This window comes from Pelorhabdus sp. sgz311002, assembly GCF_056134285.1.
On record NZ_JBWBCL010000007.1, the window covers coordinates 57,672 to 173,014 of the forward strand.

Below are 115,343 nucleotides of genomic sequence, written 5' to 3' on the forward strand. Positions count from 1 at the left end.
GTCGAATTATTTCTTCCATATTGTGAAATAAGTAAGGCGGAATTTCGTTTCGTCATTGTTAACAGTGAATGAAAAGTGTTTTGCTTGTTGAGAAAGGATCATTTGCTTACATGGATCTCGTTTACTATAGCGCTAAGGCGTATATTCCCTTTACCTTATTCGTGATTGGGGCTCTGATTGCTCTGGCAACCTATACCTGGCAATTTCGCAGTCTTCCTGGCGTGAAGTCTCAGGTTGGCGGGCAATTATGTCGTAGTGCTTGGTTGCTGTTTATGGTTTTCACAGGTTTATCCGATCCGTCCGATAAGTTACTGTGGGTATCGCTCGGAGAATGTATGAGTTATTTTTCCAGCTGTTTTTGGTTTGCTTTTGTTTTAGAAATTAGTCAGCAGGAGAATCGATTCTGGCGTTTCGCAAAGCGTGGTTATTTTCTTCTCGGTCTGTTGATGACAGTGGCTATTTTTTCGAATCCATGGCACGAGCAGTATTGGCAGACCATAGCAGTAACTGACGATATTGTTATGGCTACAGCTGGTCCGATTTTTTCGATTGCTGCTCCACTTTCTTATACTTTCTGCCTCGTTACATTATCGCTTGGGTTTCGTTGGATTTTACGAACAACAGGATTACGGCGGCGGCAAGCCTGGTGGTTTTCCTGTTCGGGATTTTTTTCTTTAATAGGTATTATTTTAGATAATATACCAGAGTGCCAACCTTTGGCGCCCATGCCGTTAGGCTTTTTATTATCAAGCTCTTTTGTTACCTGGGGCTTTTATCGTTGGCAGACTTATGCAATTTTACCTGTAGCTCAGCAAGTTGCTGTGAGGAATATGATAGATGGTTTGATTGTTGTTGACGAGTATGGTTATATTGCTGATCGCAACACGGCGGCACAAGATATTTTACAAGGCCTTGCGGCGAATATTGGCGATTCCTTTAATGATATGATATCTAGTTGGCCTGCCTTAGCGGAAGCAATTAATAACAGTGAGCAGCCGGTTCATGAGGTACAGCGGGAACGACTGGGACAGGTTTTTTATTATGAATTTCATAAAGTCCGCTTACAATCAAATGGTCATTATTTAGGCATGATTTTTCTGTTTAAAGATATTACAAAGCAAAAAATGGATCAGTATAAAATGTTGGAACAGGAACGAGCTTTGTCTATTTTGCAGGAACGAGAACGTCTTCGCCGCGAGTTGCATGACGGTCCAGGCCAAATTTGGAGCTATTTAAAGTTGGAGCAGGAAAGTGCCATTGATCTGATCGTAGCAGGAAAAACGGTAAAAGCTAAAAGCGTTTTGGAAAAACTCGTCAAGACAGTTGATATGCTCCATAACGATGTTCGTGAAGCCATCAATGGTTTAAAAACGGCTACAGCGAAACAGGGATTTTTTCCAGCATTGAAAGAGTTTTTAAGTTGGTATGAAGAAACGTATAGCATCGAAACAAGACTCTTGATTCCTGAAGATCTGATCGTTTCTTTTACACCTAAAGAGGAATTACAATTGCTGCGGATTATACAAGAAGCAATGACGAATGCCCGCAAGCATGCCCGGACTGCTTCGATTGAAGTATCTTTTATGGTCCAAAACGGGCGGATTACGATTACTGTGGCTGATGATGGCTGTGGCTTTTCTTTGGAGGAGCGGCCTCAGGCTCAAGGCGGTCAACATCAAGGTCTAGTGATCATGCAGGAAAGAGCTGGCGATTTAGGCGGACGATTAGAGATTGAATCAGAGCAAGGTCTTGGTACCAAGGTTAGGATTTATTTGCCGCAAAATCAAAGGAGTGCATAGATGGTGAAATGGCTTTTAGTGGATGCTAGCAGTTTGTATGTTGAGGAACTGTTACGACAACTGCATGATTTTTTTAAGGAGGACTACTGATGACAGTACGGTCCATTAGTGCAAGACTCATATTAACTATTTTGCCTGTTATCTTAGTTTCATTTATAGTACTTACTGGCATAAGCTATTATTATTCTTCGATTTATCTTGAAAAAAATATTAATGAAAGTATGAACTCATTAAGTAAATATATTTCTTTGCAAGTGCAGAATCCGGTTCATAATATTATTCTTCAACTTGAAGATGCAGCGGCTGGCGATAAGCTAAAATCTGGCGAGCGACCTAACGTTGTTGCTGGAATGCAGGAATATCAAAAGCGGATGAAGACAGTGAATAATTTGTTTTTCGTGTATGCTGACGGAAGAGTAGTTCGTTCTGACAATACAACATCCAATGCCTTAGATCGAGATTATTTTAAGGCTGTTACGGCAACGAAACAGCCTTTCGTTTCAGCGCCTGTTGTTGCTAAAAACAATGGCAAGCTATCCGTTATGATTGCTGTACCGGTTTTTGGCGCGAATCAACAGTACATAGGTCTTGTAGCGGCTGTTTATACGCTTGATGCGATTACTGATATGATTGAACAGATAAAGTTTAAGGAAACTGGCTATGTTACCTTGGCAGATGGAGCGGGTATGTTAATGGCTCAGCCCAAGGCACACGAGCTAGTAGGAAAATTAAATCTTTCTACAGCAAAGCAGGCGGCAGAGTTGAATTTAGCAAGTGACTTAGATGAACGCTTAATAAAACTATTTAAAGCCGCAACAGAGCAAGGGCAAACAGTCAGAGGCGTCTATAATTTTGTGAATCAGGATGTTCGCGTGGGTTTCTTTATGCCAGTCGATATGGGAAACGGGCAAAAATGGGTTGTTATGATTTCTGCTGATGAGAGCGAGTTGAAGGCAGATGTCAGGAAAATGACAATCCTGCTAGCAGTTGGCGCCTTTATTTGTATTGTGCTTACAGGGCTTAGTGTAATTTGGCTGAGTCGGCGCTTTACGAAACCAATTGTAGTGATGCAGCTTTCCCTTGAGCAGTTGGCGGCAGGCGATTTGCGGGAAACTGCTCTTACCGTACACAGTCATGATGAGATTGGAAAAATGGCCCAAGCCTTTATTCGAATGCGGCAGCAACTGAATCGGATCGTAGGACAAGTTAGAACAAATGCTGACATGGTAGCTGCCTCTAGCGAAGAGTTAAGCGCTACTGTTACGGAACAACTAAAAGCCTCAGAGGTGATTGCCAGAACTGCAAATACAATGGCCTCTGGCGCAGCTCAAAATACAAGAAGTATTGGCGAAGTATCGGCAGTATTTGAACAAATCTCTGCAAGTACTGAGGAAATGAATGCGAGTGCCGAACAAGTCAATGGACAAACTTGCCAGGCCGTACAAGATGCGCGTCAAGGGATGGAACTCATTCAAAAAGTGGTAGAGCAAAACAATACTGTAGAAGTATCAATGGGCGAAATTACGGATATTTCGCAGGAGCTGGTTCAAAGTTCTGCTAGTATAGAAAATATTGTTACGGTGATTCGTAATATTGCTGGACAAACAAATCTTTTAGCATTAAATGCGGCAATTGAAGCCGCTCGAGCCGGCGAAGCTGGACGTGGTTTTGCTGTTGTTGCCGAAGAAGTTCGTAAGCTTGCTGAACAAAGTGCGGAAGCGACAAGCCATATTCAGGACATTATTGTCAAGATGACGGCAGCGATTGAACGAGCTGTAGCGACTGTAAATAAAACGAATAATGAAGTTGCGGAAGGAAAACATGCTGTTGCTGATACCGAAAATGGGTTACAGCGGATTATTACGCAATTAGAACAGGTACAGCAAGGAATTGGGCAGATAACACGGGCTGTTCAGGAAACGGCAGATGGCATGCAATCTGCTGTCTTAAATGTACAGGATTTAAATGGTGTTGCCGATGAAACGAAAGCGAATACAGAAACGGTTGCTTCTGCTGCACAGGAGCAAAATGCGAGTTTGCATGAAGTGAATGAAAACGTAAGGGCCCTAACGAAAATGGCCTCAGAACTCGACGATATTACGAAACAATTTAAGATTTAGATCATAGAACTACAATTAGATTTATTTGCCGCAAAATCAAAGGAGTGCATAGATGGTGAAATGGCTCTTAGTGGATGATAGCAGTTTGTATGTAGAAGGGCTAGCCGATTTTTTGCGCTGCCATGGCTTGAATGTAGTAGGAACAGCTGGCAATGGTTTGGAGGCGCTCGTAAAAGTAGAGATTTATCAGCCTGATGTAATTCTGATGGATGTGCAGATGGAGGGCTGTGACGGCATAGAAACAACGCGAATTATTAAACATGATTTTCCTCATATTGAAATTGTTATGCTTTCCGTATCGGAAGATGAGGAGCATTTATTTGAAGCGATTCGTGCTGGGGCCTCCGGCTATTTGCTGAAACATATGAAAGGCGAGGCACTTTGGGCTCAAATTCAAAGTCTCATGCGCGGCGAAGCTCCACTTGCGCCTACTCTAGTCCGGCGAATTTTACGAGAATTTTCACAGCTTAAACCAAGCATGGAACAAAAGGAGATAGCCGAAACAGAGCAAGTAGCCTTAAATTCGCTAAGTGAGCGGCAGGAAGCTATTTTGAAACTCATGATTGATGGGCTGACTTATCGGGAAATCAGCGAGACGATTGATCTGCGAGAAACGACGATAAAATATCATGTGAATGAAATTTTACGGAAGCTAAGGTGTAATAATCGCACTCAGTTGATTGCTTATGCATCGAAATTTTATAAAGATGGGCGATAAGGACAAGGGTGTGGTCTAAATAGCAACGGCAACGAGAGAAGCTGAGAAAGAGTAGGATGAGTTAGCTATGAATAAGATTTTTACAGTACAAAGCATTTTTCTAGCGGAAATTAATAAGTATGTTGGAACAGGGGAAGCAGACCGCGATTACCCCTTAGACTGGGAACGAATTCACATGGCAAGCTGTGGGCGTCTTGGCCAGCTGCTCGCTGTGAAACGTGGCGTCGATCCAGAGCTGACAGCCATTGCCACATCGCTTCACGACTATGGCCGTGTGATTACAGGCAAGCAGGCGGGCCATGCTGAGGCAGCATATGGACCGCTGATAGAATTTTTGACGAACCTGAAGCTATTTACTTCCGCCGAAATAGAAAGCTTAGCGTTAGCGGCTAAGCATCATAGTAGTAAAGAGGTAGTTGGAACACCGCTAGAAGAAATTGTAAAAGACGCCGATGTGCTTGATTGCTATCAGTACGGACAAACTTTAGTCAGGCAGGAACAGCGCGATCGACTGGCACAAGTGCAAAAAGAGTTAGGTCTAATCTAATATTTATTTAATATGAGGGAAAAAAACTGACAGCTGCGTTAAACGCAACTGTCAGTTTTTTGTACTTATGGGTCATTCTATACCGCTTCTTTCTCTGCTGATATGACTGGGTTTTGTACAAGCGACCGCTCTGGTCTGACAAAGATCCAAGCTACCATACCGGCTACGGCGAAGGCGGCAGTAACGGTAATTGCGGATTGCCACCCATAATTTGTGGCAATCCAGGCAGTAAGAATGGGGGCGATAACGCCGCCGATATTTCCCCAGAAATTCATCCAACCAGAGACCGAGCCAGCAAAAGCTCCGCCGAGATCAATGCAAGTAGACCAGCCAGCTGTAAAGGTTAGGCCGAGTGAGCCGAGCGATAGGGTGAGCCAAAAGACATTGAGGGTAGGTGTTGTGGCGGTAGCGCCAAGATACAGGCCAAGACAGCAAAGGCCGAGACCTACAATGCCCGATAAAGTGCGTATCCGGTGCTTGGAAGCTCCTTTGGCAATGAGTTTGTCACTCCAATAGCCGGTGACCAAGGTTACAAGACACAAAGCGGCCCAAGGAAAGGAAGCGGCAATGCCCATCTTTTGCAGAGAGAAGTTTTGCGCCTCCATGAGGTAGAGGGGGAGCCAAGCTAAAAAGACATACATAATATAGTCCGTAATGAAGAATTGCAGGCCAATGGCCCAAAACTGCGAAGACGATAAGAAGTGTTTCCATGGAGCCATGACTTTTTTTGTTTGCCCAAGAGGAACTTTGTTTTGGTCGATCCAAGCGGCTTCTGCCGCATTTACGAAGGGACTTTGCTTCGGCTCATCTTTCGCGAAATAATACCAGGCGGCAGCTAGAACCAAGCCCATGGCGCCGAAGATAACAAAGACAGAACGCCAGCCAAAAGCGAGCATGAGTGCGACAGTCAAGGCTGGACCGACAACCGGGCCAAAAAAGACGCCACTTAATAAGAATGAAGTACCGCGTGATTTTTCATCGTTATGGAACCAGCGATAAATAAAGCGACCGAAAGAAGGTGCTAAAGGACCTTCACCAACGCCGAATAAGGCGCGAACGCCGATAAACAGGGACAAGCTATTGCACGCTGCCGTCAGAGCCGTAAATACAGACCACAAAGCAGCTGCGCCACTGACAACAAGACGATGCCCTAAGACTTCCGATAAAATTCCGCCGGGAATCTGCATGAGGGAATAGCCTACAAAGAAAGCGGTTTGTAAAAGACCCATATCAAGCTTAGTAAAAGCAAATTCTTTCATGATTTCTGGTGTGGCCACCGATAGATTGACGCGGTCCATATAGGAGATGAAGCTGATAAGAAATACGAGTGCGCCTAAAAACCAACGGAAATTCGAAGCTTTTTGATTCATAAAATCCTCCTTGAAATTTTTAAATGAAGACTGTTTTCGGGAAAATAAAAAAACTCTTTCCCCAGGCAAGGGGCAAGAGTTTCATCTCGCGGTACCACCCTTATTGTCCTTTCCAACAGAAAGAACATCTCTCATCAGGTCAAACAACCCTAAGCAAATAACGGTTGCACTCTTGCGAGCTGAGTCCGGCGCAGCTTACTAGGCTCTAGAAACCGTTAAGCTTTGCAGTTCAGGAGTGATTGATTCTCACTGGTTTGTTTCTGGCTCGCACCAACCGCCAGATCTCTGGAAACGTCGCAGCAAGGTAGTCTCCTTCATCACTTTTTAAAGTAATTTTTTTATTGTGAGTGTAAAGTTGTAATGGATCAAGTATAGCTTAGGAAGCTGCGATCGTCAAGATTTTTTTTGACAGATTTTTTTATAATTTTTTAAAAACAATTTTAGGGACGCCCCGAGAGGCGTTTTGCATCTCTTGTCGTTATTTTGAGAAATTTCCGGATTTTTGCAGGAAAGTCACTGTTTCATAGAGAAAAAATCCAGAAAATCAGCCTTGCTTAAGGATGAGGGGGCAATAGAATGCAGTACTACAAAAATACAGTTTTATTTGTAGATGATGAAATTAGTGTGCTGAATTCGCTTAAACGTGGTGTAGCCGATGAACCCTTTTGGCCGCTCTTTGCGACTTCGGCGGAAGCGGCGTTGGAATTGCTGGCAAAGCATGAGGTCAGTGTATTAGTCACTGATATTCGTATGCCAGGAACAGATGGTATCGCCTTCTTACAAAAAATAAAAGGGATGTATCCTAATACGTTACGGATTGTTTTATCAGGTTATGCTCTTTTATCGCTTGATCAAGTTCTTGCTGCCATGAATCATGGCGAAATTTACCGCTTTATTACAAAGCCTTGGCGTATGGAAGAGGATTTACTGCCTGTATTGCGTCAAGGGATCGAATATTATAACTTAATCAAAGAGAAGCAGAATATAGAACGTTCTTTGCAGCATAAAAATGAAGCTTATAAAAAGATGTTGCGCCTTATGGAGGAAAAGTCTGCTACTGCCGCTGACAAGATTGGTCATGTGGGAAACGTGTTTACGAAGATGTTTTCCGGTTTGGAACGAGAACTGCATAAATCGGATCGGAGTTGGGGAAAAGCCGCTACAAGTCTTAAAATTGTCGAAGCTTTTACAGCGTCTTATTTTAAGACCATGCCTGCCGCTTTCAGCGAATTTACTTTATCAGCAGTTGCCGAGGCTTTGCAGCAACATGTGAAAGAGCGCCATAGCGGACTTCGCTATCAAGAAAAGTTACCCCAGGAACTTGTGACGGTTATGGGCAATGGTCTCTTATTGCAGATGATTCTTGCTTGTGTCATTGACCTTGTTTGCTGGTCCGGCGATGATCGAAAAGTGGATTATATTTTATCTTTTGAAAAGTATCAAGACAGGGGCCTTGTCCGCATGAGCAATGTTTTTCAGCTTGGCTATGTTGACGGGGCTACTGTACTGATTGACTCTGATGAACTGCTTACTTATGAAAATCTTGATTATTATGTAAGTCTTTTATCCCTTATGGGAGCGCCTTATGGCATTACGGCGACTTATACCTATGTGAATCAGAATACGTCCATGATTTCGGTAGTAGCCGAGTTATTAATTGCATAGTTTTTATCAGATATAAAAAAACAGACTGGACTTTGTTTTAGGCAAAGTTCAGTCTGTTCTATTTAGCGAATTAGAGGAGCAAATAAATAATGGCGCTCATTACTACCGAGCTTGATAAACAGATGGGAACGGCACGGAATAGTAGGTTCGAAAATAAGCTAGTACGGGCTTCGTCGCTGGTGCAAGCGCCAAGTACAAGGCTGCCGCCAGAGGAAAAGGGCGAGATCGCTGTTGCCTGAGCGCCGATAACAACGCAGGTAAATAAAATCATAGGATTGATGCCTGTGGCGGCAACAAGCGAAGGGATAATCGGGAACAGGGCGGGACAAACAACGCCTAGCGTACTGCTGAAGAAGGACATAATGCCAGCTACAATCGCAAGCGCTATAGGAACAAGGTAATAAGGCATGCTGGAGCCGATCCAACTGGCAAGCAATTTAATCGTTCCGGCTTTAATCGCTACGGAAATGAGCATTCCCACGCCGCAAATCATAATCAGTGTGCTCCAGGGAACATTGGCTATAACCTTTTTTTCATCAGCTAAATTTAATAAGAGGGCAACAACTGACAACACGATGGCAATGAGTCCGATGTCCATTTTGGAGTTAATAAAGGTGATCATTTTATTAGCCGGTAAAATCATATGGAGAATTGGCGCGGCCAAAACGATGACCATCATGAGAATAATTAGATAGAGTGTCGTCTTTTGTTTGCTGTCAAAGGGCTGCGGTTTTTCAATGGTGAAATTTTCTTTGGAGACTTTGCCATTTCTGGAGAAGAGCAGTAACCCGGAAATAACTAGAAGCGGAATTACCATGGTTGTTACAAAAATGGTTGTGGTGTAGGCAAAGGCAGAGTCGGCGGGAAAGCCAGCAGCTTCGATGAGGCTTTTAAACACAATACCGCTTTGACTTGTCATAAAGTTGGCGCCGCCTAGGGCGCCATAATTGGCTGCAACGGCGCCTACCATCTTATTCAAGCCTGTCTTTTCACAGAGCAACAGGGTGATTGGCGCCATGAAGGCCATAACCGTAAAAAAGCCAGCGCCTAGGCCGGCAATCAAAGTTGCGGCAAAGAAGATAGCAAAGGGCAGTAAGTGAGGATAGCGTCGGCAGCCATATAAAAGGTGGTTGGCCAGCTTTTCTAGTGTGCCGTTTACAAGGGCAAAGTTATAGAAGAGAGAAACAGCGAAAATAACAAAAAAGATACTAATCGGCCACATGCTTACGACTTCACTGGATTTTAAGTTCAACATAAAACAACCAATCAAATAAGCAAAGGCAATTGCAAAAAAACCGGTGTTTATTTTAGTTCGATAGCCTAAAATAATAGAAACCGCAATAGCGAGTACCACAAAAAAACTAATCATTTAAAGAAAATCCTCCTATTTCATTATAAAATACTAACAAAATACCACATGACGCTTATGACAATATGTTGTGAATATTCTTGGCATTTTGTATTTTAAATTATATAATGGGTAACTGCTATAATCAAATACTTGTTATTCTATGTCCCCTATAAATTTTTTCTATATAGGTTTATAGAGGAAGCGCGAAGTGTGATGTGTAAAAAATATCAATGAGAGTAAAAAGCGGTACACAAGGGGAGAATTGGCGTGAATTGTATTTTTCTTGATCAAATTACGGATGAAATGAAAGCGTTGCTCTGTCAAGAGGCGCCGCAGGATTTAGAACTGATTTTTCTTAGTGAATTAGAGGAAGCGGAACAGGAGAAAAAACTAGCTGAGGCTGATGCGTTTCTTACGGCAACGTATAAAGTGGATGAAGCGTTCATGAGTAAAGCGCCTAAACTGAAAATCGTTCAGAAAGTCGGTGTTGGCACCGATAATATTGACTCGGTGGCAGCGGCAAAACGCGGTATTGTAGTAGGCAATGTGCCTGGCGGCAATGCCAATGGGGTTGCTGAGCTGACAATCGGCCTGATTCTTGATTTATATCGTAAGACGATCCTGCTTGATCGACGTACGCGAGCCGGACAATGGTCCATGTGGACCTATCGGTCTTGTTCCTATGAAATAAAAGGAAAAACCCATGGTATCGTTGGTTTTGGTCATATTGGCAAACGGGTGGCGGAACTCTCCCGGGCTTTTGGCACGACCTTGCTTTATTATAATCGTACGCGCTTAGAACCCTCTATTGAAGCAAAGTATCAAGTAAAGTACGCCTCGTTGGAAGAGGTATTGCAGCAATCCGATATTGTGAGTGTCCATTTGCCATTAACAAGTGGGACGCGAGATTTTATTGCTGCCAAAGAACTAGCGCAGATGAAGCCAAGCTCTGTTCTCATTCATGTAGGCCGTGGTAATGTGGTCAATGAGCAAGCTTTATATGAAGCTTTGCGACAAGGGAAAATTGCGGGAGCCGCGATTGATGTTTGGGCCAGTGAACCAGTAGCAGCTGATAATCCCCTCTTGCAACTTGATAATGTCGTGGCGACGCCCCATGTTGGCGGTGGGACTGTTGATGCAGCTATTGAGATTTATCGCGTTTCTTTCGAGAAAATTGGCTGTCTGTTACGGTCTCAGCCAAGTATTTCACAATAAAATTACAGAATTTATGATTTTTCAAAGAAATAGAATTTCTTTTTCGCGTAAGATAGGCTAAAATCATAGTAGTAAGACTTTACATTTTTTCAAGAGAAATGAGGAGGAAAACTCATGAAACAACCATTATTTATCGGCTCTGCTGTGGCGATCGTCACTCCCTTTACGGATGACGGCGTCGACTATGAGAGTCTGGGGAAGCTGATTGAATTTCAGATCCAAAACGGCACCGACGCTCTCGTGATTTGCGGGACAACGGGTGAAGCTTCCACAATGCCTGATGAAGAACATATTGCCGTCATCCAATTTGCTGTAGAAAAGGTGGCGAAACGGATTCCTGTCATTGCCGGCACAGGCAGCAATGATACGCGTCATGCGATTGATCTTTCGAAAGAAGCGGAAGCTGTCGGCGCCGATGCCCTGCTCTCCGTAACTCCTTACTATAATAAAGCAACACAAAAAGGCCTTATCGATCATTTTAAAGCGATTGCTGAAAATGTAAATATTCCGATTATTCTTTATAATGTTCCTAGTCGGACGAACTTGAATATTAATCCGGAAACCGTTTATGAATTGTCTAAAGTAGACAACATTGTTGCAATCAAGGAATGTAATTTAGGTCAAGTCGGCGATATTATCAACTTATGTGGTGATAATATGACGGTTTATTCCGGTGAAGATGGCAATATTTTGCCACTCTTATCGCTAGGCGGTACAGGGGTTATTTCCACTATGGCCAATATCATTCCGCAGGATACTCATGATATGGTGATGAAATTTCATGCGGGCGATATTGCTGGCGCAAGAAAACTGCAGCTTAAAACTTTGAATCTCATCAAATCCCTTTTTAGTGAAGTAAATCCGATTCCTGTTAAAACAGCTGTGGGGCTGCTTGGCTATCGCGTGGGCCGTTGTCGTATGCCTTTGAGCGAACTAAGCGATAAGAATTTGGAATTCCTCAAGAAAGAAATGGCTGCTTACGGTTTGATTAAAGGCTAAGCTAAACACGGAGCTAAGCTGTTTTTAAATTTATGGAAACACCTCGCATCGGCAGGCGTGTGAACTGCCGATGCGAGGTGTTTTAGTTTTTATTCGAAAGAATGATTCAAATTTACTGGTGTGAAATGAAATTGTTCAGTGATCATGCTGATAAATAGCCGTGCCGCCCGGGAAATATAGGCGTCTTTTTGTACGGCGACACACATGGTCCAGTAGGGAGAATATTTTTCCTCAATGTGATAGTAATCAGGATGAAAGGTACTAGGAAAAATATCGAGGTATTGGCGGGGAACTAAGGTTATGCCAAGGCCTTCGCAAGCGAGTCTTCTCGCCGTTTCGTAGCTTTTAGTCGTTAAGGCGATGGTCGGCGTAATCGCTGCTTTCTGCAAGATTAAATCAGTGACTTGCCGGATTTTTTGTTCTTGGTGCAGCATAATGAAGGGCTCTTGGGCAAATAAGGTGAGATCGATCTGGGGAAATTCCAAGTCATTCTTGGGTATTGCATATTGTCGCAGCGGATGATTTGGTTTGGTTACCAGCACGAGTGGATCTTTAAATAAAGGGTGAATTTTAGTATTGATATTATTGGCATGTTCATTAAAAGGAAAAGTATGCATGATCGCAAAGTCGATTTCACCTGACGCGAGAGATTTATCAAGCTCGGTAGAATTTTTTTCAATGATAAATATTTCGATATTTGGACATTTTTGTTTAAAAGCGGGCAACACCAGCGGTAGCATATAAGTAGCCAAATACACGGTAATGCCAATGGTCATTCGGCCCTTTTTCAAATTGTTGATATCACTCACTTCAATTTCAAAATCATTATAGATTTTTAAAATATCAGTGGCCATTTGATAGTATCTTTCGCCAGCAAATGTCAGTAAAAGTCCTTTGCTTGTGCGCTTAAAGAGTTTGATTCCAAGGTTTGTTTCGATTTTTTGCATACAGACACTCAGGGATGGCTGGGTTAAAAACAGTTTTTTGGCCGCTTTCGACAGACTTTTTTCATCAGCTACTGTTTTTACGTAAAGAAGTTCACGTTCCGTCATTGTAGTGCAGCGCCTTCTTTCACTATGTATAAATTAAAACTATAGGGCTTATTAGAAATTATGTATTTGTTTATATATATAGAATTATTATATAATTGAGAACGAAAAACAACAAGAATATTCGAAAAAAATAAAAGAATTTCAGTCAAATCTAAAAAGGGAGGAAGACAATGGGAAATAGTGTAAAACCCTTTTCCGAGGAGTTACTTCAGGGCGTAATTGATACGCATATTCATACGAATCCTGACGTACGTCTTAGAAGACTTAATGATATTGAATTGGCTCGTGAAGCTTTGCGGGTAGGGGCAAAAGCGATCGTGATTAAGTCACATCTTGTGCCGACGATGGATCGAGCCAGTATTGCTGAGTATGTGGTGCCAGGAATTCGTGTTTTTGGCGGGCTCACGTTAAATTCGTATGTGGGCGGTATCAATCCGGCAGCCGTTGAGGTTGCTATCAAGATGGGCGCTAAAATTATTTGGCTGCCTACAGCCGATTCATCTCATGAAAAACGGCTGCAAGGGAAAAGCGGCGGCGTTACTTCCGTAGTAGATCGTAAGGTAACCCCAGAACTGCTTGCTGTATTGAAGCTGATTGCCGAACATAATATTGTGTTAGGCACAGGCCATTTAGCGCCAGAAGAAACGCTTATCGTTGTGGAAACAGCGAAACAACTAGGCGTTCAAAAAATCATTGTGAATCACCCGGAATGGTGGTCTATTAATATGTCGCTAGCGCAGCAGAAAGAATTAGCGCAGTATGGCGTGTTTTTTGAACGGTGTTATGCCACAAGACCGCCTGGTGAAGGGTATCGGAAAAACTTTGCGATCAATCTGGAAGCTGTTGCTGCAATCGGTTATGAATCGACGATTCTGGCTACCGATGGCGGACAGACGGAAAATCCGCTGTGGAGTGAAGCGTTGGCTGAGCATATTGACTTTTTTGTACAGTCCGGCGTCTCTCAGGTGGACATTGATCAAATGACTAAAATCAATCCGGCAAAACTGCTTGATCTGCTTTAATCGCTATGTCAGCATGCGAGTATCTCGTTTAGGTACTCGCTTTATTTTTGCTTCTTTGCAAGAACATATGTTCTGTATTATAATGATAAGAAGTAAGGGAGCTGATCAAAGTGGATGTTTTTGAAAAGCTGAAGATTTTAACGGATGCGGCGAAATATGATGTGGCTTGTACGTCAAGTGGTGTGGATAAACAGGCAGGCAAGGGCGGCATTGGCAGCGCCGCTGCCTGTGGAATCTGCCATACTTTTGCCGCTGACGGTCGCTGTGTTTCGTTGTTAAAAGTGCTTATGACCAATATTTGTATTTATGATTGTAAATATTGTATTAACCGTCGTTCCAATGAGACAGATCGCGCCGCCTTTTCGCCGCGGGAATTAGCAGATCTCACAATTAGTTTTTATCGCCGTAACTATATTGAGGGACTTTTTCTAAGTTCTGGCGTGTTTAAAAATCCTGATTATACTTGTGAACAGCTCATTGCTACGCTTAAAATTTTACGCCAGGAGTATCGCTTTGCTGGCTATATTCATGCAAAGGCTATTCCTGGCGCTGACAGCCGCCTGATCGAACAACTAGGGCTCTTGGCAGATCGTATGAGCGTTAATATTGAACTGCCGTCGCAAAAGAGCTTGGCGCTGCTCGCGCCTGATAAATCGAAGCATTCTATTTTAAAACCTATGGGGTTTATAACGGGAAAGCGGCAAGAAAACTCCCGCGATCTCGTAAAATATCGTCATGCGCCGAAATTCGCCCCAGCGGGGCAGAGTACCCAAATGATTATCGGCGCTACAGCTGATACGGATTTTCAGATTTTGCACTTAACGGAAAGTCTCTATAAAACCTATAAATTGAAGCGGGTCTTTTTTTCGGCGTACATACCTGTAGCTCAAGATAGTCTGCTGCCTGCCCTTGATGCGCCGCCGCTCTTAAGAGAGCATCGGCTCTATCAGGCTGACTGGCTGCTGCGTTTTTATGGTTTTCAGGCCACAGAACTACTTGATCAAACGCGGCAAAGTTTTGATCCGACGATGGACCCCAAATGCAGTTGGGCGCTTCATCATCCCGAGTTTTTCCCGGTAGAAATCAATCGGGCCGCTTATGAAGAATTACTGCGCGTACCGGGGATTGGCGTCTTGAGCGCTAAACGAATCATTCGGGCCAGACGCAGTGGTTCACTGACATTTGAAGGCGTAAAGAAGCTGGGCGTCGTCTTAAAACGGGCGCAGTATTTTATTACTTGCCGCGGCAAGACTTTTGCGGGTATGATCAAATCAGAGCAGGCGATGCTACAGTCGCTCCTATCAGTAAAGGAACTGCGGTTGTTGCAAGACAAGCCCGGTAACGAACAGTCCACGCAGCTATCGTTATTTCCTGAGGCGGTGGAACAAAGCGTACTTACAGCTTCATCGATCAAGCTGCCTAGCGGTTTGACCGATAAAGTGAGGCAGTTGGAGGCGACAGCATTATGGTAGCAGAAGCGCCTGTTTATCAATATGACGGTACTTTTGAAGGGCTCTTATGTTGTGTTTTTGCCAGTTATGACCGTAAAGAGATTCCTATCGATATTTTGCCGCCTGATCAAGCGGTGACGCTGCTATTTCCAATTGAAGCAATCGCGACAGATGAGGAAAAGGCGCAGCGCGTGTATCGCTCGATTCCGCAAAAAATCGGGAAAGAAGCGCTAGAGCTGATTCAAAAAGCCTTTCTGACGTGTCTGCCCCAAAAGGAATTAGCCATTCTCCATTTTTTACGCCTTGGCTATCGCGTCGGTCCTACTATTATGAATCAGCTGACCGAAGATTGTGTTGACAAGCTGGTAAAAGCAGTACGGTTTTTAGAACGAGAAAGCCATTTATTTAAAGGGTTTATTCGGTTTTCTATATTTGCGGAAGCCCTTGTCGCTGAAATTGAACCAAAAAACTTTGTATTGCCGTTGCTTGTAACGCATTTTCGCAGTCGCTATCCAGAAGAACGGTTTTTCATTTATGATCGAACGCATCAGATGGGGCTTATCTATGAAGCGTATCGGGCTCAGATTTTGCCTATTGCTGATTTTACTATGCCAGAGGCAGATGCTGAAGAAGTGAAATTTCGCCAATTGTGGCAGCTTTTCTATGAAACAATTGAAATCAAAGAACGGCACAATCCGCTTTGTCGGCGCAGCCAAATGCCGCAGCGTTACTGGAAATACCTCACGGAGTTTCAAAGCGATGTTTTGCCTGCCACAAAATTATTGCAGCTTGGTACAACCGATTCCTCATTATCGAACGATAATGAAACTAGAGGTTAGACATGGATGAGAATAAGAGTTGCTTCAGACGATTGCAAGAAATACTCATGGTCTCGCTTTATTTAGGTCTTACTTCATTTGGCGGGCCCATTGCGCATCTTGGCTATTTTCACGCCGAATATGTAAAAAAACGTAAGTGGATTAGTGAAGAACTTTATAGTGATTTGGTTGCTTTGTGTCAATTTCTCCCTGGACCGGCAAGCAGTCAAGTCGGTATAGCAATTGGAATTCACCGTGGCGGCATACTTGGAGGCATGATTGCGTGGTTTGGCTTTACAGTTCCCTCCGCATTTGTTCTCGTACTTGCCTATTATGGGTTGCACGATATGGACACAGCCCAATTAGCCTGGGTACATGGACTAAAGATTATTGCCGTAGCTGTTGTTGCCCAAGCGGTATGGAGCATGGGTGCTAAACTAGCGCCTGATAAAACCAGAGCCACAATAGCTATGATTGCGGCAGCAATCACGTTGCTTTGGCCGAATGCGTTGATTCAAGTAGGGATTATCGTAGCTGCAGGCTTCGTTGGTACTTTGCTTAAAAAGCCTGGAGTTGTGACCAATGACCAGACTCTGTCTTTTCCCCTCTCAAAAAAAAGCGGAATTATAGCGCTAGTTATATTGGCAGCTATGCTTGTTGGCTTGCCCATATTACGACAAGTCACCGGAAATGAGTGGCTTGGTATTTTTGATAGTTTTTTTAGGATTGGCTCGCTCGTTTTCGGTGGCGGCCATGTTGTCTTGCCGCTACTCGAAAAGGAAGTGGTTCCCGTGGGATGGGTGGAACGAGGCCAATTTTTAACTGGTTATGGCTTGACACAAGCTGTACCAGGGCCGCTGTTTACATTCGCCGCCTACCTTGGGGCGGTTATGGGTGGCTGGCTAGGCGCTGTTTTTACAACAGTTGCCATATTCTTGCCATCTTTCCTTTTCGTTATTGGTGTTGTACCTTTTTGGGATACTTTACGAACCAAGCCAAGTCTCCAAGCGGCGTTGTGGTCAATCAATGCGGCAGTCGTAGGTATACTGTTTGCCGCGCTGTATGATCCGGTTTGGACATCGGCAATAAACAACGCAGTCGATTTTACTGTAGCGATACTTTGTTTCGGACTCCTTCAGTTCTGGCGAGTACCTCCCTGGTGCGTCGTAATCATTGGTTGTTTATTGACGATGTGGCTATGATGAACCCCCTCTGGATCAGAGGGGGTTTTTTTGCCCTGTTGCTGTAAACGAAGTTTACCAGTATACTTTATAAATGGACTTATTTTTCAAAACACGATCTATGAAGGAGAGAAAGAGCTATGATTGAACAAAACGGCGGAATTTTTGCCGCTTTTGCGCTTTATATTCTCGTGATGCTGGCTATCGGCATTTATCATTGGCGCAAGGAACAAAGTATGTCAGATTATATTTTGGGAGGCAGGCAGCTTGGCGCTTGGGTGACTTCGATGAGTGCTGAGGCTTCTGATATGAGTGGCTGGATGCTCATGGGGCTTCCCGGCTATGCCTATGTCGCCGGGGTTCAGGCCGGTTGGATTGCGTTGGGATTGATGTTAGGTACCTGGATCAATTGGCAGTTTGTGGCTAAACGACTGCGGCAGTATACGCAGATTGCCAATGACTCTTTAACCTTACCGGACTACTTTGAAAATCGTTTTCATGATAAATCGCAGATTTTACGGATTGCTTCGGCTTTATTTATTTTAATTTTCTTTTTGATTTATACTTCCTCTGGTTTTGTTGCTGGCGGCAAGTTGTTTCAAACAGTCTTTGGCCTTCCTTATATTACGGCGATGGTACTTGGCGCTCTTGTTGTTGTTTTTTACACCTTTCTTGGCGGTTTTATGGCTGTATGCTGGACTGATTTTGTCCAAGGGGTGATGATGTTTTTTGCCATTATTGCTGTACCTGTCACTGCTGCTTGTTTTCTCGGCGGGCCAGCGGCTACAACGCAAGCTTTAAATACGCTTAATCCCGAAATGTTTAATCCTTTTACGAAACCTGATGGGCAGATGCTTTCAGCAATCGAAATTATTTCGTTACTTGCCTGGGGCCTTGGTTATTTTGGCCAGCCTCATATCTTAGTGCGGTTTATGGCGATTCGTTCATCGGGAGAAATTCAGCGGGCTACGAATATTGCCATGACCTGGGTCATTTTTTCCTTGATTGCCGCGGTGCTTGTCGGCATGGTCGGGCGGGTTTATTTGCAGCAGCCGTTAGAAGGCTCCGCCGTGGAAACGGTATTTATGGTAATGACTCATGAATTATTTTCCTCGTTCTTTGCCGGGTTGATTCTCTCCGCTGTTCTCGCTGCCGTAATGAGTACGGCTTCGTCGCAACTGCTTGTTACGGCTTCGGCGGTATCACAAGACTTCTACAAAGCGTTGCTCAGGAAAAATGCTTCAGAAAAAGAGCTTGTCTGGGTTAGCCGCCTTACTGTAGTCGGTGTATCGCTGCTGGCGATTGTGCTTGGCCTTGATCCTGACAATTTTGTGTTAAATATGGTTGCTTATGCCTGGGCTGGTTTTGGGGCCGCTTTTGGTCCAGTCTTAATCATATCGCTATTTTGGCGGCGTATGACGCGCAATGGCGCATTGGCTGGTATGATTGTCGGCGGTGTAACTGTTTTAATTTGGAAACAGTTTGCTTGGTTTGGTCTCTATGAAATTGTTCCTGGTTTTCTCTTGTCTTGTCTGACGATTTATGTGGTTAGTTTGTTCGATGAGGAACCTTCGGAAGCGATTTTAGTCGATTTTGCTGAAGTTGAGAAAAATGAGATTTAATTGCTAGACCTAGTACAATTCGTATAATTAGGAAAACTTTCTCGCCCTATCGAAGAAAGCAGTGAGATTTCTCTTCTGCTTTTTCTGGTAGGGCGTTTTTTATTGCCTAAATCCAACCCAGATTGCAAGGCAAAATGCGACTTTCTAAAAATAAAGATTTTTTGAAAAAATAGAGGTAATTTGTCGTAAAATGACGAAATAACCAAATGGGAAAATAGGGATAAGGAGCTAAATAAAAGAAGGGAAGGTGGAGTGCTGGTAATTTGCCAGCCGGAAAATGAAAATAGGGGCGAAAATAGCAACAGGGTTTTTAGTAGTTGTTCTCTTAATGGCTGTTTCTGGTGGAATCAGTTGGTATTTATTGCAGCAAATCCGGCATTCGAGTGATGATATTCAAGATGTGACACTGCCGTTGATGGCAAAAACAAATTATGCAGCAATGCTTGGCGCGAGGCAGGTTGCCGCATTACGAGGCTATGTTATTACGAGTGATGAAAAGTTTTTGCAAGAATATAAAGATTTGAATAAGGAAGCCGATGCGATTCAAGCAGAACTTGTGGCTAAGTCGATTACACCGCAAGGGAAAAAATATGCCCAGGAGGTTATGGCTTTAGCTGATCAATATGAAAAGATTATTATGGAAAAGCTAGTGCCGCTCCAAAAGGCAGGCAGAAAAGACGAAGTAATCACACTCATGAGCACGGAACTCGCGCCAACTGCTAGTAAGATGAGCGAAAAGTATCAGGAATATATTAAATTTCGCGAGAAACAAATCAATGATACCCTTGATGCCAGTCAGGATCAAATGGAACAAGCCAAAATAATTATCCTGATCTTTTTACTTATTGCGTTTATTAGTAGTATCGTTATCGCTGTAGTCATTACGCGTAAGGTAGCGGGTCCGATTAAAGTAGCGGTACAAGATCTTAATACAATTTCGTCTGGAGACTACAGTGTTACGATTCCCGAGGCCTTTTTACGCGGTAAAGATGAAGTGGCTGATATGGCCAGGGCGATGGATCAGATGGTGCAATCCATGCGAACTATGCTGCGCAAGATTTCAGCTTCAGCTGATCATGTGGCTTCTTCATCAGAAGAATTAACCGCAAGCGCTGAACAATCGGCTACGGCGGCCAATCAGGTAGCGCATTCCATGGTAGATGTTGCTAGTGGCGCGTCAGAGCAGCGGCGTTATGTCGGTGAGGCCACTGAGCATATTAGCCAGCTATCTGAAGGCATTGATCATATAGCTGTGAAAATTACGTCAGTAGCGGAACAATCGGCCCAGAGCGCCGATCGGGCGCAAGCAGGCGGTAAGGCTGTTGATAAAGCCGTTTCGCAAATGGTGCAAATTGAAACAACCGTCAATACTTCGGCCCAAGTAGTTGCTAAGCTAGGCGAACGTTCGAAAGAGATCGGACAGATTGTCGATGCGATCTCGGGGATTGCCGGTCAAACAAATCTCTTGGCGCTCAATGCCGCTATTGAGGCGGCGAGAGCCGGGGAACAAGGGCGCGGCTTTGCTGTAGTAGCTGAAGAAGTGCGGAAATTAGCGGAACAGTCCCAAGAAGCGGCGAAGAAGATTGCCGATTTAATCCAGGAAATCCAGGGTGATACAGACAAAGCGGTTATCGCCATGGAACATGGTACGCGGGAAGTCAAAACTGGGGCCGCTGTTGTCGGTGAAGCCGGGAGCGCCTTTCGAGAAATTGCTGATCTTGTTACGCATGTATCAGGTCAGATCCAGGATATTTCCGCCGCTGTCGAACAGATGGCGGCGAGCAGTCAAAATGTTGTGGGAGCAGTGCAGAGGATTGATAGCTTTAGCGATACTACGGCTAGCGAGGCCCAGGGCGTGTCAGCCGCTTCAGAGGAACAGCTCGCTTCCATGGAAGATGTGGCGTCAGCCAGCCGTTCTTTAGCTCATTTGGCTCAGGACTTGCAAAGCGCCGTAAGTCGATTCCGTCTTTAAACGAAGCAATTCTAAGTAATTTTACTGAAGTAGAGGAGAATCCAATTTAATTGCTCGATCTAGTACAATTCGTATAATTTGGGAAACTTTTTCGTCCTATTGGAGGCGGCAGTTGCGGAATTTTTCTTCTGTTGTTTCTGGTAGGACGATTTTTTTATTGCCTAAATTAAAAAATGAAATGCACTTTCATAAAAATAGAGAAAATTTTGAGATAAATAGAGGTGTTTTGTCGTAAAAAATCGAAATGGTCAGTGGGAAAATCGGGATAAAGCGCTAAATAAAAGAAGGGTAGGTGGAGTGCTGGTCATTTGCCAGCCAGAAAATGAAAATAGGGGCGAAAATAGCAACAGGATTTTTAGTGGTTGTTTTCTTGATGGCTATTTCTGGTGGAATCAGTTGGTACTTACTGCAGCAAATCCGGCATTCAAGTGATGAACTTCAAGATGAGACGCTGCCGCGCTTGCTCCAAACGAATCACGCAGCACTGCTTGGCGCTAGACAAATCACGGCATTACGGGGTTATGTTATTACCAATGATGGTAAATATATTCAAGAGTTTAAAGGGTTGAACAACGATGCGGATACTATTGTGAAAGAGCTTGAAGCGAATGCGAAGACACCGCAAGGCAAAAAGTATTCTCAGGAGATCATGACTTTGTCTGATCAATATGAAAAGATTGTTATGGAAAAGCTAGTGCCGTTGCAACAAGCTGGGAAAAAAGAAGAAGTAATCGCGCTCATGAATACGGAGCTAGCACCGGCAGCTAGCAAGTTGAGCGACAAGTACCAAGAATATATTAAATTTCGCGAACAACAAATTAATAAGACTTTTGATATTAGCCAAGACCAAATGGAACGAGCCAAAATGATTATCCTGATCTTTTTACTTATTGCCTTTATCAGCAGCGTCGTTATCGCCGTAGTCATTACGCGTAAGGTAGCAGGACCGATTAAACTGGCGGTACAGGATCTCAATACGATTTCATCTGGCGACTACAGTATTACGGTTCCTGAGGCTTTTTTACGCGGCAAAGATGAAGTGGCTGATATGGCGCGGGCTATGGATCAGATGGTGCAATCCATGCGAACGATGCTGCGGAAGATATCAGCATCGGCCGACCATGTAGCTTCTTCTTCGGAAGAATTAACAGCAAGCGCTGAGCAATCAGCTACGGCGGCGAATCAGGTAGCACATTCTATGATCGATGTAGCGAGCGGCGCTGCTGAGCAGCGGCGTTATGTTGGTGAGGCCACCGAACATATTAGTCAGTTGTCGGAAGGGATTGATCATATTGCTGTGAAAATTACTTCAGTAGCTGAACAATCGGCCCAGAGCGCCGACCGAGCGCAAATGGGCGGCAAAGCTGTCGATAAAGCAGTTTCGCAAATGGTGCAAATTGAGACAACCGTCAATACTTCCGCCCAAGTGGTAGCTAAATTAGGCGAACGCTCCAAAGAAATTGGCCAGATTGTCGATGCGATCTCGGGGATTGCTGGTCAAACGAATCTTTTGGCGCTCAATGCCGCCATTGAGGCGGCTAGAGCCGGGGAGCAGGGCCGCGGTTTTGCTGTCGTAGCCGAAGAAGTGCGGAAACTGGCGGAACAGTCCCAAGAAGCGGCGAAGAAGATTGCCGATTTAATTCAAGAAATCCAGGGGGACACGGACAAAGCGGTTATCGCGATGGAGCATGGTACGCGAGAAGTCAAAACTGGGGCTGCTGTTGTAGATGAAGCAGGGAGTGCTTTTCGGGAAATTGCTGATCTTGTTACTCATGTATCAGGCCAGATTCAGGACATTTCCGCTGCGGTGGAACAGATGGCGGCAAGCAGTCAAAATGTTGTGGGAGCAGTACAGCGAATTGACAGTTTTAGTGATACTACTGCCAGTGAAGCTCAGGGCGTTTCCGCTGCGTCGGAGGAACAGCTTGCTTCGATGGAAGATGTTGCGTCAGCCAGCCGTTCCTTAGCCCATTTGGCCCAAGAATTGCAAAGTGCCGTAAGTCGGTTTCGCCTATAAACGAAGCATTTCATCGAACCGCAGCAAGGAGCTATCGCGAAAACTGATAAATCCTTGCTGCTTTCTTTAGATATTTTGCGGTTTGCGTTCTCTGGCAGGAACTTTTATTGCCGATGTGAAATATTTACAACTAGTAATAAGGTCTATTCACAGGGGTTATTAGGTTTTTTATGAACAGATTCTCTTTTCACAATTGAATTTTATGAGGAGGGTTTTATGTATGAAAAAAATCATTAATGTGCCTGAAAATGTTGTAGAGGAAATGCTGGAGGGAATGGTTGCAGCCCATCCGCAGTATGTTAAGAGAGTGCCAGGGTTTGATGTTATTGTTCGTGCGGCAGCCCCTCAGCCGAAAGTTGCTTTAGTCAGCGGCGGCGGGAGCGGTCATGAACCGGCTCACGGCGGCTTTGTTGGGAAAGGGATGCTTGATGGCGCTGTGGCGGGTGCTGTATTTACATCACCGACGCCAGATCAAATTTATGAAGCTGTGAAGGCAGTTAATGGCGGCAAAGGCGTACTGCTTGTCATAAAAAATTATACTGGTGATGTGCTGAATTTTGAAATGGCGGCAGAATTGGCGCAAGCTGACGGCATTGAGCTCGAACAAGTTGTCGTCAATGATGATGTAGCCGTAGAAAATAGTACGTGGACAACGGGGCGACGCGGTATTGCTGGAACACTGCTTGTTCATAAAATTGCCGGAGCGAAAGCGGAAGCGGGCGGCAGTTTAACAGAAGTAAAGGCTGTTGCCGAAAAAGTCATCGCCAATGTACGGTCGATGGGGATGGCTCTAGCGCCTTGTACGGTACCTGCTGCGGGAAAACCGAGCTTTGTGTTAGGCGAACAGGAAATCGAAATTGGTATGGGGATTCACGGCGAACCAGGCACGCATCGCGAAGAAATTCGCTCAGCTGATGAAATTACAACGCAGCTCCTTGATAAGATTTTTGCGGACCTGCCGCTGGCCGCAGGCGATGAGGTTGCTGTTCTCGTAAATGGTCTCGGTGGTACGCCGCTTATGGAATTATATGTAGCAAACCGAAAAGTGGCTGCTACGTTGGCTGATAAGCAGATTAAAGTAGCAAAAACTTATGTAGGCAACTACATGACTTCTTTGGAGATGGCAGGGTTTTCCATCACTTTATTAAAATTGGATGCAGAATTAAAATCACTGCTCCTAGCGCCGGCTGATACGCCTGCCTGGGTGCAATTCTAAGAGGAGGCGATTGGTGTGAGCCAAATCGTTGCAGCAATTGTCGCAGTAGGCGAAGTAATTATTGCGAATAAAGAATATCTGACAGATCTTGATTCTGCTATTGGTGACGGCGATCATGGCCTCAATATGGCCCGTGGTTTTTCTGCCGTAATCGATAAATTCCAACAGGCTGCAGCGCCGGTCGATATTGGCAGCACTCTAAAGCAACTAGGGATGACGCTGATTTCTACCGTAGGCGGCGCATCTGGTCCGCTCTACGGTACAGCCTGCCTGCGCGCTGCAGCAGCAAGCCAGGGGAAGGCGGCGCTTGACAGTAAAGACGTGGCAAGTATGCTGCAAGCGGCCATTCAGGGAATTAAAGATCGTGGTAAAGCGCAACGCGGCGAAAAGACCATGATTGATGCCTTAGAACCAGCCTATGAAGCTTTTACTGCGGCAATGGAAGCGAACGAAGCGCTGAGCGTTGCTTTGGATAAAGCGGTGGTGGCCGCGAAAGCAGGCGTAGAATATACGAAAACCATCATTGCTACGAAGGGGCGGGCCAGTTATTTAGGGGAAAGAAGTCTCGGTCATCAAGATCCGGGAGCAACTTCCGCCACTTTAATCCTAGAAGCGTTGGCTAAGTTTGCCAAGGGGCAGGAGGGGTAATTATGGTTGGTATTGTGCTCGTTTCCCATCATCATAAGATTGCGGAAGGCCTGTTGGAATTAGCGTCGCAAATGGGCGGACAAGACGTTAAAATTATGGCGGCAGGCGGTTTGGAAGATGGGGCGATTGGTACGGATGCTGTGCGGATTTCTCAGGCTGTCACAGCGGCTTATAGCGGCGATGGCGTCGTTATTTTGGCTGATTTAGGCAGTGCTGTGTTAAGCAGTGAAACGGCCCTAGAGTTCTTGGAAGAAGCGATTCGGGAAAAAGTCAGAATTGCTGATGCGCCTTTTGTGGAAGGGGCTATTGCGGCTACGGTTCAAGCATCGATCGGAGCGACGCTTGACGAGGTGGTTGCTGTGGCCGAACAAGCGCGGGAATTGCATAAATGCTAGTAGATTAAACGGAACGTGTTTTTCTAATGGTAAGATCTCAAAACTGGTCTATTAGACAGTTTTGAGATCTTTTTCTGTCATAAATTAGTAACATTTATTTGCTATAATAAAAAACAAGGGTTACAGCAAGGGGGTTTTATATTGAAGCAAAGAAGAAAGAGCGCTAGGCTGTTTTTATTGATCGGGGCTGCTTTACTGTGGCAAAGTGCAGGGTGTTTCGGAGCGCCTTTATCCGCTGCCGATGCCGTTCGACTTGCACTAGATAAGCATCTTGATATTAAGATAGCCCAGGAAAAAACAACACAAGCAAAGTATACGTTGCAAAGTACGGAAGATGTGAAAGGCTTGTCAGTTGACGCATCGAATACGTTTTACTTAAAGCAAGTTCATTTTCATTCTCTGCCAAGCTCTACGTCTTTAACGGTATCGTTGCCGCTTTACAGCGGCGGTAAAAATGAAGGCAATATTGAAGTCGCGAAAACCGATGTGAAGATCGCCGATTTGGATTTGGCCAAGACGCGTCAAGATGTTGTATTAAAAACACTGTCAGCTTATTATGATGTACTAGATGCACAAAAGGTGCAGCAGGTCGATCAGGAAACGGTTGACAATTACCGGCTGCATTTACAAAATGCTCAGGCGCAGTATTACGCAGGCAGTATCGCTAAAGCCGATGTACTTCGCTCGGAAGTGGAACTGGCTGATGCGCAGCAAAGCTTAGTGAAAGCGAAAAATAATACGCAAGTTGCTATGAATAATTTGAAGAATCTAATTCGTTGGAAGAGTGAGGAAGGTCTTGTACTAACCGATGATTTTCAATATATTCCCTGGAATAAGACGCTGGAGCAATGTTTGGACGCGGCTAAAGCTAATCGGCCGGACTTACAAAAATATCGTCTTACTGTGGACGAAGCCAGGCAAAATATTGATATTGCGAAAGCCGATAAGAAGCCGTCTGTTGCGTTGAATGTGGCTTCTAGCTGGGGCAGCAGTATGATTCCTGACAGCAATAATAGCAATTTATATGTCGGTGTGAGCACGTCTTGGAATCTGTTTGATGGGCAGATTACAACAGCAAAAATTAAAAAGAGCGAAAGCTCTCTTATAGCAGCGCAGCTGCAATTAGAGCAGCAAGAAGACTCTGTAGAACTGGCTGTCAAAGAATATTATCTGGGAATTAGTGAAGCGGAGAAACGTTTAAAGACAACACAGGTGGCGATTCATAAGGCTGATGAAGATGCTTTTATTGCTGAGGAAAAGTATAAGGCGGGCGAAGGTTTATTGCTTGATATTATTGATGCCCAGCTGGCTCTGTCAACAGCGAAGAATAATTATATTACGGCGCAATACGATTATGTGACCTATGTGGCCAAATTGAAAAATGCCATGGGAATTGATTAAGGGGGACCGAATCATGTGGGGGAAAATAAGGCGTAAACAAGGTCTCATTGGACTTATCTTGCTCGCTATAGCAGCAAGCGGCGGCCTTTTTTATTATCACAATGCGAAACAGAAAGAAAATGTGCCAGTAGAAACGGTCGCTGTCGTACAAGGGTCAATCGTATCGACGGTAGCGGCAACTGGCACGGTAAAACCGGCTAATTCGGTAGATATTACGTCGCAAATTGCGGCACAAGTAAAAGAAATTAAGGTCAAGGAAAATGATTATGTTAAAGCCGGGCAAGTTCTAGCTATTTTAGAAGAGCGAGCTTTGGAAACTACGGTAGAGCAGGCGCGTTATCAAGTGAATAATACATCAGCCAAGTATAAACGGGCTGAATACTTACATTCGATCGGTGCCAAATCACAAGCTGATTTAGAAGATGCATTGCTCAATTATCAAACAGCTATGTCTAGTTATGCGGAAGGAAAATCAAATTTAGATAAGACAGTGATTTTATCACCTATGAATGGCGTTGTTTTAGGGGAGCCTGTGTCGGTCGGTACGGTTGTTACCGCTGGCGTTAATAATCCCACAGTCATTATGATGATTGGCGATGTGTCAAGTAAAAAAGTAAAGGTAAAAGTTGATGAGACTGATATTGGCAAGGTGAAAGCGGGGCAGTTGGCAACTTTTACGGTAGATGCCTATACGGATAAGACTTTTTCCGGCAAAGTAGAGCAGATTAGCCAAATTTCTACTAGTACGACTACTGTCTCTTCTTCTAGCGCTTCGTCTTCTTCGTCATCATCGTCGTCTGCTACCAGCGGGGTTATTTACTATTATGTGACGCTTACTGTAGATGATCCGGAAAATCTGTTAAAAACGGAAATGACAGCTCGCGTCAATATTAAAGTAGCGGAAAAGCAAGATGCTTTGCTTATACCTCTATCGGCTTTAAAGACAAGCGCCAACGGTCAATATGTTACTATTTTAAGACCTGACGGAAAGCGGGAAAATGTTTTTGTTACGGTTGGGCTTATGGATAGTGACAAAGTGGAAGTGCTAAGCGGCGTAGCGGCAGGCGATCAACTCGTCGTTTCCTATACGAAATCGCCGACGACTTCGGCGGCGAAAAAAGATAATGGTCCGCCGCCGCCCATGTAGTGGAGGGAGGTGCCGTTATGGGGATTTTGCTGCAGGATATTAAAAAGTACTATAAGATTGGTACGGAAGAAGTGGCTGCTCTTGGTGGCATTTCTTTGACGATCGAAACAGGTGAATTTGTAGCAATCATGGGACCATCGGGTTCTGGTAAGTCAACGCTTATGAATATTCTAGGTTGTCTTGATCGACCTAGCAGCGGTTCTTACATTCTGGAGGGCCAGGAAGTTGCCCAACTTGATGATGATGCTTTGGCCGGAATGAGAAATCGGCAAATTGGTTTTGTTTTTCAAAATTTTAATCTGTTATCGCGCGTGACTGCCTTAGAAAATGTTGCGTTGCCGCTGGTGTATGCTAGAGTGCCGCAAACGGAGCGGCGAAATCGGGCGACAGCCTTACTGGAAGCCGTAGGCCTGGCAACACGGACGCAGCATCTGCCTAACGAATTGTCAGGGGGACAACGGCAGCGAGTAGCCATTGCGCGCGCCTTGGTAAATGAGCCGAGTATTATTATGGCCGATGAACCGACAGGCAATCTTGACAGTCGTTCCAGTATCGAAATAATGAATCTATTTGGTAATTTGCATAAGCAGGGGAAGACAGTGATTCTTGTTACGCATGAACCGGACATTGCTGAGTATGCCAAACGAGTTATTACCGTAAAGGACGGCTTTATCCTAAAGGATGAGGTAAAGGAGTCTCGCTATGTTTAAAGAAAGCGTTATCATTGCCTTACGGGCCTTGCTCGCCAATAAGCTTCGCTCTGTTTTGACGATGCTCGGTATTATTATCGGTGTAAGCGCGGTAATTGCGATGGTTTCCATTGGCCTTGGTGTTAGAGAAAAGGTGCAGGATTCAATTGCTAGCCTTGGCAGTAATCTTTTGATTGTAAGTCCTGGCGCCGCCTCATCACAGGGCGGCGGGCGTGGTGCGGCTGGCAGCAGTACTACATTACTCTTCGAGGATTCCGAGTATTTAAAGAAGACGGTCAAAGGTATTTTATATATTGCTCCATCCGTAAGCCGACAGTATCAGCTTGTGGCGGGAAATCAGAACTGGACGACAAGCGTGCAGGGAATTACGCCGGATTATATGGCAATTCGCAGTTTAACAGTAGGCAGCGGCAGTTTTATTTCCCAAAATGATCTTGCTTCGCGCAGTCGTGTGGCTGTGCTTGGCGCAACGGTGGCTCAGAACTTATTCGGTGATCTCAATCCTGTTGGTAAAAATGTGCGCATTAATAATACGCCGTTTCTGGTTATTGGCGTTTTAGATAGTAAAGGGCAGTCCTCGATGGGGCAGGATCAAGATGATATTGTGATGGTGCCGCTGACAACAGCGCAAGAACGTCTTTTGGGGATTACTTATCTTCATTCAATCAGCATTCAAGTTGCTACCATGGAGGAAATGGATCAAGTGCAAGAAGCTGTAACTACTTTATTGCACCAACGGCATAAAATTACGGGTGATAAGCAAGATGACTTTACAGTGAGAAATTTGACAAGCCTGATGCAGACGGCAGCTGAAACAACAGGAATGATTACGTTGCTACTTGGCAGCATTGCCGCCATTTCTCTATTAGTGGGCGGTATCGGCATTATGAATATTATGATGGTATCGGTAACGGAACGGACACGAGAGATTGGGATTCGGAAAGCGATTGGGGCGACCTATCGCGATATTATGCTGCAATTTCTCATTGAATCAATCGTTATTGGCGTTGTTGGCGGTTTGATCGGGATTATGTTAGGTATTTTAGCTGCTTTGGCTATTTCCGCTTCCGGTGCGCTCCATACAGTCATTTCGCCAGTATCGATTCTTGTTTCTTTTGGCTTTTCTGTAGCAGTCGGACTCTTTTTCGGTATTTATCCGGCGCGAAAAGCAGCGCTGTTAGATCCGATTGAAGCCCTGCGTTATGAGTAGGTAGTAGCCGTTGTATTATCCTTACGCATCAAGGTGCAGGAAGGTCTCTGAACTGAAGCCTTAAGGCGTATTTGATATGTCGACTGAGCGGCGAAACGGAACCTAGAACTGATGAAAGTATTGCTGTTTGGTAGTGATATAAAAATTTTTTATAAAAGAATAAAAATGTGTGCCTAGCGCGGAAATTTTTGTTATACTATGTCTTGATCTAGTATTTTTTACAGAATAAAAGAATAAGAAACTTTATGACTATTATTTTTATGAGGGTGGGGGTAACGGGAGTGAAAGAACGGGAAGAGGAAACAATAGGAAGTGGCGATGGCGCCTTATTTCGCAAATTAAAGTCGCGTCATATCCAGTTAATTGCTTTAGGCGGTATTATTGGCAGTGGCTATTTTTTAGGGACAGGCTATGTGATTAGTCAAGCAGGTCCAGCATCGTTCTTATCTTACTTACTGGGCGGCTTGATTGTGCTTTGTGTAATGCTGTGCCTTGGTGAATTGTCTGTGGCAATGCCAATTTCAGGCTCTTTTGTTTCTTACGCCCGTGAACTGATTTCGCCTACTTGGGCTTGTGGCGTGGGGTGGTCTTACTGGTTGACTTGGGTAACCTATGTGCCATCGGAAATGATTGCCGGCGGTATGATTATGAATTTTTATTTTCCTGAGGTCAGCGCCATGTGGTGGGCGATTCTCTTCGGTCTCTTGATTACTTTTATTAATTTGGCGCAAGTCGATTCGTTCGGCGAAATCGAATTTTGGCTTGCTTTGATTAAAATTGCTGCTTTAGTTATGTTTGTAATTCTGGCAGCGCTAATCTTTTTAGGAGTTATTGGTGATCAAGGTTATTTAGGAAGCACAATTTTATTGAGTGATGGCGGCTTTACGCCTAATGGCGCTTTATCGGTACTACTTACAATGGTTATCGTACTTGTGAACTTTCAGGGATCGGAAATTATTGGTTTGGCAGCAAGTGAAAGCAAACATCCTGAAAAAAGTATTCCTACAGCGATTCGTAATGTTTCCTGGCGAATTATTTCACTCTACCTTGTACCAATGCTACTGCTTGTAACGATTTTTCCTTGGCAAAAGGCCGGTTTGGAAGAAAGCGTTTTTGCGGCGGCGCTCAATTCCTATGGATTGCACTGGGCCGGAGGAATCTTTTCTTTTGTTGTTCTTACTGCGGCCATATCTTGTTCGAATTCCGGTTTGTACGGTTGTATTCGGGCCATCTATGCTTTATCACGCGAGGGCATGGCCCCGGCTTTTCTCAGTAAAACAAATAAAAATGGTGTGCCAAAAAATGCTGCACTCTTATCGATCGGCGCTTGCTGGTTAGTTGTTATTGCCTACACGCTTGATACGACGAAAAGTTTTTATACCTATATGTTGGCGTTATCTGGCTTTACTGGTGCGATTGCCTGGATTTCTATCTGCTGGTGCCAACTCAATTTCCGGCGGCGGCTGGAAAGTTCCGGGGAAGACAGTCGAACTCTTCTTTACCGGACCCCTTTCTTTCCTTACGTAACGTACTTTGGTATTTGGGCGCAAGTTGCTTGTTTGATCGTTGTCGCTTACGATGAAACGTTGCGTATATCGCTTTATGTGGGGATTCCGTTACTTGTCATTCCCATGTTTTGCTATAAAATGCGAGAATATGCCCAGAAAGTTCTTGCTAAAACTTAATGTTTTGTTCGGCGAAGAAGCTGCGAATGTTATGGCAGCTTCTTTTTTTGGGACTTTTTATGGGTATGGCTGGAGGGAAACGGAAACTCTTTGTCGAAATGGATCGTGGTACTTAAGGCCTATGAGAAATTAGGAGGTATTTTTGCATGGAAATCAATTTGCTTGATTTACAGAAGCTGTTACAAAATTATGGTGTACTAATTAGCTTTTCAGGCCGCTTTACACAGGCGATTATTGAAGAACTCGGTGAGGCGGTGAAAAACTATTTGGATACAGAAGCAACCTCGCAAAATGCCACTTACAATGTGTTCTCTGTCTTTATCGAGCAGACCCAAAATATTAGAAATTATGGATCAAGGCATGAAGGAAATCCTTTAGGTGATCGGATCGATAATTCAGGGATTGTAGCGATTGGCAGAAATGAAGCGGGCTATTTTGTATCTTCTGGTAATTTAGTAGCAGCTTCTGATGTGGCGTCGTTGACAAAGCGGCTAGATGAGTTAGCTGGTTTAGATAAGGCGGGTCTAAAACGATTGTATAAAGAACAACTGAGGCGGGACATAGGAGATCAAACCGCAGGGGCGGGGCTGGGGCTAATTGATATGGCACGCAAAGCCAGCAAGCCGCTTCACTATTCGATTGTGCCCCACGATGACCAACTTTCCTTTTTTACGTTAAAGGTACAGGTCTAGGAGGATTAAAATGGAAGAGTTATATGTGGAACAAACCAAATCAACACCGAAGATTTATTTTGATCAGGAGAAATCTTTGTTGCGCATTGAGGGACAGTCTTACCCGGAGAATGCTTTCAAATTTTACGAACCAATATTTAAGTGGCTAGAGAATTATTTAAGCACGAGCCAAGAGCGAATGGTGCTGGAAATTTATTTTCATATGCCTTATATCAATACAAGCAGTGCAAAATGCATCATGATGCTCCTTGATAAGATGGAGGCTGCCCATGAAGCTGGTGGTAAAGTTTTAGTAAAGTGGTATTATGACCAGGATAATGATACAGCTTTAGAATGTGCTGAAGAATTTAAGGAAGATTTAGAGTTGCCTTTTGAAATTTGCGCTCTTATGGAAAGCAATGAATAGACAGAATTTATTCTATGATCGAGGCACGATGAAAATCGTTTTTCTGGCTTGTGCTATTCTCGTCCTTGCTGTAACGTTGACAGGGAGTATTAGTTATTTTGTTACACGTAGCGCCGTTGTAGATAAGCTAAAGAATCGCGATCTTATTTATATTGCCGAATCGATTGCCAGTAAGGTCGATGACCGCTTGGAGCGGGCTAAAGAAACAGCGAGACTGTTAGCCCAAGACCCTGCGGTTATGGCTTGGCTTGTTGACGCGGAACGCAACGAACAACTTGGCGAGTATAGTAAGCAAAAGCTTGATGATATAGCCAGCCGCTATGATTACGCTAACTCGTTTATTGTGAGTCGCCAAACCGGACAATATTGGGCGGAGCGACACAGAATGCTTCAAATTATGAAACCTCACGATCCTGATTCGCGCTGGTTTTATGATGCGTTGCAATCGCAGCAGCCTGTTTCTTTGAATATTGACTATAATATTGGTCGCCAGGAAACTTTTGTGTTTGTAAATGCTCTGATCGGTGAAGCAACTTCGCCGCTCGGCGTAGCTGGCGTTGGTCTTAGTATCCAGTATATTGCCGCTGAATTTCAAAAATATAAAGAAGGCAGCGCCGGAAGACTCTGGTTGATTGATCGCCAGGGAAAGATTCTGCTTTCCGATCAAGCTGAGCAAAACGGTTATTATTTAAATGACTTTATACCGCCTGAGATATTAGCGCAACTTTTACAGCATGAGGATAGAGTACGAGCTCTCGATTATCAAGATAGTTATGGCCAAATTACGGATCTTGTTTGTGAAGCAATTCAGTCAGGCCAATGGCTCATTGTGTATCAAGTACCACGTGAAGAAAGTATCGGCTTTTTAAATACGATCAAATGGAATGGAGCCATCGCGAGCTGTGTGGCGCTGTTGGTCATGATTCTTTTATTTTATATTGTGGCTCATAAAATAGCCGATCCACTGAAGCGGGCTATCGCATTAACAGAGCTTATGGAGCAGGAAATTGCCGACCGTACGGAAGAAATATCGGAGCAAAATACCAAGATCCTTGACAGCATTGATTATGCGAAACGACTGCAAGAGTCTATTTTGGCACGGCCCGATGAATTACAGACAGTGCTGAAAGATTATTTTATTTTGTGGCAACCACGTGATCTCGTCGGCGGTGACTTTTACTGGGTTCGCCAGATTGATGCGAAGCGCAGTCTCGTTGCTATTGCTGATTGTACCGGCCATGGCGTACCGGGGGCCTTTATGACAATGGCCGTTAATTCTGTTCTGACTCAACTAGCGCAGCAGCAGGACAATATCAACCCGGCGCTGATTTTGCAACAGGTAAATCAACGCATGCGAGAAATTTTACATCGTAATAAACAAAATAAAATGACAGATGACGGTCTTGATATGGCTTTATGCTATATTGAAGCAGGCAAAAAGCTGCTGTTTTCGGGAGCTCATTTGCCACTCTATATTTATCGTCGGGGAGAAGTGCAAACTTTGCAGGGAGATCGACAAAGTTTAGGCTATGAACGAGCTCGGGAAGATTTTCCGTTTACAGTACATAGTTGGGATATTTTGCCTGGCGACCGCTTTTATTTGACGACAGACGGTTACCTTGACCAAAATGGCGGGAAACAAGACTTTTCTTTTGGCAAGAGACGTTTTGTTCAACTCCTTACATCACTAGCTGAGAAATCGATAGATGAACAAAAAGCTGCTATTGTTCAGGCTCTCGCTGAATATTCACAGGGGCAGCCGCAGCGTGATGATATTACGGTAATAGGCTTTTCTTTCGATTCGATAGATTATGTAGATTAGGCGGTGAAATTATGGCAGAGAGGGATTGCGATAAGCAACTGTTCGGAGCAGAAGAGCAGGTATTACAAGGAGCTATGGCTGATTTAGCAGCAGAGCAATATCGGGGGAATTCACTGCTAGAAAGATATCGACTGCTTACAGGTCAGTATGATCGTCTACTGAAATTGACTCGAAAGGTTTTTCGAATTAGTGATATGCAAGGAAAGGCCTTGCAGCGTAGCCAGCGGGAAATGCAGAATTTATTGGATAATGCCAACCAAGGCTTTTTGACTTTTGGCGCGGATCTACGAATTCAACCTCAGTATAGTGCGGAATGTGAGCGGCTCTTCGGTCGGAAGATTGCGGGACTGCGTATTATCGAGTTGCTATCAGAGCGAACTCCTTTTGGCGACGAAATGTTGGAACAAATTTTCCAGAGCTTTTTTATAACGCAAGATAGCGCAAAAATGCAAGAAAGTCTGGCCTATTTCCCCTTTTTGTTAGAACGGGAGCAGCAGACCATTCGCGTGGAGTGTAAGTATCTTGCTAGTAGCGATGAGGAAGAAGCGGCAACCGTTATGCTGATTCTAACGGATGTTACGGAAGAAGTTGCAGCGCAGCAAAAAATTTCTTTTTTGAGCTATCATGATAAATTGACCAATCTTTATAATCGAGCTTATATAGAAGAAGCGTTGCCTGAGTTAGAAAAAAGTGAAGCCCTGCCTGTCAGTATTATAGTGATTGATATGAATGGGCTGAAATTGGCCAATGATGTGTTTGGTCATCAAGAGGGCGATAATCTGCTTTTGGCTATGGCTGACCTATTGCGCAGTCTTTGTCGTCCTCGTGATATTATTGCTCGCTGGGGCGGCGATGAGTTTTTGCTGCTTTTGCCACAAACTGGCGAAATGGCTTGTGCTCATCTTTGTCAAAGTATTCGCGAAGGCTGTCTGGCAATCAATCACTGTGTCGTTCCCTTAAGCGCTGCTGTCGGAGCGGCAACGAAAGAAACGCCGCTTGGTCAAATCATTGAGCTTTTTAACGTAGCGGAAAGTCGAATGTATAGTGATAAGGTACAACGAGGCCAAACTGTACGCAAAAAAATGGTCGCTACGCTCGAAGCGCGGCTTTACGAACGGTGTTTTGAAAATCAAGGACATAATGAACGTGTTGGCGAGCAAGTCGTTGCTTTTGCCAGATTTTTAAATTTCAGTTTGCGCAGTGAGGCGGTAAAGCAGCTTAAACTTTTGGCGAGACTCCATGATATTGGGAAAGTGGCTATCCCTTCGGAAATTCTAGGAAAGCCTAGCGCTTTAAGTAAAAGTGAGTGGGCGATTGTGAAAGTTCATAGTGATGTTGGCTATCGTATGGCCCAGTCCATCGGTGAAACGGCGGTAGCTGATTTGATTCTGTCGCTACATGAGCGGTGGGATGGCGCCGGCTATCCTTATGGACTGAAAGGAGAAGAGATTCCCTTACTTGATCGGATTTTTTCACTGGTAGATGTGTTTGATATTATGACTCACGACCGGCCGTACCAAATGGCTTTGAGTAAACAAGAGGCGATTTTGCAGATTGCCGCTGCGGGCGGACAGCAGTTTGATCCACTTCTGACAGAAAAGTTTTTAGCTTTTCTTGCTGTGAAAGGAGATCAGCGATAAAACTCTCATAGCAATTTTTGACGAAAACCTTCATCAATGGGCTAAACGGGTCGAGAAGGCCTGTCATGATAAAATAACAGACTTTAACAATATTGACGGAATAATGAAAATCATCTAAAATATAACTAAAGAGCAACTATGAATTAAGAAATAATTTTTCTCGATAAATGAATTGCAAGTTTAATCCACTAGCTCATTTACGATCGATAGATAAGTGCAGGTTTTATCTGCTCGGTCTATCGATCTTTTTGTTTGAAGCGAAAAGCCTGGCCAGGTTTTTGCGATAGAAGGAATGTTATTTTGGGAGGAGTGTAGCTATGAATAAGGTAACAGATCTAGATCAAGTGATTGACAAAGTTCAAGATGGAATGACTCTTTTATTTGGCGGTTTCTGTGGTGTAGGAGCTCCCTTAACTTGCATCCAAAAAATTGCTGACAAAGGTGTAAAAAATCTTACCATTATGTCGGTAGTGGCAACCTATCCTGGCGGTAAATTTGATTTAGCGCCGCTCTTTAGCAATGGACAGGTGAAAAAATTTATTTGTGCTCATGCTGGTACTTCGCCAGAAGCAGTCAGCGCTTTGAAAAATGGCAATCTTGATATTGAATATTATCCTATGGGCAGCTGGATTGAAAAAGTTCGGGCTGGCGGCGCTGGTCTTGGTGGCGTATTGACTCGTACTGGCCTTGGTTCTTTAGTAGAAGAAGGCAAAGAAAAGATTGTCGTTGATGGCAAAGAGTATATTTTAGAAAAACCCTTACGGGCTGATATGGCTTTTATCAAAGGCTATAAAGCGGACTTATGGGGAAATGTGCAGTATCGTTATGCTGCGATTAATACGAATCCAACTGTCGCGATGGCAGCTGATTATACAGTAGCGGAAGTCAATGAAATTGTTCCTGTCGGAAAGCTTGATCCACAATGTGTCGGCACTCCTGCTGTCTTTGTTCACGCCGTAGTACAAGGCAAAACATTAGAGGAACAAGCGACTACTTTCCGTGACTTATGGTCGCGGACAGGTCAGCTTCGTTAAGCGAAATAACATAGAATCGGAACCCTATTTTTGAGGAGGCTAAAATCATGGACGGGAAAGAAATGATTGCGCGCAGAGCGGCAAAAGAATTATCAAACGGTGAAGTGGTTAATCTCGGTTTTGGTATTCCGACAGCAGTGGCAAACTATATCCCTGAAGGCGTGGAAGTGCTGCTCGAATCGGAAAATGGCGCGTTGGTTTTTGGCGGTGCGCCGAAATTAGGCGAAGAAGATTCTGATGTAGGCAACGCCGGCGGCTTGCCTATCACAATGATACCAGGTTCTTCTTGTTTTGATCTTGCTACATCTTTTTGTATTATTCGTGGCGGCCATGTAGGAACGACGATCTTAGGCGCGTTAGAAGTGGACCAGGAAGGAAGTATTGCCAACTGGGCAACGCCGGTGGCGCCTGGCAAATGGAGCCCGGGTATGGGGGGGGCCATGGATCTTGTAACAGGAGCCAAAAAAGTTATTGTTACGATGATTCATACTGTAAAAGGATCGCCGAAGATTTTGAAAAAATGCACTTTGCCTTTGACGGGGAAAGGCTGCGTATCTAAGATTATTACGGAAAAATGCGTGTTTGAAGTAACGGACGCAGGCCTGTTGCTTGTAGAACTAGCCGAGGGTGTTACGGTTGATGAAATAAAAGCTTGTACAGAAGCTGAGTTTTCTGTAGCGGCGGAAATGAAGCCTTACCAACTATAATTTTATTGAGTTGCAGCTGCCTTACGATTCGTATTCGTAAGGCAGTTTTATTTTTTTGTTGAAATTCTTTTGGACCTCTTTCAAAAATAGATATTAAAGAATGACAAGAGTAGGAGGCGAAGCAAGATGCGTATTTTTATTAATCCAGGCCATGCTCCAGATGGTAACCCTGATCCAGGGGCCGTCAATGCTGTTACAGGGCTGCGCGAATGTGACGTAGCTTTAGCGGTAGGCGAAGGTGCTGCTACTTATCTCAGAGCAGCTGACTGTGAGGTGACAGTATTACAACTTGATGATCTAAGCGCCATCGTCATGGCAGCGAATGACTGGCAGTCTGATTTTTTTATCAGTATTCATTGCAATAGCGCCGAAAGTACGGCGGCGACAGGGACGGAAGTGTGGTACTGCAGCGGTTCGTTGGGCGGAGAGCAGCTTGGCGATTGTATAAAAAGAGAAATTCTAGCTGCGTTACCCTTAGTTGATCGTGGGATGAAGGAAGCGACTCCTGGCGAAAATGGCTTATATGTACTGACAAATACAGCAATGCCCGCCTGCCTTGTTGAACTTGCCTTTATTTCCAACCCACAAGATGAGGTATTATTACGGGAAGCTCAGCAGCAGGATGCTTTTGCCAGAGCCATTGCCAGGGGTGTGACGGATTGTGATATATATCACGGTCAAAGATAGCTAAATTTGCTATACTGACTACAAAAAGTTTCCTTGGGGATACGAAGTAGCGGAGGCGGTTAGATTATGAATCGCAAGATTTCCTTGGCGCCGCATTTGCCAGGCGGGCGAATTACGGCAGAACAAATGAAGCACGTAGTTGGCATAGCTGAAAAATACGGTGCTTCACTGCGCTTAACAGCCAGTACGATTGTATTAAGCGGGATCGATCCTCAGGATCGCGAAGCTGCTGTGGAGGAATTAAAGATGCCCTTAGAATCTTTTATGGCTAAAGCGGTTCGGGCGATTGCCATGTGTACAGGAAAACCTTCTTGCCCGCGAGGGCAGCAAGAAACAATGACGTTAGGCTTGGCATTGGATGAACGATTTTTTGGACAGCCTACGCCAGCTAAGATTCGCATTGGTCTTAGTGGCTGTTCTAATTGCTGTTCCGAGCCTCTAGTAAAAGATATTGGCTTGTTTGGGGCGCCCAAAGGCTTTATGCTGGCGATTGGCGGTCAAGCGGGAAACCGAGTTCAGGCAGGCAAAGTGATTGCTTTAAATTTGCCGGGCGAAGAGGTTCCTGAAGTCATTCAAGCCATTTTGGATTATTATCGCCGCTATGGTCGTGACAAAGAGCGACTTGGCGCTATGATTGAGCGAATTGGCTTAGAAGAAGTTGCTTTTGCTGTAATTCCTAAAGCTTTTCAAATGCCCGTATAAGCAAAATAGAGGGTAGCAGGAGATCGTAGGTTCTCGTCGAATAAAATAAAAATCCAAAAGGCTTTATTTGCTTAACTGGCAGATAAAGCCTTTTGGATATCCGCAGGTGTAACGTAGCAGAAGGGAGCGAGAACTGTGCCAATAAAAATACCTAATAATTTGCCGGCTGTCCCCATTTTAGAAAAAGAAAATATTTTTGCTATGGATGAAGATCGAGCCTATAGTCAGGATATTCGTCCGTTAAAGATTTTGCTGCTCAATCTTATGCCAACGAAGATCGTTACAGAAACTCAATTTTTGCGCTTACTAGGCAATACGCCGCTGCAAGTTGAATTTGACTTTTTATATACAGCGACTTACGAACCACGCAATACACCCCATGAGCATCTTGTCAAATTCTATGAGACCTTTGAGTCGATCCAGCATCGTAAGTATGATGGCATGATTATTACCGGAGCTCCTGTGGAACAAATTCCCTTTGAATCAGTAGAATACTGGGAGGAACTTTGCAAAATTATGGAGTGGAGCAAACGCAATGTCTATACAACGCTCCATGTTTGCTGGGGAGCTCAGGCTGCCCTATACTACCATTATGGGATTCCTAAATACTTGTTAGACCAGAAGCTTTTCGGCGTTTTTCCGCATAAGGTCAATCAAAAAGAAAAAATGTTGTTTCGCGGTTTTGATGATATTTTTTATGTACCTCATTCCCGACATACGGAAGTGCGCAAAGAAGATATTCTAAAGGTTCCGCAGCTCTCGATTCTGTCTGAATCAGACGAAGCGGGTGTTTATGCTGTAATTGACAAAACCTATCGCCGTTTATTTATTACGGGCCATTCGGAGTATGATCCGTTGACCTTAAAGGCCGAATATGATCGTGATATTACACAAGGCCTTTCCATTCAGGTGCCTGCCAATTATTATCCTGGCGATGATCCGACGCAGGAACCGATTGTGCGTTGGCGCAGTGCGGCAAACTTGCTTTTTGCGAACTGGCTGAATTATTATGTATATCAAGCCACTCCCTATGATCTAAATCGGCTGCCGCACCTTGAATCATTCAGCGGTTTGGATGGTGAAGGAATTTAAGTAGGGTTACTTTGGCATTTCTGTCACGCTGCAAGTTAGTGAGGCAGTTTTTTTTATAACAAAGTAGTTGAAATTTCAACTACTTTGTTATAAAATAAAGCCTAAAAGGAGGGCTACTATGGTCAAACTAGACAGTCCTGTTTTACGGGAAGTAGGCGCGTTAGCACGGTGCATTCAGTCAATTAGCGATATTCGTTTTCGTGATTTGAATTTACAACGAGGTCAATTCGTGTTTTTAACACGTATCTGCGAAAATCCGGGCATTCACTTTGCGGAATTATCGCAGATCTTAAAAGTCGATAAAGCAACGACGACAAAAGCCGTACAAAAATTAATGAAAGAAGGCTATGTTGAAAGACGGCGCGATGATCAGGATAAGCGGATTTGGCATTTGTATCCGAGCGAAGCTGCGCTAAAAAACTATCCTTTGATTATGGCCGAGGAAAATCAGCATATTGCTAGCTGCTTTAACGGTTTTACTAAGGCTGAAGAAGAACTGGTTTGTCTTCTTTTGGCGAGAATGCGCCAAAACATTGAAGTCGATTGGCTGCAGTTGAAATGTGGTAAAGAATAGTTCTTAGTAAAGGGAGCGATTTTTATGAATAAATTTGTTATAGTACCTTATGAAGCAATTTATAAAGAAAGAATCATTGCGTTAATTTTGGCGATTCAGCAAAAGGAGTATCAGATCCCCATTAGTCGGGCTGATCAGCCTGATTTAGAAAATGTTCCGGAGGTATATCAACAAAACAAAGGCGGTTTTTGGATCGCCTTGCACGAAGAACAGGTGATTGGCACGATTGCTTTGATCGATATTGGGCAGGGACAAGGCGCTTTGCGGAAGATGTTTGTACAAAAGGAAGCCAGAGGCAAGGCCGTCGGCGTTGCGCAGGCGCTACTTGATCATCTGCATGCTTGGGCCAAGCAGCAAGGATTGCGTGAGATCTACCTTGGCACAACAGAGAAGTTTTTAGCAGCTCATCGGTTTTATGAGAAAAATCAATTTCAGCAAATCGATAAAGTGGATTTACCGCCTAATTTTCCGATTATGGCAGTAGACACACGGTTTTATCAATTGGCGCTGTAAAGCAGCGAAGGAGTTGGCTTTGTGGCAGAAAAATTATTTTATGTGCTCAGTGACTTTTTTTTGCCCTTACTGGTCGGGTATTATCTAAGAAAAAGCCATAAAATGAGTGAAACGGCCTGTAATTGGCTGGTGCGGTTTAATATAATTGTCTTTGGGACACTTTTATCGGTGCTAAGTTTTTGGACTTTACCGCTGAATTGGCAGTTAATGTGGCTGCCGCTGTTCGGAATTTTGCTGAGCTTGATTCCTGGAGCTGCGGCCTATCCCTTTAAACGAACTGCCACAGGCCATTTTCGCGGCAGCTACTTAGGTTGCGCCATGTTATCTAATATTGGCCTACTTGGCGGTTTATGCGCTTTCTTTCTCTATGGCGAACAAGGTTTTGCCTATATTCAAATTATGGCTTTATTTCAAAACCTCGTGTTCTTTTTAGTGTGCTTTCCTATGGCCGACTATTTTAGACGCCGTGATGATGGTGAAGCGAAGAAGGGCGACATCGCTTGGCGTTCCTTATTTTTGAACTGGAACCAACTTCCTGTTGCGGGTCTTATAGTAGGAATGGTTTTATATGGTGTGAGTGTGCCGCGTCCGCCTTTGCTGGGCGATTTTTTTGCAGCAACGATTCATATTTCTACCTGGGCGGCGTTGCTTCCAGCCGGTTATTCCATTCGTTTTTCTCAAATGCAGCAATATTATAAAACAGCAACAGGCCTTATCCCGATCAAATTTATTCTTACGCCGTTAGCTGCTTATGCACTCGCGCAGGGGATTTTTAGTGATTCTGTTATACTGGGATCTATTTTAATTGGCGCCAGTGTTCCCACTGGGATTAATGCGATTATTTTAGCTCGCTTATACGATTTGAATTTACCATTGGCAGGGGCTGCTTTTTTTGTGACAACATTGATTTTTTTATTTCTAGTCTACCCCTTATTGTTTTGGGGGCTTCATAGCTAAGTTGGTAGTGGCAGGAAATTTTTTTCTGGGCTAAGCCTTGCTTTACAGGGGGGCGAGTGCTACACTTCTTGACATGAAGCTTCGTGCAGTTCGCTTTTTGGGAGGGAAACGTATGTTAAATCATTTTTTTATGCGCTGCAATCAGTTGCTAGGGAAAAATATGATGTTTATTATTTTTTTCGGACTAATTGCCGGTACATTTATACCAATAGCTGATTCAGCTTCTTTACGTGCTGTAGTGATTGGTCTTTTTGCCTATATGACTTTTGTGACTGCGTTAGGGACGAGTTTGAAGGAATTTCTTGGTATTATTCGTAAGCCCTTTGTCCCCTTGTGGGTGCTATTTCTTGTTCATGTTATGGCGCCAGTTACAGCCTGGATTGTCGGTACGGTTTTTTATCCTGATGAGCCGCTGATTCGCCTAGGCTATTTAGTGGGAGCGGCGATTCCGATTGGCGTTACTTCGATTATTTGGACAGCCTTGGCAAAGGGGAATGTGGCGACTTCGCTTGTTGCTGTAACGTTAGATACCTTTATTGTTCCCTTTGTATTACCGCTGTTCTTTAATCTGATCGTTGGTCAGACTGTTTCCATTGATTATTTACAGATGATTGGCCAGTTGGCCTTAATGGTTACGATTCCTAGTCTTATTGCCATGGTCATTCATGACTGGACCAAGGGGGCTGTCGTGAACTTTTCTCAAAGTTTTGGTGGTGTGACGGCGAAAATCGGCATGTTTATTGTAACTTTTATTAATGCGTCCATGGTAATGCCACAGATTCACTGGGATGCTTCGATTGTGAAAACTATGGGAGTTACGTTGCTTGTAGTAGCCACTGGCTATTTCGTAGGCTTTTTAGGTTCTTTTTTACTGAAAGACCGCTCGCGTCAATATACGCTTACCATGATCTATAGTGTGGGGATGCGCAATAATGCTTGCGGGCTTGTTGTGGCTTTAACGTACTTTCCGCCGCCAGTGGCGATTCCCATGACGCTTTCGATCCTATTTCAGCAGCCCTTGGCTTCGTTGATTTCTTCGTTCAGTAAACGTTTGGGGGCAGAAAAAACGGTAAAACCAGTTCAGGCTAATTCCTAAGCCAGTATATTATATTTAACAAAAAAGCTTTTTCACTTTTGGCGAGTTAGAGCCACAAGCGAAAAAGCTTTTTTCATTTATTATTGCCCTTTAAAAGTTTTAATTAATAAGACTTGTTCCGGTAATCACCCAAACAAGGGCGAAACTGATTACAATGGTCATATTCGCTACAGCGCCGACAAATTTCTGATCATAATGAAATTCAATAGCAAAAGGGATCACTGCTGTAGCAATTGGCAGGATGAGGCCTACTAACACGGTGTATTTGAATAGTTCGCCAAACGGTGCAATAAAAAAGATGGCTAGTCCCACAGCTAATCCAATTACATAGCGAAAAGCAAGAACTTTGCCAGCTTGTTTTATATGACTGAGACTAAAGGAGAAACTGAGGTAGACGCCCAACAGTAAGAGAGACAGCGGACCGTTCGCTTTGGCGATTAGACCGGTGAAAGCAACAACAGGCTCCGGCAGCGTAATTCCTAGCAGCGCAATAAAAAAGCCAGCAAGATAGGACATAAGCGGCACGGACTTAGATAGGCGCGTAAAAATTGTTTTTACGTCAAGGGAACTGTCGGCAACTGAATAGTGATTAGCTAATAAGTAACAGAGCCCGAAGGTAACTAGAGCGTTGCCAATATCAAACATGCCAAAGTAGGTAATTCCTTCCTGACCCCAAATTACTTCAATAAGTGGATAGGCAAAAAGGCCGATATTGAAGCCCGGAAGGACCATCGACATGATGCCCCGGGTCGAACGAGCCTCGCGTTGAAAAAATAAAATACCTAACAGCGCCATAAGACAGCCGTAAATGAGGCTGAAAGCCGAGAGAGAGAGCAGTGAATAGTCAATCGTCACTTTACTAAACGTCGTAATAATTAAAGCTGGCAAAGTCACATTAAAGACGACACGAGCCAAGGCTTCGCCGTCGCTTTGGCGGATCAGTTTAACTGTTTTTAAAAAATAACCAAATAAGATGACGAGCAGGGAAATAAATAGTTGACTGGTTACTGAATCTGACATGAGAATCCCTTCATTTCTTCAATAAAATAAGCGGGTGCGTCCCGCTTCTCATCGTTGAGGTTCTTAGATTGGCTACATTCTAGCATGTTTATCCGGTCTTTTCAATGGATTTAGGCTCGATTTATTAAAGTAAGTTTACTGTGAATTTTCTTGAATGTCTTACCAGAGCTTGTTATAATCAATTACAAAGAATAAAAAAATATATTATTGTTAAGATGAGTCTTATATATCGAATGGGAGGATGGGGGTTTTATAGCAATCACTATGGAGCGACAAAAGGGAGAAACGATTTTATCATTACATAAAGCAATAGACATTCTAAGTTTGCTGCAGCAGCAGGGAATGCCCATGGGAGTCACCGAAATTGGTCGCACTTTAGGTATGAATAAGAGTACAGTGCATCGAATTTTGGCAACCTTGGAGCAACGAGGTATGGTACAGCAAGACGCTGAGAATGGGCGATATTGGTTAGGCTTAAAACTCTATTCTTTAGGTATGGCCGTGAGTGAAAATATGCCGCTTAAGGCCGTGGCTTCGCCCTATATCCGGGCTTTGTCGCAGCAGTTTAATGAAGTGGTGCACTTAGGCGTTCTTGATCGAGCTGCCAGTGTAGACCCCAGGTTTCTTATTGTTGATAAGATTCAAATTCAGCAGTTTTTAAATATTACTCCTTCGATTGGTTTTGGCGCACCTTGCCATTGTTCTGGTCTGGGGAAATGCCTACTTGCCTTTACTCCCAGTGAGTATGTAGCGACTTTTACTGGCGCCGCCTTATCACGTTATACGGAAAAGACGATTATTGATTGGCCCAGCTTGTTAGCGGAACTTGCTTTCATTCGCCGTCAGGGCTATGCCATAGATGATGAAGAACTGGAAGTGGGGTTAAGCTGTATTGCAGCGCCGATTCTTGCTAAAAATGGGTTGCTTATTGGGGGCGTCAGTCTTTCAGGACCGACTTACCGAATCCAAGCATCGCAAGCAGAAATGATTGCAGCGGTGCAGGAGACGGCTCAGAAAATTTCGCAGCAAATTGACTAATTTTTTTTCAGAAAAAACCGGAACGTTGTATCGTAATGCGGAACGAATTATTTATACGCAATCTGGACTTGAATAAGGAGGATATATATGAAACGTATTTTAGCGATTAATCCTGGAGCGACTTCGACTAAGGTAGCCGTTTTTGATGATGAAACGCCTATTTTTAAAGAGACAATGGAACATCATGGCCCGGAAATGGAAGCGTTTTCACGTGTGGTTGATCAATACCTTTATCGCATGGAGCTGATTCGTAAAACTCTAGAAGCAAACGGAATTTCTCTAAGCAGTATCGAGGCCGTTGTTGGACGTGGGGGATTGTTAAAACCGCTGGAAGGCGGGACTTACCAAGTGAATGAAGCGATGGTTGAAGATTTGCGTCAGGCGGCGCGAGGCGAACATGCTTCAAATCTGGGTGGTGTTTTGGCTTATGGTTTTGCTCAGGAATTAAAGATTCCCGCTTTCATCGTCGATCCGGTTACAGTCGATGAATTAGAGCCTGTAGCGCGTATTTCAGGAATTCCTGATTTGGAGCGTGTCAGCATGGCTCACGCTCTAAATATGAAGGCGGTAGCGCGTAAAGTCGCTTTGTCCCTTGCTAAGCCTTATGAAGAGTTAAATTTAGTTATTGCCCATTTGGGAACGGGGATTTCTTTGTCAGTTCATCATAACGGACGAATGATCGATTTTATCGATGGCAAAGAAGAAGGCGCTTTTGCACCGGACCGTTGCGGCGGTTTACCGGCAAGTCAGCTTGTGAAGCTTTGCTATAGCGGCAAGTATACCTATGAAGCGCTCAGAGATCGTTTATTTGGCAAGGGCGGTTTTTATGCCTATCTTGGCACGAAGGATCTGCGTGTTGCTGAAGAACGGGCGAAAGCAGGCGATAAAACAGCACAACTTATTTTAGAAGCCTTTACTTATCAAGTTGCCAAGGATATTGCGGCGTTGGCGTCGGTGGTGAAGGGCAATGTAGATCGCATTATTTTGACTGGCGGAATTGCTTATTCCGAAGCGGTTGTTGGCGCTATTAGCGAACGCGTTGTATTTATTGCTCCCGTAGCAGTTATGCCAGGAGAGGAAGAATTGGAATCTCTTGCCTCCGGCGCTCTGCGTGTACTGAATGGGGAGGAAAAAGTTAAAATTTATGCCTAGTTTGTAAGGACATTTTTTATTGATAAAAAGCTAAGAATGACAGGAGGAATTTATGTGAAAAAGTTGCTAACAGGCAATGAAGCGGTGGCGCAAGGCGCTTATGAAGCGGGCGTCGTTTACGCAGCCGCTTATCCCGGTACGCCTAGTACAGAGATTTTGGAAAATATTGCTCAGTTTAAAGGGGACATCATTGCGGAATGGGCGCCAAATGAAAAAGTCGCCTTCGAAAATGCGATCGGCGCGTCTTTAGGCGGCGGGAGAACCTTGGCGGCCATGAAGATGGTCGGGGTGAATGTAGCAGCTGATCCGCTCTTTAGTTTTGCCTATTCGGGTGTCAATGGCGGCATGGTACTTGTCAGTGGCGATGATCCTGGCTGTCATTCCTCGCAAAATGAACAAGATAATCGGTATTATGCTAAGTTTGCTAAGGTGGCTATGGTGGAGCCGAGCGATAGCCAGGAAGCAAAAGATATGGTTAAAACAGCTTTAGAGATTAGTGAAACCTTTGATACTCCTGTGCTATTCCGTATGACGACGCGCGTTTGCCATAGTAAAAGCATCGTGACGTTAGGAAAGCGGAGTGAAGTCGTTAAAAAAGCCTATGTTAAAAATCCCGCAAAATATGATTTGGTCCCGGCTGTAGCGAAAAAGCTGCGTGTAAATTTGGAAGAACGGCTGCAGACTTTACAGCGCTACGCGGAAGAGACGCCGTTAAACTATATCGAATGGCACAGTAAAAAAATCGGGATTATTTCCTCGGGGATTGCTTTTCAATATGCCAAGGAAGTTTTTGGCGAAGATGCTTCATATTTAAAACTTGGTTTTACTTATCCGCTACCGCTCGAAAAAATCCGTACCTTTGCCGCTGCCGTTGATACGCTCTACGTCGTGGAAGAGCTTGAGCCTTATTTGGAAGAGCAGATCAAAGCAGCTGGCATTGCTTGCATTGGTAAAGCGAAAATTCCTTATACCGGTGAATTAAATCCTGATATTGTCGCACAGGCGCTCCTTGGTAAACGTCGCGAGATGATTTCTTATGACGCTTCCGTTGTAGTAACGCGTCCGCCGGTTCTTTGCGCGGGCTGTCCTCATCGCGGGTTCTTTTATGAACTGGGAAAACGTAAGAATGTAGCGATTATGGGCGATATTGGCTGCTACGCTTTGGGCGGCGGCGATCCCTTAAATGCCAAAGATGCTGCCAACTGTATGGGCTCTGCTCCCAGTGTGGGGCATGGTCTGCAAAAGACTTTCCATTATTTTGAGGAAGATACGCGAGTAATTTCTACAATCGGCGACTCTACCTTTTTCCATACTGGTCTTATGAGCTTGATTGATATTGTTTATAATCGCAGCAATACAATTACTTGTATTCTTGATAATCGAATTACTGGTATGACGGGCCATCAGGATCATCCTGGCACTGGTTATACACTGCAAGGGATGCCAACGAAAGCGCTTGATATTGCTTCTGTGGTAAAAGCCATTGGCGTGGATCATGTCAAAACCATTAATCCTTTGCGCCTTGATGAAGTCAGTGAAGCGCTCGATTGGGCCTTGGCCCTTGACGAACCTTCGGTCATTATTACACGTTGGCCTTGCGTGTTAAAGAAAGCATCGCCGCAAGATCACGAAGAATTCGGCGACTATTTGGCAAAATGCAAAATCGATCAAGCGAAATGTATCGGTTGTAAAAAATGTATTAAAACAGGCTGTCCAGCCCTTCGTTTTGATAAGGCGGCGAAAAAGAGTTCGATCCATGCGATGCAGTGTGTAGGCTGTGAGGTTTGTGCGCAGGTTTGTCCGGTACAGGCGATTGCCAAGGAGGGGAAATAAGATGGCGACGAAAAATATTTTATTAGTAGGCGTTGGCGGCCAGGGAACCATTTTAGTGAGCAAGATTTTATCTACAGGTCTTATGGCTGCCGGCTATGACGTAAAAATGTCAGAAGTACATGGCATGGCCCAACGCGGCGGCAGTGTGAGTACCCAGGTTCGCTATGGTGAAAAAGTTTATTCACCCATTATTGGTAAAGGCGAAGCCGATATTCTCGTATCTTTTGAGCAGATGGAAGCGCTGCGCTGGTTAGATTATTTAAAGCCTGATGGCAAAATCGTTGTCAATGATTATCAGATTCCCTCAGCGCCGATTTTGAATGGAAAGTGCGATTATCCTACAGGCATTTTAGAAACTTTACAGGAGAAAGCGGCAACGACGATCGTAGCTGCAGAAAAGATAGCCCTTGCGCTGGGCAATGGTCGCTGTATGAACGTTGTTTTATTCGGTGCTTTAGTCAAGGCGATGGACCTTACCACAATCCATTGGGACGAAGCAATGAAAGAACAGATTAAGCCCCAGCTTTTTTCAATCAATCAGGCCGCATTTCAAGCTGGGTTAGAGACAGTCTGATAGTTGCCAAGCCTTAAGGGGCATGGTATCATAAGAAAGAGTCAGCAAAAGAAAACGTCGGCAAACTTATCGAAAGGTAAGGACGCAAAGCTTTGGATCTAAGGACAGATCTGTCTATGAGCGCCAGGTTGCAATCAATTTGATGAGCAGCCTGGTTTTTTGTTGCTTAATTTAGGCAAATAAGGAAGGGTTTTACATGTTACAATATTTGGCCCAGCTCTTGGGCCGTTGTGAATGTTGCGGCCGTAAGGCTACGCGGCGCCTTGAAATGTATAACGATGGGCAGAATAAGTCCAAAGGGCATTATTATTGTGAAAGCTGCCTGAGTGAAGGCCTAAATCAAGCTGTTTCAGGCGAGTTTTTATCTACAGGGAAAAAATTCACCTTATTTCATTCTGCGAATGAATTGGAACGAGCTGGTATTTCCTGTACCAACTTTTTACAGAAATAGAACAGGAATAAAAAACCGTCGCGGTAAGCTTACGACTACACGAATGCTTACTGCGGCGGTTTTTTATTCTAAATAGAGGATTTGATCGGATTTTAGCGAAAAAGAATAAAAATAAAGATTTTCAGCCTGCAAGTAATGAGTGAGGTGCCAGGATGCGCTATTGTATTTTTTGCGGTGTAGAAATACCGAAAAGTGCTTTGTTTTGTCAGATCTGCGGCAAACGACAACCAGATCAAACGGAAGAAATGGCTGAGGCGGAAGCGGAAGCTGTAGAAACTGAGTTGGTAGATCCAGCGCCGCCGACTGGGCTGGCTGCTTTTTTGGCTTCGCCCAAAAAATTGGTGATTGCTGGAGTTGGCGCTTTTGTCGGGCTAATTATCATAGTAACTTTTGTTATTGTTGTTGTAACGAAAAAATAAGCGGTCTTTCAAATCTGTATAGATTGGATATTTCGGAGGAGATTAGCTATGTATTGTCCTCAATGCGGTGTGACCATAAGTGTGGAAGGAAATTTTTGCGGCAAGTGTGGCAAGGATGTGGCCTATCTAACACAATCAGATAAACAGCCAAAAGCTGCCGTCCCTGCTTCGCCCACAGAAGAACTCGCCTCACCAGTACCAGAGACTACAGCGACGGATGGTTTGGTTATTACAGAAGCCGAAGTAGCAGCGGCTGCAAAGGCGGCTGAAGAGTTGTCAGGCGAAGGCGGTGACTCAGCGAAAAAAGCGGACGAAGCTTCAGAGCAAGTACCAGAGCCAAAACCGTCGCAAGTGGGTGCATTGTCTGGCGGTAGCGCCGATCATAAAAAGCCTGCTGTCGTTTATTTTTGTAACTCTTGCGGTACGGCTGTTTTTGCTGAAGATAGCTATTGCTACGAATGCGGCAAAAAGACACAAAAAGAATATTATTGTCAACAAGCTGCCGGTTTTACGAAGAAGAAGAAAGTTCTATTTGGCCTTATCGCCCTTACCGCTTTTTTTGGTACGGCATGGCTGATGTATCATTTTGCTAAGTCTTGGTTTCATTAACTTATTGCTTTGTTCATAATAATAGATGATATTGCCGTGATTGGTGATTCGCGCTATTTACGTTTGAGGCATGATTTAGTTTTGCTATCATAGTATATTTTAGTATATTTAAAATTTTCTTTATCAGTATTCATGTTATTTTGTTATAGACATTGATAAAAAAATCTGCTATATTAAATCAAATGGTAAGCCGTGTCTTCTCTGAAGGGATAAAAATTCTTTTAGCGTGATGGCTTATCATTTTTTTATTATAATTGCATGCAAAAAGGGGGAGAAAGTATGGCAAATTTTGATTTCGTCAGTCTGATTAAGCAAGATCGGGTAGAGAGAAAGCACGAGCATTTTTCTGGCACGCTGCTTGATTATCTGAAAATCGTAAAAGAAAATCCGAAAGGAGTCATGCTAGCTCATCAACGCATGCATGAACTACTAACAGCGCCAGGTGTTGATATTGTAAGAACAGAAGAAGATCCGCGCTTGAAACGGATTCACGGCAATGATACGCTGCGGCGTTATCGTTTTTTTGAGGATCAGTTTTTTGGCATCGATAAAAGTATTATGAAAATCATGCGTTATTTTCACTCTGCAGCCATGAAAGGTGAGGAATCACGGCAAGTTTTATATTTAGTGGGGCCTGTAGGTGCAGGGAAATCTTCTTTGATGGAAGCGTTAAAACGGGCCTTGGAGATGAGTCCGCCGATTTACACTCTGGAAGGCTGCCCAATGCGGGAGGAGCCGCTGCATCTAATTCCTAAACATTTACGACCTCAATTTGAAGAAATTCTTGGTGTTAAAATAGAGGGGGATTTGTGCCCAGTATGCCGTTATCGTTTGAAAAATGATTTTCATGGTGAATATGAACGATTTCCTGTAACTGTGGCTGAGTTTTCCATCCGTTCCCGCAAGGGCGTTGGTGTAGTACCGCCAGTTGATCCTAACAATCAGGATACCTCGGTGTTATCTGGCTCTGTCGATATATCAAAAATGGATTTATATCCGGAAGACGACCCGAGAGTGCTAGCTTTAAATGGTGCTTTTAATGTGGGCAATCGCGGGATTGTGGAGTTTATTGAAGTGTTTAAAAATGATGTAGAGTATTTGCATACGATGATTACGGCGACACAGGAAAAATCAATTCCATCGCCAGGCAAAGGCTCGATGATTTATTTTGACGGAATTATTTTAGCTCACTCCAATGAAGCGGAATGGAATAAATTTAAGTCAGATCATACGAATGAAGCGATTTTGGACCGGATTGTCAAAGTGGAAGTGCCCTATTGTCTTGAACTAGACGAAGAAGTAAAAATTTACCGAAAAATGCTTAATAATAGTGCTTTTTCCGCTCATATTGCGCCACATACCATTGAGATGGCTTCGATGTTTGCCATTTTGAGCCGACTCTCTCCTTCAGCCAAGATTGATCCCTTAAATAAGCTTAAGATTTATAATGGCGAAGAAATTGTAGAGAAGGGCTCTACCAAAAAGGTCGATATTTTTGAACTCAAAGATGAGGCGCAACGGGAAGGCATGACTGGCATTTCTACTCGCTTTATCATGAAAGCGATTGATACGACTTTATCGGAATCTGAATCGAACTGTATCAATCCGATTGCGATTATTGATACTTTGATTAAAGCAGTTAAAGAAATGGCTATTGGCGATGAAGAACGAAAACGCTATCTTGGTTTCCTCCAAGACACAATTAAAAAAGAATACAATAAGCTCTTAGAAAAAGAAGTGACGCGGGCTTTCATTCATGGCTATAAAGAACAGGCTGAGAGCCTTTTCAATAATTACCTCGATCATGCCGAGGCGTTCGCTAATTCATCAAAGATCAAAGATCCCCACACTGGCGAAGAGCTAGAACCCGACTTGAAATTTCTGCAGTCTATTGAAGAACAGATCGGCATTAGCGGTTCTGCTGCCGCCGGTTTTCGCCAAGACGTAACCTCGTATATGTTTTCGTTGCTGCGAAGCGGCGGCAAGATTGAATATAAAAGTTATGAGCCTTTAAAAGAAGCGATTGAAAAGAAATTGACGGCTTCGGTAAAAGAGTTATCGCGCGTTATTACAAAAGCCAAAGTACGTGATAAAGAACAAGACGGTAAGTATGATGCGATGGTCGAGGAAATGAAGCGAAGCGGTTATTGCGATCATTGTTGCAATGTGATTTTAAAATATGCCGCAAATAATCTCTGGAAAGATTGATTTTTTGAATTTGCATGACAGGGGAGGGGAAGGGCGCCATGGCTGTCTTTAAGGATGGTAGCAAGGCTAGTTCCGATCGTTCCCAATGGGATCGCAAGCGACATCGCGAACTGGTCGAAGAAGCGATCAAAAAGGATCTTGGCGGCATTGTGGCCGAAGAGAGTATTATTGGTCAAAGCGGCAATAAAAAAATAAAAATTCCCATTAAGGGAATTAAAGAATATCAATTTATTTACGGGAAAAATACGCCAGGAACTGGTTCAGGTACAGGCGGTGAAGCGAGAGGTCAGTCGATTGGTAAGACAAAAGAGGGTCAGGGAGAAAAGATCCCTGGCCCAGCTGGCAGCGACGCAGGGGAAGATATTTTTGAAACAGAAATTACTCTTGATGAGTTAGCAAATTATCTTTTTGAAGATTTGCAGCTGCCTGATTTAGAACGGAAAAAGTTTTCGCAACTGGAAACGCGTCATAAGCATAAACGTTCCGGTTTTCAGAAAAAAGGAATTCCGCCGCGGTTGGCTAAAAAAAGAACGCTTATTGAAAAAATTAAGCGCCAACAGACAAGCTTACGGGAAGCCGACGTTGCAGCAGGGGAAGAAGAACGGCTGCGAATTCCTTTTCGGGAAGAAGATCTTAAATATCACCGTATTAAAGAGGATGTTGATTATCACTCTAATGCAGTCGTATTGTGCATTATGGATACTTCCGGATCGATGGATCAGACACGTAAATATCTTGCTAGAAGCTTTTATTTTCTCTTATATCAATTCGTCCGCTACAAATATGAACAGGTCGAAGTTGTCTTTATTTCTCATTCCACCGAAGCTAAGGAAGTCACAGAAGCAGAATTTTTTCACAAGGGGGAGTCAGGCGGTACCTTTATTAGCAGTGGTTATAGCAAGGCCTTGGAGATTATTGAGCAACGCTATAATCCATCGATCTGGAATATTTATGCCTTTCATTGTTCCGATGGCGACAATTGGTCAGAAGACAATGCGAAAGCGATTACTTTGGCCAGCAAGCTTTGTGATATTTGCAACCTCTTTGGGTATGGCAATGTGGGCGCGCCACAGTGGGGCAGTACGATTCAGGACGACTTTGCCAAGAAAGTAAAAGCGCCGAATTTTGTAATGGCCTCCATATTGACTAAGGATGATATTTGGCCGTCTTTCAAAAAAATCCTAGAGAAAGAGCAAGCAGGGGGGGAGGATTATGAATGATTATACCTTAACAGAGCTTGCAACCTGGAATGAGAGCATTGAAAGGCTTGTTCAGGAAATCGGTCTTAACACTTATGAGCAGCATTTTGAATTGTGCAGCTATGAGGATATGCTTTGCTACGAAGCCTATGTGGGGATGCCGTCCCATTATCCCCATTGGAGCTTTGGCAAAGCCTATGAGCGGCAGAAAACTTTTTATCAATATAATCTGACGGGCCTGCCTTATGAAATGGTCATTAATTCCGATCCTTGCATTGCCTACCTCATGCGCGATAATACGTTGCTATTGCAAATTCTTACGATGGCTCATGTGTACGGCCATAATGATTTTTTCAAAAATAACCGTCTTTTTACACAAAATACACGAGCCGAATATACGATTGAAATGTTTAAAGCTCATGCGGATCGCATTCGCAGCTACATTCAAGATCCCACGATTGGTCCGACAAAAGTGGAGCGCATTTTGGATGCTGCTCATGCTCTAAAATTTCAAATTCCCCGCACTATTTTACCAAAACGATCCCCGGAACAACAAGCTGAAACCGCCGAAAAAACTGTACTGGATTCGTTTCATCATGATTTGCTAGGCTTTTTAGGCGAAAAAGGCAAACTGAGTGAATGGGAAAAAGATTTAGTTCACATTGTAAGGGAAGAGGCGTTGTATTTCGTTCCGCAGATTGAAACAAAAATTATGAATGAAGGGTGGGCCAGCTATTGGCATTATCAGATTTTGCAAGAACTGGATTTGCCGCAAAGTCTCCACCTGGAATTTTTACAGCGTCACAATTTAGTGATTCGGCCCCATCAGGGGCGCATTAACCCGTATTTTGTTGGGTTTAAGATCTTTGAATATCTTGATAAGCGGGACGGACGCGAGTCACTTATGGCGATTCGCCAGGACGAGCGTGATCAGTCTTTTCTACGGCGCTATCTGAATGAAGAATTATGCCGTGATCTCCACCTCTTCACTTATGAGGCAAAAGGTGAAAATTTTGTCGTAAGTGAGGTCGCTGATGAACTAGGCTGGCGCAACGTGAGAGATCAGCTGGTTCATTCAGTGGGAATGAGCGGAATTCCCTTCATTTACCCTATCGATATCGAAAAAGGCACTTTGATTTTAGAACATGATTTTGATGGTCGCGAGCTTGAGCTAGCTTATGCGCGGCAAACTTTAAAACATATTGTGGAACTTTGGGGCAATTCGGTTGCATTGCATACTGTTTTATCAGGTAAAAAGTGGGAGATTGTTTGTAGCGATGATCAAAAAATTGCCGAAAGGGAAATTTTTTGATTCTGCTAATTCCTAATTTAGTGCTTTTTTGTCGAATTTTAATAGTTAACTATTGCCACTTTTTCCTAAGCGCGGTATACTCCAATTAAGGACTGTTATATTAGTTTTAGAGGAGTGATGTCATGTCCGTAAGAGTATTAATTGTAGATGATTCACCTTTTTCACGAACGATTATTGCTGATACTTTAACAGATGCTGGCTATGAAGTCGTTGGCGAAGCAGATTCATTGGATGAACTGTTAAAAATTTACTCAGAAGAGAAACCCGATATCGTAACAATGGACATTGCCATGCCGGAACATGACGGTTTTGATTGCAGTCGGGCGTTGCTTCGCGAAGATCCGAAAGCGAAAATTGTTTTACTGAGTTCAATGAAAGATGAAGAAACGGAAACCGAAGCGAAACGAATTGGCGTTTCCGGTTATGTACAAAAGCCGATCGAGGCAGAAGCAATAACCAAAGTAATAACGAATATTTTATCGCCTGATTCACTCTTTCTGCAATTAAAGGAACGCGCTTTAGAAACCTTCCAAGAGGCTTTGGCGCAAAATATTACGCGCATGACAAAAAGTCCGGTTCAGTTTGCCAAAGAGGAAGGAAAAGAAAATCAATATTCTTCCCAGGGAATTACGACAGTCATTGGGATTATCGGACAATATTCTGGTTCGATGATTATGGATATATCAGAGGCAACGGCAGGGGCCATTGCTGAAAAAATTCTTAAACGGCCACCGAAGGGAAAAGAGGAAGTATTGGCTATGGTTGCCGAGCTTGCTAATATTATTGCGGGTATTGGCTGCTCCATGCTGAACAAGAAAGAAAAGGCCCTTGGCCTTCGCGTTTCGCCGCCTAGTATGTTCCACGGCAATAATACGGAGATTATCAGTCCTACCGTAGATATGGAAATCGTAATTGCCGAAACCGATTATGGCAAAGTGATTCTCGGTATTGGCTTTAAGAAAGGGTCGGTATTATGGATGTAAATTTAATTAATCCAATTTTAGCAGCATTTGCTGAGATTTTACCGCAAATCGGCCTGCAAAAAGTCGAGAAGAAGGGGATCTCTTTAGTCGGCTCCACTTTCAGTTATGAAGGCGTTCTTTTGAATATTGCCGTCATTGGTTCGATTAAAGGCGTGATTTTGATCGGAATGGATCTTGAATCTGCTAAAAAGTTTGCTTCGAAAATGATGATGGGCATGCCAGTTCCTGAATTTGATAAACTAGCGCAAAGTGCTGTATCGGAAATGGGCAATATGGTTTGTGCGAATGCTTGTACGCAATATACCAAGATTGGCATCGAAGGCTTGGATATTTCTCCCCCGACGATGATGATCGGTCAAAGTGGTCAGGTTACCTTATCGGTACCAAAAGTCATTGTAATTGATTTTGTTGTGGATGATGAGATTAAAATTAGTATGCATTTAGGTTTGGAAAAATAATATAGTGTGATTACAATGAGATACAGGCGCTTAGTGAGAAAAGCTAAGCGCTTTTTTTGCGGTTTTTTGCAGAATGATTTGCCGCTAGACAGTAGTCTATTATGCTTTGATAATTTACAGCGACAGGAAAAAGATGAAAATAGTAGAATTATAAGAACACAGAACAGGACGATAATTTTTTACATGGACGTAACGGACAAAAGAAGGTGTCCCGATTGAATTTGTTATTAGTTGAAGATGATGAAAAATTGTTAGAAACTTTGGCACATCTTTTGCGAGAAGTTGGCTATTCTGTTGATTTGGCTCGCAATGGGAAGAGCGGAGCGGAAAAGGCCTTAATTGGCGATTATGATGTAATGGTTCTTGATCGTATGTTGCCCGAAATGGATGGACTGGCTTTATTAAAGGAAATTCGGCAATGGGGTAAAGATATGCCAGTCTTATTTCTAACAGCGAAGGATTCGCCGCAAGATCGGGTAGAAGGTCTTGACGCTGGCGCTGATGATTATTTAGTGAAGCCCTTTTTTACGGAAGAGCTGCTCGCCAGACTTCGCGTGTTAACTAGGCGGAAAGGAAAGGGCGCTGTTGGCGAAGTGATTGAAGTGGCGGGGTTGATTCTAGATCCTTTGCGCAATGAAGTGAAAAAAGACGATCAGTTTTTTCAACTAACAGTCAAGGAAGTAGCGTTACTAGAACTTTTGATGGTTAACTACAAGAAAGTTGTAACCCGTGAATGTATTATTGATAAAATTTGGGGCTATAATTCAGACATTGATGTAGCTAGTATTGATGTATATATTCACTTTTTGCGCAAAAAACTCCATTTGAAAAATATTAAGACAATACGCGGCGTCGGCTATTGCCTGCAGGAGGCGGGGGATGTTTCATAGACTTCGTCTTAAGTTGACCTGCATTAATGCTTTTATTATTTTTAGTTTGTTTTTGTTACTTATGGCTGGTGCCTATATGTTTGTTCAATGGGATATGGAGCGACGAACCAATGAAGTTGCCAATCAGATGATCCATGATATTCAATCAGGTTTTCTGACGGATGACTTTTCCCAGCGACGACCGCCCGAACATTTTGATGGTGCCCCGCCGCCGTTAGCGCCATTAGGTCCGCCGCCGCCGGGACCGCCCCAGGGGAAAAATTTTTTCTTTGCCGTAGAAGCGGCTGGGGGGGAGTTTTTATTTCAATCTTCTGGCGCCTTAGAGCAAGACAAGATGCTGCTATTAATTAGGAAAGTAAAGCAAGAAGCTTTCGTAACTGGGCAGTGTTCTTTGGATCAGACCATGTATTCCTATTGGCAGGACTCCATTCCACTCTATGGCGCTTCGCCAGAGGCAAAGCTTTTTTTATTCTATGATTTATCGCATGATCGACATGTGCTGCAGATGATATTAATTACCTTTTTGTCTGTGGGAGCGCTTTGTACACTCTTGTCGTTTGGGGCTAGCTTTTTTCTGGCGAATCGGGCCATGGTGCCCATTGTGAAAGCTTGGCAGCAACAGCGGGATTTTTTATCAGATGCATCTCATGAACTCCGGACACCTTTGACGGTGATACAAACGAATTTAGCTATTTTGGCGAGAAATCAGGATTGTACGATTGCTAGCCAAAGCAAATGGTTTGGCTATATTCGAACAGAGTGTGACGCAATGGCTGAGCTCGTGAATGGTCTACTCTTTTTGGCCAGAGCAGATGCCAATCAAAATATATTAGACTGTCGTTCCTTTGATTTACAAGCGACAGTACGGCGTGCTGTGCTGCCCTTTGAGACGCTTGCAGCGGAAAAAGAAATTGTTCTTTCGCTGCAGGCAGAGGAAGCGGTTTCTTTCTATGGCGACGCCGGGCGATTGCGACAGGTTATTACCATTTTACTTGATAATGCTTTGCGCCATACGGCGTCGGGTGGGACGATTCACGTTACCTTGCAAAAACAGTCGGACCAATTGAGGTTGACAGTCAAAGATAATGGGACGGGCATTGGTGAGGAACATCTTACTAAAATTTTTGACCGTTTTTATCAGGCCGATCCATCACGTAATGCTGGCGGCGCCGGATTAGGTTTGGCTATTGCGAAATTGATTGTAACAAGTCATGGCGGTAAGATTTGGGTTGATAGTGAATTAGGGCAGGGAACTTTATTTATCATCGAACTTCCTTCTTAATTTGATTTTAAGATTCTGTTTCGATAAAGATAGGTGAGGCAGGTTGTTTTACAACATAAGGAGGTTTTTTGATGAATATTTCTTCTGTCAACGATACAGCGAGTTTGTATTATCGCCATCATCACAAAACAACAGCGAATTCTAGTGATAGTGCGGCAAGCAATACAACGAGTAGTACGACAAGTGTCGCAAATACTGCAAGCCAGGATAGTTCTGGGCTTGATAGTACAGCTGCGCAGGCTTTTTTTGCTAGTCTGATGAGTCAAAGTATTTTGCCAATCACTGCGAGTGATTCGGCTAGTACGGAAACGACTGTAAGCGATTCGACTTCTGCGGCTACTACTTCTTCAAGTAGTACGAGTACGACTACTTTGTCCTTAAAAGATTTTCTTGATAAAGTGAAAAATGGAACCGTGACAGATTCGGACCTTAGTACCATGCAAAGTGAACTTGCTGCTATTGAAGGAGAGTCTGGCAATGGTCTGATGCCGCCAATGCCGCCGGAGCCACCAGCTTCTAATAGTGAATCGACTTTGCAAACGACGACTAGCGATTCTTCAAGTAGTACTAGCACGACTACTTTATCCTTAAAAGATTTTCTTGATAAAGTAAAAAATGGAATCGTGACAGATTCGGACCTTAGTACCATGCAAAGTGAACTTGCTACTATGATGAATGTAACTGGTCAGAATATGGTTAATATGGTTCCCCCGCCCCCGCCGCCAGAAGATCAAGAGTCTGCCGTTACTGGAGTAGCTGCTACTGATTCGAGTATAAGTTCTTCTGATGACTCAACTCTGAGTTCTTCTACTAACTCTACTTCGGCGACGCTTGCGGCTTGGCGCAGTCAAATTTCCGACTCTTACCTGCAAAATAGTTATTACTTTAATCCTTCGAAGGGGTTTGACGCCAAGTCCTAAAGAAAACTGCCTGCCTCAATTGTTGTAGTTATTACGAATTTGCAAACGGAAAAAATTGTCGAATGGAATAATTCGCTGTATAATAAGAATGAGGGAAGAAACTGTTTCAATCCCCATAAAGGCAAAAGGGAGGGTTCTGCGATGGCAGGAAAAAAACTAATTGTCGCTTATGATGGATCACCTGACAGTAAGAAGGCCTTAACAATGGCTGTTGATTATGCCAAGGAAATAACAAGTGAAATTCACATTTTGTCGGTCTACGATGTGCATTATGCCTTGGCCGACGGCGCTTACTACAGCGAATTTGCTAAAGAAAGCGAACAGGCTTTTGAAGAGAAAATGACTTTAGGTAAAAAGTTTTGTGAAGAACAAGGAATTGCTGTAACAACAGAAGTCCTGCAAGGCGATCCCGCTGATGAAATCATTAAATATGCTCGTCGACAAAAGGCCGATTTGATCATTACAGGTACGCGAGGTCTTGGCGGTTTTGCCCAACTGCTGCTAGGAAGTGTAGCGCATCGCTTAGTTACCTATTCGCCAATACCTGTGCTTGTGGTAAAATAAATCAATAAATTAGTGTTGACAATTTTGCTTTGAAAAGCTAGAATATCATTAACAGTTGTAATGTGTGTAACATTGTAATAGGCAATGAACGGAAATAGTAAAGGGAAGAATAGTTTGCAGAGAGCCAGGGGGTGGTGAAACCTGGTAACTTACTTGTCTTGAACTCGTCCGTGAGCTGCTGCCCGAATTAGTAGGGTTAGCCGGGGTTCCCCCGTTATAGGGATAGACGGTGTTAGCCGTTGAAGAAGCGGGTTCAGTTTGTTTGAGCCAATTAGAGTGGTACCACGAGTAGCCTCCGTCTCTAGAATGAGACGGAGGCTTTTTGACGTCTTTACGGAGTTTTAGGAAAAGAGTGCACTTAACAACAAGGAAAAGAGGGATGTAATTATGCAGGAAATGAGTGGGAAAGCAGACAAAAATCAAAAATGGATTATGTTGTTTTTACTGTGGCTTATGTTTTTTGTGGCCTATTTGGATCGTGTCAATATTGCCGTAGCCGGGCCGACTATGATGAAAGAACTAGGAATGAGTCCGCTGGTTTTTGGCAGTGTCTTATCGGCTTTTACTTTTGGCTATGCTCTTACACAGATTCCCGGTGGCTTTTTAGCTGATAAATTTGGCGCTAAACGTATGCTTGTGATTGCGCTTGTCTGGTGGTCAATTTTTACGGGCATAACGGGACTTGTTTCTTCGGTGACTTCCTTAATCGCTGTTCGGGTGCTCTTTGGTATTGGTGAAGGCTTAGGCATTGGCGCTCAGTTTAAGTTAGTAGGCGATTTTTTTTCTTCTAAGGAGCGATCTTCAGCCAACGCTTTGTTTTTGACGGCCTTGGCGATGGGCCCTGCTTTCGTAGCGCCTTTGGCCAGCTATCTGATTGGGATTCTCGGTTGGCGGGAACTCTTTCTCTGTTTTACCATACCCGGACTCATTATGGCCTACTTATTTCACCGTTTTACACCGAAAAATCCGGCTGAAGCAGCACCAGCAGCGGAGATGTCGGAAAATATGGCGTCAGAGCCTAGTAAAGAAAGCAGCGCTTCTTGGAAAGACGTACTGGCTTTTCCTACTACCTGGTTGATATTTTTTACTTATATGTCTTTCAATATTGCTTTTTGGGGCTTTATGTTGTGGCTGCCAAGTTATTTGAGTATGAGTCGTCAAATTGCTCTTAAATCTATGGGGATTTATGCATCGCTTCCTTATATGGCTGGCTTCTTTGGTTTGCTTTTTCTCGGTTGGCTAGGCAGCAAGCCGCTTTATCGCTATCGGGCTGCTTTGATTTCTGTGAGCTACTTGATTGCCGGAATTGCGCTTTATGTGGCCTTTATTCAAGAAACTGCCATGGATTGTCTTATGGCTCTGTCTTGTGCCGGTTTTTTTCTTTATGGTGGTTTTGGTCCTTTCTGGGCTGTCGTACTTGATCATATCCCTGAACAATTTCGGGCAACTTTAAGCGGTTTCGTAAATTTTGGCGGTCAGATCGGCGGCTTTTTAGCGCCAATTATTGTCGGCGCTATTGTGTCGACCACAGGATCGTTTTTGGGTGGCTTTTTGTTTATGACTGGCGGATTAGTCACGGCGTCGGTGCTGCTTTTGGTATTGCAGATATTAGGCAACCGCAAAATAAAGCGAGAAGCAAAGGTGAATGTAGTGCTAGAACACTAATGAGGCAGAACTAGATTATATTCAATCAGGCGGCGATTTAGCTGACATGGTTTCCTACCTATCTGTACAGGCCAAAGATTTCGGCGCTTTGGGCTGGGTTGTAGTAAGCGATATTTCACCGAAAGAAATGCTGGGGTTAAGTGGCGGAATTTTTAATTTTGCGGGTAATATGGCGAGTATTGTTACACCGATTGTGATTGGTTATATTTTAAATGTAACTCATTCCTTTAATGGCGCCCTGATCTTGTTGGCGCGATAGGGATTTTAGGCGCTCTTTCTTATTTGTTCATTGTCGGTGATATTAAACGGGTAGAATTTGATCATCTGAAATAAAGCGTATTTATAACAGCAAAAAAACGTCGTACTAAGTAGCTTAGTGCGGCGTTTTTGCTTTATAGCGGTACTGTGCGATTCGTGAAAACAAGGGAACAGGAGATTTTTTGATCCTGACGAAGTAAGAAAGTACATTGTAAGAGAATATATTTGTTTGAGGGAGAGGGATTTTCGTTATGGAACAGACCTGTATAGAATTAGCGAAAGCTTTATCGGAAAAAACAATTGCGCGGCGGCGTGATTTTCATAAACACCCCGAAACCGCTTGGACGGAGTTTCGTACAGCGGCTTTGATTGCTGATGTTTTGACGGATTTAGGTTATGAAGTACAAGTTGGCGCCGAAGTGGTGAACGAAGCAGCAATGATGGGAGTTCCGTCTTCCGAAGAATTGGAGCGCTGCCGACAGCGCGCTTTAGCGGAAGGCGCTAAAGAACAATGGATTGCTAAAATGACTGGCGGTAAAACAGGCGTTGTTGGCACTTTGTCTTTTGCAAAGCCTGGTCCGACGGTGGCGCTGCGTTTTGATATGGATGCCAATGATTTATCGGAAGTAGCAGAGCTAGACCATAGGCCCTATGCCGAAGGGTTCGCTTCAATCCATCAGGGAGCTATGCATGGTTGCGGTCATGATGGACATAGCGCTATCGGTCTTGCTGTAGCGGAAATTTTAAAATCGCTTGCCAGTCAGCTCGCTGGACAGATTAAGCTTATTTTCCAGCCGGGTGAAGAGGGCGTTAGAGGCGCTAAGTCAATGGTGGCAGCAGGCGTTGTTGATTCTGTCGATTCTATTTTAGGGATGCATTTGGGTGTTTCTTTAACAAAATTAGGACAACTCAGTTATAAGACGGACGGTTTTTTTGCTACAACGAAAATAGATGCTTTGTTTCACGGCAAAGCGGCTCATGCCGGCGGGGCGCCGGAACAGGGGGCTAATGCGCTTGTGGCGGCAGCGACAGCGTTATTGAATCTTCAGGCGCTATCACGGCATAGTCAGGGTGATTCCCGCGTAAATGTGGGTGTGCTTAGCGGCGGCAGCGGGCGTAATGTAATTCCTGATCAGGCTTTTTTGGCCTTGGAAGTACGTGGCGAGACGAGTGAAGTCAATCAATTTATGAAGGAACGTGTCTTGCATATACTCGAAGGAGCGGCCATGATGCAAGGGGTTACGGTTGAACACAAAGAAATGGGCAGTGCCGCTGGCTGCCGTAATGATGAAGCCTTGGCTAAGCAGGTAGAAACAGCAGCTGTAGCAACTGGTCTATTTGACGAAGTGACAGCAGCGAATGCTGGCGGCGGCAGTGAAGATTTTACCTATTTCATGGAAGGTGTGCAGGCTCACGGCGGTCAAGCAGTTTATACTATGGTCGGAACCGAATTGGCGGCGCCGCATCATAATGGGAGATTTGATTTTAATGAAGCGGCTTTATGGCGAGCTGCCGCTTTTTTGAGCACGGCGGTTTGTCAATTACTACAATCAGAGAAACAGTAAAAGCAGCTGGATCTCATTGCTATTTTTCTTCCCTTATGGCATAATAACCAGGAAATGGGGGAGAATTTATGTTTGCGATGCTTTCCAGTATGCCGCGGCAAATTTGGGCAATTGCTCTAGGTCACGGCGTTACTGATTTATCACCAGGGGCGCTTTATGTAGCGTTGCCGTTTTTTAAAGCGCAGCTTGGGCTGACTTATGCTGAAACAAGCATGATTGTGCTGATTCAAAATATAACTGCTTCTTTATCGCAGCCTATTTTTGGCTATTTTTCGGACCGTACGTCCCGTCCGTGGATTATGCCGATAGGCTGTATTCTTTCTGGACTGGCACTGTTAGCTTCTTTGCTGGTAGAGAATTACTTTGCTGTGCTTGTTTGTACCGCTTTAAGCGGTTTAGGAAATGCGGCGTTTCACCCGGAAGCGGCGAAAATGGTGAATCGATTAAGCGGCCGTTCTTTAGGCAAAGGGGCGAGCTTGTTTAGTGTTTGGGGGAATTTCGGTGTTGCCCTTGGAACGCTCTTAATGGCTTTTTTATTAGGACAACAAAACACGGCTTACTTCTATATTTATGCAATTCCTGTCTTGCTGTGTGGCGCACTATTAATGCAGGTAACGCGAACCTTGCCACCGCTTGCTACGACGAAGAAACGGGCGGCCCTTACTGTAAAAACGGCGATTCAGTGGCCCGTTTTTGCTTTATTGGGGATGGTTGCCGCTAGGGCGACGGTGTCCTCGGGGATTAGCGCCTTTGTTCCCTTGTATTATGTTTCTTATTTACAAGGAAGCACATTTTATGCCAGTTCGCTGTTGACAGTCTATATGATTTTTGGCGCGCTCGGAACGGTTTTTGGCGGATTTATGAGTGATCGTTATGGTAGTAAGCGGGTAATGCTTTGTTCCATTTTACCAGTCGCGCCGCTTATGTATCTTTTTTCCTATTCGAGTGGTTGGTGGCCTTTTGTGACTCTAGGGTTAGTCAGTATTTTATTGACGGCTACCTTCACTAGCAGTTTAGTGCTTATTCAGAAAATGATGCCAGGCAATATTGCTTTGGCGTCAGGCTTGAATCTTGGTTTTAGTGTAGGACTTGGTACGCTTGGCGTTCTTTTTTTAGGACGTGTCGCTGATACGTGGGGAATGCCACTCATTTTTATGATTTTGTCCCTGTTGCCGCTTATTGCTTTTGTTTTGACTGTGTTTATTAAAGAACCCGATCGTTCTACCGAAAAAAATAGTCGCCTTGTATAATACAAGGCGCTATTTTTTATGATAAAATCTCTTGATAGGTTTTTTTGTCAGTCGTTGGGGTAATCGCTAAATCAGGTTCCACAGCTAACCAGGCCAAAATACCGATTACAGCTGATCCCGCTGTGGCGAGTAAGGTAAATTGCCAGCCATAGTTTGTAGCAATCCAGGCTGTAGCAATCGGCGCCACGACGCCGCCTACATTGCCGCAAAAATTCATCCAGCCAGCCACAGAGCCCGAATATACGCCGCCTAAATCCATGCAAGCAGGCCAGGAAGTGGAGAAGGTGAGACCTAAAGAGCCGAGAGAGAAGCTGAGATACAAGACGTTGATCCAGGGCGTTGCCGCTTGAGAAGCGAAATACATAAAAATGGCACAGCCGCCTAAGCCAGTCATCGCGAACCAGGAGCGACATTTGTTTTTGGCTACGCCTTTGGCGACAAGATGATCACTGCAGAAGGCAGAGCCCATGTTAACAAGGAATAGAGCAACCCAAGGCAGGGAAGCGCCGATGCCCATTTGAGCCAGGGAGAAATGTTGCGCTTCCATTAGATAGAGAGGCAGCCAAGACAGGTAGACATACATAATGTAGGCTGTAATAAAGTATTGAATACCAATCGCCCAAAACTGGCGAGATTTTAAAAAGTGCTTCCAGGGAGCGACGCGGTTACTATTTCCTAAAGAGCGATTACCGCCGATAATATAATTCTTTTCTGCTTCATTCGCAAAACGGCTTTCGGCTGGATGATTGTAAGCTGTCAGATACCAGAGAGCGGAAAGGGCAACGCCTAAAACTCCTAAGATATAGAAAACAGAACGCCAGCCAAGCGTCATGATGAGCAGTACCGTAAAAGCCGAACCAAGCATTGGTCCGACGAAAGCGCCGCCGCTCATGAAAGCAGAAGCCTTTGCTTTTTCACTGTCGTGAAACCAGCGAGAAATAAAAACACTTAAAGCCGGGAATAAGGGACCTTCGCCAATGCCAACTAAGGTGCGGACTAAGGCAAAGGCAAAAAAGTTTTGACACAAACCGGTAAAGACTGTAAACACGGACATGCACAGCGTAGCTATAGCTACAATCAGACGGTGACGGAAAAATTCAGCCAGCATGCCGCCAGGAATTTGCATTAAGGCGTAGCCTGCAAAGAAGAGAGTTTGAAGCAGTCCCACATCTACCTTCGTGAAACCGAATTCCTGCATAAGCGATGGGGTTGCTGCTGATAAAATTACACGATCGATATAGGCAGTGAAGCTAATGATAAACATAATGAGTGCCAGAATCCAGCGAAAACGGGAAGTTCTCATAATTACACCATCCTTTTTTGTTGAGAAATACAAAAAGCCCCTATTGACAAGTCGTTAACTTGCCAATAGGGGCGAATGTTTCGCGGTACCACCCTACCTTGGGCTCAAGTCCTATAACGCGAGAGAGCGCAACCGCCTACTAAAGTTCAGCAGTTGAATTCCTGGGGGAGAATTGTCAAGAAGCTTTGTACCGATTTACACCAACCATCGGCTCTCTGTGACCAAAGATCTTTTGACTTTTTCCCAGTCATTATTTTTAGCAAAATTCTATTCGTAGTAGAAAGAACCATACAGGCTTGCAAGCGATGCTGTAATAGTGTAACTTATTGTTGCATAGGTAGAGCCTGTTTGTCAAGAGAAAAATATAACTAACCAACGATAACATGTATGATTTTATGCTGTGACAATGTATAATATGTATAATATGATCAAAAAAAGATCCTTTTTTTATGCCGGAAAGCGAGGTCATGATGAATAAAATACGTATGGCTATTATTGGACCATCTGATTCGGCCGCCATGGCCTATGAGGTCGCTTTAGAGCGGACTGACTGCTTGATTCCGCTACCCTTTGTTTATGAGGATGCCATAGAAGTGGAACAAATTCTAAAAGACCATGCTGATGATTTTGATGTATGTCTGTTTTCCGGCATTGTGCCTTATGAACGGGCTTTAGCTTTAAAGCTGACTAAGCCGATGTTTTACGTTCCTCATAATGGTTCTAGCTTATATCGAGCCTTATTGCAGATTACGTATATGGAGAAACTGGCTATTGATAGTATCAGCTTTGATACTTTTAGCGAGCAGGAAGTCACGGAAACCTTTCGAGATATTGATTTTCCATTGCCGAATATGTATATTCATAAATACCAAGGGATTGTACTAGCTAGTGAGCTTACTGAATATCATTATGAATTGTGGCGGCAGCACAAGACGAAAATAGCCGTGACCTGTATGCTAGCAACTTACAAAAAGCTAAGAAAACTTGGTGTTCCCGCTTTTCGAATTTGGCCGACGCGAAGCAATATCCGGACAACACTTGATGTGGCGATCCATTCCTTTGAAGCTGAACGATTTAAGGGAGCGCAAGTAGCGATTCAACATATTTCCCTTGACGATTATGATGATATTGTGCGGGCTAGCTCCAGTTATGCAGCGAAAAAAATTGAACTCAGCCTCTATGAAATTTTGGTAAGCTATGCGCAAGCCTTGCAAGGATCGATTGTGACTCGCGGCGCTGGTCAGTATACATTATACTCAACACGAGGCATTATGGAAGAGATGACAGAAGGCTTTACCATTATTCCTATTTTGGAAGCGATTACCCGGAGTGTCGGGGCGAAAGTGAGCGGGGGAATTGGTTTTGGCGATACGGCTTATGCAGCCGAGGAGAATGCTTTTCGTGCTCTCGGTGCGGCGAAACAGCGCGGCAAAGGGTTGTGGATGGCTGTGACGGATGAAGGCGAAGCAATTGGCCCGTTAAGTTCGGCCATTCATTTAAAATATTCGGTCAGGGCCGATGAAGTTGCTTATCGCAAGCTTGCTGATACTTTGAAAATTAGTGTTACTACAGTTAACAAATTGTTGGCGGCGCTGGATAAACTAGATCGTGACAGGATTATGGCGGATGACTTGGCAGTTTATTTGGCAATTACGCCAAGAAGCGCTAGGCGTCTTCTCGCTATGCTGGTTGAACACGGTTTAGCCGAAACGGTTGGTGAAGAGCTCTTAGCAAAGGGGCGTCCACGTAAACTTTATAAAGTAAGAGTCAGTCAATTGCTGCAATCTGTGATGACTGTCTCTTGACAAATTGGCAAACTTTTTTTAAACTACAAATAGAATTATGTTTTGAGCAACGAAGCTCTCGCTAACAGCGGGAGTTTTTTATTTTTTATTTACGGAAATGTCTTTTAAATGTCCCAAAACATATGCTATGATAAAAGAAAGGAAAAAGGGGTAAACGCCCTTTAAGGGCAAAGGAGCGAGTGATACAATGGATAGGACACAAATGATGCAGGCGTTAGCAAAAGATCTGATTGATTGGCGGCGGCGTTTTCACCGCAGTCCGGAAATAAGTAATCATGAAGAACAGACAGCTGCTTTTATTGCTGCTGAGCTTAACAAGATGGGAGTTACCTATCAAACCTATCAAGAACATTTTGGTTTATGCGCCACCATAATAGGGGCGCTTCCCGGCCCAGTTATTGCTTTTCGGGCTGACATGGATGCCTTGCCAATTCAAGAAGAAAATGAGGTAGATTATCGGTCATTACGGCCGCAAGTCATGCATGCCTGCGGCCATGATGGTCATATGGCGATTTTATTGGGGCTTGTGAAGCAGTTTGCGGCAGCGAAAGATACTTTGGCAGGAACAGTAAAATTTATATTTCAACCGGCAGAGGAGGCCTCCCCAGTGGGGGGAGCGGAGCTCTTTATGGCAAGCGGTATTCTTGATGATGTGTCAGCTATTTTTGGACTGCATATGTGGCCCGATCTCCCCTGTGGACAGATTGGTTTGCGTCAAGGGGCGCTGATGGCTGCTTCTGATAGACTGACCATTGAACTTGAAGGTCAGGGAGCTCACGCTGGACAACCGCATCACGGTGTTGATGCCATTATGATAGCTGCTGATGTGATGCAGGGAATCAGTCAAATCGTGAGTCGACAGCTCAATCCTTTAGAAACAGCTACGATTTCTATTGGCAAAATATCAGGTGGGGAGCGTTATAACGTAATTGCCCGCAAAGTAACTCTAGAAGGAACGGTTCGTACACTTGACGAATCGGTTCGTTTAGAGATTCCCGAACGTTTAGAACGACTGCTAGCGGGATTCACAGCAGCTCAGGGAGCGTCTTACCATTTGGATTATCAACGAGGCTATCCGATTTTAATGAATTGGCCGGAGCCGACTCGATTGGCTACTGAAGCGGCTGAGACCATAATTGGTCAGGAAAATGTGCAATCCAATGTGAAGCCCGTTTTGGCAGCAGAAGATTTTGGACGCTATTTGACGAAATATCCCGGCGCCTTTTTTTGGTTAGGCTGTGGTAAAAGCGGTGAAAAAAACTATAGTCTCCATAGTCCTCGTTTTGATATGGACGAGGCGGCTTTGGCAATCGGTGCAGAAATTTTATATGAAACAGGCTTACGAGCTTTGGCTTTTTATCATAAATAATGCTAAGTCTTATGATCCGTGTTTAATGGGAGAACGTCGGGAGGTGAAGCGGTATTGAGCGACTCTCGTTTAGCAGGCAAGCGGAGCTAGTAGAAAAAGATATTGGAGGAGAGTGACTATATGGGTTCTTTGTCAACAAATCAGCAAACGATGGAAACACCAAAAGGTTTCTTAGGGAAGCTGGAGATCATTGGTAACAAACTGCCGAATCCGGCAATCCTTTTTCTGCTTTTAATTGCTGTTTTGGCAATTATTTCAGCTGTTTTATCAGCTTATCATGTAACAGCGCTGCATCCTATGACCCACAAGACGATCGCAGTAAAGAGCCTGATCAGTCAAGAAGGTCTGCAATGGATCATGACCGATATGATCAAAAACTATATTAACTTTCCACCGCTTGGCATGATTATGGTCTTAACTTTAGGAATTGGTCTTGTTGAAAAAACGGGTCTTATGGAAACCATTTTAAAGACGGCCATTCATGCGATTCCGAAACGTTATATTACTTTTACGATTATTATTATGAGTTTTATGAGTCATTTGGCGTCCGATGCAGCGATTGTCGTTGTACCGCCCATTGCTGCGATGGTTTTTTATTCGATGGGGAGACATCCCTTTGTCGGCTTTGCCGCTTCGCTTGCCGCAATTTATTCCGGTTTTACAGCGAATATTTTGATTGTGACGACAGATGTGTTGCTATCAGGTATCAGTACGCAGGCGGCTAAAATTGTCGATCCTAGCATGGTGGTAACACCCATTGATAACTGGTATTTCATGTGTTTTGCTGTATTTTACTTATCCATTTTAACGACAGTTGTTACGGAGAAATTTGTAGAACCGCGTATGGGCGTTTATCATGGTCATCAGACGGTTTCGTTAGATAAGCCGACAGTTGAGCAAAGTAAAGCGCTACGACTGACTGGTTTGGCGACACTGTTGTTTGTTGCTGTTTTGCTGTTGCTTGTTGTACCAGAAGGGGCTTTATTGCGGAATCCCGAAACGGGCGGTATTCCAGGATCGCCTTTTATTAAAGGGATTGTACCGCTACTGTTTCTGTTTTTCTTAACAGTTGGTCTTACTTATGGGATTAAAGTGAGAACAATTCAAACAGGCGATGATGTAATTCGTATGATGACTGAATGTATGAAGGGGCTTGCAGGCTTTCTTGTCATGGTTTTTGCGATCGCTCAGTTTATTGCCGCCTTTACCTGGACAAATATTGCAACCCTTATTGCTACATCAGGCGCTGAGTTCTTGAAAGATATTGGTATGACCGGGCTTCCGGCTCTCTTATGTTTTATGCTTTTCGGTCAGTTTATGGGACTGTTTATTGCCAGCGGCTCGGCTATTTGGGCGCTCTTATCGCCTGTCTTTATACCGATGTTTATGCTGCTTGGCTATCATCCGGCCTTTATCCAAGTGGCCTTCCGGGCCGGTGACGGCGCTTTTAATACGATTCAGGTCGTCAATCCCTTTCTGCCGCTATTTTTAGAAACACTGAAAAAATATAAAGAAGAAAGCGGGATTGGCACCTATTTATCGTTGATGCTGCCTTATGCTTTGTCTTTCTTTGTTATGTGGTATGTTCTCTTTATCTTCTGGTACCTCATGGGATTACCAGTCGGGCCGGGGATTCCGCAGCGCTTGTGGTAAAAGAAAGGATGTTTACCTATGGATAAACAAGACTTGGAAGAGTGGCTTGACCGTAGAGCAACAGAATTTACGGCAGCTAGTGATCTCGTATGGAGCTATGCTGAAACACGATTCGAAGAAGTCCAATCAGCTAAACTGTTAGCTGATTGGCTAGAACAAGCAGGTTTTACTGTTGAGCGAGGAACAGCTGGCTTGGATACTGCTTTTCAGGCGTCGTTTGGTCAAGGCAAGCCAGTTATTGCACTCTTGGGAGAATATGATGCTCTCTCGGGTCTTAGTCAGCAAGGCGATGTCGCTGAAAAAAAGCCGATTACGCCAGGCAACAGTGGCCACGGTTGTGGTCATAACTTGCTTGGTGTCGGCGCTTTAGCAGCTGCCATGGCTGTAAAAGAATATCTTGCTGCTAACCATGTTTCTGGCACGGTTCGATTTTATGGTTGTCCCGGTGAAGAAGGCGGTTCAGGCAAGGCCTTTATGGCGCGAGAAGGCGTATTTGACGATGTGGATGCTGCTTTGACTTGGCATCCTCATGGTCACAATGCGGTGTATTCGGTACGCACTTTGGCCAATTATCAGGTTTACTTTCGGTTTCATGGTAAAAGCGCCCATGCTGGCGCGGCGCCGCATCTGGGACGCAGTGCTTTGGATGCGGTAGAATTGATGAATGTAGGCGTGAATTATCTTCGAGAACATGTTATTCCCGAAGCAAGACTTCATTATGCCGTAACCAATACGGGCGGTAGTGCGCCGAATGTGGTACAGGCTGAAGCGGAGGTTCTTTATTTAATACGGGCGCCGAAGTTAAAACAGGTTCAAGAAATCTATGATCGCGTTTGTAATGTTGCCAAAGGCGCGGCGCTTATGACTGGGACCGATTGTGAGATTGTTTTTAATAAAGGCTGTTCTGATTGTCTGCCTAATGATACGCTAGAAAAACTTTTGTATGAGAATTATCTTACTGTTGGTGCGCCGCAGTGGTCAGAAGCGGAACTGACTTTGGCCCGAAAGATTCAGGCGACTTTAGCTGATTCTGATAAAGAGAACGACTGGAATGTAGCCAAGGCGCTTATGGGCAATCAGGATAAAGCGCTGCTAGCGGAGTTGAAGCAAGTGCCTTTAGCCCATAAGATCTTGCCCTATCAGCATGATTCGATGCTGCTTACCGGATCAACCGATGTGGGCGATGTGAGCTGGATTACGCCAACGGCGCAGATTAGCGCCGCTTGTCAAGCTTTTGGTACGCCAGGTCATTCTTGGCAGACTGTGTCGCAGGGAGTGACGAGTATTGCCCATAAAGGCATGCTCACAGCGGCTAAAGTATTAGCAAAAACGGCTGTTGATCTCTTTTTAGCGCCGGATTTGCTAGAAACAGCAAAGCAAGAACTTATTGAAAAACGTGACGGCGAAGACTATAAATGCCCAATTCCTGCGGGTATAAAACCTTCACCTGCGAAGTAAAATCATAAAAAGCAGTTCTTTGTCACGACATAGTGACGAAGAACTGCTTTTTTAGTTGAAAATGATTGTGTTATAAGGCGCGCGTTAACCTACTTCTTTTAAGGCTAGCGGCGCTTTCTTTTTAGCTAGTATACTATGACGATAGCCATAGAGTCCGTAAAATGCCAAGCCAATAGCCAACCAAATACTATAGCGAACCCAGGTCTCTGTGGGAAGGCTGTAAATAAGATACAGGCAAGAGATAATGGCTAAAGGGGCTACCACATGAGCATAGGGACAGCGAAAGGGACGATGGGCTTTGGGATCGGTGCGGCGCAGGACGAGTACGCCCACAGCTGTAGCCAAAAAGGCGAAGAGTGTGCCGATGTTTACCAATTCAGCCATAATATTTACCGGTGTAAAACCAGCAATCACTGCTACAATAATTCCCGACAAGGTAGTGATAATGTGAGGCGTGCCATATTTAGGATGTACTTTGCAGATGGCAGCAGGGATGAGTCCATCGCGCGACATGGCAAAGAAAATACGAGTCTGTCCATACATTACGGCAAGCAGAACCGTCGTAAGACCGGCAATCGCACCTGTACCGACCAGGGCGGAACCGATATTATAGCCGATTTCGCGCAGGGCGAAGGCGACAGGTTCAGCGTTATTTAACTGATCATAAGGGACGACGCCTGTCAGTACTGCTGATACGGCAATATACAAAATAGCGCAGATAATCAAAGAACCAATGATGCCAATAGGCAAGTCGCGATTCGGGTTTTTACATTCTTCCGCCGCTGTAGCGACGCAATCAAAGCCAATATAGGCCAAAAACATGGCGGCAGCGCCAGTGACAACACCGGACATGCCAAAAGGCAGAAAGGGAGACCAGTTTGCTGGATTGACTTGGGGACCAGCGAGAACAAGAAAGAGAAAAACGGCGCCTAACTTCACGGCAACGAGAATTTTATTCAGTTTAGCGCTTTCCTTCGTGCCGCGTAGCAGCAAGAGGCTTAAGAATAGCAGAATCAAGACAGCTGGGAGATTGATTATGCCTCCATCAGCTGCTACGGCTGTGAACGTCTTAGGTAGCAGGACGCCAGCCGATTTAAATAAACCAGTTACGTAGGCGGACCAACCAGCAGCCACCAGACTGGCTGCTAGCGAATATTCCAAAATTAGGCTCCAGCCGACAATCCAAGCGAAAAGTTCGCCTAAGGCTGTGTAAGAATACGTATAGGCACTGCCAGCCACGGGAACGGCTGAAGCAAGTTCTGAGTAGCAGAGAGCGCAAAAGACACAGGCGATTGCCGAAAGTACGAGTGAAATAATAATACCAGGTCCGGCATAGGTTGCGGCAACTACACCAGTAAATACAAAAATGCCTGTACCCATAATACAGCCTACGCCAAGTAGGACCATGTCAAGAGCAGTCATGTTTTTGGCAAGTTTGTTGTGAGTTTTTGCCTCTTGCAGAGAAGAAAGGGTTTTAGTGCGAAACAAATTCATAGCAGTTCACTTCTTTCAAAAAAAATTACACAAAGCTACTGTAATGACTCTCAACAGTAAGCCTTCTGTGTACATGTGTAATAATATAACACATGTACAGCGATGATACCAAGGAAAAGTTTTTCTAAGACGGAAAGTAATACAAAAGTCTTTATAGAGTGAACAAAAAAACAAACCTGCCAGGAAATGCTATACGGTGGAAGCCGATACATTTCTGCAGGTTTGTTCTTTGCAATGAACTGTGAATTCTTAGGCTATAGTATTTTTTAAAACTCCCAAATGAGTAATCGAAAGTTCCAGGGTATCACCGCTTTGCAAGAACTTCGGCGGTGTAAATCCAGCTCCGACGCCAGCAGGCGTTCCTGTAGCGATTATATCACCTGCTTCCAGTGTCATTGTAGCGGAAATGGTTGCCAAGAGGGTCGGGATATCAAACAAAAGGTCACTGAGCGATGCTTCTTGACGCACTTCGCCATTTACTTTCGATTGAATCGTTAAGGATTTAAAGTCGGCAATGGCGCTTTGGTGAACAAGGTAAGGTCCCATAGGGCCGGAAGTATCAAGGTTTTTTCCTAAGAACCATTGATTATGCCGCTTTTGCAGATCTCTTGCTGTTACGTCATTAAAAATTGTATAGCCGAAAACATAGTCCCAGGCAGTTTCTTTCGTGATGTTTTTACCTGTTTTGCCAATCACGACAGCAAGCTCTACTTCATAATCCAGGGACTGGGTCATTTCCTTATGGCTTTGAATTGATTCATCAGGGCCGATGACGGTCGTGGGCGCTTTGGTAAACACGACAGGATAGAGGGGAACATCAGCGCCAGGATCAAATTCTTTGGCATGAGCCGCGTAATTTTTGCCGATGCAAAAGATGTTTTTTCTTGGGCGAGGAATCGGTGCTAAGATTTTTACTGCCGCCAAGGGGAGCAAATAAGATGCTTCTAGGTCAGCTTCGGCAGCAGTGGCAATCTTTTTTACTGTACTTAAGGCTTGTTCTCCTTGGTCGATCAGGCCCAGGAGGGAATGCGGCAGTGTTGCTGTTTTACAGTAGCGCTCTTCTGCTGCTAATAGGGGAATAATTTTTTTACCGTCTTGAGAAAGTAACCCGATTGTTTCTACATCGCCGTAACGGTACGTCAAAAAGTACATAAAGCCACCTGCTTTCTGATAAGTTATTACCTTATTAGTATACAAAAGAAAATATCAGAAAAGAAAGCGAAAAAAATAAATTTTTCTGATTTTTTTAAAAGGATTTATCTATTTTAAGCAGAATAAATAATCAGGAAGTGCTATCATAAAATTATATTGAAAATTTTGAAGATTGAAACAGGTGTACCAACGGCTAAACATTCCATGTTTTGCCAATCCGTTATTTTGCGAAGGAGGTGAAAAGAAGGTTTGGCCAGATGATAAAAAAGACGAAGAAAAGAGGGATTGGTAATGGCGCAAAACGGTCAAATTACTGGTAAACAAATTTTATGGCTTGTTCTTGGCTTTGCTGTAATGCTAGGAATTGCCTTCGCCCCAGTGGCGGCGGGATTATCTACGGCAGGTCAAAGGGTCCTTGGCGTTCTAGCCTTCGCCGTTATTATGTGGGTTACGCAAGCTGTTTCCTATCCGGTCAGTGCAATTGGTATTATTTTATTTTTGCTGTTGTTTCTTGGATTTTCACCAGTACAAGGTGTAACTGGTCCTGTTCTAGGCACAGCAAAAGCAATTCCCATTGCCTTAAGCGGTTTCGTGAATTCAGGCTGGGTTTTGGTTGCTGCTGGTTTATTTATAGCCGGAGCTATTTTATCGACAGGCTTAGAAAAACGGATTGCCTTAAATATTTTGCGGGTTGTCGGAACAAAAACAAACCGTGTTTTTGCTGGCATGATGATTGTAATGCTTGTTCTTGATTTTCTCATTCCCTCGATTACCGCAAGAGCTGCGACAATGACTCCTATTGCTATGGGACTCATTGCGGCGTTCCAAGTGGATCCGAAAAGTGTATTTGCGCGTAATTTGCTTGTCTGCATCGCTGCTTCCGCCTCTATTTCTGGGATTGGCGTCCTGACAGCTGGTGCGCCGAATCCTGTGGCATTATCGTTTATTTCCGGTGTGCTGAAACATCCAATTTCCTGGGGCGAGTGGCTGCTCTATGGCATGCCCTTCTGCCTTGTGCTTATGGTTGTTCTCTACTTGTTAATTACGCGGCTTAACACCTTTGAATTTTCTGAGATTCCTGGCGGCAAAGAAGCAATTAACAAGGCGATTGCTGACTTAGGTCCTATGAGTCAAAACGAAAAGAAAATATCGGTGATTTTCTTTATTACCATTTTACTTTGGTCAACAGAATCTTTTCACAAAATTGATGCCAATACAGTTTCCGTTTTAGCTGTTTTCCTCATGCTCTTTCCGAGCATCGGCGTTGCCGCTTGGAAAGATGTGGCTGGCAAAATTGACTGGGGCACAATTCTACTGTTTGGCGCTGGGATTTCTCTCGGTGAATCGATGCTCAAATCAGGTTCGGCTATTTGGATGGCCAAAACGTGTCTGGGCGGTCTGGGTCTTGGCGCTTTATCGCCAGGTGTTATGATGGTGATTATCGCCGTAGCGCTGCTCATCATCCGCTTCGCCTTTGCTAGTATCACTTCGGCGACAGCCGCGCTTGTACCGACAGTACTTGGTTTTCTTGTAAGCCTCAATAATCCAGAGCTGCCTATGTGGGGCATGACGCTCATTGCGACATTTACCGTTTATTTTGCCTTTATTCTTCCGGTAAATTCGCCGCAATCCATGATTCCTTACGCCACTAATACCTTTGAAGTAAAAGACATGGCTAAGATCGGTATACCTCTGACAATTATTTCTATGGGGGTCTTGGCCCTCTTTATCTTCACCTATTGGCATTGGCTCGGTCTTGTTTAATTTTTAAGCGCCGCTGAAGAGCGGCGCTTTCTTTTTTTTGCGGCAGGGAGAGGCCTTTTCTTTGTAGAAATAATCCACTATCAATAAATTTTAGAATGCATCTTTTGGTGTGATTGAGCAATTGGAAGAATTGCTTATTTTGATTGAGTAGGGGTTAGAAATATGGATGAACAAGATCAGATGATTCACCAGCTATATCAAACGACTCGCGCTATATCCAAAGGATTGAATCAGCGCTTAGAGCCGGCAGGAATTTATACTTCGGAGTGGACTATTTTAAAGATTCTCAAAGAACAGGAAGCCTTGACGCAGATTGCTTTGGCCAATTATTTGAATGTGGAACCAGCGGCTATCTCTAAGACGCTTGTCAAGTTAGAAAAAAAAGAACTTGTCGTAAGGCAGGTTGGCCAGGATAAGCGGGAAAAGATTATTTCATTAACGGCAAAAGCGCAGGAATCTTACGAAATGTGGCAACAGATTGTCGGTGAGCATCGACGGCAGTTTTTGCAGGATATTTCGGCAGAACAGTTGACTTTGATGCGACGCTTATTGCAGACGATGGCAAAGCATGCCAAGTAAATAGTGCAGCAGTTTGGGCGATGGCGCAAAGGAGAGAGGGGTATGTTTCATAAAATTTTAGTCCCAGTTGACGGGTCTGATACCGCATTACTTGCGGTAAAATACGCTCGGAAGCTGGCGGGGAAATTTAGCAGTGCTGTTACTTTGCTTCATGTGATTCCGAATGTGGCAGTTGTTCCTGGAGCGGTACCGATGCCTGATACAGTTTTAGCGAAGCTTGATGAAACTGGAAATACGGTTTTGGCACAGGCTGCAGCTTACTTTGCCGACTATGATGGTCGAGTCTATCAGCGTCTGGAGTATGGACCGCCAGGAAGAGTGATTACTGAAATTGCTTTAGACCACCACTTTTCCCTGATTATTATGGGGCGGCGAGGGCTGAGCAATGTGACGGCTTTTTTCTTAGGCAGTGTCAGCAATCATGTAGTACAGCATGCCCCTTGTCCAACTATGATTATTAAGGATCAGGAAAAAACAGCAGAGTAACTCTATGAATAGGATTCTGGTCGGTAAAAACGTCTAGAGTTCTATTTTGTAGTTTTATCTGCGATTTAGGACTTTAGTGGGGGATTTTTTAGAAGGAGAATTTTTGTCAAAAGCGAAAATAATTGTAAAAATAGGAAAAATGTGAATTTTATGATTGCCGAGCTGTGCAGCAAATGAATGATCCTTGCGATGAAAGAGGGAGTTCATAATGAGTCTTCGAATAAAACTGTTTTTGACAACGGCAGTCACGTTGGTTCTTTTTATCTGGCTTTTTTCTTTGGCCATTACGCATCAAGTCGAAAAAAGAGTTCTGGAAGATGTAACGCAGACTATGGATAGTAAGACAAGACAGGCAGCGATGACGATTGACTTTTGGTTTCGGGAGAGGTCGCTATCCTTAGAAGCTTTTGCTAGCGAATTAGAACGTCATAAATTAGATCAAAAATCACCTGAGTTGAGAGAAAATATGCTCTCTTTTTCCCGGCGTTTTTCGGACCGTTTTGCTAATAGTCTGTTTATCGGTTTTGCGAATCATCAGCTTGTGTCAATCGTGAATCGTTCGCAGCAACAACTAGCCGCGTTTGATCCGACGGTTCGCCCGTGGTATCAGCAAGCTTTAGCGCAGCGACGGACCATCATCACGGAACCTTATAACGATTTTTTTTCTGGTAGACAAGTTGTTACTCTGGCTGTCCCAGTAAAAGAACTCAGTGAGTCAGCTGTTTTAAGTACTGATATTTTTCTCGAAGAACTGAAGCCCATTGCGGATAAAATTCGCTTTCATCCTTTGGCGCAAATTGCTTTTTTTAGCCGAGAAGGCAAGGTTATTTATGATCCTGATGGCATTTTTGCCGCGACACCGGACGAATCTATTTTAATTGCGGCGGATCGTGATACTCGTTATAAGACGTTGCAAACTATGTTTGCTCAGGAAAGTGGCTTTCTTTATGATTCGGGAGGACAGGGGTATCAAGTGTTTCATACTTATGTTCCTTCAACTGGTTGGGTCATTATGACCAGGATTCCCTCAGCCGTCTTTTATGAAGCAAGTCGACAGTTGCAACAGTATGCGATTGGCGCTTCCGTTTTGGCGATTTTACTTGCGCTTATTTTTTCCTCTATTTTTGTCCGGCGCATCGTTTTACCTTTAGAGGAAATGGCCCAAGTCGCTCATACCATGGGCGGCGGGAATCTGAACGTGGCTTTTTCGCCGCAGAAAACACCAGAATTAAAGAATTTGGCGCTTTGCCTGGAAAGTATGCGAAATCAGATCTTATCTCTTCTTGACGGAAAAGATGAAATGGTAAAAGAGGCCAATGCCAACAGACAGGAAATCCAGTCTCTTTATCAACAGATGATTGCTTTGAATGCGGAACTGAATAAAGCCTTTCAGGAGAAAGATGCAGCAAATCTTGCTACGATTAAAGCGTTAGCCGATGCCGTAGAGGCCAAAGATTCTTATACGCGCGGCCATAGTGAGCGTGTTTTAGAGTATTCTTTAATGATCGGCAAAAAAATGAAACTAAGCGAAGCTCAAATGGAGTTTTTAAGCTATGCGGCTATTTTGCATGACATCGGCAAAATTGGAATTCCCTTTAAAATATTAAACAAGCCAGGGAAGCTGAGTGCTGATGAATATAGTGTCATTCAGCAGCATCCTCAGATTGGCTATAAGATTATAAAAAATATCTCCTACCTAAGGGAGGTAGGAGAAGCGGTTGTACAGCATCACGAATGGTTTAATGGTCAAGGGTATCCGTCAGGCCTTAGCGACAGAGATATTCATCCGATGGCGCAAATTTTAGCGGTAGCTGATGCCTACGATGCCATGACCAGTCTGAGAGTTTATCGTAAGTCTTTATCAAGGGAACAGGCTTGTGCAGAGCTGCGGTCTAAGGCTGGCATTCAATTTTCACCGACTATTGTCAAGACTTTTTGTGAAGTCCTTGAGCAAGAAGGCGAGCAGTCAAGCGCTGCTATATCATAGGGCATTCCTTTTATCGCTAGTATGAGTATAGCGGCGCGTAAAATCGATAAAGGTTTTGCCAGCTAGCGGCAGCGATGTGTCGGGAAGCCAAATCAGTCCCATGGTGAGAAATAGCGCTGGAACGAGTGAACGGGAAATCAAAGAATCCTCTTGGTTGATGCAATCGACTGGCAGAAAAGAAATTCCTACATCCTGAGCTACGAGCGCTTTAATCGTTTGGAACTGATTTGTCGATATGGTAATGTTTGGTGCAAGACCTGCTTGGGCATAATTGTCTAAAATAATTTTTCGCAGGAGATATCCCTCATTGTAGAGAATGAGGGGTTCTTTATTTATGTCGGGAAAAGACAAGGTTGGTTTTGCAGCAAGGCGGTGGTGCGGTGGTAGGCAAACTGTTATTTCCTGAGTGGTAATCTGGTGAGAGCACAGTGGTAAAGCCGCTAAATTATCAGGAAACATGACCAGAGCGGCATGAACACTTTTTTCCAGAACAAGATTGACTGCGGCTGCTGATCCGTCATCTACTACGAGCATATCTAAGGCTGGATAACTTTTTTTGAAAGCGGCAAACAAGGCGGGGAAGACATAAGCTCCTAACAGTGGCGGCACGGCTAGGCGAAAAGTATCGTGAGATAGTTTTTTATATTCAGCCATAGTATTTTGCAATGATTGAAAATGATCGAGAAATCCTTTAGCCAGTTCTAGGAAGATTTTTCCCTCGGCTGTGAGCTGGACGCGTTTTTGGCTGCGGTCTAAGAGCGAGAGTCCTAACTCTGCTTCTAGTCTAGTAACTGCCTTTGACACGGCAGGCTGCGAGACGTGGAGCGTCTCGGCGGCGGCCGTAAAATTATGTAAAGTACATACTGTCACAAAATACGTCAGCTCTCGAAGCTCCATGGTGATTCACCTTGCCTTATTATGAACTATAGTTATCATATCATGATTTTTTGGTATTTCAATTTTTTTTGACAACGGCGTATAATGAGCTCACCAAATTTATTTGATTCTTTACAAATTAGTTAGAAAGCAGATTGGTGAGAATTATGAAGGAAGTATGTAAAAAAATCGTCCGTTATCAGACACAAGACGACCAGATTCGTTATGGTTTAATCCAGGGAGAAGAAGTCTTCCGTTTAGCAGGCGATTTTGCGGCTATGGCAGCAGGCGACTTTAGCTTGACTGGCGAGAAAATTTTGTTAGACGCAGTGAAGCTCCTTGTTCCAGTAGAACCGACGAAAGTCGTTAATTTTGGTTGGACCTATGCTGGTCATGCCCAGGAAACTGGCGGACAGGCCAATTTGAGCGAGCCCTTTCTCTTCCTTAAGCCCTTATCGTCGCTCATTGCTACCGGTGAAACAATTTCTTTGCCGCCGACTACCTTAACAAATAAGGTGGAACTAGAAGGCGAAGTTGCTTTGATTATTGGTAAACGCGGTAAAAATGTCACTGAGGCTGAGGCACTTGACTATGTATTTGGCTATACTGTTTTTAATGACGTAACAGCAAGAGATCTTACGAAAAGCGATCCCCAGTTTACCCGAGGTAAAGGGTTTGATACTTTTGGTCCCATTGGACCGTGGATCGTTACAGATCTCGACCCGTCGGATCTTAAAATTACAACAACTTTAAATGGCACAATCGTGCAACAAGGCAGCACGGCGCAAATGTCCCTATCGATTCCTTTCTTGATTAGTTGGATTTCGCAGGTAATGACATTAGAGCCAGGTGATGTTTTGGCGCTTGGCTCGCCTTCAGGCACTTGCCCGATGCAAAGCGGTGACGAAGTGACGGTTACTGTTGCGGGAATTGGTACTCTTGTGAATTATGTAAAGTAATGTATTGCTATGAAAAACAACAAAAGCTGCTTCTTGTCAATGCGCTTTCTTCGGAAAAGCTTATACAAGGAGCAGCTTTTCTCTGTTCGAAGTATGCTATACTAAAGAAAAGAGCCGATTGTCTTAGTGCGATTGAGGGGGCAGTGTATGGAATTACGGCAGCTGGAGTACTTTCAAATGGCAAGCAGGCTTGGCAGTATTACTAGGGCTGCCGAGCGACTTCATGTTTCGCAGCCGAGTATTACGAAAGCGATTCAGAAACTGGAAGGAGAGTTAAATGTACAGCTTTTTGATCGCAGCCAGAAACATCTAGCCTTAACACCAGAAGGAGCTGTTTTTTTAGAGCGAATAGAAAAAGCTTTGCATATGATTGATGACGCCTTATTTGAGCTGAAGGATTATCAGCAGCTTCAAAAAGGCGCGATTAAAATAGGCATTCCCCCTATGGTAGGTTCTTATTTGTTCCCAAAGATTTTTTATCATTTTCGTAAGCAATATCCTAAATTAGAAACGTTTATTTCCGAGGAAGGCTCTTTGATGATTCGTGATAAATTAGAAAAGGGCGAATTGGATTTAGGAATTGCCATTATTAATGAAACACCGTCTAATCTGCAGACAATTCCTTTGGCAGTGCATCAAATTCTTGTTTGTATGCCGCCCAATCATCCCTTAAGCGAAAAAGAAAGTTTGTCGGTATACGATCTCGACCAGGAGCCCTTAATTATGCTTAAAGAAGATTCTTATCATCGTCGGGTGATTGCTGAAAAGTTTTCTAAAGCCTCCATTTTACCGCAAATCGTCTTATCATCAAGTCAGGTAGAAACAATCAAGGGATTAGTCGTAAGTGGAACAGGCATTTCTTTTTTGTTAGATGTAATTGCGCAAAAGGAGCCGCTGCTTGTTACTCGGCCCTTTTCTGAGCCGCTGCAAGTTCAAGTAGGTCTTGTTTGGAAAAAGGAGGGCTATTTGAGCCGCGCTTCGCGGGCCTTTATGGATTTTATGCAACAGTATATATAAAATGGTTACGAAATGAAACCTGTTAGAAAAACTTGTCTGTTTAGTTACTAGACGAGTTTTTTATTTGCTATGCAAGAAAATTATGAAATATAGCCTATGTCTATGATAACATGACGAATAACTATTTTATATTTTCGCCAGAATCTGCTAGTCTATTAAAAGAGAAAAAAATCACAAAGTAAATAAGGCTGGCGGTGACAGTAGGCGAGAAATAGGATATACTGTTAGATAATAAATCTTTTTGCTTTACGCTGGCTGTTTTGATTAGGCTGATTTTTCAGGATACACTAGTCGGGATAGGCGGCGTAGTTTGGGTTTATAGGTATTTGCCTAAGCTGATTTTGCCTACTATACTTAAAGGTTAATTAAGGGAGGAAGTTTCATGCGTAAAATTGAAGCCTCGCAAATCACAAAAGCCGTTGCTAAATTGGCTACTGATGCCAACTACTACTTATCTCATGATATTTACGACGCCTTAGTAGAAAATCAGAAAGTCGAACGCTCTCCTCTTGGCAAAGAAATTCTCGGCAAACTTGTAGAAAATGCCGATATTGCTCGCGCCGAAGATATGCCGATCTGCCAGGATACGGGGATGGCTGTCTTGTTTGTGGAATTAGGGCAGGATGTACAAATTGTCGGTGACAGTCTGGCTAATGCTATTAATGCAGGTGTAGCGAAAGGTTATACGGAAGGGTATTTAAGAAAGTCCGTTGTGGCTGAGCCCGTATTTGAACGGAAAAATACGCAGGACAATACGCCGGCGATTATTCATGTGGAACTTGTTCCTGGCGATAAGTTAAAACTGCTGCTAGCGCCAAAAGGTTTTGGCAGCGAAAATAAGAGCGCGATTAAAATGCTTGTACCAGCTGATGGAATTCAAGGAATTAAGGATTTCGTTGTTGATACTGTAAAAAAGGCGGGATCAAACCCTTGTCCGCCCATGGTTGTTGGCGTAGGAATCGGCGGAACCTTTGAAAAATGCGCATACCTTGCGAAGAAAGCTTTGACTCGTCCAATTACATCGAAAAACGAAGATCCTCGCTATGCCAAATTAGAGGAAGAACTGATGGAGTTAATTCGTAAAACTGGTCTTGGACCGCAAGGACTCGGCGGTGATGTGACGGCGCTTGGCGTCAATATCGAATGGTATCCGACGCATATTGCCGGGATGCCTGTTGCAGTCAATATTAACTGTCATGCCACCCGCCATGCGGAAGTGGAACTTTAAGAGGAGGTTACGAAAATGGCTGAAGCAATTCGCATTACTACCCCTTTAACAAAAGAAAAGGTACAATCCTTAAAAGCGGGTGACAGTGTTTTAATTAGCGGCGTGATTTATGCAGCTCGCGATGCAGCTCATAAAGAAATGACCGAGGCGCTTGCTCGCGGTGAAAAACTGCCTGTTGATTTGACTGATCAGGTTGTATATTATGTAGGACCTTCGCCAGCGAAACCAGGTCAACCTATCGGTTCCGCCGGTCCGACTACGAGCGGTCGTATGGATGCCTATACGCCAGCTTTGATCGAACAGGGACTGCGCGGCATGATTGGCAAAGGATATCGTTCGAAAGAAGTCGTAGACGCTATGAAAAAGCACGGCGTAACTTATTTCGCTGCGATTGGCGGCGCCGCCGCTTTAATTGCTCGTTCCGTAAAAAAATATGAAGTGCTGGCTTACGGTGATTTAGGTCCAGAAGCCTTGGCGGCACTTACGGTAGAAGATTTCCCTGCGATTGTTGTCATTGACTGTGAAGGCAATAATTTTTATGAACAAGGCCAAAAGCCTTATGCGCAAATCTAAAGATAGCGTAAAATTTTGGATTGAGGTGACATATGCTTACTTTTGACGTATTAGTAATCGGCAGCGGCGGCTCCGGTATGCGCGCCGCGCTGGAAGCGGCAAGGCAGGGCGATTTAAATGTAGCTTTGATGACGAAGGTATTTCCGACCCGCTCGGCTACAGCGATGGCTCAGGGCGGCATTAACGGCGTTCTGAAAAATGCCGATGCGACCGATACTTTAGAAAAACATATTTTCGATACTGCTAAAGGCAGTGACTATTTGGGCGACCAAGATGCCATTGAATTTTTCTGTAATATGAGTCCTGACTGTATTAACGAGATAGACTATTTTGGCGTTCCCTTTTCTCGTGACAAAGAAGGTCGTATTTCTCAGCGTAACTTCGGCGGTCAATCTTCACCGCGTACTTGTTATTCCGCTGATAAAACCGGCCATGTCATACTGCATACCATGTACGAGCAGTGTTTGAAGCATGATGTAAAAGTGCTGCAAGAGTGGCAGCTATTAGATGTTGTCGTAGAAGACGGCGAACTGCGCGGCGTAGTGGCGCTACAAATAAAAACAGGTGAAATTGTGCCGATTGCCGCGAAAAGTGTAGTCATCGCTACAGGCGGCGCTGGTCGGATGTATTGGATGCGTACAACCAATCCCTTCACTTCTACTGGCGATGGTATGGCAGCTTGTTTTAGAGCAGGCGTTGCCCTAAAAGATCCGGAAATGGTGCAGTTCCACCCGACAGGCCTTGCTAGCACCGGAATTTTGATGTCAGAAGCAGTGCGCGGTGAAGGCGGCTATCTTATCAACCGTCTTGGCGAACGTTTTATGAAGCGTTATGCCCCGGAAAAAATGGAACTTGCTACGCGTGACGTTGTTGCCAAAGGCATTGAAACGGAAATTAAGGAAGGACGTGGTTTTGGCGAAGGCATTACTGCCTACGTTCAGGTCGATGTACGTCATTTACCAGAAGAAGCGATTATCGAGAAACTTCATGGTATTCGTGATCTGGCCATTTCTTTTGAACATGTTGATCCTGTGAAAGAACCGATTCCGATTCGTCCAACCTGCCATTATTCGATGGGCGGCATAGACGTAGTCGATTATAAAACCTGCGCTACAGCGGTCAGCGGCCTCTTTGCCGCCGGGGAAGCAGCTTGCGTATCTATTCACGGTGCGAACCGTTTGGGCGGCAACTCGCTTGCTGATGTAATGGTTTTTGGTAAAGTAGCAGGTATGGGCGCTAGCGATTGTGCCAGAAAACGAACGATTGCCGGTGAAACTTTGCTAAGTGAAGCCGCAACAGGCTGGGAAAAACGTTTTGAAGAAGTTGTTTCCCGGACGAAAGGCGCTACCGTTGCGTCGATTCGTGATCGCTTGGCCGAAATCATGTGGTACAATGTGGGCGTATTCCGCAATGAAGCCGATATGGTAAAAGCAGCACAAGTCGTTGATGGTTTGCTTGCTGAATACCAAACTTGCGTAGTCGGCGATAGCAGCCGTGTATTTAACAGCGCCTTCGTAAACTATGTGGAAATGGGGAATCTGTTGACAATTGCCAAGGCTGTTGTAACAGGCGCTTTAGCCCGCAAAGAAAGCCGGGGCTGCCATCTGCGTGATGATTATGCAAAGCGCGATGATGAAAATTTCTTAAAACATACGCTGATCACTAAAGATGGTTCTGATTATAAATTATCCTACCGGCCGGTCGTCATTACGAAGCATCAACCGGCAGAAAGGAAATACTAATGCGACAGATTACCTATAAAATACACCGTTTTCAAGATAATAAGTCCTTTGTACAGGAATACAGTTTTCCTCATGAGCCTGGCAAAACGATTTTATGGGGTTTAATAAAAATTAAGGATACGATGGATCCGACACTGACTTTCGTAGCTGCCTGTCGGTCTGCTGTCTGCGGCGCTTGTGCCGTTCGGGTCAATGGCCAGGCTATGCTGGCTTGTGAAGTTGGTCTTGATGATGTGACAGCGCGCTTTGGCGATACGCTCGAAATTAGCCCGATTCAAAACTTCAAAGTCATTCGCGATCTTGTTGTGGACTGGGAGCCCAAGGCGCAGCGCTTAAAAGAAGTCAAACCGTGGCTGATTCCTGACGAACAGTTTACGGCGAAAAGCGGCTGTCGTCAGTCCCCGGAAGATTTTAAAAAGATACGTCAGCAAGCTGACTGTATTCTCTGTGGTTCTTGTGCGTCTGAATGTAATAAGCTCAGCGCCGATGAAAGAGACTTTTTAGAGCCCTTTATTTTCAGTAAAGCCCAGAAATTTGTGGCTGACTCGCGTGATAAAGATTTTATGGCTCATTTGACGCCAGCCATGGCCAAAGGTCTGTGGAAATGCGTGCACTGTCAGGAATGTGTGACCAAGTGTCCGAAACATTTAGAGCCAGCGGAAGATATATCAAAATTACGGCAAAAATCGGTCCAAGCTGGTATGACTGATAATATGGGTGCTCGTCATGGTATGGCCTTCCGGGATGATATTGCCAAAACAGGTCGCTTAAACGAAGCGACCATGTCGGTAAAAACCGAAGGCTTGTTAAAGTCGTCGACTCGCGCTGCTTTTGCTATGCGTCTTTTTGTTCGCGGCAAATTAAATCCGCTTCATCTGATTCACTCGGCTACGCCAGTGCAGGGAATTGACAAAGTGAGAGCCATTATGAAAGCAGTCAAGGAGGCGGAGAAAGAATGAAATATGGATTTTTTCCTGGCTGTGTCCTCGAAGCGGCGGCCAAAGAAGATATGATGGCAACACTTGCCGTTGCGAAAAAACTAGGAATTGAACTCGTTGAGCTTCCCGGCTGGACTTGCTGCGGCGCCTCTCATGTACAAGATATTGATGAGTTAACAGCTCTGTCCGTGAATGCCCGTAATATTGCTTTGGCGGAAGGTCTGAAGCTTGATATTATGACGGTCTGTAATACTTGTACGCTCATGCTGCGCAAAGCAAAACATGAATTAGACCATGGCATGAAAGAAAAGGTAAACCCGATTCTAGCTAAGGCGGGGATGAAGTATGAAGGAACAAGCGAAATCACTCATTTGCTGTGGGCGCTTGTTCGCGACTATGGTCTTGATAAATTAAAAGGAAAAGTAGTGCGCCCTTTGCAAGGTATGAAAGTGGCTGGTTATTATGGCTGCCATCTGCTAAGACCACCTGAAATTATGAATTTTGAAGATCATGCAGTGCCTCATTCTTTAGAAGATCTGATTCGCGCATTGGGAGCTGAACCGGTCGAGTTTGATGCCAAACTGAAATGTTGTGGCTTCCATGCTGTATATCCAGCGCGTGACAGTGTGCTTAAGATGACGGGAGAAACGAATCTCAGCGCGATTAAAGCAGGGGCAGACTGTCTCGTTACGCCTTGCCCGCTATGTCAGATGCAGCTTGATATGTTCCACCCAGAAGGACAGGCTGCAGTTGGTGCGGCCAAGGAAATCCCTATTCTTCATATGTCGCAGCTCATCGGTCTTGCTTTAGGGCTGTCGCAGGATGAACTGGGCATGAAGCGCCATATTGTTAGCACGGCAGTTTTAAAGCTGTAACCTGATTCGTTAGCTGTAGTTTAAACAATGCTAGAGACCTCTCAGTACAGCGCTTAGCGGCGATGTTTCTGAGAGGTCTTTTGAACACAACGTAGTTGGAATTTTGTAATTTTATGGTGTTTTAGTAAAAAAAACGGCAGTTATTTCCTTGACTTTTTATGAATTTTTACAGTAAAATTAAATTAATTACTTAGTGAAATATTAGGCAAACTTGCCGAAAGGCAAGGACGCAAAGCCTTGGATCTAAGGGTTTTACCTAGGATTGCCAGGCTGCCATGCTGGATCTTTAAGCATGCTCTGAGGTCAGGGGGCGGCTCCCTGCTTTTTGGTATTTCCTCCAGAGCTGTAAAAATGAGGGAGGAAGAAGAATGAGACCGCGTTTAATTGTCTTTTCTTTTTGCGATTATGCTGAATTTAAACTGGTGAGACCACTTGTAAAATGTTTTTTGCAAAAAGTGCTACTAGGACAATATCATATGATGGAAGTTGCTGTGAATGAAGCAGTCAATAATGCCTTGCGTTTTAGTGAAGGCAAGCCTTGTCAGCTCACGATGGATATTTTGCGAGGCAGCGTACTTGTGATTCGCTTGAAGCATCAAGGACTAGGTTTGGCTACAGCGTCAAAACGAGCACAAGATAGTCATAAGTGCCTCGAAGAAGAACTCTGGCGTGAAGGCGGTCGTGGCCTGCTGATTATGCAAGCCGCGGCGGATTGTGTTTTTTACAACAGGCAAGGAACGGAAATATTGTTAGCGAAGATGCTATCAGAACCTTGTTTGTCCCAAAACGACAAAAAGATTACCTGATATGTGCGGCGTAAAGTTGGATTTTTCTTTCTTGGGCATGTTGTAATAAAAAAACACTTGGTTTCGATTAGAAACCAAGTGTTTTTTTATTTTTGCGGGCCTTTAGTGATGGAGGCTGGTAATGTTACGGTGCGCCATACTTACATGATAGGTCATGGCCTTTTCGGCAGCATCAGGATCACGTTTATAAAAGGCATCCATGAGTGTAATATGTTCCGTGATGGTTTGTGATAAACGATTTTCTACAGCAATGGAGTTTAAGCGAGCTGGCTTAATATATTTATGCAAATTGCTTAACGTCAAATTAAGCATTTTGCTGCCGGAAGCCTCATAAATGAGCTGATGAAACTTATTATCTAACTCAGCAATTTCCTCCATATTTTGTTTTTGAGCATAAAACTCCGTAAGATCAACAATTTTTTGTAGTTCTTTCAGTTCATTTTCGGTTAAACGACTAGTAGCCCAACGGGCAGCCAAGCCTTCTAGCAATTGGCGCATAGCGCAAATATCAGCGACATCTTTCGCCGAGATTCCCAGGACAATAGCGCCTTTTTTTGCGGTCGTTTCTACTAAACCTTCTACTTCCAGCAGCCAAATTGCTTCGCGGATGGGGGTGCGGCTTACGCCTAACTCATCGGCTAATTTTGTTTCTAGCAGAATATCGCCGGGGGAATAGGCTCCTTCGATGATTTGCGCTTTGATATGTTGGAATACCTTATTGCGTAGCGAGGTATCATTAGTAGAAAGGAATTCTAAGTCTTTGGGCATAGCGGGCCTCCATTAAAAAAAATTTCACTCTCTAATATTTTATTATAACTTACAAAATACTCTAATAGCTACTAATAAGATAATTATAAATTTTTAGTTAATTTACCTGAAAACCGATAGAACCTCGTAAAATACCTATTGATAGTATAACATGATATTGGCAAAATAGTCCAAAAATAAAAACTTTTTCTTGGGGTATAGCCAAATGAAGCAAAGACTGTTATAATGTATTACATAATTGATGTATACGTTAATTCAAAAATACATCAATTAAAACATGAGGGAGGCGTGATGATATGTTCGTAATGGAAGCCTATGCACAAGAAGAAATTATGGCGCAAGAAGTAGCGAAAGAAATTTTGGACAAAGATCAGGAAGAATTACTGGAAGAACAAAAATGGCTTGATTTTGAACTTGGATTATTTGCCGAACATTGATTGAGTTAGAATGTCAGTAAAAAGTAAAAAATACGAAAGGCAGCGGAGCAAGAAGTTCTATTCGTATTGCGACAATGGCGTCGCACCTAATTGGATAGTTATATCCAGTTAGATGGGTTGCTTTTTTTATACCTTGTCATGCATAAAAATTCGTTTTCGTAGGATTTTTATGAAGGTAGACATTCGTGGCGCAATTAAGCAACGAATCTTCTGGTACGTTGAAACTAAAAAGGATGAAATCCCATTTTAATGATGCACAAGAAAACAAAGAGAGTCCTATTTGCAAGAAATAGCAAATAAGACTCTCTTTGTTATTTTGTAATAGCGTTTACACTGTTTAAAATAGCTTGTTCCATTGCTCTTACACCAAGGACGCCTAGAAAGTCTAGATTTGTATCGACTTCATTGGTAGCCATGGTAAAGATCGTATCACCGTCATGAAGCGTATGAACCGGGCGAATGGTTCGAGCATAAGCATCATGGGTCATAGTGGCTAGTTTGTTTGCTTCCGCCTTGGTGAGCCGGCCATTGGTCATGATTAGACCAATGGTTGTATTTTCTCGTGAGAACGTCACAGGTTTCTGATAATTTGTTTTTAAAATATATTCCTCTGTGTTTAAGAAGGTTTGATGATCATCAGCTAGAGCGCCTGCCAGAATCTTGCCTGTACTAGGTTGAACGATATCGCCTACGGCATTTACAGCAACAAGAGCTCCTACGTAAAGTGAACCAATTTTAAAGCAGGCTGATCCCAGGCCGCCTTTCATAGCATATTCCATGCCACGAATTTTTCCCACTGTCGCTCCGGTACCGGCGCCAATGCTGCCATCTTCCCAGGGGACAGCCTTAAAGGCTTTGGCACAAGCCCTATAAGCCATTGCTTGATTCGGTCTTATGCGCCAGTCGCCATAAGTGAGATCAAATAATACAGCTTGCGGAACGATGGGAACTTTCGTAACGCCCACATCAAAGCCAATTCCTTGTTCTTCTAAAAATTGCATGACGCCGCCGGCTGCATCTAGGCCAAAAGCGCTACCGCCAGATAGAATAATGCCGTGAATCTTCTCGATTGTATTTTCTGGACGGAGCAAGTCGCTTTCTCTTGTGCCAGGAGCGCCGCCGCGCACGTCAACTCCGCCTGTGGCGCCTGCCTGGTTGGTGCATAAGATGACAGTGCAGCCTGTTTTGGCTGTTTCATCTTGTTCATGACCAATTTTTAAGGCAGGAAAGGACTGTAATGACAGAGTCTCAAGTTTTAGCGGGGTGCTTGTTCGTTTACTCATCATACCATCGCCTCCGTTTTTAAAAATATTCGGTATGACCCGGCGGATTCCTGTTTTTACGCTTGGACGCTTCAGTCAGAAAGGGATTGTTAGGCTTGGTTGAATTCGTTATAATGAGAGAAAGACGTAACAGAAGCTGGAAGGTGTTAGAAGTGGAAGAGGTTTTTCAAGCCCTAAAAGAACAAGGTTATAAAATGACACCGCAGCGACGGGCGGTTCTTCGGGCTTTGGCTGAGTCAAAAGAGTTTATGAATGCCCATACGATTTTAGAGAAGGTCAGAGAAACCCACCCTGATGTTGGTCTTGATACAGTTTATCGCAATTTGAAATTATTTATTATGCTCGGTTTTGTCAGTCCTATTAACTATCCGGGGCGCGAAGGAACTGTTTACGAACTGAATAAGAATAAGCATCACCATCATCACTCTGTCTGTCTGTTGTGTGGTAAGATTGAGTGTCTTGATTATTGTCCGGTTCATTTTGATGAATTGAAATCGATGACGGCTGACCAGTTTCGCATGGTGAGTCATTCTTTGGAAATTTACGGCTACTGTAAAACCTGCGAAAAAAATGACACCACCAAATAGAGCTGAATTTTCTTGAGAGTGGTACAGGAAGGGTGGAAAAGATGATTCGAAATTTTAAGGATTTGCTAGAGCAAGCAAGAGAAAAAGGGCCTGTTACGATTAGCGTAGCAGTAGCTCAGGATTTAGAGGTTTTGGAAGCGGTCAAGGCGGCAGCTGATGCAAAACTGGCGAAGGCGATTCTTGTTGGTGATAAAACGAAAATTGTACCGTTGGTGCAACAGGTAGGTTTGCCTGACGATATTTTAATCATTGATGCGCCTGACGAGCAGGCCGCTGCTCTCGAAGCTGTTTCGCTAGTACGTAGTGGGCGAGCCCAGGTGTTAATGAAAGGACTTGTGAACAGTGCTACTTTTTTGAAAGCCGTACTTAACGAGGCTGTGGGATTGCGTACGGGGCGTCTATTGTCGCATTTAGCGGTTCTGGAAGTACCAGGGCAGGATCGCCTGCTTTCGTTTAGCGATGGCGGTATGAATGTGGCGCCAGGACTTGCAGAAAAGAAAGACATTTTGATGAATGCCCTGCAAGTCTTGCAAAACCTCGGAATTGCCGAGCCGAAAGTGGCTATTTTGACAGCAAATGAAGCTGTCAGCGCCAAAATGCCGGCAACTGTTGATGCGAAAAACCTAGCGGAGCTTGCGGTCAAAACAGGACTCTGTCGCTTTGGTCAAATCGAAGGTCCGATTGCTTTAGATGTGGCAGTAAGTCCGGAAGCGGCGCATCATAAAGGAATTGATAGTCAGATAGCGGGGCAGGTTGACTTGTTTCTTATGCCGAATATTGAATCAGGAAATTTGCTGACGAAAGGTCTTATTTATTATAGCGGGGCGAAAATGGCTGGTGTAATTTTAGGGACAACCCATCCTGTTGTGATGACTTCTCGATCTGATAATGCCGAAGGCAAGCTCTATTCGTTAGCGCTGGCTTGTATGGCTTCGCCGCGGCAGCGGCAAAATTAATGGAACGGCGACAGCGTGTAACGATTTCCGAAGTGGCCAAACAGGCTGGTGTTTCTAAGACAACGATTTCCCGCTATTTAAATGGTAAGTTTGGGTTTATGTCGGAAGAGTCACGGCAGCGGATTGCCGCCGTGATTGAAGAGCTTGACTATCGGCCCAATAATTTAGCGCGCAGTTTAAAATCCTGTAAGAGTCGCTTACTTGGTGTGATCATCGCGGATATTACGAGTCCTTTTTCAGCCATTTTGGTCAAAGGGATTACTGACTGCAGCAAAGATTACGGGTATCATGTGATGATTGCTACAACAGATAATAATCCTGAGAAGGAACAAGAATATATTTTATCAATGCTTGATCAGCGCGTCGAAGGTCTTATTGTCAATACAACTTGTAAAAATAATGCTTTCTTACTAGAAGTCGCCAAGCAGTATGTGCCGATTATTCTAGCGGATAGGCCAACTTTTCCTACTCTCTTTGATACAGTTCGTACGACAGACTATACTTCTACGCTGGAACTGATGGCCGGATTAAAGGCGCGTCAGTACGAAAAAGTTGCCTTTTTTAGTGAGCCTTTAAATGAAGTAGGAACGAGAATTTTGCGACTGCAGGCTTATGAACAAGCTTGTCGCGAGATTTTGCACCAAGAACCTTGGAAAGCTATTGTGGCTATGGAAGATGAAGCTCTGATCGAACAAGAAATTTTAGCTTTTTTAGCGGGAGCAGAGGGAAAGAAAGCGATTTTTACGCCGAACGGCGTAGCGTTGCTCCAGGTGTTAAAAGCCATGAAGCGTCTTGATTTGCCAGTCCCGGCTGCTGCAGGCGTTTGCGGCTTTGATAACTGGGATTGGGCGGAGCTTGTTGGTCCGGGAATTACGGCGATTGATCAGCCGTCTTATGATGTGGGGGCTGCCTGTGTCAAACGAATGATGTTTCGTTTACAAAATGACCGTAAAGCGCCGCCGAAGATTATGGAATTGCCGAATCGCATTATTTTTCGCGGTTCGACGGAATAAGGCGATTATAGTATTTTTTTGGTGCTAGACCATAGGCTTTTTTAAAAGAACGGATAAAAGTAGAATAATCGCTAAAACCGCTGTTTAAAGCGGCGCTTAAGAGCGGCTCGCCTGCGTCAATCCATTGATTGGCGCAGATGAGCCGCTTTTGCGTAATATAATGATGGGGGCTATAGCCAGTTTGTTCTTTGAATTTGCGCATAAAGTGGTATTTGCTTAAACAGACTCTGGCTGCCAAATGATCGACTGTTAGTGGGGCGGTAAGATGGTTGTCAATATAAACTAAGGCGTTCACAATGGCTTTATCATAGTAGCTTGCTTGACGAGAAACGCTGGCGGGATGTTGATACGCTTGATTTAAGGCGATGAGGAGTTCTAAAGCTAAAAGCCGTTGCCGCAGTTTGTGCCCAAAGCCTGTTTCTGTCAAAGCTGTTTCCCATTCGGTAAGTAATATACTGAGCTTCTGTCTTATTGCTGTTGACGGGAGGAGCAGAAAAGAACGGTTTTGGTGAGCTTGCTGAAAGCAAGCTTGTAGGTCGCAGTCTTGTTCACTATTGTGATTCAGAAAAGCAGGGCTGAACCAGGCAATTTGGCGTTCATAGGTACTGTCGGCGCTGATTAAGGGCTTATGAATTGTGCCGCGGTGAAGCAGCAGAATATCGCCTGGCTGGAGGCGATAATTCATTCCCTCGATTAAATAGGTGACCGAGCCGCTTAGGAAAAAAAGCACCTTATAAAAGTCGTGAAAGTGAGATTCAATTTTGTTTTCGCGACAGTCTTTGAGGTGAAAGAACTGGAAGTCTTTATTTAAATAACCTCGTTCGTTGGCGATTTCTTGCTGTGGTGCATCAATCATCAATTTTGTAAGCCCTCCTATTGATATGATTGGCTATTTATAGGATTTGCTCATTCGTAATCTTCTTGTGATTACGGTGTTTGCATCTTACTTGCTATTGTAGTCTTTATAGCATTTTTTGCAATGATTTTCGCAATAATTGCCAAGAAGTTTTAAAAAATGCTTATTATACTAAAGATAGTTTTATAAGTGAGCAAAGCGAAATCAACAGAGGAATTCTGGGAGGAGAAGTAGCGATGAAACATGATTTTTATAAATATGAAGCCTTAGGGAATGATTATATTGTGATAGATCCGCAGCAACTTTCTTTAGAACTAACACCACAGCGTATCCAAAAAATCTGCGATCGTCATTTTGGCATCGGATCTGATGGGATTTTATATGGTCCGCTTTTTCAAGATGAAAAAATTCAGGTCAGAATTTTTAATCCCGACGGCAGCGAGGCGGAAAAAAGCGGTAATGGGATTCGCATTTTTTCACGGTTTCTTTGGGAGCAAGGTTATGTACAAGGAAAACATTTTTCCCTGACTACACTTGGCGGCGATGTGGCAGTCACCATTCTTGATGAAATGGGCGAAAATATCTGCGTGGATATGGGAACAGCTACTTTTGATAGCGCTGCCATTCCTGCAGCGGGAGCGCGTCGAGAAATGTTGGAACAATCGATCTGCGTTCATGGCAAACGTTTTCAAGTGACGTGTCTATCGATTGGTAATCCCCATTGTGTGATTTTTGATCCAGCTTTTACGACGGAAACCGTAAATACTTGGGGGCCCTTGCTAGAACAGCATGATGATTTTTTAGAACGGACGAATGTACAATTTGTACGTGTTTTAGACCGTCATAATCTAGAAATTGAGATTTGGGAACGCGGCGCTGGCTATACGCTCGCTTCAGGCAGTAGCAGCGCTGCTGTGGCGAAAGCTGCTTTTGCTTTAGGTATGGTTGAACGAAATCTTACGGTTCATATGCCTGGCGGTACTCTTGCGGTTACCGTGCAGCAAGACGGGCATATTGTTATTACTGGGCCGGTCCACGCTATTGCTACAGGTAGCTTCTGTTTTTCAGAAATGATGTAAATGAAACTTCATTCAGATACAACCGCATAAGGTCATTGTCAACCCCTATGGACAAATACAACAAAAATCCTGGCCGAATTATGACGGCCAGGATTTTCTTATTTTGCGAAAAAACTTGTTAATGTTTTGTTTATTAAGTAATATAATATTAAAACAAATGAAAAGAGATGTTTTTATGATTAATTCATTGGATTTGAAAGTTATCCGGCGACTTATGACTGAAGGACGCAGCACCTGGGCTGAGCTTGGTCAACTTTTAGGAGTATCGGCGCCGGCGGCGGCAGACCGAGTCAGGCGGCTGGAAGAAAAAAACGTAATTCGTGGTTATAACGCTGTTATTGATCCGGAAGCACTAGACTTGGGGTTAGCCGCCTTTATCGCCGTATGTTTAGAGCGTCCAGAGCATCGAGCCGGTTTCTTGAATTTTGTGACGGAGACTCCGGCGATTCAGGAATGTCATCATATGGCTGGGGCCGAGGATTATCTTTTGAAAGTGCGCTGCAGTGGTACGCGTGATTTAGAAAGGCTGATCAGCGAAGATTTGAAAGCCGTGCCTGGCGTGATAAAAACACGCACGACCATTGTTCTATCAACAGTCAAGGAGTCGCTGCAACTACCGATTAAGGAGATGGAAGGGCATGGATGAGAGCTTTTTTCTGAAAGGACTTATCTTAGGATTTTCTATTGCAGCGCCAGTGGGGCCAATTGGGTTACTGTGCATTCGACGAACTTTAACACAGGGAATGGCCGGAGGCTTTATATCCGGTTTGGGAGCGGCTACAGCAGATGGTTTTTATGGCGCCGCAGCCGCTTTTGGTCTTACTGTTATTTCGCAGTTTTTTCTGGATCAAGCTATTATTTTGCAGTGGTTTGGCAGTTTCTTTTTAGTGTACCTTGGATGGACTACTTTGGCGTCAAAGCCGGGAGATCAGGCTGCTCAAGGCGAAGTGTTTAGTTTGGGTCGCAACTACCTATCGACTTTTTTCTTGACCATTACGAATCCTATGACAATTCTTTCTTTCGGCGCTGTTTTTTCTGGCTTAGGCTTAGGTCTTGTCAATACGGGCGGAGAGTCGGCGGTTTTGTTGGTAGGAGGCGTCGCATCAGGCTCCATTTTATGGTGGCTTTGTCTGAGTTGTTCCGTAGCTTATCTGAAAGAAAAGATTTCTCCGTCCCGTCTTGTCTGGGTAAATCGCTTTGCTGGTATCTTGCTCTTGGTTTTTGGCATCGTAGCCGTAGTTGGGTTAGTAAAACCGTGGTAGTAAATCAAAGTCAGGTGAATTCCGTTTGGGTTTGGCGGTTGCTCTGACGCGACAGCCACCATTTAAGTCCGGGAATGAGTAACAATAAAATCGATAATAGACGAAATAATTGATAAGCAATAACGATTGAAATATCAGCATCGACTGATAAGGCAGTAATACCCATTTCAGCCATGCCGCCTGGTGCTGTCCCAATAAAGGCTGTTAAAAAAGGAACTAGATATATTTGAGATATCCCATAATCAACAAAGGCTGATGTTGTAATTACGGCAAGAACGCTCAGAAAAGTAAAGAATGAAATTTTCCGCCAGTTTGCTAGGCCTGCCAGTTCGACATCAGCGCCGATACGGATTCCTATGGTGATTTGGGCAAGCGCTAGTAAAGGGCGTGGCAGATAGGGCGCTTCAAAATCGCCTAATATAAGGGCAATGGTCGTGAGCATTGGGCCTAAGAGATAAGGCGTTGGCATATGAAGTTTGCTGGCGATATAGATAGAGGTAAGAATTGCACTAGCAAAGAGCAACACGCTGTCAGGCTGATAGTGAACAAAATCAGGAAGAGCTAGAGAGGCTTGATGGGCTTGATCGGCGAGACCGTAAATGGCGATAAAGGGGACCGTAAATACGCTTGTTAGCAAACGGAGGGTTTGCATCAAGGTTACGACAGCCACATCGGCGCCTTCCACTTCTTCACAAATTGCAACCATTTGGGCTAAGCCGCCAGGTACGCTGCCCAACAGACCGTTTATAAGGCCCACACCAGTTTTATGGCAGGTAAGCCAGCCGAACAGCAAGCTGACTGCCAAGGTTACAAAGGTTGCGCCAACCATGCCGGGAAGTTGTCCTAAAATTTTATGGCCCACTTCGATCGTAAAGGGACTGCCGAGCGCATAGCCTAAGATGATCATACCGCCATCGCGTAGTTTTTTTGGCCAGAGTAGTTTCTCTTTGCGCCAAAGTTTCCAAAACAAAACCGTAAGAAGCGGACCGAGCGTCCAGGGAAGCGGCAGATGCAGCGAATAAAAAAGAATGCCGCCGAGTGAACCAATTAAAAAAAGTAACAATGTTTTTTTCATAGTAATACCTTCCTTTAGGGGTCTTCTGAGAGGTCTATTTCGCTGTTTTTCCTTAAATCCTGCTGAAACAGGGCAATAAAATGATCGGCCGCCTGGGATAAGGGATGACCTTTTTTCCAAATAACAGCGCTGGTTGTAGCTAAACTTTTTTCATGCAGCGCATAAAAGGATAAAGCTAGGTTGTCAAATAAATCTTTGGCGGCAAGCGGGACGATTGCAGAGCCGATGCCTTGTGCCGCTAGTAACAGTAATGGTGTAATGTCGTCGCTGGTACAGAGCAGATGCGGCTCGAAGCCAAGATGGCGGCAGTATTCGACGACGATTTCCCGATGGCGTTGGTGGAGCAGCAGGGGACCTTGCCATAAAGTAAGCAAATCTGTTTCAGTTTGCGGCGTTTCGCTTTTTTTACAGGCGAGACACATGGGCTCCGTTGGCAGCGGGAGAGCATGGTAACGATTTGGGTCTACGGGAAACCGGACGATCCCGATTTCAATAAGGTTGTTTTCTAATAACTCAAGCAGTTTGCTCGTTTCTCCTTGGCAAAGATGAAAGGAGATATTCGGGTACGATTGATGAAACGTTTCTAGATAGCGGGGCAGCAGGGAATTGCCGATAGAAGATATGGCGCCAATGGCGAGATTGCCACTGATTCCTTTGGCTGTTTCGGAAATTTCTCGGCGCGTTGCTGCCAGGAGTTCTAACATTTGGCCCGCTCGCTTTTTTAAGATTTGTCCAGCCTCGGTTAAATGAACTTGGCGGCTGCCTCGTTCTAAAAGCGCTATACCTAGCTCCTTTTCCAGAGCGATAAGCTGCTGGCTTAAGGGCGGCTGAGTTACATGAAGCCGCTTTGCCGCTTTGGTGATTTGCCCCTCTTCGGCGACTGCTAGGAAATATTTCAATTGACGCAGTTCCATAGAAAAACTCCTTTATAGTCGATTTTCGAATAGAAGACAGACGAAATGAATATTATTCATATAGTAAACTTTTTGCTATAATCATACCGAATCTGTGAAATCCTGTCAAAGGCTTTGGCTGAATCGTAGCAGGATTTTTACTAGGAGAGGTGGAGACTGATGGAACTTAGTTTTAGTCAGGGAATCATTCTGTTAGGAACCGTGGCGGCAGTGATTGGCTGGGGAATTTATAGTGCCAGGCAAGTTCGCTCAGCTGAAGGCTTTAGTTTAGGCGGTCGTTCCGCTGGGAGCGCTATGATTGCCGGAACGATTGCTGGAACGGCTGTTGGCGGTGCGTCGACCATTGGAACAGCGCAACTGGCTTTTTTACATGGTTTATCAGCTTGGTGGTTTACGTTAGGCTCTGGAATCGGCTTGCTTTTACTAGGACTTTTTTACGCGCGGGCGTTGCGCCAAAGCGGTTTAGAGACAATTTCTCAATATCTTGTGGTTCACTATGGCCGAACGGCTGGACCGATTACTAGTTTAATTTCTTCTTTGGGAATTCTACTGAGCGTAGTTGCCAGCAGTCTTTCGGGAATTTCACTTCTTGCGGGCTTGCTCTCTATCCCCCCCTGGCAGGCAGCAGGTCTCATTGTTATACTTGTTGTAGCCTATGTATTTTTTGGCGGATTAAAAGGGGCTGGGGTAGCTGGTCTGTTAAAGCTGCTTATTATATGGCTCAGTCTTTTTGCCGCCGGTGGGGCGGCTGTTTATATTCTTTCACAGCGGTCAGACTGTGCCGTTCTTTTTCCTGCTGATCCTTGGTTTAATTTATTTGGCGAAGGTCTTAGCCATGGGTTGGAAAATTTGTTTTCTTTGATTGTCGGCATTGTCTGCACGCAGACCTATATTCAGGCGGTATATGCCGCTACCAATGTCAAGACTGCTCTCATCGGCACCTGTACGGCTGCGGCGATTATTATTCCAGTGGGGCTTCCTTCTGTTGCCGTTGGCATGTTTATGCATGTCTATCATCCCGATATTTTACCAATCCTAGCTCTGCCCATGTATTTAACGACCTATCTGCCTAGTTGGATTGGTGGTATTGGTTTGGCTGGACTGTTGTTATCGGTAGTGGGTTCGATTGCTGGTCTTGTTCTGGGAATCGGCACAATGATTGCGCGCGACATTGCTGCAGACCTATTTCAGATCACTAACAGCTCTCGACTCTTATGGCTCAATCGTTGTACCGTTGTGGTGGTGACTGGGGTGTCTATGGCCATTGCGTTGACGAATCTAAATTCGCTTGTACTTGACTGGAACTTTATGTCTATGGCACTGCGCGGCGGCGGCGTATTTATTCCCTTGACATTGGCGGTGTTTTATCAGCGCCCTATGATGTCGGGCTGGGTTCAAGGTTCGATTCTCTTTAGTACAGCTGTTGCCGTCTATAGCGAAGTTTATTTAAGTCTGCCTTTCCCGCCGTTGTTTGTGGGGCTGTTGGTAAGCGCCTTAATTTTATTGAGCGGATTCTTATGGCCAAAAGCGAAAGCGAAGTTGGCGGAAGTTCATGAAGTTTGACACTGTAATGGGGAAAGGATGAGTTTTATTTGCCGCAATCTTATTTTTTACGGGCCCTAGCTTTAACAAAGCAGGGCGATATCGAAGGGGCAATCTATAATTATTGCCAAGCTGTTTCGTTAGATCGATCATATGGTCAAGCCTATAATAATATGGCGCTTCTTTTATTGCAGCAAGGAAAGATCTGGGAAGCTGAAGTCATGTTGCGTCAGGCCATTGAGCTTAATAGAGCGGACGGCAAAGCTCATCATAATTTGGCATTAGTTTTTATGGAAAAAGGCGATTTGACGGCTGCCCGCGACTGCTTTATACGAGCTTTGCAGTGCGGTGAAGAAAGTTCTGCTTTTTATAATAACTGGGGTCTCTATTATTGGGAAATCGGCTGTAGCAATGCGGCAGAAGCGGCTTTTTGCCAAGCCATTTCGCTTGATGAAACATATGTTGAGGCTTATTATAATTTGGCTAACTTACTACGGGAGCAGCAACGAGTCGCTGAAGCAGAACAATATCTTATCAAGGCTGTAACCATTGATCCTGCTTATAAGGAAGCTCAGTTTGCTTTGTCGCTTATTTATTTATTGCAGGGGCGATTTCAAGTGGCGTGGCCTTTGTATGAGTCTTTTCGTATGCAGCATTCAGGCCGCAGACCGCCTCTGCCCTTGTGGCAAGGTGAGGCGCTTCGCGGCAAGCGAGTGCTGCTCTTCTATGAGCAAGGCTTTGGCGACACTTTTCAATTTTTGCGATTTGCGCCGCTCCTTGCTGCTCAAGCTGCTGAAATTTCGCTGTGGCTGCCAGAAGCTATGCGAGGTATTCAACTGCTAGATGAATCAATCCCGCTTTACTATAGTAGCTCCGTAACGCAACAGCGTTTTGATTTTTGCTGTCCCTTGCCTAGCTTGCCAGCTGTGTTGAAAATAGATGAAGCGACAATTCCCCGGGCTGTTCCGTATCTTGCCGTTTCTACGGATCTGCAAGAAAAGTGGCGCTTGCGCCTTGCCGCCGAAGGGCGGCCTGAACAAATGCGCATTGGTTTTGTTTGGGCGGGGAATCCCCAGCATCATAATGATCGCAATCGGTCTATTGCGGCCGAATTATTTCGACCGTTGTTGCTCATGAAAAATACAGAATGGATTAGTCTCCAGGTTGGTTCGCGCAGCAACGAAGGCGCCACTTTACCTGCTTTTCTTGACTTTACCGAAGAACTAACGGATTTTTCGCAAACTGCAGCGTTAATTAGCCAATTAGATCTCGTTGTGACGGTTGATTCGGCAGTAGCCCATTTAGCCGGAGCATTAGGAAAAAAGACGTGGGTATGTATCCCTTATGATCCTGATTGGCGCTGGCAGTATCAGCGCACCGATAGTCCGTGGTACCCCTCAATGAAGCTATTTCGGCAGCAGCAATCGGGCAATTGGCAGAATGTTATTGCTTTATTGCAGCAAGAAATCAGGGCAAGTGTAAGAAAAAAATGACGAACAAAGAATTATTATGGCAGGGATATTTTTGAAAATGCAGAACTTTTACAGGAAAAGGCGCTTTACGAATAAGGAGGATCTGCGATGAAATTTGTGAATAACCTGCCAGTGAGCTTGAAGTTAAGTATTCTTATTTGTATTGGTCTTATTTCACTCTTTGTAGTGACTTATACAGGCTATTATTTTTTACAGCGATCTAGTTCGGATGTAGGAATTATGTATCGCGATCGATTAAAGCCAGTTGAGTTGGTGAATCAGACTTTTTCGATGGTGGCGCTGTCTAATGCATCAACGCTAGAGCTTATGGTGACGACTGACGAGAAACGCAATCAAGAGATCAAAAAAGACATGACTGAAAGATCGGCTCAGATTGGCAAGAATCTAGAGATTGTTGAAAAATCCTTAGTTGAGCCAGAAGGAAAAGCCTTAATGGCGAAGGTGCAGACCTCACGGCAAAAGTACCGTGATATACGTGAAAAAGCGCTTGTTTTGGCTAGGGCCAATAAAAATACGGAAGCCTACGCTGTGTATGTCCAAGAAGTATATCCTCAGGCTCAAGAGTATTTTTCTAACTTAAATCAATTGTCAGCGTATTATTCCACTTTATCTAATAAGATGGATGAAGATAATAAAGCGGCTTTAACCCATTCGGTTCTAGTTGCTGTAGGCGTTATGGTTGTAGCCGGATTATTGCTGTTAGGTAGTGGGTTTTATATTACTCGCAATATTACCGTTCCTTTATCTTTGATGGTAAGAGCTTGTCAAGACCTTGCCAATGGCGATTTTAGAGAAAAACCTCGTCGGGTACTGCGTTCTGATGAGGTTGGTAAGCTAGCAGATGCGCTTGTCTTGATGCGCTCTAGTTTAAATCGATTGATGCGCCAAGTGGGTTCTTCGGCGGAACATCTGGCGGCGTCAGCAGAAGAATTGACTGCTAGTGCCGATCAGTCGTCGCAGGCCTCGCAGGTCGTGGCTAACTCCATTACTGATGTCGCCCAAGGGATGGCCCAACAGCTTTCAGCGGCCGGAGCGGCAACAGACATTATTGAGTCCATGTCTGATCGCATTAAGGAGGCTTCTGGCAATACGAATCGAGTTGCCCAGCAGTCATTGCAAGCGGCTGATACTGCTCAAGGCGGGGCAGGAACGATCGAGGAAGCGGTAGCGCAAATGTCCCATGTAGAGAGCTCTGTCAATGGCTCGGCCCTTGTAGTAGCTCAATTAGGCGAACGCTCGAAAGAGATTGGGCAAATTGTTGAAGTCATTGCTAATATTGCCGGACAAACCAATCTGTTGGCTTTAAATGCCGCCATTGAAGCGGCTCGCGCCGGTGAACAGGGGCGGGGCTTTGCCGTTGTCGCTGATGAAGTGCGCAAGCTAGCAGAACAATCGGAAGAAGCAGCCAAGCAAATTTCAGCCTTAATCCAAGAAATTCAGGGCGATACGGAAAAAGCGGTTTTATCGATGGATCAAGGTACGAAAGAGGTTAAGCATGGGGCAGCAGTCGTTCAAAAGGCTGGGGTCGCCTTTACTGAGATTGTGGCTAGTGTCACAGCAGTATCTGAACAAGTAGCGGGAATTTCCCGTGTGATTGATCAATTGGCGCAAAATAGCAACCAAATTGTTGGTTCTGTTAAGGAGATTGATAATCTTAGCAAGAAAGCGGCGTCAGAAACGGAAACTGTATCAGCTGCTACGGAAGAACAAGCCGCGTCAATAAGCGAAATTTCTGGGGCTAGTCAGTCTTTGGCTCAGCTTGCCGTGGATTTACGAAACATTACAGAAAAATTCCAGGTATAAATCAATGATTACAGTATAAAATATTTTCTTTGCCTTCTTGCTCTAAGGACAAGGAATTTGCTATGATTAAGGAGAAAAAACCTAAAGTTTGGCTTAGGCAGCAAAACTTTAGGTTTTTTGACTGATCGCATTTTTTGCATGCGAGAACTATTTAGAGGAAGAAGGCTTTTAATTACGTGATGATTTGGGAAAAAATTTATCGGGAGCTGCAGCAGGATTTGAAGCTAGTCTTCTTTCTGATCGCGGTGATTTCATGTTTTCGCATTGCTTTTATTGTCTATATGCATCATTATTTGGCTGATATGACAACTTTATCTGATGTATTTGCCGCTCTTTACTATGGCTTGCGTATTAGCTTAAAAAGCGCCGGACTCATGGGGCTTTTTTGTTTTAGTTTCTGTCTGATTTGCCGTGGCCTTAAGCCGCACTGGGTTGACAAACTTCGATTGATCGTTGGCGGAGGTTATTTGTTTTTGCTGACTTTGCTTTTTTATGCGCGGATTCCCTATTATGAACAGTTTCATATGAGTTTTAACCAACTTTTGTTTAATACTTTTCAAGATGATGTTTCGGCCTTGGGGCACACCTTATTAGAACAATATAATCTGCCACTGCGTCTTTCGTTGGTGGCAGTGACTGCTTTTCTGCTTCAGAGACTACTCGTTCGTTGGCTATCAGTAAGAATCGTATTTTTGCCGAGCTTTTCGCGGTGGTATTATACGGCATTACTACGGGCCGGATTTTTAGTTGCCTTTTACTTTTTCTGTCTCTTTATGCGTTTTGGCGGAACGCTAACCTACGCCCAAAATATTGATTGGGAAAACTCTGGTGTGACGAAAGACCAACTGCTGAATGAAGCAATCTTAGATGATGTGCAAGCGCTTTATCGCGCCTATGAATTAAATGAGCGCGTTAATAGCTCTACAGGACTAGCCATTGATTCTACGAAGCTACAGCTTTATAGTCAAGCCCTAGCTGGTCGGTCGCTTCAATCAGACAAACTGGATGACTATTTGCAGAAAACGGCCCAGGGTGCAGCTCATCCCAAGCCTAAGCATGTTTTTTTAATTATCGGCGAAAGTTATGCCAACTGGCCACTGTTGCCGGAATATAAAGATTTGCATATTGCTGATGGCGTGAAAAATTTGATTCAAAAACAGAATTCTGCTTATGTGCCAACCTTTCTGCCCAATGGTATGAGCACGATTTCCGGTGTCATGGGTGTATTGACAGGTTTTCCTGACGTGAATCTCTATTTGAATTGTTTGCCAGAAGCTTATGGGGGACCTTTTTCCACAGCGATTGCACCGCAAATGAAGCGTCTTGGCTACAAGGCGGAGTTTTGGTATGCTGGTCCGAGTTCTTGGGAAAAAATTAAAGATTTTACGTTGGCCCAAGGCTTTGATCGTTTTTACGGCTCCGGCGATTATCCCAGCGCTTCAGGAAATGTATGGGGCTCTGATGATGCCTATCTCTTTCAAGGCGTGTCAGCAAGTCTTACGGCGGAACAACCTACTTTTGATGTGATTTTGACGGTATCGAATCATGCCCCCTTTACAGTGGATTTACCAGCAGCTGGTTTTGACAGTGAAACGGTGAGGGCCGCTTTACCAGACGATAAGAAAAATGATGTAAATCTGATTAAGCAGTTAGGTCATTTCTGGTACGCCGATAAGGAATTGGCGGCTTTTATTAAACGTACGGAAGAACAGTATCCTGACAGCGTATTTATGATAGTGGGCGATCACGCCGACCGTCTTAATATTGAGGCCAATCCCGGTCTATATAAACGCTATGGGATTCCGCTGATTGTTTATGGCAAGGGAATTACGAAGCAAAGCCTGCCAGTTGATGCGGCGGGAAGTCATATTAATGTAACGCCCACGTTACTTGAATTGATTGCGCCGCAGGGGTTCACTTACTACTCGTTAGGTGATAGCTTAACACGGGGCAGTCGTCTGGGAATTAATTATGGTTTTTGGATTACGAGTAAAGCCATTGGGAAAGAGGCGTCAAAAGAGCAAGAAGCCGTTTTTGGGGCCGATCCTGCCGGTGATTTGGATCAGGAGCAAATTGAAGCAGCTTTTGAGCGGCTTCGATCTGTGGCCTGGTGGCGAATTAAGCATGGCAACACAATGAAACTGCCAACAGCAGAGCAAGGAATTTCGGGGCAATAAGACCTGAGAAAAGAGGCTTTTATGGCAAATTTTTCTTCTTTATTTAAACTAAGACAGTTTCAAAATATTGCACTGTGTCACTTGAATACGACTCTTGGCATGAATTTACTCATTCCTGTTCTGCCGGTTTTTTTGCATAACCAAGGCTTTAGCGAGACTCAGATTGGTTTAATCATGGGGGCGACGGCAGCGAGTTCTTTGTTAGTTCGCCCCTGGGTCGGTATTCAGGTGGATACACGCGGTAGCCGTCCCATCATTCTATTTGGTCAAATTCTGCTGTTTCTATCAGTTGTGGGCTACTTAGGAGCAGCTGGTTTTTGGACTTTTGTAGCGCTTAGATCGCTTTTTGGCTTAGCTTTGGCTTTTTATAATACGGGAGCCGTCACCTTTGCCAGCAGTATTGGGACGGGTGATTTGAATGCCAGTGCAATTGCCATGTATACTCTTACGACGATGGTCGGTCTTGGCATTAGTATGAGTTTTGCTCAAATTGCCTTTGAGCGTTTTGGTTTTACACTGCTTATTGTTCTTAGCGCCATACTTGTTGCGGGTGCTTTTGCGGTTATGAAATTTCGTCAGGCGCCAGCGCTTGTTAGAGGCGGCGGCAGCAAACGCAGCTCCTTTACGACAGTGCTGAAGGATAAAGTAGTTCTAGCGGTTACGGCCGGACAGTTTGGCGCGAGTTTCTCCTTTGGGGCTTTATTTACTTTTATTCCTTTGGCTTCGCTGGCCGAGGGAATCTCTTTTTACTCGCTCTTTTATATTGCCTTTGCGGTATTTGTTATCTTATCCCGTCTATTTGTGCAGAAGGTCGATGAACTTTTCGGTGTGAAGAAAGCGGCTGAATATTCGGCGTTACTCATGTTACTTGGTTTAGTGCTGCTTGTGATCAAGCTTTCCCCCTTAACGCTGTTAGCCGCAGGCATCTTATTTGGTCTCGGTTTCGGCATTGTTTTTCCTACGCTAGTTTTGATTCTAGTGAAAGGCACTGACGGAGCCAATCGCGGTACTGCTTTGGGAATTATGACAGCCGCCGGTGATATTGCCAATGCACTCTCAACCGCTGTTTTAGGCGGCGTGGCGGAACATTTTGGTTATGTAGCGTTATTTTTGGCAGCGTCGCTCGTTTTATTAGGCTGTATTTACTATTTCTACAGTGCCTTGTCTAAGAAAGAGGCTGGTCAAGTATGAAAGAACAGGCCAAAGAAGCAGTCAAACTGGCGCTTATTTCCACTTATCCGGAAATGGCGAAGGTATTTACCACACTAGCGAAACAGGAGGAAATTGACTACCATGTGGCTTTTGCTGCTCTTGATGAAGCGGCGCGTTTGGCAGCGGGCTTACAAGGCGAAGTTGACGCGATTCTCAGTCGGGGCGGTACGGCTGAATATATTCGTCAAGTTGTTGATATTCCGGTGATATCCATACCCATCACCCCATTTGATCTGATTAAATCGATTCATCAAGTGGAGAATAGGCGCCGTCCTATGGCTTTTTTTAATTTTAAGCAGCCTCTGTTTGACATCAGTGCGATTGAGAAAATGTTTGACCTTACCTTGCACGAATATACCTTTGAATCAGAGGGGGAAATTGAAATTGGTTTGCAAGAGGCGGCAGCGCGCGGGGTAGAAGTGGTGATTGGCGGCGTTGTGGCTGTAGCGCTGGCCAAAAAATATGGTCTAGCTGGTCGATTGATTGAATGTGGTGAAGATGCCGTATATCGCTCTATGTTGGAAGCGGTTCATGTTGTTACGGTGCGTCGCAATGAACGGCGGCGTTCCACTCGGTTTGAAGCCATTTTGGATTCTATTAACGAGGGAATTATTGTAACAGATGAACAAAATAAAGTGATTGTTTATAATTCGGCGGCGGAACGGATTTTTCGTTTACCAGAGAAGGACGTGTTGGGACAGGCTGTAGAACCAACGATTCCCAATACGCGGATGCATAAGGTTTTTGCCACAGGCCAAGCTGAAATCGGTTCCTTTCAAGAAATTCACGGTGGAATTATTACAACAAGCCGCATTCCTCTATTTTTAGATGAAAAGCCCATTGGCGTAGTGAGCACCTTTGAAGATGTCACGAAAATACAGCAGTTGGAGCGACAAATTCGCAAGCAGATCTATGACAAAGGTTTTATTGCTAAATATCACTTTGACGATATCTTAACAGAAGATATGGCGATGACGGAGTTAAAAGAATTAGCTGCTTTATTTGCTGCGACTGAGTCGGCAATTCTCCTAGAAGGGGAGTCCGGTACAGGCAAGGAATTATTTGCCCAGAGTATCCATAATGCCAGCAAGCGCCAGCAAGGCCCCTTTGTGGCTGTCAATTGTGCGGCGATTCCTGAACCGCTCTTAGAAAGCGAGCTCTTTGGGTATGAAGGCGGCGCTTTTTCTGGTGCGAAAAAAGAAGGTAAACAAGGACTCTTTGAATTAGCTCACCATGGTACGATTTTTCTTGATGAAATTGGCGAGATCCCGCCATCACTGCAAGCGCGGTTGCTTAGAGTACTGCAGGAAAAAGAGATTATGCGCGTTGGTGGGGATAAGATTCTTCCTGTAGACATTCGAATACTTAGTGCGACAAATCGAAATTTAACAAGCAAAGTAAAACAAGGCGAGTTTCGCGAAGATCTTTATTATCGGCTTAGTGTATTTAACGTAACACTGCCACCGCTTCGGCAGCGTAAAGGCGATATTATGTTGATGACAAAGTTTTTTCTACAAGAATTTGTCGGCAAAGAGCTGGCAGCGACGTTGCCCGCTTCAGTAATGGAGCTACTTTTAGCCTATGATTGGCCCGGAAATATACGGGAACTGCGCAACGTGGCGGAACGATTAGCCTTGTTGCTGCAAGAGCCTGTGCTGTCAGAAAAAAAACGCGAACGGTTTTTCCATACGGTCATGGGGCCTATGCCTAAGGCGGCAACTGAAACCCGGCTTACTGTGCAAGTGAAGGCGCAGGCGCCGTTGAAACAGACCGTAGCTGCGGTGGAAAAAGAAATTATTGAGTATTTGTTGCAGCAACACGACGAGAATCAGGAAAAAGTTGCTGAAATTTTAGCGATTGGCAAAAGTACTTTGTGGCGCAAGCTGCAGTTCCCCACAACGAATCTATAAAATGTATAAAAAAACTGCCTTGCGGCAAAGGGGAAAGGTCCTTTTGCTGTAAGGCAGTTTTTTTAGCACGCGAAAGATTATAAGGATAAATTTGTAAAAATGGCGTGCAATGTTTTGCGAAATGTGGCAATTTCTTCAGTGCTGACACCTGTAAGCATTTGCTTTTCGACTCGCTTCATGAGTGCTGTCAGATCGGCTTTGCGTTCAAGGGCTTTTTCTGTTAGGATGATTTGAAAGGAACGGCGGTCATTAGGAGTTGCCATCCGCATGACAAGGCCGAGGCGTTCTAAGCGGTCGATAAGACCTGTCAAAGTCGAATTATCTAACAAGACATTTTTGCTAAGTTCTGATATGGAAATATTATCTTTCTTATACAATACATATAAGACGACAAGCTGGCCGGGGGAGATTTCTAGATTCTCTGTTTCCAAAGCTTTTTTTGTGTAGGCAAAGTGCTTTTGTTCTGCTTTGGCCAATAAGACGCAGAGACTATCAAAAATATCAACCATGCTATTCTTCACCTCCACAGTCATTTCATTATTTTTTTGTCTACAAAATATGTGTACATAAACTATATTTTAGCTGATTATTTGCGATTGTCAATGGAATTTTGAAATTAACAAATAATCTGATAAAGTGCTGAACGATTTTTATGTTTTTTTTCTTATCAGAAAGGAAATAACGAAAAAAATAGCGAATTTTGACAATGATGTCTTGGTGATCGATAAATTCGCGAGAGCTGGTGATAGAATGAGTGAAGTAAAGACGAGAAATAGTGTTCTATTTGTGGATGATGAGCAGCAAATTTTAAATTCCATTCGCCGAGCGACAGAAGATGAGCCTTTTAAAAGTCTCTTTGCCAATAGTGGGAAAGAGGCCTTGCGTTTGATGGAAGAACAAGCCGTTAGTGTTATTGTAACAGATATGCGCATGCCAGAAATGGACGGTCTTTCTTTATTGAAAACAGTCCGGGAAAAATATCCGAAAACAGTTCGCATTGTTCTCTCTGGCTATACACAGCTGTCACAGGTTCTTGCTACAGTGAATCACGGCGATATTTTTCAATTCATTCCCAAGCCCTGGAGTATGGAGGACGAACTGCTCGTCACCGTCCGTCAGGCCATTGAACATTATAACCTTGAAGCAGAACGCGAACGGCTCAAAGAGGGTCTGGTGCAGAAGAATACGGCCTATCAGAATATGTTCCGGACAATGGAACAGACTCTTGCGAAAGAACGCCGTGATCTAAACCAACTGAAACAGATTAATACTTGGATTTTTTCTTTTTTGAAGAAATTTAGTAGCGGCAAGGAAACTGGTCCCGAAGGGAGAGCGCTATTTGCTGAATATAGTGATTTACTGGAGAAACTGTTGGGGACTTATATTGATTTGTTGCCGCTCGGTAGTGAAGCGAAACCTAAGGACCTTTTTTGGTCAGAGCTGTTAAAACAAGGCGAGGAAGTTTTTTTAGCTGGCGATATGCCAGAGTTGCCAGAAAAGGTGGTTGGTTATCATGAATTGCTGCGATTTTTCCTTGCTTCTATTCTAACTTTACTAGGCGTTTTGGATACGCAGCTTGCCATGGTTTCCGTAACGGCAGATCGCAAGAATGTGGAAGTTCCGATTCTTATTTTTGATATTACCGGGCCGAAGCTACTGGCGTCGCCAGAGCAGAATTTGCTGAAGATTGGTTGCTCCCTCTTGAATGAAATGGGCAAAGCTTATAATTTCAATGTGCGCTTGAAACAAGAGGAGCTAGAGAAAAGCAGCGTGCGTCTCGTGTGGGCTGTGCCGGAAGAAAAGAAATAAATGTTTATTCTGAAAAAATACTGTTGAATAGCAAAAATGCTTAAAAAGATAATACTGTTCCTTTAATATGGTATTTTTGCTCATCCCCAAAGTACATGATGTGGTCTTTCCGCTATTTTTAGCTTGTTTATTCATTTGGTTGTAAAGATTGATTATTGCGAAATTTGATTTTCCTATTGATCTTCGAAAAAACATATGGTATTATCAACGCAATAGAATATATCAGCATAAGCAAAGAGGCTTATAAACGAATTTCGTTTATAAGCCTCTTCCTGTTAAGAGAGAATTTATTCTCTTGCTGACTAAGCAAAGGCGCTTACGAACCAAAAGTTCGTAGGCGCCTTTATGATTCAGGTACAAGGGTTTTCTATCTAAAGGAGGTGATTGTATCGGTGAGAAATAAGAAGGCTTCACGAGTATTCGCAGTACTCATGAAGCCAAGGAAAATCTCCTAAATCCCAGAAGCACTAGGTTTATTTGATTTACCCATTTTTCATTATAACGGTTACGAAGATTCATTTCAAGGTGAAATATAAGGTGAAATATAAGGTGAAATATAAGGAGGCATTCGATCATGAGACAAGTAGCAATTTATGGTAAGGGCGGTATTGGCAAATCGACGACAACACAAAATACGGTGGCGGCTCTTGCTGAGGCCGGAAAGAACATTATGGTAGTTGGCTGTGATCCGAAGGCTGACTCAACTCGATTACTTTTAAACGGTTTGGCCCAAAAAACTGTACTTGATACACTGCGCGATGAAGGGGACGACATTGATTTAGAAGACATTTTGAAACCAGGTTTCAAAGGTACCATGTGTGTGGAATCAGGCGGGCCGGAACCAGGTGTTGGCTGTGCCGGACGCGGGATTATCACTTCCATCAATCTGCTCGAATCTCTGGGCGCTTATACGGACGAACTTGACTACGTTTTCTATGATGTTCTTGGCGACGTTGTTTGCGGCGGTTTCGCCATGCCGATTCGAGAAGGCAAAGCCGAAGAAATTTATATTGTTGCTTCCGGCGAGCTAATGGCTCTCTATGCAGCGAACAATATTTCCAAAGGCATTCAAAAGTATGCTGTAAATGGCAAGGTACGGTTAGGCGGCATTATCTGTAACAGCCGTAAAGTCGATCGGGAACTTGATCTTTTGCAGGCCTTCGCCTCAGAGCTGGGATCACAACTCATTCATTTTGTGCCGCGCGACAATGTGGTACAGCGAGCTGAAATTAATAAGAAAACAGTCATTGACTATGATCCTGAAGAAGGTCAGGCCTATGAATATCGAAAATTGGCCAATGCCATCGACAATAATGATATGTTTGTTATTCCCAAGCCGATGACGCAGGATCGTCTTGAAGAATTAATGATGTCTTACGGCATTCTTGGCTAAATGCATCTAGCTTCAAAAATCATGAGCAATGAAGGAGTGGTAGCGTGTTATTAGTTAGAGCCATTGTACGTCCCGAAAAACGAGATGAAGTACTCTATGAATTGTCCACAGCCGGATTTCATGCCGCTACAGTGATTGATGTAGTAGGCCGAGGTAAGCAAAAAGGCATTAAAATCGGCAGTATTGTCTATGATGAGATTCCTAAGGTTATGATTATGATGGCGATCCGCGATGAAGATAAGGCCGATATGGTAAGTGTTATTTTGCGGACAGCGAAAACTGGCGAAAAAGGCGCTTTTGGCGATGGTAAAATTTTTATTACTCCTGTGGAAGAGGCTTACACTATATCCAGTTCTGACACTGGCTTGTAAGGAGGGGCAGCATGAAGGAAATTGTGGCGATTGTACGGATGAACAAGACAAGTGCTACGAAACAGGCTCTTATTGAAAGCGGCGCTGCTGGCTTTACAGCTGTGAAGGTGCTGGGCCGTGGCAATCTGGTCACAGACCCGACGATGATTGCAGCGAGAAGAGCTGATTTAATTTCTATGGTTAGTGATGAAGATAATAAGGAATCGATTGCTCTGATTGACAATTTTTTAAACGGAACGAGTCTCTTTCCGAGACGATTATTTAATATTGTAGCCCAGGACGAAGATGTGCCGAAAATCGTTCAAGCCATTATTGACGTCAATAAGACTGACAATAATGTGGGCGACGGCAAGATTTTTGTAATGCCTCTTGGCGACAGTATTCGAATTCGTACCGGCGAAACGGGCGAAGCGGCACTGTAATTAATGGTTTGATCACAAAGGAGGGAACTTCGCCGTGGCTATAACGGAAAGACAGTTAGAGAAGATACTTGATCAATATCCCAGTAAAGTGCAGAAAAATCGTAAGAAGCATATTATCATCAAAAATGGCGAGCTTGAACAGCAGATTGAAGCGAATACGCGCACGATTCCCGGCATCATTACGAACCGCGGCTGTGCCTATGCCGGCTGTAAAGGCGTTGTTCTCGGCCCCTTAAAAGATATGATCCATATTGTTCACGGTCCGATCGGTTGCAGCTATTATACCTGGGGCACCCGCCGCAATAAGGCTCGTGACGAAAAGGACTTAGATAATTACATTAACTATTGTTTTTCGACGGATATGCAGGAAAAGGATATCGTTTTTGGCGGTGATAAAAAACTAGCTGCCGTGATTGATGAAGTTGTTGATATTTTTCATCCCAAAGCGGTTACGATTTCCGCTACTTGTCCTGTTGGTCTGATTGGCGATGACATTAACGCCGTAGCAAAAGCGGCGGAAAAACGCCATGGAATTCAGGTCATTGCCTTTAGTTGTGAAGGTTATAAAGGCGTCAGCCAGTCGGCAGGTCATCATATAGCAAACAATAACCTGATGGAACGGGTCATTGGCAATAGTGATAAGGAAAAAGCTGCTGGCAAGTATCCCATTAATATTTTAGGTGAGTACAATATTGGCGGCGATAGCTGGGAGATTGAGCGAGTGCTAGAAGAGATCGGCTATGAAGTCGTTTCGGTTATGACTGGCGACGGCGCTTGGGAAAAGTTGCGTGATGCTCATACGGCCGAACTGAATCTTGTGCAATGTCATCGATCCATTAACTACATTGCTGAGATGCTAGAGACAAAATACGGTACGCCTTGGTTAAAAGTAAACTTTATCGGTGTTCAATCGACCATTGAGACTTTACGGAATATGGCTTTGTACTTTGAAGACGAAGAATTAAGCCGCAAAACTGAAGAAGTCATTGCCAAAGAGTTAAGTCAGATTGAAGGACCGCTCAATCAATATCGTAAGATCTGTGAAGGGAAAACGGCGTTCTGTTTTGTCGGGGGCTCCCGTGGCCATCATTATCAGGGACTTTTTGCCGAACTGGGAATCGAAACAGTGTTGGCAGGCTATGAGTTTGCTCATCGCGACGACTATGAAGGCCGCCAGGTCATTCCGACAATCAAGCCTGACGCAGACAGTAAGAATATTCCTGAGCTGCATGTAACGGCTGATGAAGGTCGTTTTAGGCTGAAAGTTTCACCGGAACGCCTGGAAAAATTGCAGGCCGAGATTCCGTTAAGCACTTATCATGGCATGCATTTTGATATGAAAGACGGCACAATTATGGTGGATGATATGAACCACTTTGAAACCGAAGAGTTCATTAAACTATTTAAGCCAGATATCTTCGCTTCTGGTATCAAAGATAAATATGTGGTGCAAAAAATGGGAATTCCGGCCAAACAGCTCCATTCCTATGATTACAGCGGTCCCTATGCTGGTTTTCGCGGTGCTGTAAATTTTGCCCGCGATGTGAGCATGGCGTTTGCTTCGCCTACCTGGAATTTTATTACGCCGCCTTGGCAGGGCCAGCCGCTTTTAGACGGACAAATCAATGAAGGGGGGAAAGCGTAAGATGCTTGATTATACACCGAAAGAGATCAAAGAACGTACTAGCGGCGGTATGATCAATCCCGCCAAAACTTGTCAACCTATTGGCGCCATGTATGCGGCTCTCGGCATTCATAAATGTTTGCCTCATAGCCATGGTTCTCAAGGCTGCTGTTCTTTCCATCGTATGCATTTAACACGGCATTTCCGTGATCCCATTATGGCGTCGACAAGTAGCTTTACCGAAGGGGCCTCCGTATTTGGCGGCGGTGCGAATTTGAAGACCGCCATTAAAAATGTTTTTTCTTTGTATGATCCTGATATCATTGCTATTCATACAACCTGTCTGTCTGAGACCATCGGTGATGATATACCGACACTCATTAAGCAGGC

General features: G+C 44.1%; 104 protein-coding genes, 2 riboswitches and 3 other annotated features (1 of these 109 only partly in view). Of the genes, 90 read left to right on the plus strand and 14 right to left on the minus strand.

The window, feature by feature from the left end; genetic code table 11:
* Nucleotides 1-110 precede the first annotated feature (110 nt).
* From AC0NJP_RS11665 to AC0NJP_RS11680, 4 genes are all read left to right on the plus strand, one after another.
* Nucleotides 111-1,799 (plus strand): sensor histidine kinase, encoded by a 1,689-nt coding sequence (locus AC0NJP_RS11665; RefSeq protein ID WP_474699891.1) that lies wholly within the window; start codon nucleotides 111-113, stop codon nucleotides 1,797-1,799.
* Nucleotides 1,800-1,888: 89 nt separating this feature from the next.
* The gene (locus AC0NJP_RS11670) at nucleotides 1,889-3,919 is read left to right on the plus strand and encodes a methyl-accepting chemotaxis protein (RefSeq protein WP_474699892.1); all 2,031 of its coding nucleotides are present in this window, start codon (nucleotides 1,889-1,891) and stop codon (nucleotides 3,917-3,919) included.
* Nucleotides 3,920-3,971: 52 nt separating this feature from the next.
* A complete protein-coding gene (locus AC0NJP_RS11675; RefSeq protein WP_474038879.1) occupies nucleotides 3,972-4,637 on the plus strand; it encodes a response regulator in 666 nt (221 codons plus the stop codon).
* Between the two features lie 67 nt (nucleotides 4,638-4,704).
* Complete coding sequence (locus tag AC0NJP_RS11680) at nucleotides 4,705-5,184, plus strand: HD domain-containing protein (protein WP_474699893.1); 480 nt, start codon at nucleotides 4,705-4,707, stop codon at nucleotides 5,182-5,184.
* A 77-nt stretch (nucleotides 5,185-5,261) separates the two neighbouring features.
* On the opposite strand, the gene AC0NJP_RS11685 is transcribed toward AC0NJP_RS11680, so the two are convergent.
* Entirely contained in the window at nucleotides 5,262-6,554 is a 1,293-nt protein-coding gene (locus AC0NJP_RS11685; RefSeq protein ID WP_474699894.1) for an MFS transporter, read from the minus strand.
* Between the two features lie 65 nt (nucleotides 6,555-6,619).
* Nucleotides 6,620-6,881 (minus strand) — a binding site (T-box leader).
* A gap of 249 nt (nucleotides 6,882-7,130) precedes the next feature.
* Between AC0NJP_RS11685 and AC0NJP_RS11690 the strand changes: the two genes are divergently transcribed.
* Entirely contained in the window at nucleotides 7,131-8,219 is a 1,089-nt protein-coding gene (locus AC0NJP_RS11690) for a response regulator (protein ID WP_474699895.1), read from the plus strand.
* Nucleotides 8,220-8,289: 70 nt separating this feature from the next.
* Here AC0NJP_RS11690 and AC0NJP_RS11695 read toward each other — a convergent pair whose 3' ends face one another.
* Nucleotides 8,290-9,588, minus strand: a complete 1,299-nt coding sequence (locus AC0NJP_RS11695; protein WP_474699896.1) for an SLC13 family permease — start codon at nucleotides 9,586-9,588, stop codon at nucleotides 8,290-8,292.
* A gap of 249 nt (nucleotides 9,589-9,837) precedes the next feature.
* On the opposite strand from AC0NJP_RS11695, the gene AC0NJP_RS11700 reads away from it, so the two are divergent.
* The gene (locus tag AC0NJP_RS11700; protein WP_474699897.1) at nucleotides 9,838-10,785 is read left to right on the plus strand and encodes a 2-hydroxyacid dehydrogenase; all 948 of its coding nucleotides are present in this window, start codon (nucleotides 9,838-9,840) and stop codon (nucleotides 10,783-10,785) included.
* 114 nt (nucleotides 10,786-10,899) lie between these two features.
* Nucleotides 10,900-11,784, plus strand: coding sequence for a 4-hydroxy-tetrahydrodipicolinate synthase (gene dapA / locus AC0NJP_RS11705; RefSeq protein WP_474699898.1), 885 nt, complete (start codon nucleotides 10,900-10,902; stop codon nucleotides 11,782-11,784).
* 89 nt (nucleotides 11,785-11,873) lie between these two features.
* Here the strand turns inward: dapA and AC0NJP_RS11710 are convergent, their stop codons facing one another.
* Nucleotides 11,874-12,836 carry a LysR family transcriptional regulator gene (locus AC0NJP_RS11710; protein ID WP_474699899.1) on the minus strand — a complete coding sequence of 321 codons (963 nt, stop codon included), beginning with the start codon at nucleotides 12,834-12,836 and terminating at the stop codon, nucleotides 11,874-11,876.
* A 170-nt stretch (nucleotides 12,837-13,006) separates the two neighbouring features.
* On the opposite strand from AC0NJP_RS11710, the gene AC0NJP_RS11715 reads away from it, so the two are divergent.
* The 28 genes from AC0NJP_RS11715 (at nucleotide 13,007) to AC0NJP_RS11850 (ending at nucleotide 43,253) form a co-directional block, all read left to right on the plus strand.
* On the plus strand, nucleotides 13,007-13,858 hold the full coding sequence (locus AC0NJP_RS11715) for a DUF6282 family protein (protein ID WP_474699900.1): 852 nt from the start codon (nucleotides 13,007-13,009) through the stop codon (nucleotides 13,856-13,858).
* A 110-nt stretch (nucleotides 13,859-13,968) separates the two neighbouring features.
* Nucleotides 13,969-15,330, plus strand: coding sequence for a putative DNA modification/repair radical SAM protein (locus tag AC0NJP_RS11720; protein WP_474699901.1), 1,362 nt, complete (start codon nucleotides 13,969-13,971; stop codon nucleotides 15,328-15,330).
* Nucleotides 15,324-16,148, plus strand: coding sequence for a TIGR03915 family putative DNA repair protein (locus tag AC0NJP_RS11725; RefSeq protein ID WP_474699902.1), 825 nt, complete (start codon nucleotides 15,324-15,326; stop codon nucleotides 16,146-16,148). The genes AC0NJP_RS11720 and AC0NJP_RS11725 overlap by 7 nt, the downstream gene beginning before the upstream one ends.
* A gap of 2 nt (nucleotides 16,149-16,150) precedes the next feature.
* On the plus strand, nucleotides 16,151-17,329 hold the full coding sequence (gene chrA, locus AC0NJP_RS11730; protein WP_474699903.1) for a chromate efflux transporter: 1,179 nt from the start codon (nucleotides 16,151-16,153) through the stop codon (nucleotides 17,327-17,329).
* Between the two features lie 119 nt (nucleotides 17,330-17,448).
* The gene (putP, locus tag AC0NJP_RS11735) at nucleotides 17,449-18,930 is read left to right on the plus strand and encodes a sodium/proline symporter PutP (protein WP_474699904.1); all 1,482 of its coding nucleotides are present in this window, start codon (nucleotides 17,449-17,451) and stop codon (nucleotides 18,928-18,930) included.
* Between the two features lie 277 nt (nucleotides 18,931-19,207).
* A complete protein-coding gene (locus AC0NJP_RS11740) occupies nucleotides 19,208-20,902 on the plus strand; it encodes a methyl-accepting chemotaxis protein (protein WP_474699905.1) in 1,695 nt (564 codons plus the stop codon).
* A gap of 292 nt (nucleotides 20,903-21,194) precedes the next feature.
* Nucleotides 21,195-22,919, plus strand: coding sequence for a methyl-accepting chemotaxis protein (locus AC0NJP_RS11745; RefSeq protein ID WP_474699906.1), 1,725 nt, complete (start codon nucleotides 21,195-21,197; stop codon nucleotides 22,917-22,919).
* A 220-nt stretch (nucleotides 22,920-23,139) separates the two neighbouring features.
* Nucleotides 23,140-24,135: a dihydroxyacetone kinase subunit DhaK gene (gene dhaK / locus AC0NJP_RS11750; protein ID WP_474699907.1), complete on the plus strand. Its 996-nt coding sequence runs from the start codon at nucleotides 23,140-23,142 to the stop codon at nucleotides 24,133-24,135.
* Nucleotides 24,136-24,150: 15 nt separating this feature from the next.
* Entirely contained in the window at nucleotides 24,151-24,783 is a 633-nt protein-coding gene (dhaL, locus tag AC0NJP_RS11755; protein ID WP_474699908.1) for a dihydroxyacetone kinase subunit DhaL, read from the plus strand.
* A 2-nt stretch (nucleotides 24,784-24,785) separates the two neighbouring features.
* Nucleotides 24,786-25,178 (plus strand): dihydroxyacetone kinase phosphoryl donor subunit DhaM, encoded by a 393-nt coding sequence (dhaM, locus tag AC0NJP_RS11760; RefSeq protein WP_474038860.1) that lies wholly within the window; start codon nucleotides 24,786-24,788, stop codon nucleotides 25,176-25,178.
* Nucleotides 25,179-25,319: 141 nt separating this feature from the next.
* Nucleotides 25,320-26,579 (plus strand): TolC family protein, encoded by a 1,260-nt coding sequence (locus AC0NJP_RS11765; RefSeq protein WP_474699909.1) that lies wholly within the window; start codon nucleotides 25,320-25,322, stop codon nucleotides 26,577-26,579.
* A 13-nt stretch (nucleotides 26,580-26,592) separates the two neighbouring features.
* On the plus strand, nucleotides 26,593-27,726 hold the full coding sequence (locus AC0NJP_RS11770; protein ID WP_474699910.1) for an efflux RND transporter periplasmic adaptor subunit: 1,134 nt from the start codon (nucleotides 26,593-26,595) through the stop codon (nucleotides 27,724-27,726).
* 17 nt (nucleotides 27,727-27,743) lie between these two features.
* Nucleotides 27,744-28,436: an ABC transporter ATP-binding protein gene (locus AC0NJP_RS11775; protein ID WP_474038857.1), complete on the plus strand. Its 693-nt coding sequence runs from the start codon at nucleotides 27,744-27,746 to the stop codon at nucleotides 28,434-28,436.
* Nucleotides 28,429-29,646, plus strand: coding sequence for an ABC transporter permease (locus AC0NJP_RS11780; protein ID WP_474038856.1), 1,218 nt, complete (start codon nucleotides 28,429-28,431; stop codon nucleotides 29,644-29,646). The genes AC0NJP_RS11775 and AC0NJP_RS11780 overlap by 8 nt, the downstream gene beginning before the upstream one ends.
* Before the next feature lie 281 nt (nucleotides 29,647-29,927).
* On the plus strand, nucleotides 29,928-31,331 hold the full coding sequence (locus AC0NJP_RS11785; protein ID WP_474038855.1) for an amino acid permease: 1,404 nt from the start codon (nucleotides 29,928-29,930) through the stop codon (nucleotides 31,329-31,331).
* 146 nt (nucleotides 31,332-31,477) lie between these two features.
* Nucleotides 31,478-32,023 (plus strand): SiaB family protein kinase, encoded by a 546-nt coding sequence (locus tag AC0NJP_RS11790; protein WP_474038854.1) that lies wholly within the window; start codon nucleotides 31,478-31,480, stop codon nucleotides 32,021-32,023.
* 10 nt (nucleotides 32,024-32,033) lie between these two features.
* Complete coding sequence (locus AC0NJP_RS11795; RefSeq protein WP_474699911.1) at nucleotides 32,034-32,429, plus strand: DUF1987 domain-containing protein; 396 nt, start codon at nucleotides 32,034-32,036, stop codon at nucleotides 32,427-32,429.
* A gap of 28 nt (nucleotides 32,430-32,457) precedes the next feature.
* On the plus strand, nucleotides 32,458-34,251 hold the full coding sequence (locus AC0NJP_RS11800; protein ID WP_474699912.1) for a SpoIIE family protein phosphatase: 1,794 nt from the start codon (nucleotides 32,458-32,460) through the stop codon (nucleotides 34,249-34,251).
* A gap of 11 nt (nucleotides 34,252-34,262) precedes the next feature.
* Complete coding sequence (locus AC0NJP_RS11805) at nucleotides 34,263-35,891, plus strand: bifunctional diguanylate cyclase/phosphohydrolase (protein ID WP_474699913.1); 1,629 nt, start codon at nucleotides 34,263-34,265, stop codon at nucleotides 35,889-35,891.
* A gap of 317 nt (nucleotides 35,892-36,208) precedes the next feature.
* Nucleotides 36,209-36,925: a CoA transferase subunit A gene (locus AC0NJP_RS11810; protein WP_474699914.1), complete on the plus strand. Its 717-nt coding sequence runs from the start codon at nucleotides 36,209-36,211 to the stop codon at nucleotides 36,923-36,925.
* A 47-nt stretch (nucleotides 36,926-36,972) separates the two neighbouring features.
* Nucleotides 36,973-37,632, plus strand: coding sequence for a 3-oxoacid CoA-transferase subunit B (locus AC0NJP_RS11815; RefSeq protein WP_474038849.1), 660 nt, complete (start codon nucleotides 36,973-36,975; stop codon nucleotides 37,630-37,632).
* A 126-nt stretch (nucleotides 37,633-37,758) separates the two neighbouring features.
* On the plus strand, nucleotides 37,759-38,319 hold the full coding sequence (locus AC0NJP_RS11820) for an N-acetylmuramoyl-L-alanine amidase family protein (RefSeq protein ID WP_474699915.1): 561 nt from the start codon (nucleotides 37,759-37,761) through the stop codon (nucleotides 38,317-38,319).
* 66 nt (nucleotides 38,320-38,385) lie between these two features.
* On the plus strand, nucleotides 38,386-39,021 hold the full coding sequence (locus AC0NJP_RS11825; protein ID WP_474699916.1) for a nitrite reductase: 636 nt from the start codon (nucleotides 38,386-38,388) through the stop codon (nucleotides 39,019-39,021).
* Nucleotides 39,022-39,156: 135 nt separating this feature from the next.
* Nucleotides 39,157-40,113 (plus strand): homoserine O-acetyltransferase MetA, encoded by a 957-nt coding sequence (gene metA, locus AC0NJP_RS11830; protein ID WP_474699917.1) that lies wholly within the window; start codon nucleotides 39,157-39,159, stop codon nucleotides 40,111-40,113.
* Between the two features lie 118 nt (nucleotides 40,114-40,231).
* Entirely contained in the window at nucleotides 40,232-40,687 is a 456-nt protein-coding gene (locus tag AC0NJP_RS11835) for a MarR family winged helix-turn-helix transcriptional regulator (protein ID WP_474038845.1), read from the plus strand.
* A gap of 24 nt (nucleotides 40,688-40,711) precedes the next feature.
* Nucleotides 40,712-41,200 carry a GNAT family N-acetyltransferase gene (locus tag AC0NJP_RS11840; RefSeq protein WP_474699918.1) on the plus strand — a complete coding sequence of 163 codons (489 nt, stop codon included), beginning with the start codon at nucleotides 40,712-40,714 and terminating at the stop codon, nucleotides 41,198-41,200.
* Between the two features lie 21 nt (nucleotides 41,201-41,221).
* Nucleotides 41,222-42,157: an AEC family transporter gene (locus tag AC0NJP_RS11845; protein WP_474699919.1), complete on the plus strand. Its 936-nt coding sequence runs from the start codon at nucleotides 41,222-41,224 to the stop codon at nucleotides 42,155-42,157.
* Between the two features lie 112 nt (nucleotides 42,158-42,269).
* Nucleotides 42,270-43,253: a bile acid:sodium symporter family protein gene (locus AC0NJP_RS11850; protein WP_474038842.1), complete on the plus strand. Its 984-nt coding sequence runs from the start codon at nucleotides 42,270-42,272 to the stop codon at nucleotides 43,251-43,253.
* A gap of 99 nt (nucleotides 43,254-43,352) precedes the next feature.
* Here the strand turns inward: AC0NJP_RS11850 and AC0NJP_RS11855 are convergent, their stop codons facing one another.
* Nucleotides 43,353-44,273: an AEC family transporter gene (locus tag AC0NJP_RS11855; protein ID WP_474038841.1), complete on the minus strand. Its 921-nt coding sequence runs from the start codon at nucleotides 44,271-44,273 to the stop codon at nucleotides 43,353-43,355.
* A gap of 264 nt (nucleotides 44,274-44,537) precedes the next feature.
* Here AC0NJP_RS11855 and AC0NJP_RS11860 point away from each other — a divergent pair, with 264 nt between their 5' ends.
* The 20 genes from AC0NJP_RS11860 to AC0NJP_RS11955 all read left to right on the plus strand — a co-directional run bounded on the left by AC0NJP_RS11860 (nucleotide 44,538) and on the right by AC0NJP_RS11955 (nucleotide 64,903).
* On the plus strand, nucleotides 44,538-45,311 hold the full coding sequence (locus AC0NJP_RS11860) for an IclR family transcriptional regulator (protein ID WP_474699920.1): 774 nt from the start codon (nucleotides 44,538-44,540) through the stop codon (nucleotides 45,309-45,311).
* Nucleotides 45,312-45,398: 87 nt separating this feature from the next.
* Nucleotides 45,399-46,463, plus strand: coding sequence for a butyrate kinase (gene buk / locus AC0NJP_RS11865; protein ID WP_474038839.1), 1,065 nt, complete (start codon nucleotides 45,399-45,401; stop codon nucleotides 46,461-46,463).
* A gap of 54 nt (nucleotides 46,464-46,517) precedes the next feature.
* Complete coding sequence (gene iorA / locus AC0NJP_RS11870; protein ID WP_474699921.1) at nucleotides 46,518-48,296, plus strand: indolepyruvate ferredoxin oxidoreductase subunit alpha; 1,779 nt, start codon at nucleotides 46,518-46,520, stop codon at nucleotides 48,294-48,296.
* 1 nt (nucleotide 48,297) lies between these two features.
* Nucleotides 48,298-48,870 carry an indolepyruvate oxidoreductase subunit beta gene (locus AC0NJP_RS11875; protein WP_474699922.1) on the plus strand — a complete coding sequence of 191 codons (573 nt, stop codon included), beginning with the start codon at nucleotides 48,298-48,300 and terminating at the stop codon, nucleotides 48,868-48,870.
* 49 nt (nucleotides 48,871-48,919) lie between these two features.
* Nucleotides 48,920-49,006: riboswitch (cyclic di-GMP riboswitch) on the plus strand.
* 60 nt (nucleotides 49,007-49,066) lie between these two features.
* Nucleotides 49,067-49,321 (plus strand): hypothetical protein, encoded by a 255-nt coding sequence (locus AC0NJP_RS11880; RefSeq protein WP_474699923.1) that lies wholly within the window; start codon nucleotides 49,067-49,069, stop codon nucleotides 49,319-49,321.
* 152 nt (nucleotides 49,322-49,473) lie between these two features.
* On the plus strand, nucleotides 49,474-49,740 hold the full coding sequence (locus AC0NJP_RS11885; RefSeq protein ID WP_474699924.1) for a hypothetical protein: 267 nt from the start codon (nucleotides 49,474-49,476) through the stop codon (nucleotides 49,738-49,740).
* A 48-nt stretch (nucleotides 49,741-49,788) separates the two neighbouring features.
* Entirely contained in the window at nucleotides 49,789-50,349 is a 561-nt protein-coding gene (locus AC0NJP_RS11890; protein ID WP_474699925.1) for a hypothetical protein, read from the plus strand.
* A gap of 279 nt (nucleotides 50,350-50,628) precedes the next feature.
* Complete coding sequence (locus AC0NJP_RS11895; protein WP_474699926.1) at nucleotides 50,629-52,557, plus strand: serine protein kinase; 1,929 nt, start codon at nucleotides 50,629-50,631, stop codon at nucleotides 52,555-52,557.
* A gap of 38 nt (nucleotides 52,558-52,595) precedes the next feature.
* The gene (gene yhbH, locus AC0NJP_RS11900; protein WP_474699927.1) at nucleotides 52,596-53,777 is read left to right on the plus strand and encodes a sporulation protein YhbH; all 1,182 of its coding nucleotides are present in this window, start codon (nucleotides 52,596-52,598) and stop codon (nucleotides 53,775-53,777) included.
* On the plus strand, nucleotides 53,770-55,068 hold the full coding sequence (locus AC0NJP_RS11905; protein WP_474699928.1) for a SpoVR family protein: 1,299 nt from the start codon (nucleotides 53,770-53,772) through the stop codon (nucleotides 55,066-55,068). The genes yhbH and AC0NJP_RS11905 overlap by 8 nt, the downstream gene beginning before the upstream one ends.
* A 122-nt stretch (nucleotides 55,069-55,190) precedes the next feature.
* On the plus strand, nucleotides 55,191-56,051 hold the full coding sequence (locus AC0NJP_RS11910) for a response regulator (protein ID WP_474038830.1): 861 nt from the start codon (nucleotides 55,191-55,193) through the stop codon (nucleotides 56,049-56,051).
* Entirely contained in the window at nucleotides 56,042-56,509 is a 468-nt protein-coding gene (locus AC0NJP_RS11915) for a chemotaxis protein CheX (RefSeq protein ID WP_474699929.1), read from the plus strand. Before AC0NJP_RS11910 ends, AC0NJP_RS11915 begins: the two co-directional genes overlap by 10 nt.
* Before the next feature lie 206 nt (nucleotides 56,510-56,715).
* Entirely contained in the window at nucleotides 56,716-57,399 is a 684-nt protein-coding gene (locus AC0NJP_RS11920; RefSeq protein WP_474699930.1) for a response regulator transcription factor, read from the plus strand.
* Nucleotides 57,389-58,681, plus strand: coding sequence for a sensor histidine kinase (locus AC0NJP_RS11925; protein WP_474699931.1), 1,293 nt, complete (start codon nucleotides 57,389-57,391; stop codon nucleotides 58,679-58,681). The genes AC0NJP_RS11920 and AC0NJP_RS11925 overlap by 11 nt, the downstream gene beginning before the upstream one ends.
* A gap of 71 nt (nucleotides 58,682-58,752) precedes the next feature.
* Nucleotides 58,753-59,601 carry a hypothetical protein gene (locus AC0NJP_RS11930; protein ID WP_474699932.1) on the plus strand — a complete coding sequence of 283 codons (849 nt, stop codon included), beginning with the start codon at nucleotides 58,753-58,755 and terminating at the stop codon, nucleotides 59,599-59,601.
* 141 nt (nucleotides 59,602-59,742) lie between these two features.
* On the plus strand, nucleotides 59,743-60,165 hold the full coding sequence (locus AC0NJP_RS11935) for a universal stress protein (RefSeq protein ID WP_474699933.1): 423 nt from the start codon (nucleotides 59,743-59,745) through the stop codon (nucleotides 60,163-60,165).
* Between the two features lie 75 nt (nucleotides 60,166-60,240).
* Nucleotides 60,241-60,471: a binding site (T-box leader), on the plus strand.
* A gap of 81 nt (nucleotides 60,472-60,552) precedes the next feature.
* Nucleotides 60,553-61,830, plus strand: coding sequence for an MFS transporter (locus tag AC0NJP_RS11940; RefSeq protein WP_474699934.1), 1,278 nt, complete (start codon nucleotides 60,553-60,555; stop codon nucleotides 61,828-61,830).
* Between the two features lie 46 nt (nucleotides 61,831-61,876).
* Nucleotides 61,877-62,089 carry a hypothetical protein gene (locus tag AC0NJP_RS11945; protein WP_474699935.1) on the plus strand — a complete coding sequence of 71 codons (213 nt, stop codon included), beginning with the start codon at nucleotides 61,877-61,879 and terminating at the stop codon, nucleotides 62,087-62,089.
* Nucleotides 62,090-62,339: 250 nt separating this feature from the next.
* Nucleotides 62,340-63,653 (plus strand): amidohydrolase, encoded by a 1,314-nt coding sequence (locus AC0NJP_RS11950; RefSeq protein ID WP_474699936.1) that lies wholly within the window; start codon nucleotides 62,340-62,342, stop codon nucleotides 63,651-63,653.
* A 68-nt stretch (nucleotides 63,654-63,721) separates the two neighbouring features.
* Nucleotides 63,722-64,903, plus strand: a complete 1,182-nt coding sequence (locus AC0NJP_RS11955) for an MFS transporter (protein ID WP_474699937.1) — start codon at nucleotides 63,722-63,724, stop codon at nucleotides 64,901-64,903.
* A 16-nt stretch (nucleotides 64,904-64,919) separates the two neighbouring features.
* On the opposite strand, the gene AC0NJP_RS11960 is transcribed toward AC0NJP_RS11955, so the two are convergent.
* Complete coding sequence (locus AC0NJP_RS11960) at nucleotides 64,920-66,206, minus strand: MFS transporter (protein WP_474699938.1); 1,287 nt, start codon at nucleotides 66,204-66,206, stop codon at nucleotides 64,920-64,922.
* A gap of 64 nt (nucleotides 66,207-66,270) precedes the next feature.
* Nucleotides 66,271-66,466: a binding site (T-box leader), on the minus strand.
* Between the two features lie 207 nt (nucleotides 66,467-66,673).
* Between AC0NJP_RS11960 and AC0NJP_RS11965 the strand changes: the two genes are divergently transcribed.
* From AC0NJP_RS11965 to AC0NJP_RS11980, 4 genes are all read left to right on the plus strand, one after another.
* Nucleotides 66,674-68,011 carry a GTP cyclohydrolase gene (locus AC0NJP_RS11965; protein WP_474699939.1) on the plus strand — a complete coding sequence of 446 codons (1,338 nt, stop codon included), beginning with the start codon at nucleotides 66,674-66,676 and terminating at the stop codon, nucleotides 68,009-68,011.
* Nucleotides 68,012-68,198: 187 nt separating this feature from the next.
* Complete coding sequence (locus AC0NJP_RS11970) at nucleotides 68,199-69,380, plus strand: M20 metallopeptidase family protein (protein WP_474699940.1); 1,182 nt, start codon at nucleotides 68,199-68,201, stop codon at nucleotides 69,378-69,380.
* A gap of 120 nt (nucleotides 69,381-69,500) precedes the next feature.
* Entirely contained in the window at nucleotides 69,501-71,033 is a 1,533-nt protein-coding gene (locus AC0NJP_RS11975) for an AbgT family transporter (RefSeq protein WP_474699941.1), read from the plus strand.
* 18 nt (nucleotides 71,034-71,051) lie between these two features.
* On the plus strand, nucleotides 71,052-72,491 hold the full coding sequence (locus AC0NJP_RS11980; protein ID WP_474699942.1) for a M20 family metallopeptidase: 1,440 nt from the start codon (nucleotides 71,052-71,054) through the stop codon (nucleotides 72,489-72,491).
* Nucleotides 72,492-72,575: 84 nt separating this feature from the next.
* Here AC0NJP_RS11980 and AC0NJP_RS11985 read toward each other — a convergent pair whose 3' ends face one another.
* Together AC0NJP_RS11985 and AC0NJP_RS11990 are read right to left on the minus strand one after the other, a co-directional pair.
* Nucleotides 72,576-73,985 (minus strand): amino acid permease, encoded by a 1,410-nt coding sequence (locus tag AC0NJP_RS11985; protein WP_474699943.1) that lies wholly within the window; start codon nucleotides 73,983-73,985, stop codon nucleotides 72,576-72,578.
* A 249-nt stretch (nucleotides 73,986-74,234) separates the two neighbouring features.
* Nucleotides 74,235-75,137 carry a fumarylacetoacetate hydrolase family protein gene (locus AC0NJP_RS11990; protein WP_474699944.1) on the minus strand — a complete coding sequence of 301 codons (903 nt, stop codon included), beginning with the start codon at nucleotides 75,135-75,137 and terminating at the stop codon, nucleotides 74,235-74,237.
* 291 nt (nucleotides 75,138-75,428) lie between these two features.
* On the opposite strand from AC0NJP_RS11990, the gene AC0NJP_RS11995 reads away from it, so the two are divergent.
* The 4 genes from AC0NJP_RS11995 (at nucleotide 75,429) to AC0NJP_RS12010 (ending at nucleotide 79,953) form a co-directional block, all read left to right on the plus strand.
* Nucleotides 75,429-76,901, plus strand: a complete 1,473-nt coding sequence (locus AC0NJP_RS11995; RefSeq protein WP_474038810.1) for an SLC13 family permease — start codon at nucleotides 75,429-75,431, stop codon at nucleotides 76,899-76,901.
* Between the two features lie 162 nt (nucleotides 76,902-77,063).
* Entirely contained in the window at nucleotides 77,064-77,480 is a 417-nt protein-coding gene (locus AC0NJP_RS12000) for a MarR family winged helix-turn-helix transcriptional regulator (RefSeq protein WP_474038809.1), read from the plus strand.
* 42 nt (nucleotides 77,481-77,522) lie between these two features.
* Nucleotides 77,523-77,966 carry a universal stress protein gene (locus tag AC0NJP_RS12005; RefSeq protein ID WP_474038808.1) on the plus strand — a complete coding sequence of 148 codons (444 nt, stop codon included), beginning with the start codon at nucleotides 77,523-77,525 and terminating at the stop codon, nucleotides 77,964-77,966.
* A gap of 208 nt (nucleotides 77,967-78,174) precedes the next feature.
* The gene (locus AC0NJP_RS12010) at nucleotides 78,175-79,953 is read left to right on the plus strand and encodes an HD domain-containing phosphohydrolase (RefSeq protein WP_474699945.1); all 1,779 of its coding nucleotides are present in this window, start codon (nucleotides 78,175-78,177) and stop codon (nucleotides 79,951-79,953) included.
* Here the strand turns inward: AC0NJP_RS12010 and AC0NJP_RS12015 are convergent.
* Nucleotides 79,948-80,850, minus strand: coding sequence for a LysR family transcriptional regulator (locus AC0NJP_RS12015; protein ID WP_474699946.1), 903 nt, complete (start codon nucleotides 80,848-80,850; stop codon nucleotides 79,948-79,950). The two genes, AC0NJP_RS12010 and AC0NJP_RS12015, sit on opposite strands and share 6 nt — an antisense overlap.
* A gap of 146 nt (nucleotides 80,851-80,996) precedes the next feature.
* Between AC0NJP_RS12015 and AC0NJP_RS12020 the strand changes: the two genes are divergently transcribed.
* The 8 genes from AC0NJP_RS12020 (at nucleotide 80,997) to AC0NJP_RS12055 (ending at nucleotide 88,967) form a co-directional block, all read left to right on the plus strand.
* On the plus strand, nucleotides 80,997-81,788 hold the full coding sequence (locus AC0NJP_RS12020) for a fumarylacetoacetate hydrolase family protein (protein WP_474699947.1): 792 nt from the start codon (nucleotides 80,997-80,999) through the stop codon (nucleotides 81,786-81,788).
* A 147-nt stretch (nucleotides 81,789-81,935) separates the two neighbouring features.
* Complete coding sequence (locus AC0NJP_RS12025; RefSeq protein ID WP_474699948.1) at nucleotides 81,936-82,805, plus strand: LysR family transcriptional regulator; 870 nt, start codon at nucleotides 81,936-81,938, stop codon at nucleotides 82,803-82,805.
* 382 nt (nucleotides 82,806-83,187) lie between these two features.
* Nucleotides 83,188-84,033 (plus strand): fumarate hydratase, encoded by an 846-nt coding sequence (locus AC0NJP_RS12030; RefSeq protein ID WP_474699949.1) that lies wholly within the window; start codon nucleotides 83,188-83,190, stop codon nucleotides 84,031-84,033.
* A 15-nt stretch (nucleotides 84,034-84,048) separates the two neighbouring features.
* Nucleotides 84,049-84,606, plus strand: a complete 558-nt coding sequence (locus tag AC0NJP_RS12035; protein ID WP_474038802.1) for a Fe-S-containing hydro-lyase — start codon at nucleotides 84,049-84,051, stop codon at nucleotides 84,604-84,606.
* A gap of 32 nt (nucleotides 84,607-84,638) precedes the next feature.
* Nucleotides 84,639-86,348 (plus strand): FAD-binding protein, encoded by a 1,710-nt coding sequence (locus AC0NJP_RS12040; protein ID WP_474699950.1) that lies wholly within the window; start codon nucleotides 84,639-84,641, stop codon nucleotides 86,346-86,348.
* Complete coding sequence (locus AC0NJP_RS12045; protein WP_474038800.1) at nucleotides 86,348-87,307, plus strand: succinate dehydrogenase/fumarate reductase iron-sulfur subunit; 960 nt, start codon at nucleotides 86,348-86,350, stop codon at nucleotides 87,305-87,307. The genes AC0NJP_RS12040 and AC0NJP_RS12045 overlap by 1 nt, the downstream gene beginning before the upstream one ends.
* On the plus strand, nucleotides 87,304-88,161 hold the full coding sequence (locus tag AC0NJP_RS12050; RefSeq protein WP_474038799.1) for a CoB--CoM heterodisulfide reductase iron-sulfur subunit B family protein: 858 nt from the start codon (nucleotides 87,304-87,306) through the stop codon (nucleotides 88,159-88,161). The genes AC0NJP_RS12045 and AC0NJP_RS12050 overlap by 4 nt, the downstream gene beginning before the upstream one ends.
* Before the next feature lie 194 nt (nucleotides 88,162-88,355).
* Nucleotides 88,356-88,439, plus strand: a riboswitch (cyclic di-GMP riboswitch).
* Nucleotides 88,440-88,529: 90 nt separating this feature from the next.
* Entirely contained in the window at nucleotides 88,530-88,967 is a 438-nt protein-coding gene (locus AC0NJP_RS12055; RefSeq protein WP_474699951.1) for an ATP-binding protein, read from the plus strand.
* Nucleotides 88,968-89,069: 102 nt separating this feature from the next.
* Here the strand turns inward: AC0NJP_RS12055 and AC0NJP_RS12060 are convergent, their stop codons facing one another.
* Entirely contained in the window at nucleotides 89,070-89,735 is a 666-nt protein-coding gene (locus AC0NJP_RS12060; RefSeq protein WP_474038797.1) for a GntR family transcriptional regulator, read from the minus strand.
* Between the two features lie 296 nt (nucleotides 89,736-90,031).
* On the opposite strand from AC0NJP_RS12060, the gene AC0NJP_RS12065 reads away from it, so the two are divergent.
* Nucleotides 90,032-90,172 (plus strand): hypothetical protein, encoded by a 141-nt coding sequence (locus tag AC0NJP_RS12065; RefSeq protein ID WP_474038796.1) that lies wholly within the window; start codon nucleotides 90,032-90,034, stop codon nucleotides 90,170-90,172.
* A 311-nt stretch (nucleotides 90,173-90,483) separates the two neighbouring features.
* On the opposite strand, the gene AC0NJP_RS12070 is transcribed toward AC0NJP_RS12065, so the two are convergent.
* The gene (locus AC0NJP_RS12070) at nucleotides 90,484-91,458 is read right to left on the minus strand and encodes a P1 family peptidase (RefSeq protein WP_474699952.1); all 975 of its coding nucleotides are present in this window, start codon (nucleotides 91,456-91,458) and stop codon (nucleotides 90,484-90,486) included.
* Between the two features lie 149 nt (nucleotides 91,459-91,607).
* Between AC0NJP_RS12070 and AC0NJP_RS12075 the strand changes: the two genes are divergently transcribed.
* Genes AC0NJP_RS12075 through AC0NJP_RS12085 form a run of 3 tightly spaced genes read left to right on the plus strand, consistent with a single transcriptional unit; the run spans nucleotide 91,608 to nucleotide 94,011 of the window.
* On the plus strand, nucleotides 91,608-92,042 hold the full coding sequence (locus AC0NJP_RS12075) for a Fur family transcriptional regulator (RefSeq protein WP_474699953.1): 435 nt from the start codon (nucleotides 91,608-91,610) through the stop codon (nucleotides 92,040-92,042).
* Nucleotides 92,043-92,083: 41 nt separating this feature from the next.
* Nucleotides 92,084-92,998 (plus strand): bifunctional enoyl-CoA hydratase/phosphate acetyltransferase, encoded by a 915-nt coding sequence (locus tag AC0NJP_RS12080; RefSeq protein ID WP_474038793.1) that lies wholly within the window; start codon nucleotides 92,084-92,086, stop codon nucleotides 92,996-92,998.
* A complete protein-coding gene (locus tag AC0NJP_RS12085; RefSeq protein ID WP_474699954.1) occupies nucleotides 92,998-94,011 on the plus strand; it encodes a LacI family DNA-binding transcriptional regulator in 1,014 nt (337 codons plus the stop codon). The genes AC0NJP_RS12080 and AC0NJP_RS12085 overlap by 1 nt, the downstream gene beginning before the upstream one ends.
* On the opposite strand, the gene AC0NJP_RS12090 is transcribed toward AC0NJP_RS12085, so the two are convergent.
* Nucleotides 93,986-94,867, minus strand: a complete 882-nt coding sequence (locus tag AC0NJP_RS12090) for an AraC family transcriptional regulator (protein ID WP_474699982.1) — start codon at nucleotides 94,865-94,867, stop codon at nucleotides 93,986-93,988. The two genes, AC0NJP_RS12085 and AC0NJP_RS12090, sit on opposite strands and share 26 nt — an antisense overlap.
* Nucleotides 94,868-95,103: 236 nt before the next feature.
* Between AC0NJP_RS12090 and dapF the strand changes: the two genes are divergently transcribed.
* The 3 genes from dapF (at nucleotide 95,104) to AC0NJP_RS12105 (ending at nucleotide 97,208) form a co-directional block, all read left to right on the plus strand.
* Nucleotides 95,104-95,946, plus strand: coding sequence for a diaminopimelate epimerase (dapF, locus tag AC0NJP_RS12095; protein ID WP_474699955.1), 843 nt, complete (start codon nucleotides 95,104-95,106; stop codon nucleotides 95,944-95,946).
* A 175-nt stretch (nucleotides 95,947-96,121) separates the two neighbouring features.
* Complete coding sequence (locus AC0NJP_RS12100; protein WP_474699956.1) at nucleotides 96,122-96,592, plus strand: Lrp/AsnC family transcriptional regulator; 471 nt, start codon at nucleotides 96,122-96,124, stop codon at nucleotides 96,590-96,592.
* Entirely contained in the window at nucleotides 96,585-97,208 is a 624-nt protein-coding gene (locus tag AC0NJP_RS12105) for a LysE family translocator (protein WP_474699957.1), read from the plus strand. The genes AC0NJP_RS12100 and AC0NJP_RS12105 overlap by 8 nt, the downstream gene beginning before the upstream one ends.
* Nucleotides 97,209-97,218: 10 nt before the next feature.
* On the opposite strand, the gene AC0NJP_RS12110 is transcribed toward AC0NJP_RS12105, so the two are convergent.
* Together AC0NJP_RS12110 and AC0NJP_RS12115 are read right to left on the minus strand one after the other, a co-directional pair.
* Entirely contained in the window at nucleotides 97,219-98,283 is a 1,065-nt protein-coding gene (locus AC0NJP_RS12110) for an AbrB family transcriptional regulator (protein WP_474699958.1), read from the minus strand.
* Between the two features lie 14 nt (nucleotides 98,284-98,297).
* Nucleotides 98,298-99,197, minus strand: a complete 900-nt coding sequence (locus AC0NJP_RS12115) for a LysR family transcriptional regulator (RefSeq protein WP_474699959.1) — start codon at nucleotides 99,195-99,197, stop codon at nucleotides 98,298-98,300.
* Nucleotides 99,198-99,356: 159 nt separating this feature from the next.
* On the opposite strand from AC0NJP_RS12115, the gene AC0NJP_RS12120 reads away from it, so the two are divergent.
* From AC0NJP_RS12120 to AC0NJP_RS12145, 6 genes are all read left to right on the plus strand, one after another.
* Nucleotides 99,357-100,760: a sodium:solute symporter family protein gene (locus AC0NJP_RS12120; protein WP_474699960.1), complete on the plus strand. Its 1,404-nt coding sequence runs from the start codon at nucleotides 99,357-99,359 to the stop codon at nucleotides 100,758-100,760.
* Nucleotides 100,761-100,789: 29 nt separating this feature from the next.
* Nucleotides 100,790-102,232, plus strand: a complete 1,443-nt coding sequence (locus AC0NJP_RS12125) for a tetratricopeptide repeat protein (protein ID WP_474699961.1) — start codon at nucleotides 100,790-100,792, stop codon at nucleotides 102,230-102,232.
* Between the two features lie 87 nt (nucleotides 102,233-102,319).
* Entirely contained in the window at nucleotides 102,320-104,035 is a 1,716-nt protein-coding gene (locus AC0NJP_RS12130; protein ID WP_474699962.1) for a methyl-accepting chemotaxis protein, read from the plus strand.
* Nucleotides 104,036-104,214: 179 nt separating this feature from the next.
* Entirely contained in the window at nucleotides 104,215-106,212 is a 1,998-nt protein-coding gene (locus tag AC0NJP_RS12135; protein WP_474039294.1) for an LTA synthase family protein, read from the plus strand.
* Nucleotides 106,213-106,233: 21 nt separating this feature from the next.
* Complete coding sequence (locus tag AC0NJP_RS12140; protein ID WP_474699963.1) at nucleotides 106,234-107,403, plus strand: MFS transporter; 1,170 nt, start codon at nucleotides 106,234-106,236, stop codon at nucleotides 107,401-107,403.
* Nucleotides 107,400-109,334 (plus strand): sigma 54-interacting transcriptional regulator, encoded by a 1,935-nt coding sequence (locus AC0NJP_RS12145; protein ID WP_474699964.1) that lies wholly within the window; start codon nucleotides 107,400-107,402, stop codon nucleotides 109,332-109,334. Before AC0NJP_RS12140 ends, AC0NJP_RS12145 begins: the two co-directional genes overlap by 4 nt.
* A gap of 77 nt (nucleotides 109,335-109,411) precedes the next feature.
* Here AC0NJP_RS12145 and AC0NJP_RS12150 read toward each other — a convergent pair whose 3' ends face one another.
* Nucleotides 109,412-109,843, minus strand: a complete 432-nt coding sequence (locus AC0NJP_RS12150; RefSeq protein ID WP_474038782.1) for a MarR family winged helix-turn-helix transcriptional regulator — start codon at nucleotides 109,841-109,843, stop codon at nucleotides 109,412-109,414.
* Between the two features lie 241 nt (nucleotides 109,844-110,084).
* Here AC0NJP_RS12150 and AC0NJP_RS12155 point away from each other — a divergent pair, with 241 nt between their 5' ends.
* The 6 genes from AC0NJP_RS12155 to nifK form a co-directional block, all read left to right on the plus strand.
* A complete protein-coding gene (locus AC0NJP_RS12155; RefSeq protein ID WP_474699965.1) occupies nucleotides 110,085-111,143 on the plus strand; it encodes a response regulator in 1,059 nt (352 codons plus the stop codon).
* A gap of 574 nt (nucleotides 111,144-111,717) precedes the next feature.
* On the plus strand, nucleotides 111,718-112,536 hold the full coding sequence (gene nifH / locus AC0NJP_RS12160; protein WP_474038780.1) for a nitrogenase iron protein: 819 nt from the start codon (nucleotides 111,718-111,720) through the stop codon (nucleotides 112,534-112,536).
* Nucleotides 112,537-112,580: 44 nt separating this feature from the next.
* Nucleotides 112,581-112,907, plus strand: a complete 327-nt coding sequence (locus tag AC0NJP_RS12165) for a P-II family nitrogen regulator (protein ID WP_474038779.1) — start codon at nucleotides 112,581-112,583, stop codon at nucleotides 112,905-112,907.
* Nucleotides 112,908-112,918: 11 nt separating this feature from the next.
* Nucleotides 112,919-113,329, plus strand: a complete 411-nt coding sequence (locus AC0NJP_RS12170; RefSeq protein ID WP_474038778.1) for a P-II family nitrogen regulator — start codon at nucleotides 112,919-112,921, stop codon at nucleotides 113,327-113,329.
* Between the two features lie 34 nt (nucleotides 113,330-113,363).
* The gene (nifD, locus tag AC0NJP_RS12175; RefSeq protein WP_474038777.1) at nucleotides 113,364-114,974 is read left to right on the plus strand and encodes a nitrogenase molybdenum-iron protein alpha chain; all 1,611 of its coding nucleotides are present in this window, start codon (nucleotides 113,364-113,366) and stop codon (nucleotides 114,972-114,974) included.
* A gap of 1 nt (nucleotide 114,975) precedes the next feature.
* On the plus strand, nucleotides 114,976-115,343 hold the 5' end (the start) of the coding sequence (gene nifK, locus AC0NJP_RS12180) for a nitrogenase molybdenum-iron protein subunit beta (RefSeq protein ID WP_474038776.1). Its footprint extends 1,030 nt past the window's final position; only the first 368 of its 1,398 coding nucleotides appear in the window; the start codon lies at nucleotides 114,976-114,978; its stop codon lies off the right edge, out of view.

Coding starts and splice junctions, on each gene's coding strand:
- AC0NJP_RS12040 (WP_474699950.1), top strand. CDS start 84,639: ATGCTTACTTTTGACGTATTAGTAATCGGCAGCGGCGGCTCCGGTATG.
- AC0NJP_RS11895 (WP_474699926.1), top strand. CDS start 50,629: ATGGCAAATTTTGATTTCGTCAGTCTGATTAAGCAAGATCGGGTAGAG.
- AC0NJP_RS12100 (WP_474699956.1), top strand. CDS start 96,122: ATGATTAATTCATTGGATTTGAAAGTTATCCGGCGACTTATGACTGAA.
- AC0NJP_RS11815 (WP_474038849.1), top strand. CDS start 36,973: ATGGACGGGAAAGAAATGATTGCGCGCAGAGCGGCAAAAGAATTATCA.
- AC0NJP_RS11670 (WP_474699892.1), top strand. CDS start 1,889: ATGACAGTACGGTCCATTAGTGCAAGACTCATATTAACTATTTTGCCT.
- AC0NJP_RS11775 (WP_474038857.1), top strand. CDS start 27,744: ATGGGGATTTTGCTGCAGGATATTAAAAAGTACTATAAGATTGGTACG.
- AC0NJP_RS11795 (WP_474699911.1), top strand. CDS start 32,034: ATGGAAGAGTTATATGTGGAACAAACCAAATCAACACCGAAGATTTAT.
- AC0NJP_RS11710 (WP_474699899.1), bottom strand. CDS start 12,836: ATGACGGAACGTGAACTTCTTTACGTAAAAACAGTAGCTGATGAAAAA.
- dhaM (WP_474038860.1), top strand. CDS start 24,786: ATGGTTGGTATTGTGCTCGTTTCCCATCATCATAAGATTGCGGAAGGC.
- AC0NJP_RS11935 (WP_474699933.1), top strand. CDS start 59,743: ATGGCAGGAAAAAAACTAATTGTCGCTTATGATGGATCACCTGACAGT.
- AC0NJP_RS11820 (WP_474699915.1), top strand. CDS start 37,759: ATGCGTATTTTTATTAATCCAGGCCATGCTCCAGATGGTAACCCTGAT.
- AC0NJP_RS12150 (WP_474038782.1), bottom strand. CDS start 109,843: ATGGTTGATATTTTTGATAGTCTCTGCGTCTTATTGGCCAAAGCAGAA.
- AC0NJP_RS11905 (WP_474699928.1), top strand. CDS start 53,770: ATGAATGATTATACCTTAACAGAGCTTGCAACCTGGAATGAGAGCATT.
- AC0NJP_RS12055 (WP_474699951.1), top strand. CDS start 88,530: ATGAGACCGCGTTTAATTGTCTTTTCTTTTTGCGATTATGCTGAATTT.
- AC0NJP_RS11810 (WP_474699914.1), top strand. CDS start 36,209: ATGAATAAGGTAACAGATCTAGATCAAGTGATTGACAAAGTTCAAGAT.
- AC0NJP_RS12140 (WP_474699963.1), top strand. CDS start 106,234: ATGGCAAATTTTTCTTCTTTATTTAAACTAAGACAGTTTCAAAATATT.
- AC0NJP_RS11680 (WP_474699893.1), top strand. CDS start 4,705: ATGAATAAGATTTTTACAGTACAAAGCATTTTTCTAGCGGAAATTAAT.
- AC0NJP_RS11975 (WP_474699941.1), top strand. CDS start 69,501: ATGGGTTCTTTGTCAACAAATCAGCAAACGATGGAAACACCAAAAGGT.
- AC0NJP_RS12090 (WP_474699982.1), bottom strand. CDS start 94,867: ATGATTGATGCACCACAGCAAGAAATCGCCAACGAACGAGGTTATTTA.
- AC0NJP_RS11770 (WP_474699910.1), top strand. CDS start 26,593: ATGTGGGGGAAAATAAGGCGTAAACAAGGTCTCATTGGACTTATCTTG.
- AC0NJP_RS11910 (WP_474038830.1), top strand. CDS start 55,191: ATGTCCGTAAGAGTATTAATTGTAGATGATTCACCTTTTTCACGAACG.
- AC0NJP_RS12045 (WP_474038800.1), top strand. CDS start 86,348: ATGCGACAGATTACCTATAAAATACACCGTTTTCAAGATAATAAGTCC.
- AC0NJP_RS11715 (WP_474699900.1), top strand. CDS start 13,007: ATGGGAAATAGTGTAAAACCCTTTTCCGAGGAGTTACTTCAGGGCGTA.
- AC0NJP_RS11890 (WP_474699925.1), top strand. CDS start 49,789: ATGTATTGTCCTCAATGCGGTGTGACCATAAGTGTGGAAGGAAATTTT.
- AC0NJP_RS12015 (WP_474699946.1), bottom strand. CDS start 80,850: ATGGAGCTTCGAGAGCTGACGTATTTTGTGACAGTATGTACTTTACAT.
- AC0NJP_RS11965 (WP_474699939.1), top strand. CDS start 66,674: ATGATGAATAAAATACGTATGGCTATTATTGGACCATCTGATTCGGCC.
- chrA (WP_474699903.1), top strand. CDS start 16,151: ATGGATGAGAATAAGAGTTGCTTCAGACGATTGCAAGAAATACTCATG.
- AC0NJP_RS11675 (WP_474038879.1), top strand. CDS start 3,972: ATGGTGAAATGGCTCTTAGTGGATGATAGCAGTTTGTATGTAGAAGGG.
- AC0NJP_RS11980 (WP_474699942.1), top strand. CDS start 71,052: ATGGATAAACAAGACTTGGAAGAGTGGCTTGACCGTAGAGCAACAGAA.
- AC0NJP_RS11685 (WP_474699894.1), bottom strand. CDS start 6,554: ATGAATCAAAAAGCTTCGAATTTCCGTTGGTTTTTAGGCGCACTCGTA.
- AC0NJP_RS11985 (WP_474699943.1), bottom strand. CDS start 73,985: ATGAATTTGTTTCGCACTAAAACCCTTTCTTCTCTGCAAGAGGCAAAA.
- AC0NJP_RS11665 (WP_474699891.1), top strand. CDS start 111: ATGGATCTCGTTTACTATAGCGCTAAGGCGTATATTCCCTTTACCTTA.
- AC0NJP_RS11725 (WP_474699902.1), top strand. CDS start 15,324: ATGGTAGCAGAAGCGCCTGTTTATCAATATGACGGTACTTTTGAAGGG.
- AC0NJP_RS11695 (WP_474699896.1), bottom strand. CDS start 9,588: ATGATTAGTTTTTTTGTGGTACTCGCTATTGCGGTTTCTATTATTTTA.
- AC0NJP_RS11885 (WP_474699924.1), top strand. CDS start 49,474: ATGCGCTATTGTATTTTTTGCGGTGTAGAAATACCGAAAAGTGCTTTG.
- AC0NJP_RS11855 (WP_474038841.1), bottom strand. CDS start 44,273: ATGTCAGATTCAGTAACCAGTCAACTATTTATTTCCCTGCTCGTCATC.
- AC0NJP_RS12005 (WP_474038808.1), top strand. CDS start 77,523: ATGTTTCATAAAATTTTAGTCCCAGTTGACGGGTCTGATACCGCATTA.
- AC0NJP_RS12070 (WP_474699952.1), bottom strand. CDS start 91,458: ATGATGAGTAAACGAACAAGCACCCCGCTAAAACTTGAGACTCTGTCA.
- AC0NJP_RS12010 (WP_474699945.1), top strand. CDS start 78,175: ATGAGTCTTCGAATAAAACTGTTTTTGACAACGGCAGTCACGTTGGTT.
- AC0NJP_RS12145 (WP_474699964.1), top strand. CDS start 107,400: ATGAAAGAACAGGCCAAAGAAGCAGTCAAACTGGCGCTTATTTCCACT.
- putP (WP_474699904.1), top strand. CDS start 17,449: ATGATTGAACAAAACGGCGGAATTTTTGCCGCTTTTGCGCTTTATATT.
- AC0NJP_RS12060 (WP_474038797.1), bottom strand. CDS start 89,735: ATGCCCAAAGACTTAGAATTCCTTTCTACTAATGATACCTCGCTACGC.
- AC0NJP_RS11930 (WP_474699932.1), top strand. CDS start 58,753: ATGAATATTTCTTCTGTCAACGATACAGCGAGTTTGTATTATCGCCAT.
- AC0NJP_RS12120 (WP_474699960.1), top strand. CDS start 99,357: ATGGAACTTAGTTTTAGTCAGGGAATCATTCTGTTAGGAACCGTGGCG.
- AC0NJP_RS11940 (WP_474699934.1), top strand. CDS start 60,553: ATGCAGGAAATGAGTGGGAAAGCAGACAAAAATCAAAAATGGATTATG.
- AC0NJP_RS12115 (WP_474699959.1), bottom strand. CDS start 99,197: ATGGAACTGCGTCAATTGAAATATTTCCTAGCAGTCGCCGAAGAGGGG.
- AC0NJP_RS12085 (WP_474699954.1), top strand. CDS start 92,998: ATGGAACGGCGACAGCGTGTAACGATTTCCGAAGTGGCCAAACAGGCT.
- AC0NJP_RS11860 (WP_474699920.1), top strand. CDS start 44,538: ATGGAGCGACAAAAGGGAGAAACGATTTTATCATTACATAAAGCAATA.
- dapA (WP_474699898.1), top strand. CDS start 10,900: ATGAAACAACCATTATTTATCGGCTCTGCTGTGGCGATCGTCACTCCC.
- AC0NJP_RS11800 (WP_474699912.1), top strand. CDS start 32,458: ATGAAAATCGTTTTTCTGGCTTGTGCTATTCTCGTCCTTGCTGTAACG.
- AC0NJP_RS11875 (WP_474699922.1), top strand. CDS start 48,298: ATGGCGACGAAAAATATTTTATTAGTAGGCGTTGGCGGCCAGGGAACC.
- AC0NJP_RS11740 (WP_474699905.1), top strand. CDS start 19,208: ATGAAAATAGGGGCGAAAATAGCAACAGGGTTTTTAGTAGTTGTTCTC.
- AC0NJP_RS12135 (WP_474039294.1), top strand. CDS start 104,215: ATGATTTGGGAAAAAATTTATCGGGAGCTGCAGCAGGATTTGAAGCTA.
- AC0NJP_RS11945 (WP_474699935.1), top strand. CDS start 61,877: ATGGTTTCCTACCTATCTGTACAGGCCAAAGATTTCGGCGCTTTGGGC.
- AC0NJP_RS11990 (WP_474699944.1), bottom strand. CDS start 75,137: ATGTACTTTTTGACGTACCGTTACGGCGATGTAGAAACAATCGGGTTA.
- AC0NJP_RS11970 (WP_474699940.1), top strand. CDS start 68,199: ATGGATAGGACACAAATGATGCAGGCGTTAGCAAAAGATCTGATTGAT.
- AC0NJP_RS12030 (WP_474699949.1), top strand. CDS start 83,188: ATGCGTAAAATTGAAGCCTCGCAAATCACAAAAGCCGTTGCTAAATTG.
- AC0NJP_RS12020 (WP_474699947.1), top strand. CDS start 80,997: ATGAAGGAAGTATGTAAAAAAATCGTCCGTTATCAGACACAAGACGAC.
- AC0NJP_RS12065 (WP_474038796.1), top strand. CDS start 90,032: ATGTTCGTAATGGAAGCCTATGCACAAGAAGAAATTATGGCGCAAGAA.
- AC0NJP_RS11850 (WP_474038842.1), top strand. CDS start 42,270: ATGTTAAATCATTTTTTTATGCGCTGCAATCAGTTGCTAGGGAAAAAT.
- AC0NJP_RS11835 (WP_474038845.1), top strand. CDS start 40,232: ATGGTCAAACTAGACAGTCCTGTTTTACGGGAAGTAGGCGCGTTAGCA.
- AC0NJP_RS12050 (WP_474038799.1), top strand. CDS start 87,304: ATGAAATATGGATTTTTTCCTGGCTGTGTCCTCGAAGCGGCGGCCAAA.
- nifH (WP_474038780.1), top strand. CDS start 111,718: ATGAGACAAGTAGCAATTTATGGTAAGGGCGGTATTGGCAAATCGACG.
- AC0NJP_RS11825 (WP_474699916.1), top strand. CDS start 38,386: ATGAATCGCAAGATTTCCTTGGCGCCGCATTTGCCAGGCGGGCGAATT.
- AC0NJP_RS11995 (WP_474038810.1), top strand. CDS start 75,429: ATGGCGCAAAACGGTCAAATTACTGGTAAACAAATTTTATGGCTTGTT.
- AC0NJP_RS11950 (WP_474699936.1), top strand. CDS start 62,340: ATGGAACAGACCTGTATAGAATTAGCGAAAGCTTTATCGGAAAAAACA.
- AC0NJP_RS12130 (WP_474699962.1), top strand. CDS start 102,320: ATGAAATTTGTGAATAACCTGCCAGTGAGCTTGAAGTTAAGTATTCTT.
- dapF (WP_474699955.1), top strand. CDS start 95,104: ATGAAACATGATTTTTATAAATATGAAGCCTTAGGGAATGATTATATT.
- AC0NJP_RS12105 (WP_474699957.1), top strand. CDS start 96,585: ATGGATGAGAGCTTTTTTCTGAAAGGACTTATCTTAGGATTTTCTATT.
- AC0NJP_RS11690 (WP_474699895.1), top strand. CDS start 7,131: ATGCAGTACTACAAAAATACAGTTTTATTTGTAGATGATGAAATTAGT.
- AC0NJP_RS12000 (WP_474038809.1), top strand. CDS start 77,064: ATGGATGAACAAGATCAGATGATTCACCAGCTATATCAAACGACTCGC.
- buk (WP_474038839.1), top strand. CDS start 45,399: ATGAAACGTATTTTAGCGATTAATCCTGGAGCGACTTCGACTAAGGTA.
- AC0NJP_RS11840 (WP_474699918.1), top strand. CDS start 40,712: ATGAATAAATTTGTTATAGTACCTTATGAAGCAATTTATAAAGAAAGA.
- yhbH (WP_474699927.1), top strand. CDS start 52,596: ATGGCTGTCTTTAAGGATGGTAGCAAGGCTAGTTCCGATCGTTCCCAA.
- AC0NJP_RS11925 (WP_474699931.1), top strand. CDS start 57,389: ATGTTTCATAGACTTCGTCTTAAGTTGACCTGCATTAATGCTTTTATT.
- AC0NJP_RS11780 (WP_474038856.1), top strand. CDS start 28,429: ATGTTTAAAGAAAGCGTTATCATTGCCTTACGGGCCTTGCTCGCCAAT.
- AC0NJP_RS11880 (WP_474699923.1), top strand. CDS start 49,067: ATGTTACAATATTTGGCCCAGCTCTTGGGCCGTTGTGAATGTTGCGGC.
- AC0NJP_RS11915 (WP_474699929.1), top strand. CDS start 56,042: ATGGATGTAAATTTAATTAATCCAATTTTAGCAGCATTTGCTGAGATT.
- AC0NJP_RS11805 (WP_474699913.1), top strand. CDS start 34,263: ATGGCAGAGAGGGATTGCGATAAGCAACTGTTCGGAGCAGAAGAGCAG.
- AC0NJP_RS12025 (WP_474699948.1), top strand. CDS start 81,936: ATGGAATTACGGCAGCTGGAGTACTTTCAAATGGCAAGCAGGCTTGGC.
- AC0NJP_RS11960 (WP_474699938.1), bottom strand. CDS start 66,206: ATGAGAACTTCCCGTTTTCGCTGGATTCTGGCACTCATTATGTTTATC.
- AC0NJP_RS12080 (WP_474038793.1), top strand. CDS start 92,084: ATGATTCGAAATTTTAAGGATTTGCTAGAGCAAGCAAGAGAAAAAGGG.
- AC0NJP_RS11790 (WP_474038854.1), top strand. CDS start 31,478: ATGGAAATCAATTTGCTTGATTTACAGAAGCTGTTACAAAATTATGGT.
- AC0NJP_RS12035 (WP_474038802.1), top strand. CDS start 84,049: ATGGCTGAAGCAATTCGCATTACTACCCCTTTAACAAAAGAAAAGGTA.
- AC0NJP_RS11955 (WP_474699937.1), top strand. CDS start 63,722: ATGTTTGCGATGCTTTCCAGTATGCCGCGGCAAATTTGGGCAATTGCT.
- AC0NJP_RS12155 (WP_474699965.1), top strand. CDS start 110,085: ATGAGTGAAGTAAAGACGAGAAATAGTGTTCTATTTGTGGATGATGAG.
- dhaK (WP_474699907.1), top strand. CDS start 23,140: ATGAAAAAAATCATTAATGTGCCTGAAAATGTTGTAGAGGAAATGCTG.
- AC0NJP_RS12170 (WP_474038778.1), top strand. CDS start 112,919: ATGAAGGAAATTGTGGCGATTGTACGGATGAACAAGACAAGTGCTACG.
- AC0NJP_RS12110 (WP_474699958.1), bottom strand. CDS start 98,283: ATGAAAAAAACATTGTTACTTTTTTTAATTGGTTCACTCGGCGGCATT.